At 56.7% G+C, this 115,343-nt stretch carries 105 protein-coding genes (2 of these 105 only partly in view); 50 read left to right on the top strand and 55 right to left on the bottom strand.

Annotated features, from left to right (window positions below):
* The 4 genes in view from LU196_RS09590 to LU196_RS09575 are tightly spaced (at most 48 nt apart) and all read right to left on the bottom strand, a layout consistent with a single transcriptional unit that may run on beyond the window.
* On the bottom strand, positions 1–283 hold the start of the coding sequence (locus LU196_RS09590) for a DUF2857 domain-containing protein (RefSeq protein WP_232759395.1). It extends 302 nt beyond the left edge of the window; only the first 283 of its 585 coding nucleotides appear in the window; it begins with the start codon at positions 281–283; the stop codon falls past the left edge of the window.
* A 48-nt stretch (positions 284–331) separates the two neighbouring features.
* A complete protein-coding gene (locus tag LU196_RS09585) occupies positions 332–1,858 on the bottom strand; it encodes a ParB family protein (protein ID WP_232759072.1) in 1,527 nt (508 codons plus the stop codon).
* 2 nt (positions 1,859–1,860) lie between these two features.
* On the bottom strand, positions 1,861–3,234 hold the full coding sequence (gene dnaB-PI, locus LU196_RS09580) for an SPI-7-type island replicative DNA helicase (RefSeq protein ID WP_232759071.1): 1,374 nt from the start codon (positions 3,232–3,234) through the stop codon (positions 1,861–1,863).
* The gene (locus LU196_RS09575; RefSeq protein ID WP_232759070.1) at positions 3,227–4,111 is read right to left on the bottom strand and encodes a ParA family protein; all 885 of its coding nucleotides are present in this window, start codon (positions 4,109–4,111) and stop codon (positions 3,227–3,229) included. Before LU196_RS09575 ends, dnaB-PI begins: the two co-directional genes overlap by 8 nt.
* Positions 4,112–5,490: 1,379 nt before the next feature.
* On the opposite strand from LU196_RS09575, the gene LU196_RS09570 reads away from it, so the two are divergent.
* The 10 genes from LU196_RS09570 to LU196_RS09525 all read left to right on the top strand — a co-directional run bounded on the left by LU196_RS09570 (position 5,491) and on the right by LU196_RS09525 (position 13,788).
* On the top strand, positions 5,491–5,727 hold the full coding sequence (locus LU196_RS09570) for a 4Fe-4S binding protein (RefSeq protein ID WP_232759069.1): 237 nt from the start codon (positions 5,491–5,493) through the stop codon (positions 5,725–5,727).
* Positions 5,728–5,757: 30 nt separating this feature from the next.
* Positions 5,758–6,798 (top strand): iron-containing redox enzyme family protein, encoded by a 1,041-nt coding sequence (locus LU196_RS09565; RefSeq protein ID WP_232759068.1) that lies wholly within the window; start codon positions 5,758–5,760, stop codon positions 6,796–6,798.
* A 12-nt stretch (positions 6,799–6,810) separates the two neighbouring features.
* Positions 6,811–7,494, top strand: a complete 684-nt coding sequence (locus LU196_RS09560) for a 2OG-Fe dioxygenase family protein (protein WP_232759067.1) — start codon at positions 6,811–6,813, stop codon at positions 7,492–7,494.
* Between the two features lie 15 nt (positions 7,495–7,509).
* A complete protein-coding gene (locus LU196_RS09555) occupies positions 7,510–8,295 on the top strand; it encodes a ThiF family adenylyltransferase (protein WP_232759066.1) in 786 nt (261 codons plus the stop codon).
* A gap of 10 nt (positions 8,296–8,305) precedes the next feature.
* Positions 8,306–9,376, top strand: a complete 1,071-nt coding sequence (locus LU196_RS09550; RefSeq protein ID WP_232759065.1) for a pyridoxal phosphate-dependent aminotransferase — start codon at positions 8,306–8,308, stop codon at positions 9,374–9,376.
* A gap of 12 nt (positions 9,377–9,388) precedes the next feature.
* A complete protein-coding gene (gene argC / locus LU196_RS09545) occupies positions 9,389–10,324 on the top strand; it encodes an N-acetyl-gamma-glutamyl-phosphate reductase (protein WP_232759064.1) in 936 nt (311 codons plus the stop codon).
* A 17-nt stretch (positions 10,325–10,341) separates the two neighbouring features.
* Entirely contained in the window at positions 10,342–11,169 is an 828-nt protein-coding gene (gene dapF, locus LU196_RS09540; RefSeq protein WP_232759063.1) for a diaminopimelate epimerase, read from the top strand.
* Positions 11,156–11,689, top strand: a complete 534-nt coding sequence (locus LU196_RS09535; RefSeq protein ID WP_232759062.1) for a GNAT family N-acetyltransferase — start codon at positions 11,156–11,158, stop codon at positions 11,687–11,689. The genes dapF and LU196_RS09535 overlap by 14 nt, the downstream gene beginning before the upstream one ends.
* 13 nt (positions 11,690–11,702) lie before the next feature.
* A complete protein-coding gene (locus LU196_RS09530; protein WP_232759061.1) occupies positions 11,703–12,614 on the top strand; it encodes a DMT family transporter in 912 nt (303 codons plus the stop codon).
* Between the two features lie 289 nt (positions 12,615–12,903).
* Positions 12,904–13,788, top strand: coding sequence for a sugar phosphate isomerase/epimerase family protein (locus LU196_RS09525; protein WP_232759060.1), 885 nt, complete (start codon positions 12,904–12,906; stop codon positions 13,786–13,788).
* A gap of 40 nt (positions 13,789–13,828) precedes the next feature.
* Here LU196_RS09525 and LU196_RS09520 read toward each other — a convergent pair whose 3' ends face one another.
* On the bottom strand, positions 13,829–14,839 hold the full coding sequence (locus LU196_RS09520; RefSeq protein ID WP_232759059.1) for a Gfo/Idh/MocA family oxidoreductase: 1,011 nt from the start codon (positions 14,837–14,839) through the stop codon (positions 13,829–13,831).
* A 100-nt stretch (positions 14,840–14,939) separates the two neighbouring features.
* Here LU196_RS09520 and LU196_RS09515 point away from each other — a divergent pair, with 100 nt between their 5' ends.
* From LU196_RS09515 to LU196_RS09505, 3 genes are all read left to right on the top strand, one after another.
* On the top strand, positions 14,940–15,959 hold the full coding sequence (locus LU196_RS09515; protein WP_232759058.1) for a LacI family DNA-binding transcriptional regulator: 1,020 nt from the start codon (positions 14,940–14,942) through the stop codon (positions 15,957–15,959).
* Positions 15,960–16,060: 101 nt separating this feature from the next.
* Positions 16,061–16,942: a glutathione-dependent disulfide-bond oxidoreductase gene (gene yghU / locus LU196_RS09510; protein ID WP_232759057.1), complete on the top strand. Its 882-nt coding sequence runs from the start codon at positions 16,061–16,063 to the stop codon at positions 16,940–16,942.
* On the top strand, positions 16,942–17,229 hold the full coding sequence (locus LU196_RS09505; protein WP_232759056.1) for a DUF1330 domain-containing protein: 288 nt from the start codon (positions 16,942–16,944) through the stop codon (positions 17,227–17,229). The genes yghU and LU196_RS09505 overlap by 1 nt, the downstream gene beginning before the upstream one ends.
* A gap of 25 nt (positions 17,230–17,254) precedes the next feature.
* On the opposite strand, the gene LU196_RS09500 is transcribed toward LU196_RS09505, so the two are convergent.
* The 4 genes from LU196_RS09500 to LU196_RS09485 are packed head-to-tail and all read right to left on the bottom strand — an operon-like array spanning position 17,255 to position 21,719.
* Positions 17,255–18,586, bottom strand: coding sequence for a glycoside hydrolase family 28 protein (locus LU196_RS09500; protein ID WP_232759055.1), 1,332 nt, complete (start codon positions 18,584–18,586; stop codon positions 17,255–17,257).
* A gap of 46 nt (positions 18,587–18,632) precedes the next feature.
* Complete coding sequence (locus LU196_RS09495; protein ID WP_232759054.1) at positions 18,633–19,448, bottom strand: carbohydrate ABC transporter permease; 816 nt, start codon at positions 19,446–19,448, stop codon at positions 18,633–18,635.
* Entirely contained in the window at positions 19,448–20,320 is an 873-nt protein-coding gene (locus tag LU196_RS09490; RefSeq protein ID WP_232759053.1) for a carbohydrate ABC transporter permease, read from the bottom strand. The genes LU196_RS09495 and LU196_RS09490 overlap by 1 nt, the downstream gene beginning before the upstream one ends.
* Positions 20,321–20,378: 58 nt before the next feature.
* Positions 20,379–21,719, bottom strand: a complete 1,341-nt coding sequence (locus LU196_RS09485; RefSeq protein WP_232759394.1) for an ABC transporter substrate-binding protein — start codon at positions 21,717–21,719, stop codon at positions 20,379–20,381.
* 532 nt (positions 21,720–22,251) lie between these two features.
* Between LU196_RS09485 and LU196_RS09480 the strand changes: the two genes are divergently transcribed.
* Together LU196_RS09480 and LU196_RS09475 are read left to right on the top strand one after the other, a co-directional pair.
* Positions 22,252–22,851, top strand: a complete 600-nt coding sequence (locus LU196_RS09480) for a GNAT family N-acetyltransferase (protein WP_232759052.1) — start codon at positions 22,252–22,254, stop codon at positions 22,849–22,851.
* Between the two features lie 12 nt (positions 22,852–22,863).
* Positions 22,864–23,955, top strand: coding sequence for an ABC transporter ATP-binding protein (locus LU196_RS09475; protein ID WP_232759051.1), 1,092 nt, complete (start codon positions 22,864–22,866; stop codon positions 23,953–23,955).
* A 1,003-nt stretch (positions 23,956–24,958) separates the two neighbouring features.
* On the opposite strand, the gene LU196_RS09470 is transcribed toward LU196_RS09475, so the two are convergent.
* On the bottom strand, positions 24,959–26,080 hold the full coding sequence (locus LU196_RS09470; RefSeq protein WP_232759050.1) for an ROK family transcriptional regulator: 1,122 nt from the start codon (positions 26,078–26,080) through the stop codon (positions 24,959–24,961).
* Between the two features lie 28 nt (positions 26,081–26,108).
* Positions 26,109–26,984, bottom strand: a complete 876-nt coding sequence (locus LU196_RS09465) for a BadF/BadG/BcrA/BcrD ATPase family protein (protein ID WP_232759049.1) — start codon at positions 26,982–26,984, stop codon at positions 26,109–26,111.
* Between the two features lie 250 nt (positions 26,985–27,234).
* Here LU196_RS09465 and LU196_RS09460 point away from each other — a divergent pair, with 250 nt between their 5' ends.
* A complete protein-coding gene (locus LU196_RS09460) occupies positions 27,235–28,395 on the top strand; it encodes a Gfo/Idh/MocA family protein (protein ID WP_232759048.1) in 1,161 nt (386 codons plus the stop codon).
* A 51-nt stretch (positions 28,396–28,446) separates the two neighbouring features.
* Here the strand turns inward: LU196_RS09460 and LU196_RS09455 are convergent, their stop codons facing one another.
* Positions 28,447–29,685 carry an MFS transporter gene (locus LU196_RS09455; protein ID WP_232759047.1) on the bottom strand — a complete coding sequence of 413 codons (1,239 nt, stop codon included), beginning with the start codon at positions 29,683–29,685 and terminating at the stop codon, positions 28,447–28,449.
* A gap of 403 nt (positions 29,686–30,088) precedes the next feature.
* On the opposite strand from LU196_RS09455, the gene LU196_RS09450 reads away from it, so the two are divergent.
* Both LU196_RS09450 and LU196_RS09445 read left to right on the top strand, forming a co-directional pair.
* A complete protein-coding gene (locus LU196_RS09450) occupies positions 30,089–30,688 on the top strand; it encodes a hypothetical protein (protein WP_232759046.1) in 600 nt (199 codons plus the stop codon).
* 281 nt (positions 30,689–30,969) lie between these two features.
* Positions 30,970–33,357 (top strand): glucose/quinate/shikimate family membrane-bound PQQ-dependent dehydrogenase, encoded by a 2,388-nt coding sequence (locus tag LU196_RS09445; RefSeq protein WP_232759045.1) that lies wholly within the window; start codon positions 30,970–30,972, stop codon positions 33,355–33,357.
* A 1,385-nt stretch (positions 33,358–34,742) separates the two neighbouring features.
* Here LU196_RS09445 and LU196_RS09440 read toward each other — a convergent pair.
* Complete coding sequence (locus tag LU196_RS09440) at positions 34,743–36,101, bottom strand: HAMP domain-containing sensor histidine kinase (protein ID WP_232759044.1); 1,359 nt, start codon at positions 36,099–36,101, stop codon at positions 34,743–34,745.
* On the bottom strand, positions 36,098–36,757 hold the full coding sequence (locus tag LU196_RS09435; RefSeq protein ID WP_232759043.1) for a response regulator: 660 nt from the start codon (positions 36,755–36,757) through the stop codon (positions 36,098–36,100). Before LU196_RS09435 ends, LU196_RS09440 begins: the two co-directional genes overlap by 4 nt.
* 173 nt (positions 36,758–36,930) lie before the next feature.
* Between LU196_RS09435 and LU196_RS09430 the strand changes: the two genes are divergently transcribed.
* The 4 genes from LU196_RS09430 to LU196_RS09415 all read left to right on the top strand — a co-directional run bounded on the left by LU196_RS09430 (position 36,931) and on the right by LU196_RS09415 (position 41,813).
* Positions 36,931–37,299: a helix-turn-helix domain-containing protein gene (locus LU196_RS09430; RefSeq protein WP_232759042.1), complete on the top strand. Its 369-nt coding sequence runs from the start codon at positions 36,931–36,933 to the stop codon at positions 37,297–37,299.
* 106 nt (positions 37,300–37,405) lie between these two features.
* Positions 37,406–38,296 (top strand): LysR family transcriptional regulator, encoded by an 891-nt coding sequence (locus LU196_RS09425; protein WP_232759041.1) that lies wholly within the window; start codon positions 37,406–37,408, stop codon positions 38,294–38,296.
* A 112-nt stretch (positions 38,297–38,408) separates the two neighbouring features.
* On the top strand, positions 38,409–39,650 hold the full coding sequence (locus LU196_RS09420; protein WP_232759040.1) for an MFS transporter: 1,242 nt from the start codon (positions 38,409–38,411) through the stop codon (positions 39,648–39,650).
* A gap of 1,299 nt (positions 39,651–40,949) precedes the next feature.
* Entirely contained in the window at positions 40,950–41,813 is an 864-nt protein-coding gene (locus LU196_RS09415; RefSeq protein ID WP_232759039.1) for a nucleoside-specific channel-forming protein Tsx, read from the top strand.
* A gap of 36 nt (positions 41,814–41,849) precedes the next feature.
* On the opposite strand, the gene yjdN is transcribed toward LU196_RS09415, so the two are convergent.
* Together yjdN and LU196_RS09405 are read right to left on the bottom strand one after the other, a co-directional pair.
* Positions 41,850–42,287: a VOC family metalloprotein YjdN gene (gene yjdN / locus LU196_RS09410; RefSeq protein ID WP_232759038.1), complete on the bottom strand. Its 438-nt coding sequence runs from the start codon at positions 42,285–42,287 to the stop codon at positions 41,850–41,852.
* A 71-nt stretch (positions 42,288–42,358) separates the two neighbouring features.
* Positions 42,359–43,258, bottom strand: coding sequence for a LysR family transcriptional regulator (locus LU196_RS09405; protein ID WP_232759037.1), 900 nt, complete (start codon positions 43,256–43,258; stop codon positions 42,359–42,361).
* A 113-nt stretch (positions 43,259–43,371) separates the two neighbouring features.
* Between LU196_RS09405 and LU196_RS09400 the strand changes: the two genes are divergently transcribed.
* From LU196_RS09400 to abgT, 3 genes are all read left to right on the top strand, one after another.
* Entirely contained in the window at positions 43,372–44,685 is a 1,314-nt protein-coding gene (locus LU196_RS09400; RefSeq protein WP_232759036.1) for an amidohydrolase, read from the top strand.
* Positions 44,682–46,127 (top strand): M20 family metallopeptidase, encoded by a 1,446-nt coding sequence (locus LU196_RS09395; RefSeq protein ID WP_232759035.1) that lies wholly within the window; start codon positions 44,682–44,684, stop codon positions 46,125–46,127. Before LU196_RS09400 ends, LU196_RS09395 begins: the two co-directional genes overlap by 4 nt.
* Before the next feature lie 103 nt (positions 46,128–46,230).
* Positions 46,231–47,751 carry a p-aminobenzoyl-glutamate transporter gene (gene abgT, locus LU196_RS09390; RefSeq protein WP_232759034.1) on the top strand — a complete coding sequence of 507 codons (1,521 nt, stop codon included), beginning with the start codon at positions 46,231–46,233 and terminating at the stop codon, positions 47,749–47,751.
* A gap of 137 nt (positions 47,752–47,888) precedes the next feature.
* On the opposite strand, the gene LU196_RS09385 is transcribed toward abgT, so the two are convergent.
* The 6 genes from LU196_RS09385 to LU196_RS09360 all read right to left on the bottom strand — a co-directional run bounded on the left by LU196_RS09385 (position 47,889) and on the right by LU196_RS09360 (position 53,774).
* Positions 47,889–48,719: an Ig-like domain-containing protein gene (locus LU196_RS09385; protein ID WP_232759033.1), complete on the bottom strand. Its 831-nt coding sequence runs from the start codon at positions 48,717–48,719 to the stop codon at positions 47,889–47,891.
* Positions 48,662–49,657, bottom strand: a complete 996-nt coding sequence (locus LU196_RS09380) for an Ig-like domain-containing protein (RefSeq protein ID WP_232759032.1) — start codon at positions 49,655–49,657, stop codon at positions 48,662–48,664. Before LU196_RS09380 ends, LU196_RS09385 begins: the two co-directional genes overlap by 58 nt.
* Positions 49,602–49,751, bottom strand: a complete 150-nt coding sequence (locus LU196_RS09375) for a hypothetical protein (RefSeq protein ID WP_232759031.1) — start codon at positions 49,749–49,751, stop codon at positions 49,602–49,604. The genes LU196_RS09380 and LU196_RS09375 overlap by 56 nt, the downstream gene beginning before the upstream one ends.
* Before the next feature lie 182 nt (positions 49,752–49,933).
* Complete coding sequence (locus tag LU196_RS09370) at positions 49,934–51,241, bottom strand: cytochrome c (protein ID WP_232759030.1); 1,308 nt, start codon at positions 51,239–51,241, stop codon at positions 49,934–49,936.
* Between the two features lie 11 nt (positions 51,242–51,252).
* Positions 51,253–53,037, bottom strand: a complete 1,785-nt coding sequence (locus LU196_RS09365) for a GMC family oxidoreductase (protein WP_232759029.1) — start codon at positions 53,035–53,037, stop codon at positions 51,253–51,255.
* Positions 53,038–53,039: 2 nt separating this feature from the next.
* Positions 53,040–53,774, bottom strand: a complete 735-nt coding sequence (locus LU196_RS09360) for a gluconate 2-dehydrogenase subunit 3 family protein (protein WP_232759028.1) — start codon at positions 53,772–53,774, stop codon at positions 53,040–53,042.
* Positions 53,775–54,054: 280 nt separating this feature from the next.
* Between LU196_RS09360 and sbmA the strand changes: the two genes are divergently transcribed.
* Positions 54,055–55,290, top strand: a complete 1,236-nt coding sequence (sbmA, locus tag LU196_RS09355) for a peptide antibiotic transporter SbmA (RefSeq protein ID WP_232759027.1) — start codon at positions 54,055–54,057, stop codon at positions 55,288–55,290.
* A 40-nt stretch (positions 55,291–55,330) separates the two neighbouring features.
* Here sbmA and LU196_RS09350 read toward each other — a convergent pair whose 3' ends face one another.
* The 4 genes from LU196_RS09350 to gltP all read right to left on the bottom strand — a co-directional run bounded on the left by LU196_RS09350 (position 55,331) and on the right by gltP (position 61,239).
* Positions 55,331–56,971, bottom strand: a complete 1,641-nt coding sequence (locus tag LU196_RS09350; protein WP_232759026.1) for a dihydroxyacetone kinase subunit DhaK — start codon at positions 56,969–56,971, stop codon at positions 55,331–55,333.
* A gap of 171 nt (positions 56,972–57,142) precedes the next feature.
* Positions 57,143–58,687 (bottom strand): PAS domain-containing methyl-accepting chemotaxis protein, encoded by a 1,545-nt coding sequence (locus LU196_RS09345; RefSeq protein WP_232759025.1) that lies wholly within the window; start codon positions 58,685–58,687, stop codon positions 57,143–57,145.
* Between the two features lie 205 nt (positions 58,688–58,892).
* Positions 58,893–59,804 carry an N-acetylmuramic acid 6-phosphate etherase gene (murQ, locus tag LU196_RS09340; protein WP_232759024.1) on the bottom strand — a complete coding sequence of 304 codons (912 nt, stop codon included), beginning with the start codon at positions 59,802–59,804 and terminating at the stop codon, positions 58,893–58,895.
* 133 nt (positions 59,805–59,937) lie between these two features.
* Positions 59,938–61,239 carry a glutamate/aspartate:proton symporter GltP gene (gene gltP, locus LU196_RS09335; protein WP_232759023.1) on the bottom strand — a complete coding sequence of 434 codons (1,302 nt, stop codon included), beginning with the start codon at positions 61,237–61,239 and terminating at the stop codon, positions 59,938–59,940.
* 569 nt (positions 61,240–61,808) lie between these two features.
* Between gltP and acs the strand changes: the two genes are divergently transcribed.
* The 3 genes from acs (at position 61,809) to LU196_RS09320 (ending at position 65,915) form a co-directional block, all read left to right on the top strand.
* Positions 61,809–63,764: an acetate--CoA ligase gene (gene acs / locus LU196_RS09330; protein ID WP_232759022.1), complete on the top strand. Its 1,956-nt coding sequence runs from the start codon at positions 61,809–61,811 to the stop codon at positions 63,762–63,764.
* A gap of 172 nt (positions 63,765–63,936) precedes the next feature.
* A complete protein-coding gene (locus LU196_RS09325; protein WP_232759021.1) occupies positions 63,937–64,266 on the top strand; it encodes a DUF485 domain-containing protein in 330 nt (109 codons plus the stop codon).
* Entirely contained in the window at positions 64,263–65,915 is a 1,653-nt protein-coding gene (locus tag LU196_RS09320; protein ID WP_232759020.1) for a cation acetate symporter, read from the top strand. The genes LU196_RS09325 and LU196_RS09320 overlap by 4 nt, the downstream gene beginning before the upstream one ends.
* Positions 65,916–65,960: 45 nt before the next feature.
* Here the strand turns inward: LU196_RS09320 and LU196_RS09315 are convergent, their stop codons facing one another.
* From LU196_RS09315 to LU196_RS09305, 3 genes are all read right to left on the bottom strand, one after another.
* On the bottom strand, positions 65,961–66,506 hold the full coding sequence (locus LU196_RS09315; protein WP_232759019.1) for a YfaZ family outer membrane protein: 546 nt from the start codon (positions 66,504–66,506) through the stop codon (positions 65,961–65,963).
* Positions 66,507–66,630: 124 nt separating this feature from the next.
* Entirely contained in the window at positions 66,631–67,323 is a 693-nt protein-coding gene (locus tag LU196_RS09310) for an LrgB family protein (protein WP_232759018.1), read from the bottom strand.
* Positions 67,316–67,741 (bottom strand): CidA/LrgA family protein, encoded by a 426-nt coding sequence (locus tag LU196_RS09305; RefSeq protein WP_232759017.1) that lies wholly within the window; start codon positions 67,739–67,741, stop codon positions 67,316–67,318. The genes LU196_RS09310 and LU196_RS09305 overlap by 8 nt, the downstream gene beginning before the upstream one ends.
* A gap of 101 nt (positions 67,742–67,842) precedes the next feature.
* Here LU196_RS09305 and LU196_RS09300 point away from each other — a divergent pair, with 101 nt between their 5' ends.
* The gene (locus LU196_RS09300) at positions 67,843–68,745 is read left to right on the top strand and encodes a LysR family transcriptional regulator (protein WP_232759016.1); all 903 of its coding nucleotides are present in this window, start codon (positions 67,843–67,845) and stop codon (positions 68,743–68,745) included.
* 31 nt (positions 68,746–68,776) lie between these two features.
* Here LU196_RS09300 and LU196_RS09295 read toward each other — a convergent pair whose 3' ends face one another.
* From LU196_RS09295 to soxR, 4 genes are all read right to left on the bottom strand, one after another.
* Entirely contained in the window at positions 68,777–70,426 is a 1,650-nt protein-coding gene (locus LU196_RS09295; RefSeq protein WP_232759015.1) for a Na+/H+ antiporter, read from the bottom strand.
* Positions 70,427–70,563: 137 nt separating this feature from the next.
* Positions 70,564–71,913, bottom strand: a complete 1,350-nt coding sequence (locus LU196_RS09290) for an NCS2 family permease (protein WP_232759014.1) — start codon at positions 71,911–71,913, stop codon at positions 70,564–70,566.
* A 223-nt stretch (positions 71,914–72,136) separates the two neighbouring features.
* A complete protein-coding gene (locus LU196_RS09285) occupies positions 72,137–72,805 on the bottom strand; it encodes a glutathione S-transferase family protein (protein WP_232759013.1) in 669 nt (222 codons plus the stop codon).
* Between the two features lie 35 nt (positions 72,806–72,840).
* Entirely contained in the window at positions 72,841–73,317 is a 477-nt protein-coding gene (soxR, locus tag LU196_RS09280; RefSeq protein WP_232759012.1) for a redox-sensitive transcriptional activator SoxR, read from the bottom strand.
* Positions 73,318–73,413: 96 nt separating this feature from the next.
* On the opposite strand from soxR, the gene soxS reads away from it, so the two are divergent.
* The gene (soxS, locus tag LU196_RS09275; RefSeq protein ID WP_232759011.1) at positions 73,414–73,845 is read left to right on the top strand and encodes a superoxide response transcriptional regulator SoxS; all 432 of its coding nucleotides are present in this window, start codon (positions 73,414–73,416) and stop codon (positions 73,843–73,845) included.
* Positions 73,846–74,085: 240 nt separating this feature from the next.
* Entirely contained in the window at positions 74,086–74,367 is a 282-nt protein-coding gene (locus tag LU196_RS09270) for a YjcB family protein (protein WP_232759010.1), read from the top strand.
* Positions 74,368–74,420: 53 nt separating this feature from the next.
* Here LU196_RS09270 and LU196_RS09265 read toward each other — a convergent pair whose 3' ends face one another.
* Together LU196_RS09265 and LU196_RS09260 are read right to left on the bottom strand one after the other, a co-directional pair.
* Positions 74,421–75,371: an ATP-grasp fold amidoligase family protein gene (locus LU196_RS09265; RefSeq protein ID WP_232759009.1), complete on the bottom strand. Its 951-nt coding sequence runs from the start codon at positions 75,369–75,371 to the stop codon at positions 74,421–74,423.
* Between the two features lie 8 nt (positions 75,372–75,379).
* On the bottom strand, positions 75,380–76,636 hold the full coding sequence (locus LU196_RS09260) for an oligosaccharide flippase family protein (RefSeq protein WP_232759008.1): 1,257 nt from the start codon (positions 76,634–76,636) through the stop codon (positions 75,380–75,382).
* A gap of 525 nt (positions 76,637–77,161) precedes the next feature.
* On the opposite strand from LU196_RS09260, the gene LU196_RS09255 reads away from it, so the two are divergent.
* Positions 77,162–77,557 (top strand): transposase, encoded by a 396-nt coding sequence (locus LU196_RS09255; protein WP_232759007.1) that lies wholly within the window; start codon positions 77,162–77,164, stop codon positions 77,555–77,557.
* Between the two features lie 890 nt (positions 77,558–78,447).
* On the opposite strand, the gene LU196_RS09250 is transcribed toward LU196_RS09255, so the two are convergent.
* Together LU196_RS09250 and LU196_RS09245 are read right to left on the bottom strand one after the other, a co-directional pair.
* Positions 78,448–79,401, bottom strand: a complete 954-nt coding sequence (locus LU196_RS09250; protein WP_232759006.1) for a DMT family transporter — start codon at positions 79,399–79,401, stop codon at positions 78,448–78,450.
* A 72-nt stretch (positions 79,402–79,473) separates the two neighbouring features.
* The gene (locus tag LU196_RS09245; RefSeq protein WP_232759005.1) at positions 79,474–80,304 is read right to left on the bottom strand and encodes an AraC family transcriptional regulator; all 831 of its coding nucleotides are present in this window, start codon (positions 80,302–80,304) and stop codon (positions 79,474–79,476) included.
* Between the two features lie 126 nt (positions 80,305–80,430).
* Between LU196_RS09245 and LU196_RS09240 the strand changes: the two genes are divergently transcribed.
* Positions 80,431–80,967 (top strand): isochorismatase family protein, encoded by a 537-nt coding sequence (locus tag LU196_RS09240; RefSeq protein ID WP_232759393.1) that lies wholly within the window; start codon positions 80,431–80,433, stop codon positions 80,965–80,967.
* A gap of 96 nt (positions 80,968–81,063) precedes the next feature.
* Here the strand turns inward: LU196_RS09240 and ssb1 are convergent, their stop codons facing one another.
* Positions 81,064–81,618, bottom strand: coding sequence for a single-stranded DNA-binding protein SSB1 (gene ssb1 / locus LU196_RS09235; RefSeq protein ID WP_232759004.1), 555 nt, complete (start codon positions 81,616–81,618; stop codon positions 81,064–81,066).
* A 223-nt stretch (positions 81,619–81,841) separates the two neighbouring features.
* Between ssb1 and uvrA the strand changes: the two genes are divergently transcribed.
* Together uvrA and LU196_RS09225 are read left to right on the top strand one after the other, a co-directional pair.
* Positions 81,842–84,673, top strand: coding sequence for an excinuclease ABC subunit UvrA (gene uvrA / locus LU196_RS09230; RefSeq protein ID WP_232759003.1), 2,832 nt, complete (start codon positions 81,842–81,844; stop codon positions 84,671–84,673).
* A 321-nt stretch (positions 84,674–84,994) separates the two neighbouring features.
* Complete coding sequence (locus LU196_RS09225; protein ID WP_232759002.1) at positions 84,995–86,059, top strand: NAD(P)-dependent alcohol dehydrogenase; 1,065 nt, start codon at positions 84,995–84,997, stop codon at positions 86,057–86,059.
* Between the two features lie 6 nt (positions 86,060–86,065).
* Here the strand turns inward: LU196_RS09225 and LU196_RS09220 are convergent, their stop codons facing one another.
* The 6 genes from LU196_RS09220 to dnaB form a co-directional block, all read right to left on the bottom strand.
* Positions 86,066–86,416, bottom strand: coding sequence for an MmcQ/YjbR family DNA-binding protein (locus LU196_RS09220; protein ID WP_232759001.1), 351 nt, complete (start codon positions 86,414–86,416; stop codon positions 86,066–86,068).
* Between the two features lies 1 nt (position 86,417).
* Positions 86,418–86,834 (bottom strand): secondary thiamine-phosphate synthase enzyme YjbQ, encoded by a 417-nt coding sequence (locus LU196_RS09215; protein ID WP_232759000.1) that lies wholly within the window; start codon positions 86,832–86,834, stop codon positions 86,418–86,420.
* A 131-nt stretch (positions 86,835–86,965) separates the two neighbouring features.
* Positions 86,966–88,159: an amino acid aminotransferase gene (locus LU196_RS09210; RefSeq protein ID WP_232758999.1), complete on the bottom strand. Its 1,194-nt coding sequence runs from the start codon at positions 88,157–88,159 to the stop codon at positions 86,966–86,968.
* A gap of 46 nt (positions 88,160–88,205) precedes the next feature.
* Positions 88,206–88,820: a YitT family protein gene (locus LU196_RS09205; protein ID WP_232758998.1), complete on the bottom strand. Its 615-nt coding sequence runs from the start codon at positions 88,818–88,820 to the stop codon at positions 88,206–88,208.
* Positions 88,821–89,047: 227 nt separating this feature from the next.
* Positions 89,048–89,542 (bottom strand): Lrp/AsnC family transcriptional regulator, encoded by a 495-nt coding sequence (locus tag LU196_RS09200; RefSeq protein WP_232758997.1) that lies wholly within the window; start codon positions 89,540–89,542, stop codon positions 89,048–89,050.
* Positions 89,543–89,667: 125 nt separating this feature from the next.
* Entirely contained in the window at positions 89,668–91,074 is a 1,407-nt protein-coding gene (dnaB, locus tag LU196_RS09195) for a replicative DNA helicase (RefSeq protein ID WP_232758996.1), read from the bottom strand.
* A gap of 73 nt (positions 91,075–91,147) precedes the next feature.
* Here dnaB and LU196_RS09190 point away from each other — a divergent pair, with 73 nt between their 5' ends.
* Positions 91,148–92,131 carry a quinone oxidoreductase gene (locus tag LU196_RS09190; protein WP_232758995.1) on the top strand — a complete coding sequence of 328 codons (984 nt, stop codon included), beginning with the start codon at positions 91,148–91,150 and terminating at the stop codon, positions 92,129–92,131.
* 188 nt (positions 92,132–92,319) lie between these two features.
* Here the strand turns inward: LU196_RS09190 and pspG are convergent, their stop codons facing one another.
* The 3 genes from pspG to LU196_RS09175 all read right to left on the bottom strand — a co-directional run bounded on the left by pspG (position 92,320) and on the right by LU196_RS09175 (position 95,193).
* Positions 92,320–92,580: an envelope stress response protein PspG gene (pspG, locus tag LU196_RS09185; protein WP_232758994.1), complete on the bottom strand. Its 261-nt coding sequence runs from the start codon at positions 92,578–92,580 to the stop codon at positions 92,320–92,322.
* A 188-nt stretch (positions 92,581–92,768) separates the two neighbouring features.
* A complete protein-coding gene (gene dusA / locus LU196_RS09180) occupies positions 92,769–93,764 on the bottom strand; it encodes a tRNA dihydrouridine(20/20a) synthase DusA (protein ID WP_232758993.1) in 996 nt (331 codons plus the stop codon).
* 178 nt (positions 93,765–93,942) lie between these two features.
* Positions 93,943–95,193 (bottom strand): conjugal transfer protein TraF, encoded by a 1,251-nt coding sequence (locus tag LU196_RS09175; RefSeq protein WP_232758992.1) that lies wholly within the window; start codon positions 95,191–95,193, stop codon positions 93,943–93,945.
* Positions 95,194–95,640: 447 nt separating this feature from the next.
* Here LU196_RS09175 and zur point away from each other — a divergent pair, with 447 nt between their 5' ends.
* Complete coding sequence (gene zur, locus LU196_RS09170; protein WP_232758991.1) at positions 95,641–96,159, top strand: zinc uptake transcriptional repressor Zur; 519 nt, start codon at positions 95,641–95,643, stop codon at positions 96,157–96,159.
* Between the two features lie 70 nt (positions 96,160–96,229).
* On the opposite strand, the gene LU196_RS09165 is transcribed toward zur, so the two are convergent.
* The 4 genes from LU196_RS09165 to LU196_RS09150 all read right to left on the bottom strand — a co-directional run bounded on the left by LU196_RS09165 (position 96,230) and on the right by LU196_RS09150 (position 99,151).
* A complete protein-coding gene (locus LU196_RS09165; RefSeq protein WP_232758990.1) occupies positions 96,230–96,442 on the bottom strand; it encodes a CsbD family protein in 213 nt (70 codons plus the stop codon).
* Positions 96,443–96,601: 159 nt separating this feature from the next.
* Positions 96,602–97,927: an MATE family efflux transporter DinF gene (dinF, locus tag LU196_RS09160; RefSeq protein ID WP_232758989.1), complete on the bottom strand. Its 1,326-nt coding sequence runs from the start codon at positions 97,925–97,927 to the stop codon at positions 96,602–96,604.
* Between the two features lie 135 nt (positions 97,928–98,062).
* Positions 98,063–98,677 carry a transcriptional repressor LexA gene (lexA, locus tag LU196_RS09155; protein WP_232758988.1) on the bottom strand — a complete coding sequence of 205 codons (615 nt, stop codon included), beginning with the start codon at positions 98,675–98,677 and terminating at the stop codon, positions 98,063–98,065.
* Positions 98,678–98,779: 102 nt separating this feature from the next.
* Complete coding sequence (locus LU196_RS09150; protein ID WP_232758987.1) at positions 98,780–99,151, bottom strand: diacylglycerol kinase; 372 nt, start codon at positions 99,149–99,151, stop codon at positions 98,780–98,782.
* A 126-nt stretch (positions 99,152–99,277) separates the two neighbouring features.
* Between LU196_RS09150 and plsB the strand changes: the two genes are divergently transcribed.
* The gene (plsB, locus tag LU196_RS09145) at positions 99,278–101,701 is read left to right on the top strand and encodes a glycerol-3-phosphate 1-O-acyltransferase PlsB (RefSeq protein ID WP_232758986.1); all 2,424 of its coding nucleotides are present in this window, start codon (positions 99,278–99,280) and stop codon (positions 101,699–101,701) included.
* A 62-nt stretch (positions 101,702–101,763) separates the two neighbouring features.
* On the opposite strand, the gene ubiA is transcribed toward plsB, so the two are convergent.
* Complete coding sequence (gene ubiA, locus LU196_RS09140; RefSeq protein ID WP_232758985.1) at positions 101,764–102,648, bottom strand: 4-hydroxybenzoate octaprenyltransferase; 885 nt, start codon at positions 102,646–102,648, stop codon at positions 101,764–101,766.
* A 5-nt stretch (positions 102,649–102,653) separates the two neighbouring features.
* The gene (ubiC, locus tag LU196_RS09135) at positions 102,654–103,172 is read right to left on the bottom strand and encodes a chorismate lyase (protein ID WP_232758984.1); all 519 of its coding nucleotides are present in this window, start codon (positions 103,170–103,172) and stop codon (positions 102,654–102,656) included.
* 208 nt (positions 103,173–103,380) lie between these two features.
* Here ubiC and LU196_RS09130 point away from each other — a divergent pair, with 208 nt between their 5' ends.
* Genes LU196_RS09130 through LU196_RS09110 form a run of 5 tightly spaced genes read left to right on the top strand, consistent with a single transcriptional unit; the run spans position 103,381 to position 108,702 of the window.
* Positions 103,381–104,082: a fimbrial protein gene (locus tag LU196_RS09130; protein ID WP_232758983.1), complete on the top strand. Its 702-nt coding sequence runs from the start codon at positions 103,381–103,383 to the stop codon at positions 104,080–104,082.
* 51 nt (positions 104,083–104,133) lie between these two features.
* Positions 104,134–104,634, top strand: a complete 501-nt coding sequence (locus LU196_RS09125; RefSeq protein ID WP_232758982.1) for a CS1 type fimbrial major subunit — start codon at positions 104,134–104,136, stop codon at positions 104,632–104,634.
* Between the two features lie 45 nt (positions 104,635–104,679).
* Positions 104,680–107,316, top strand: a complete 2,637-nt coding sequence (locus tag LU196_RS09120; protein WP_232758981.1) for a TcfC E-set like domain-containing protein — start codon at positions 104,680–104,682, stop codon at positions 107,314–107,316.
* Position 107,317: 1 nt separating this feature from the next.
* Positions 107,318–107,509 carry a hypothetical protein gene (locus LU196_RS09115; protein ID WP_232758980.1) on the top strand — a complete coding sequence of 64 codons (192 nt, stop codon included), beginning with the start codon at positions 107,318–107,320 and terminating at the stop codon, positions 107,507–107,509.
* A gap of 35 nt (positions 107,510–107,544) precedes the next feature.
* Positions 107,545–108,702 (top strand): CfaE/CblD family pilus tip adhesin, encoded by a 1,158-nt coding sequence (locus tag LU196_RS09110; protein WP_232758979.1) that lies wholly within the window; start codon positions 107,545–107,547, stop codon positions 108,700–108,702.
* 12 nt (positions 108,703–108,714) lie between these two features.
* Here the strand turns inward: LU196_RS09110 and psiE are convergent, their stop codons facing one another.
* The gene (gene psiE, locus LU196_RS09105; RefSeq protein ID WP_232758978.1) at positions 108,715–109,125 is read right to left on the bottom strand and encodes a phosphate-starvation-inducible protein PsiE; all 411 of its coding nucleotides are present in this window, start codon (positions 109,123–109,125) and stop codon (positions 108,715–108,717) included.
* Positions 109,126–109,193: 68 nt separating this feature from the next.
* Positions 109,194–109,892, bottom strand: a complete 699-nt coding sequence (locus LU196_RS09100) for a UTRA domain-containing protein (RefSeq protein ID WP_232758977.1) — start codon at positions 109,890–109,892, stop codon at positions 109,194–109,196.
* Positions 109,893–110,105: 213 nt separating this feature from the next.
* Between LU196_RS09100 and LU196_RS09095 the strand changes: the two genes are divergently transcribed.
* The 6 genes from LU196_RS09095 to LU196_RS09070 all read left to right on the top strand — a co-directional run.
* Positions 110,106–111,167, top strand: a complete 1,062-nt coding sequence (locus tag LU196_RS09095) for an ABC transporter substrate-binding protein (protein WP_232758976.1) — start codon at positions 110,106–110,108, stop codon at positions 111,165–111,167.
* Positions 111,168–111,227: 60 nt separating this feature from the next.
* Positions 111,228–112,040, top strand: a complete 813-nt coding sequence (locus tag LU196_RS09090; protein ID WP_232758975.1) for an alkaline phosphatase family protein — start codon at positions 111,228–111,230, stop codon at positions 112,038–112,040.
* Positions 112,037–112,888, top strand: coding sequence for an ABC transporter permease subunit (locus LU196_RS09085; RefSeq protein WP_232758974.1), 852 nt, complete (start codon positions 112,037–112,039; stop codon positions 112,886–112,888). Before LU196_RS09090 ends, LU196_RS09085 begins: the two co-directional genes overlap by 4 nt.
* A 1-nt stretch (position 112,889) precedes the next feature.
* Entirely contained in the window at positions 112,890–113,675 is a 786-nt protein-coding gene (locus LU196_RS09080) for an ABC transporter permease (protein ID WP_232758973.1), read from the top strand.
* Between the two features lie 2 nt (positions 113,676–113,677).
* Positions 113,678–114,670 (top strand): ABC transporter ATP-binding protein, encoded by a 993-nt coding sequence (locus LU196_RS09075; RefSeq protein ID WP_232758972.1) that lies wholly within the window; start codon positions 113,678–113,680, stop codon positions 114,668–114,670.
* Positions 114,671–114,778: 108 nt separating this feature from the next.
* A protein-coding gene (locus LU196_RS09070; RefSeq protein ID WP_232758971.1) for a Na/Pi cotransporter family protein crosses the window boundary here: on the top strand, positions 114,779–115,343 show its start. 1,061 nt of this gene lie beyond the right edge of the window; 565 of the gene's 1,626 nt are visible here — the first part of the coding sequence; its start codon is at positions 114,779–114,781; its stop codon lies beyond the right edge, outside the window.

The raw sequence follows: 115,343 nt of genomic DNA, 5'->3' as shown, positions 1-115,343 counted from the left end.
AGCCGTTGAGCGCCAGCGCGCGATCGATGCGCTGCAGGCGTCTTTGCTCACGTCGTGCCTGCTGCAACATCAACGACAGGTTTTCGTGGTGGATGCGGAAAGTCAGCACTGATACGGGGCTGTTCATCAGGTAGTGCAGGTCTTCAATGGTTAGCCCGTGAAGCATCTGCATCTCCTCGGGCATCAAACCCACCGCTTCGCAGCGGCGGATGTAGCCAGATTTGAGTTCCATCACTAACTGGGTAAGCAGACCGTTGGTGGCCTGAGACAAGCTGTTACTCATCATGGTTATCTCCGGTTTTCAGTAATCTCAATCGACTAAACATGCCGCTCAGCTTTGGCGCTGCAGTTCGCGCAGCCGCCGCAACGTGCGGATTAACTTCATAAACGTCTGGGTAAGTGCATCATCAAATCGCGGTGCTGCATCGCTGCTGCCGATCAGCAGCTCGCGCATCAGGTCAGGTAAGTCTTCATCGCATGCGCCGCCAGCCAGCGAGGAAAGCAGGCATGAAATCGGCGAGGCACTGAGCTCTTCGTCAATGCGATAGCCCGCCGAATTAGCGCTGTTATCCGGTATGACAGCCTCGCCATCGCTATCCGAATCGGCCAGTTCAAAGGCAAGGCGAAAGGCGATATTACGCAGGTGATCGGCGTCATCCTGCAGAGTGGGGATGGACCAAAAATCCGGTGCGGCTGATTGAGTGTTGCTACTGGCAACAGCAGAAACCGCATCAGAAGTGTTGCCAGTGGCAACAGGAGAACTCGGTTCGGAGGTGTTGCCAGTGGCAGCAGTGGAATTAGGTTCGGAAGTGTTGCCACTGGCAACATTTGGCGTGGTGGGCGGTGGAGTTGGCTTGCGAACCAGCGCAGGTGCGCGCGGTGCTGCTTCCGGTTCAGGCTGCTGGTTTTGCTGCTGCAGCTGCGGTGCAACCGGTTCAGGTTCGCCAAACAGCTGGCGGCGGTTTTGTTCACTGGGATCAAGCTCAATCAGCCAACGGTCGTAGTTAAGTGATGGGTGCGGCAGCGCGTTGACCAGCTCGCCAATAAACTCGTCGCGAAACATCTCCAGCGACCAGCTCTCCGGCGAATTGAAATGTGGGCACACTTTGGCCATCACGTTTTCAAACGTGGCATCCGGTTTCGCTTCAGCCGAGTAGTGATTCCACAATTTCTCGGCATCGCTGCGAAGCACCAACAACGCGTTGATCTGCGGACGGCCAAGACCCGACTCCAGCAGCGCCGGTAAATGTGGATAGAGATGACGGACGCAGCTGTCCATGCGGCTCAGGCTGGAGTAACTAACCGGATAGCCTTGCTCAGTGAGCGCAGTTGCCAGTTCACGCAGGGAAACCGCTTTGCCTGATTCATCTTCAATAATTTGGCGGGCGTTGCGGATGCCGATCGCTTTCTCGATAAAGCTCAGCTCGCCGCGCAGCTCGTTTTCAGCCAGATGGCCAATCACGCATTTAATGCGACCAGGCCACGGTTTGAACAGGCAATGCACGCGGTAGAAATGTTCGCTATGCGTCTCTGCCCACAGCTCACTCAGCGCCTGGTAACGCGTGTTGCCGCCGTCGCTGAAGATATAGGAGCCGGGATTGTCGGGGTCGAGCGTGACTTTCGGCACGGTATCGAGGCCACGCGCGCGAATAGATGCCTTGATGTCATCAAAGCGTGGATTGCGGCTGGTTCGCGGGTTATCGGGATTGGGGCGCAACTGATCCAGCGTCAGCACCATTGGCATTTCGCTGCCAGGCGCATCTGGCGTTGCCACGGTTAATGTTGCTTCAGCCTGACGACCGCGTTTTAGAAGAGCATCGGTCAGGTCGGTTGTGCGCTGTTTTGCCATCGCTGTCATGCCTAAACCCTCCCATAACCGAAGTGATAGGGGTTGTTTTCAGCATTTGAAAAGCGCGTGTAGCGGCCATCATAGGCGGTTTTGACGGTGCCGATAGGGCCCTGGCGTTGCTTGCCGATGATGATTTCGGCGATGCCTTTTTCGGTGGAGTTCTCGTTATAAACTTCATCACGATAGATGAAGAGAATCAGGTCGGCGTCCTGTTCCAGCGCACCGGAATCACGCAGATCGCCGTTGTTTGGCCGCTTGTTGGGGCGCGATTCAACCTGACGATTTAGCTGGGATAACGCGACCAGCGGACATTTCAGCTCTTTGGCCAGCGCCTTCAGGCAGCGCGAGATCTCTGAAATTTCCTGCGTACGGTTCTCCTGCTCAGGCGCACGCATCAGCTGCAGGTAATCGACCAGAATCAGGCTCGGTTGCCCGTATTTACGGATGTAACGCCGCGCGCGGGCACGCAACATCGCTGGAGTCTGGTCGCTGTTTTCATCGATAATCAGTCTATCTTTCCATGCTGTAACGCGCTCCATCGCCATGCTGATTCTGGCCCAGCATTCATCATCGAGCTGGCCGCTGCGCAGCAAATTCAGCTCAACCTGGCCCAGCATTGCAACCAGCCGCATCATCAACTGCTCGGCGGGCATTTCCAGGCTGAAGCAGAAAACTAAATTGCTCTCCAGCGCATCCAGCGCCGATTCGCACATCGCTAATGCCAGCGCCGTTTTGCCCATCGAAGGACGCGCTGCCAGCAGAATTAAATCGCCCGCCTGCAAGCCGCAGGTCATCTGATCCATTTCTCTAAAGCCTGTAGGCGTGCCGGTGATGCCATTGCCGCCGGTGGTTTCTTCTAACCGGGTAAGTAATTGCGACATGCCATCGAGAACCGTGATTTCCTGGTGCTGGCGCGCATGACCTTTCTCGGCAAGGTTGAAGAGCTGGCTTTCGGCGACTTCGGTGATGTTGCTTGCGGCAGCGTTAGGTAGCTGCACATCGCGGGTGAGTTGGTTGCCGAGCATGTAAAGCTGACGCAGCTGGCTCTTTTCGGCAATTATCCGCGCATAGGCGAGGATGTTGGCGGCGCTGGGTGTGTTCTTGCTAAGCTCGGCGAGGTAAGCAAATCCGCCGCATTGATCGATGATGTTGTGACGCTCCAGCAGCTCGCTGAGGGTGATCAGGTCAAAGGGATTGTTGCCTCTGGCAAGCTCATCGATGCCTTTGAAAATCGAGCGATGCGGTCCGGAGAAGAAGTCTTCGCGTTGAATAAGCGTAACGACATCATCCCAGCGATCGTTATCAAGCATTAGCGCGCCCAGCACCGCCTGTTCAGCATCGATGGAATGTGGCATATCGATTGGGTAATTGCTGGATTTAGACATGATTCACCTCCTTCACCGAGTGTGAAAGAAGCGCGTCAAACTTGCTTTGCCATTCCGGGAACAATTCACACGCCAGGTTATGCATCGTTTGTAGAGCTGAATCACTCTTGCGACGCGTCTGTGTTTCAAGCCGGTGCGCAGGTTCGCCAGCGAAATGGCCTGCTTTATAAATATCGAGATCGAAGATTTGGGTATTCAGCAGCGACACCGGAATTTCGTGAGCAAAGGGACTGTATTTCCCTTCGCTCACAATTGCCTCCAGCTGCGACAACGTAGCTTTGGCCAGCGACGTGTAATCCATGCAGTTAACAAGAATACGAACGGCGGGCAGCTTAATGCCATAAGAGGAAAGCGAACGCAGTTGCTCGAACATCGCTATCGAACCGCGCAGGAACTCACGAATATCCGGCAACACTGGCTTAACGATGCCGATAGTGGAGTCGGTAGCAGCGAGCACTATCAGCTCCAGCATCACTGAGCGTGCGCCCTGCGAATCAATGATGATGGCGTCGTACTGCTTAAAAAGCGGGTGCTGCAGAATATTGCGCATGCGCAACCGACCGTCTGGCGCGTGCAGCATGGCCGTCAGCAAATGAGCCTGCGGGTCATTGGAGATGATGACGTCGAGATTAGGGATAAAGCTGTGGGAAATTATCTTGCTGGCATCGCTGAGATCCACGGTCTGCATCAGCAGCTCGTATAGACCGCACGGCGCTTCATAGGTGAGTTGATAGATGCTGCTGGCGGTGGGCTGGCCGAAGTCGCCATCGATTAAAAGCGTCTTCAAACCTGCGTCAGCAAGGAAGCCACAGAGGTTTGCGGCTTGCGTAGATTTGCCTTCTCCACCTTTGGTGGAAATTACGGGAAGTATTTTCATTTCGCACATCCGAAGTAAGTTCGGATATGCATCTCGTCAACTATGTAAAAACCCGTCTAACGACTTATTTTCCCGCCTAGAATCAACCCTAAAATCTGTGCAAGGGGATTGAAAATCCCCGTGTCCGTGGTTCGATTCCGCGTCCGGGCACCATTAATTGAAGCGCACTGGTTAGAGAGGTTTTTTAACGGGTGTTGAAGATAAGAGGGTGTTTAAAAGCAACGACTAATGCATTTTGATAAATGTATTTTTCAAAGTTAAACACAGCTTTCTTCTAGAAAGGGTATTGGCTAGCGCCGGTACCCTTTTTTCATTTACACGCAATATCCCTATTCCGCACAACTTACCGCTACGATGTTTTATGCCTTATCAACCGCCTTCCCCGCTACGTTTCAATATGACTATCTTACATCTATGCCACGAACCTGCTGAGATTGCGTTCCGTTTAGGCTGTTCTCGGCAAAGTACATGTCTGGTCATTCAGAACAATGGCCGATAATCCTGCTCACAACGTGGTGCCATCCCTACCCGACAATTGTGAATCAAGCTACGCACGGCAAAGTACTCTGTCATTTCCGCTGCTTTAACCCAAGACTAGAACGCGCAGAGCAGACCTCTGCTTCCCCGCTCACCGTTACCGAACTCCACTCATAACGTAGCTGACTAAAGTCGCTCTTAGGGTTATCGCCCTACCTTAGATGACAAGCAACCCGGCTCAAAACAGCGGCCCTTTCTCCACGCGTTATACAAGGCATTCTCGTGTGGACAAGATGTTGGCGCTGCTCTATGAAGTCAAGATCACCTAAGCACCTCTGTGCCACCTCAACAGGCCCACAGCGTTTAGGCAGCACTGCCCGTGTCTGTAAAGCCAAACAAGGACATCATGACATTATTAGAATAATTAATAATTAATTAAAAAAAAAAGTAAGGTAAATATTTGGCTTGGACTCACATTGATTAATTTTTTATGATATATCGCAAAAACGTTAATCATGGTGAATTATCTTAGTGAGGTCTGGCCAAAAGCAAAAGTTTCAGCACAAAATTACAAAACGCTTTAAAATGAATATTTATTCATATATTACAGATAAATAAATAATTTCAGATGAAATTTTCCCACATAACAAAAAGGATGCATTTATAAAAATCATTAAAATTCAAATGCATAAAAAACAAAATTGATTTTAAAGATAATTTTTAACAAAAATTAAAAATGAATAAACATTCATTTTTAAGAATAGCCATGTATCTGAATATTACAAAGCATTCTGTGCTGGAAAATCCGCTAGGGTTAAATTTTTCTGTAGTTTGAAATTATTTTTTAACTCCGATATAACATTGCGAAACGCAAGGGAATGATAGCTTTAAAGGAACAGATTATGGCTTTTTATGTAAAAGAGTCATGTGAGACATGTAAGTCGAAAATATGTGCAGAAGCCTGCCCTGTAGACGCATTTATCGACGTCGAAACAATTTTAGTCATTAATCCCAGAATATGTATTTCATGCGGCGTTTGCGAAACTGTGTGTCCAGTGGAAGCGATTGGGGATGCAGAAGATGAAGACAACCAGCATGATCCATATATCAAGCTAAATGAAGAACTCTCTCTCATTTAAAACCAAAGACCTTCAATAACCAGGAACATTATGGAACAAATTAATTATGACATTTCCACATGGCTGGAAGAAATGCTTACGTCCAGCGCTGGAGAGTGGGAAAAAATTAATGAGAACTTTAAATATAGAGAGATGATTTACCAATTATGTTTGGCCTTGGCAACGGATGCTTGGGAAAAAAATAAAAATAAATCGCTTAAAGAAGCACATCGTGTTTTAGAAATAATTTACATGCAGGATTTTGCTAGCGCGGCCAAATTAAATACCGAGATGGAGACGCAACCGGTATTAAGAGATATTGCTGCGATCCTTGAAAAATTCATGCTCCGTGCTGAACTTAAAGCGATTGACAGTGCACTGCTCGACGATATGCCGTCTGATGGTAAGTCGTATGTAAAATGGCTCAAGAAATTAATTGCAGGTCATAAATCTAATTTGCATCCGTTTTACAATGATTTTCTCGCCAATCATGCAACAAAAGAACATTTAGCATCTTATATAACTCAAGAGTCAACGCTGGACCCACGCTTTGATGATATTTTAGCAATGATGCAAATCGGATTACCCGTGCAGCAAAAAATGGAACTTGCCAATAACTATTATGACGAAATGGGTAATGGAAAAGTTGAGTTAGTGCATTCTTCCCTTTTCAGCCAGGCTATGACGGCGTTGAATATTGATGAGGAATTTGTTAAGCAAAACCGCCTGGATGCGGCCTTGGTTTGCGGGAATGTTTCCGCTGCGCTAGCGCTATCACGCCGTCATTACTTTAAAGCAGTGGGATACTACGGTGTAACCGAGTATATGGCTCCTCGCCGATTTAAACACGTAGTGAATGCCTGGAAAAGAAATAATCTCCCGGATGTCGGCATTGTCTATCACGACCTCCACATTGTTATTGACGCTGGCCATGCTAATGGCTGGTTTAATAATGTGGTTATACCATCAATTGATGAAAACCCCGACGTTGGCATCGAGATTGCTCAGGGAGCACTAATCAGACTTAATTCTTCTGAGAAGTACCTTGATCAGCTTTATGAAAATTTCACAAAAGAACTGACCATAGCTTAAAAGGAACTTAATATGAATTTAAATAATGAAGGATATAAGATCATAGATCTAAAAGATATTGGTAAGGATATTGAACAAAGCTTCTCCGATCTTAAATTTGATGAATACATGGGGAACGGAAACAGGTTCAGACGATTTTCACAATACAAAATGAACCATGATGGAAAGTGGAAATTTGAAAAGCTCGAACATCGCCCTTATATGACATTCTCTAAATTCAATAAGGTCGCCGGAGGCATTAAGCGTTATTACGAGCCATTGCAGGTGGATTTTACCAAATGGATTGGTGAAGCCGCTAATGAAATCCCCTTAGACACCGCAGATGCGTGGCAAATTAATGTTCATCAATATCGCGTCTACACCAGACCCGATTTGCAAGGTGTGACAGTACCCGAAGGGCCGCATCAAGACGGACATGATTTTGTCATGATAGCAGTGATAAAGCGTCACAAAATTACCGGTGCGAAAATGTCACTCTTCAAGTTACATGATAAAGATAACGCGATATTCAATTATACGCTGCAAGACAAGCAAGCAGCTTTGCTAAATGATAGAGAATTGATCCATTACGTCACTGATATTGTTCCTGATGAAGATGAAGGCTATCGGGATATTTTTGTGGTGGCATTTTCTCGCTGGGCTGATCGTTGGCATGGTGAAGAGTTTGAAAATAAAGTTGCCGCAGAAACGAATTAATTAAAGGACGTTAAAATGTATCCAAGAGAAATATTATTTAGCAGAATGATCGGCCTCATTACGGAGAGTGATTTAGATTCTCTTGCGACCAAGGTCGTTGCCATACCAGGCTGCGGTGGAACAGGTTTCACCTATGCTGAATGTCTGGCACGTATGGGCGTGGGTAGGATAAAAATTGCTGATGCTGATTGTTTCGGGCCAGAAAATATGAACCGGCAGTTTGGCTGTACCATCGAAACAGTAGGTAAAAAAAAATCAGAGGTACTTGCCGAAAGGCTCAAATCCATCAACCCTGAGATTATTGTAGACGTTGTTGATTTTATTGATGAAGAAAACATCGAGTCTTATTTAGCGGGCGTCGATGTGGTTTGTGACACCCTCGATTTCTTTGTGATCAAACCGCGGCGTATTCTCTATCAAACTGCGCGTGCCAACCACATTCCCGTTGTGATTTGTTGTCCAGTAGCCTTTGGCGTTACGGCTCACGTATTTACTCCAGAAAGCCTCTCTTTCGAGGAGTATTTTAAAATTACTGATGATCAAACTGAGGAAGAGCAGCTTTCACGGTTCGGTAATGGGCTGACACCTGCAGAATTATATAAAACATATTGTGATTCCCCTTCACTCGATTTCAAGGCAAAAAAAGTGGCTTCACTCAGTGCGTCGTGCCTTATGGCTACCGCTTACGGCTCACACTTGGCACTGATGTTATTACTGGGAATTGATTTTGGATTTAGACCTGTCCCGTGGTGTTATCAGTTTGATATCCGGGCCGGGATTTTTAAAGAACATAAAATTTAAAGAGGACGCAATGGAAAAGTTCAGCATGCAGCAATGGGTTTTCGATGAGGCTTATGGTAGGTACGACATTGATCTTGGCGATAGCAATGCACCATGCTTAACGTCACATCAGCTCGGCTCATTTCCGGATGTTGAACTTAATTATGGTAAAAATATAGGAACAGACTCACTACGCCGATTAGTCGCCAATTTATATGGTGCATCGACACATAATATTGGTGTGACGCACGGTGCTCAAGAAGCCCTTTATTTAATTTATAATGACTTGCTAGATAAAGGTGATCACGTTATAACCTGGACTCCGGGATGGGAACAGGCATGGAAGGTGCCGGAAAGTATTGGTTGCGAAGTAACCACGCTCGGGTTAAATAAGGATATGTGCTTTGATCTCAGCGATCTTGCTCAGTCTATTACTCCTAAAACCAAGCTAATTATATTAAACTCACCCTGTAATCCCTCTGGGACAACATTGTCTCAACACGATAAAGCAACGTTATTAGATTTAGTAAAACAATACGCTTTAACGCTTGTTGTTGATGAAGAGTATCTAAGCGATCTAACAGATTCCATGTTCCATCTGTCTCCGAATGTCATTTCAGTATCGAGCATTTCTAAAATTTATGGTGCGCCGGGATTACGTATTGGTTGGATTTGCTGTGAGAAAAAAAGACTCAACGGCATTATGCGGCTCAAACACTACACAACAATTACAAACTCTATACTCTGTGAGACTCTCGCCTCAAAAATATTAGAACGGCAGTCCGAATTTGTTTCATCCTATAAAAATATGCGTAATGCAGGGCTTCAGGTTTTAAGAAAGTGGATAAGCGAAAATAATGACGTTGTCCGCTGGATTGAACCTCAGGATACACCATTTGCTTGGCTGTTATTAGATAAGCAATATAACTCTCTTGAGATTGCGAGACGAATGCTCTATGAGCACAAAATTTTAGTGATGCCTGCAGAAGTTTTTGGACTCAAGCATGGATTAAGAATTACTTTCTGCAGAGACCTTGAACAACTGAATACCGGCCTTAAGTGCCTTAAGTCTTCGCTCGTACAAACATTAATGTATGTTTAACAGGATAATGAAATGAATAAAACGCATACTGTGTTCATTGATGGTCAGGCAGGTACTACCGGTTTACAGATTAAACAGCGACTGTCCAATCACCCTTATATACAACTATTAGAAATCGAAAGTGAGAACAGGAAGAATGTCGCTGTACGAAAAGAGTTAATGTCAAATGCTGACGTGACCATATTATGTTTGCCTGATGATGCAGCTAAAGAAGCAGTACAGATTTCTCATGGCACAGGCACAAGAATCCTAGATGCAAGCTCTGCCCATCGCACCCACACAGACTGGGCTTATGGTTATCCAGAGTTGAATCACACACAAAGAACATTGATTAACACCTCAACCTACGTCGCTAACCCGGGCTGTTACGCGACAGGCGCTATCGCACTGCTGGCACCGCTTATTGATCATCACGCACTACAAGCAGAATCCCTACTGTCCATTAATGCCGTCTCTGGCTTTAGTGGCGGGGGGAACAAAATGATCGATCGCTATCAAACCAGCGACGCACCTATTGGCTTCTCCCCTTATGGATTGGCGTTTGATCATAAGCACATTCCTGAAATCCAAGAATGGAGTGGCCTCATTAATAGGCCCCTATTCCAACCTGCTGTTGGTAATTTTAAACAGGGTATGCTGGTTTTCATTCCGCTGAATTTTACTCATGAGAGCGAGAAAATTGTCAGTACGCTTATGAATCATTATGAGCATGAAAAGTTTGTTAAGGTCGTATCCGTATCCGATGAAAGTGCACGCGAATACGTATTGAACCCGGAAGACCTTAATAATTCTAATAAACTGGAATTATATGTTTTTAGCAGTAAAAAAACGGGTCAAACTTTGTTAGCTGCGAAGTTAGATAATCTTGGAAAAGGAGCGTCTGGTGCGGCGGTGCAAAATTTAAACATCATGTTAGGTTTCGATGAAGCCATCTGTGTAAACATTTAGCTTGAAAGGGATTCCTAATGAAATTTCATAAATATCAGTCTTTAGGCAATTGTTACGTAGTCGTTTCGCCAGAACACTGGGAGGGACAGCACGTTGAAGATATTTCATTATTGGCCGATGCTCGCTGGGGAATAGGTTTTGATGGGATCATCATTGGACCCTGGATTGAGAAAAATAACTATGGAATACGAATTTATAATAATGATGGCAGTGAGTGTTTACTGAGTGGTAACGCGTTAAGAATTTTTTCTTATCATCTAAAAAAGACCAAGCAAACCGATAAAGATATTATCTCCTTAAAAATGCTGAGTACAGGCAGGCATGTCACGACAACATGTCTTCCTAATGAGTATGTTGAAGTAAACATTGGAAAATTTAGTCATGACATGTCCTCATTCATTCGGGATAGTGATCTAAACATAGATGGCATGAAATATGCTGTAGAGTCAGAGCACTATGTCACTTTTGGAATTAATTTATCAAACCCACATCTTATCATAGACGGTATACCGAAGGGGGGAAAAAACCAAATTATAAAAGTGGGCCAGCACATTGGAACAAGTAAAAATTTCCCCCATAAATCCAATGTCCACTTTGTGGAAGTTAAAGACAGAAAAAATATCTATCTCGAAAGCTGGGAAAGAGGAGCAGGATATACCTTGTCTTCGTCAAATGGCGCTGGCGCTGCCGTTGCTCACTACTACACCCATACTCTTTTAGATGATGAAGTTTTGGTTGAAATGCCGGGCGGAACTCTTTTAGTTAAAATTGATGATGAAAAGAACATTTTTCTTACGGGAAAAGTTGAAAGCATATTAGAAGGGAATTTATATGAAAATTGCTAATCCTCACCACGTTGAATACAATTACCGAAAAGCCAAACCTGGTGATTTACAAGATCTGGTTACAATTTATAACTACGCAGTAGGTACGTTTGAGTCAACGTGTGATGTCAGTGAAGTGTCGATTGAATCACGGCGCACTTGGCTAAGAGATCATATAAATAATCCAGCCAGACCGCTGTGGGTTGCCTATGTCGTTGGCGATCCAACGAAGATATGTGGTTATCTCTGCTTTTCTGATTTTCTTAATGCACGTGAAGGCTACAAGATTACCTCTGACTTAGCTATCTATTTGCACCCTAATTATCAAAGCCAAGGTTTAGGCTCATTTCTTTTATCCTCTGCGTTAAAAGTAGCGCCTACTTTAGGTATTCATGTTTTAGCAACAACTATTTTCTCATCTAACAAAAAGAGTCTTTCATTATTTAAAAAATTCGATTTTCAAGTTTGGGGAGAGCTTCCCGGCGTTGCGAACCTGAATGGCAAGATTAAGGATTTAACTGTTGTAGGTATTCACCTTTAAATTTGAGGATATTATGAAGTTATCTGACTTTTTGAGATTGTTGTCTTTGTCGGCAATCTGGGGTTCAAGTTTTATTTTTATGCGTTACGTGGTACCACAATCAGGCATCATCTCCACCTCTTTTTTCCGTGAATTGATTGGTGCGCTTGGGCTTATTTTAATTGTTGTTCTGAATCGCAAATCCTTTTCATATTACGGTAAATTTAAATATTCTCTGATGTTAGGGGTCATCAATTCAGCGATTCCATTTATGCTTTACAGTGCGGCCGCTAAGTTCTTACCTGCGGGCTATTCTGCAATTTTCAATGCCACAACGCCGATAATGGCCATTCTCATCGGCGCGATTTTCTTTCATGACGGGGTTAATACCAGAAAATTGCTCGGCGTTTTCATTGGGTTGCTAGGCGTTGTCACGCTTTCTGGCGTGGGACCGGTCACATTTGGTGCCCACCAAGTGTTTGCCGCCCTGGCCTGTTTAGGTTCCGCTGCTTGCTATGGTCTTGCAGGTTATCTTTCACACAAATGGATCTATAAAAGCGTCACTATTGATAACGCTTTGGTGGCGATGGGAAGCCAACTTGGGGCAACCTTTGTCATGACGCCAATTTTCTTATGGGGACTATTTACGGGCCATGCAACCATTCCGTTGAACGGCGACGATTGGCTCGCCTTGGCAGCGCTAGGACTTCTCTGTTCAACCGTGGCCTATATTCTCTATTTCAGACTGCTCAAGGACATTGGGGCCGTCAAAGCCTCAAGTGTGACGTTCTTAGTCCCTGTTTTTGGCGTGATATTTGGCGCACTATTTTTAGGCGAAAAATTATCTTTGGCGCATGTTTATGGCGGCGGCTTAATTTTCATTTCTCTCATTTTCATCCTTGTGCCAGAGAGAAAAACGCTGGAAGCCACCTCCCCAGCAACCTGAGCGCTTAACATGCCGATGCATGTTTTGCCTCTCTGACTCATCAACGGCATGCTCGCTTATGACTGCTATTAGCGCCGATGAGATATCACTAAAAACATGTCTCATTTGGCGCTGTATCATGACTCTGATTGGTGATAGCCAGCGACCGCAAACTAACCCACGTTGGGTTAGTGTGTGCCAGCCCCCCACTGATGGTTTTCCATCAGTAAAGCGATAGTGCGCCTCCCCTCCCCTTTCTATAGTGCTCTCCTCACTTGCGCGTTGGCGCGTAACCGCTCAGGAGAACAACATGAAAATCGCCTTTGATGTGGACGTCATTCGAGATATGGGCATCACGCGGATGGTGCACCAGGTGGCCGAATGGGGCTATAAATACATCGAACAGTCGCCGCATCCGCAGATCAACCCGTTCTATAAACACCCCAAAGCCAGCCGCGAGATTATCCGCGAATACAAAAATGCGCTGCGCGCCACCGGGGTTGAAATCTCTTCATTTATTACCGTCTATCGCTGGTCTGGGCCGGATGAGCTGCGTCGCCAGGCGGCCGTCAAGAACTGGACGCGCATGGTGGAAATTGCCGTGGAGATGGGCGTACAGGTGATTAACACCGAGCTCTCCGGCAACCCCAATGAGCCCGAAGTGTGCGAAGAGATGTTCTATCGTTCCATGGAGACGCTGCTGCCGCTGTTTGAACGGGAAGGTATTCGCGTGGAAATTCAGGCGCATCCGTGGGATTTCTGCGAAGAAAGCAACGAAACCGCCGATATTGTTAAGTCGTTTCGCAGCGACAACGTCAAATACATCTACAGCGCGCCGCACACCTTCTACTACGACAAAGGCAAAGGCGATGTGAAAAGCCTGCTGCAGTATGCCGGCGACGATCTCTCCCACATGCTGATCGCCGATACCATGAACCACACGCGCCACTGCCGTTATATCGTCAATCCGCCGGGCGTGGACGCGGCCGTCCACCAGCATGTGGCGGTGGGCGAAGGCGAGGTCGATTTTGACACGCTGTTTGCCACGCTGCGTGAGATGGATTTCGCGAATCGCACCTTCAAAGTCGGTGGCGAGGCGATCGTTGCTGCCGCGCTGTTTGGTTATCCAGAGAAGATGCGCTATCAGGCGGTGGAAACCCGTGAACGCATCGAGCGTGAGCTGCTCAACCGCTAACCTGCGGGCGGCGTGACGCCGCCCCGCGACCCTGCATTGTTTACTCCTCCACCTCCGCCACGTCGATAAATTCGCCCCGCGTCAGCGAACGCTGCGCGGCTTCGGCGATCGCCTGAGCGCGCAGCCCGTCGTGCAGAGTGGGTAAATCGCCCACCTGCTCGCCGTTGAGATGGCGCACGAACGCGTCGAGATGCGCGTAATAGGTGGGTTTGACCCGGCTAAACCAGTCCGGCCACAGGCCCGGTTGCGTAATGCTGCCGTTTTGATAGCGCGTGACGCCGCGCACCGCCTGGCTTTCTGACACCAGCATGCCCGCGCTGCCCATCACGCTTATGCGTTCATCGTAGCCATAGGCGGTGCGCCGGGCGTTATCAAGCTGCGCCAGCGCGCCCTGCTGCATGCGCATAATCAGTACGGAAGTGTCCACGTCAAACGCGCTTATCGCGGGCATCGCCAGCGCCGCGCCCAGGGCGCCCACCGTGGTGACCTCATCGTCGGTTAGCCAGCGCAGCAGATCGAAGAAGTGGATCGCCTGATCGCGCATCTGCCCGCCAGACGCCTGCATATAGCTCAGCGGCGGCAATTCAGACGCGCGACACACCATTTGCATCAGCTCAAGCGCGCCCACGGCGCCCTGTTTTATCTGCGCTTTCAGCGCCTGATGGCTGGGGTCAAAGCGACGATTAAAGCCCACCGTCACCGGCACCGACACGGGCGAGATTGCGGCGACCACGTCGCGCGCCCGCGCCAGCGAGAGGTCGATGGGTTTTTCACAGTACACCGCTTTTCCGGCGCGCACCGCCTGCGCCAGCAGCCCGGCGTGGGTGGGCGTGGCGCTGGCGATCAGCACCGCGTCAATGGCCCCGCTCTCCAGCGCCTGCTCGACGCTAACGGCCCGAGTACCGTGCGCGCGGGCAAGCGCCTCGGCGCGCGACGCGTCAATGTCGCACACCAGCGCCAGTTCGCAGCCCGGGTGCGCCGCCAGATTCGCCGCGTGCACCTCGCCAATAAATCCTGCGCCGATCAAAGCAAACCGCTGCGGCATCCGCATGTTAACGCTCCTTTTGTTCACACTTTGGCAAAGCCCGTCTTGCCAAAATAGTCGGTTCTGGCAGGCTAGCTGAACGCGGTTTTTGATGGAATTCACTCAGATGAAAGCAGTTACGCTGGCAGCGCTGGCAAAGCGCGTGGGCGTCGGCGTCGCCACGGTAGACAGGGTGCTGAACGATCGCGGCGGCGTGTCGCCCGCCCTGACCCGGAAAATTTTGCAGGCGGCGCGTGAGGCCGGCCTAAAACGCGTTCTGCCAGAGGAGCATCGCCCCGCCTGGCAACTTGAAGTGCTGCTGAGCGGCAGTCAATCCTTCTTCTTTCAGCAGCTGGCGCAGGATTTTGCCACGCTGGCCAATCAACTCGGCTATCGCCGCGTGTGCCTGCACCGCACGCTTATCCCGGAAAACGCACCGGAAAAATTAGCGGCGCACATTGAGGCCAGCAGCACAACGCGCGATGGACTGATTGTGTTTGCCCACGAACATCCGCGCATCTACGACGCGCTGGCCGTCTGTCACGCGCGCGGCGTGCCGGTGGTCACGCTGGTCACCGATCTGCCGAATGCGCCGCGTCTGTGTCACGTCGGGATCGATCAATACAAGGCGGGACGCACCGCCGGGCTGATGCTGGGCAGTATGCTGCCCGCGCCGGGTGACGTGGTGTTGGTGAGTGGTCGCGCCGATTACTCCGCCCATCGGCAGCGGATGGAAGGCTTTCAGTCGGTGCTGGCCGAACGGTTTCCGCAGCTTCGCCTGCGTGAGATCCTCGCCGGGCAGGATGAGCCGGCGCGCATCAGTCGCCTGCTGGAAAAAACCCTGGCCGGATCGCAGCGCATTGTCGGGCTTTACAACACCGGCAGAGGCAATACGCAGATTGCCGAGGCGCTGGCGCGCCATCGCCTCAGCGGTGAGGTGGTTTACATCACCCATGAGCTCTATCCCACCACGCAGCAGCTGCTGGCACAGCGCGTGTTAACGTTAACCCTCGATCAACACGCCCTGCGCCATGCGCAGCTGGCGCTCACCCTGATGCTGCGCCATTTGGAGCAGGGTGAACAGCCGGACACCTATCAGGCGGGCAAAGTGGATTTCATGCTGTTTACCCAAGAGAACGGCATCTGAAGCCGCGCTGGCCTCACCGCCAGCGCGGTTAAATCGCCCTGCCCGCACGCTGCTACACTCACTAACAGCAAAAAAACCTCACAACCAAAGGCGAAACTACGATGTCGGAAAATCAGTATCAGCCCGCAAAAGTCTGGACCTGGGACCCGGAAGCCAAAGGTAACGGCGCAAAAACCAACCGGCCGACCGCAGGCGCCACGCATGAGAAAGCGCTGCCTGTGGGCAAACATCCCCTGCAGCTTTACTCCCTCGGCACGCCAAACGGTCAGAAAGTCACCATTCTGCTGGAAGAGTTGCTGGCGCTGGGCGTGAGCGAAGCCGAATATGATGCCTGGCTGATCCGCATTGGCGACGGCGATCAGTTCTCCAGCGGCTTCGTTGAGGTCAACCCGAACTCAAAAATCCCGGCACTGCGCGACCACTCGGTGACGCCGCCGCAGCGCGTGTTTGAATCTGGCAATATTCTGCTCTATCTGGCCGAGAAATTTGGTCACTTCCTGCCTAAGGATCTGGCTAAACGCACTGAAACCCTGAACTGGCTGTTCTGGCTGCAAGGCTCCGCGCCGTACCTGGGCGGCGGTTTTGGCCACTTCTATCACTATGCGCCAGAAAAAATCGAATACGCCATTAACCGGTTTACGCTGGAAACCAAGCGTCAGCTTGATCTCCTGGATCGCCAGCTCGCCGAGCACCGATTCCTGGCCGGTGAGGAATACACCATCGCAGACATCGCCACCTGGCCGTGGTACGGCAACCTGGTGCTGAACGATCAGTATGGCGGCGCCGAATTCCTGGACGTCCAGTCCTATAAGAACGTGGTGCGCTGGGCGAACGAGATCGCCGCGCGTCCCGCCGTTATCCGCGGCCGTAAAGTGAACCGCGCCTTTGGTGCGGCACCGCAGGATCAGCTGCTGGAGCGCCACGACGCCAGCGATTTTGACAATAACACCGAAGATAAACGACAGGCCCGAGGAGAAAAATAATGCCCGCTTATATGGTTATGATTAAGGACGAAACGCTGGATAAAGATGAGCTGGCGACCTACGCGCAAAAAGCCGGTGCTGCGCGCGGCGACCATCCGCTGACGCCGCTGGCGTTTTATGGCGATATGGAAGTGCTGGAAGGCCGCGATGCCGAAGGCGTGGTGCTGCTGGAATTCCCGGATGTTGACGCAGCCAAAGCCTGGTATCACAGCCCCGCCTATCAGGAAGCGAAAGCGCATCGCCTGAAAGGCGCAAACTATCGCGTCATCCTGGTGAAAGGCGTCTAATCCTTTTACCCCGCGCCCGCCAGATTTATGCTTCGATCTGAATGGCCTCTGCTCGCCAGCCCGGCGGCAGGGGCTGCGGGCGCGAAACCGTCACGTTATTCAACTGCAAGTTCTCCACCCCGCGCGCATACACGCCAGGCAACCCCTGCGGATAGGCCGCCACGCCATAGGCCAACCCCGTGCCGGCATCCAATGTATAAGCGTTATCCAGCCCCATGCCGGTAGGTGACAGCGGATTACAGGGCGGGCGCACATCGTAATGGCCCTGCACGGCCTGCTCGTCCACCGTCTGACGCAGCTGAATGTTGCTCAACAGGACATCGCGGATCTGCCCGCGCTGCTCAGCGTGCAGATTGATTGCCCCTTCCATGGTTCCACACAGATTAGTGACCTGCACCAGCTCAATGTGGCCAGGCGCCACCGCAGGATCGCGCGCACGCACCGAGATAAACAGCGCATCGGCTTTGCCCCAGTGACACGGCGGTGCATGGTGGCAGGCGAGGGTAATGGTGCTAAACAGCAGGCGACGGAAGGCACCGCCATCGCGCGACACCAGCCCAATCCCGCGGTTGGAGTCAAAGATCGTGCAGCCGGATACGGTGACATCTTCAATGTCGTCCACGGTTTCGGTACCGATTTTGAACGCGCAGCTCCAGGAGCGCAGCAGGCAGTTGGTAACGGTGATGTGTCGGGCGGGTCGTCGCAGCTCTGCGGGTTTCATCGTGGTTTTGATGCAGATAGCGTCATCGGCGGCGCTCAGATAGCAATCGCTGACGAACACCGCTTCGCAGCTGTCGATATCCAGCGCATCGGTGTTGGGAATGGTCATGCTGTTGTCGATGGTGAGGCGATGAATATGCACATGGCGGCAGCTCACCAGATGCACGGTCCACATCGGCGCCTGCACCAGCGAGCAGTCGCGCAGCGTGACGTGCTCGCAGGCTTCAAACACCACCATGCGTGGCCGCTGCGGCAGCGGCATCCGATAGCCCTGCGCATCTTTTTCGGCGGCGCACCAGGCGTCGCCGCGGCCGTCAATCGTCCCCTGGCCGCTGACGGTGATATTGCGCTGCCCTACCGCATACAGCAGCACATGTCGCGACAGCTCCGCCTCACTCTGCGCCCGCTGCTGCTGGTAATCTTCCACGCGGCTGCTGGCAAGCAGGGTGGCGCCCGCCTCCAGGTGCAGATGGGTGTTGGAGCTCAGCGTCACCGTGCCCAGCATGTAGCGGCCTGGCGGCACCGACAGCGTGCCGCCGCCGTGTGCCGCAAGGTGATCCAGCGCGCGCTGGAAACAGGCGGTGTCACGCGTTTCGCCGTCGGCGACGGGCGAGAAATCGGCCAGAGAAATCTGCATCGGTTTTCCTTAGGCATCGCCGGGCGATGCGCATTGTCACTATGCGCTACTTCACTGCGCCCTCGGTGACGCCGCTGATAAATTTGCGCTGGAACACCAGGAACACCGCCACCAGCGGCAGAATGACAATCATCGCCCCCGCCATCAGCACCGGAATATCAATGGTGTTTTTGTTCTGGAAGAACATCATGCCGATGGGCAGCGTGCGCAGTTCGTCTTTGTTGACCAGAATCAGGGGGATCAGAAATTCGTTCCAGGTCCAAATAAACAGCAGCAGCGCCAGCGTTGAGAGCGTGGGCCAAATCGCAGGTACCAGAATGCCCCACAGAATTTTGCGCCGCGAGGCACCGTCCATCACCGACGCCTCCACCAGCTCACGCGGCACCTGCTGCAGCGCGGTGGCAATCATCAACGTGGTAAACGGCAGCGACAGCGCAATCTGCGGCAGAATCAGCGCCAGATACGTATTAGTGAGTCCCATCCAGCGCAGCTCGTGGTAGAGCGGAATGATAAAGGCCTCGCTGGGCAGCACCATACCCAGCCCCAGTAGGGCCGCCACCAGTTTTTTCCCCGGTATCTTCAGCCAGGCGAAACCAAATCCCGCGAGAATGCCCAGCAGAATGCTGCTGACCACCACGGGAATCACCACCAGCACCGAGTTCATGAAATAGACGTTGAAATGCCCCTGCTGCCAGGCGGTGACATAGTTTTTGAAGTTCAGCGACGAGGGCAAGGTAAATACCCCCTGAAACAGCTCCATCTGCGTTTTAAACGAGGTCATCAGCGCCATTAAAAACGGCAGAATGGTCATCAGCGCGACAATCCAAATCAGCGCGCGTGAGGCAATCGGTGTGCCGCGCATCAGTGACGCTCCCTTAAGCACAGGTGGATTAATCCGTTGATCAGTAACACGATCATCATACTGAATACCGCGACAGCGGAGGCATAGCCGAAGTAGTGCAAGTCAAAGCCCTGCTTGTACATAAAGATATTCGTGACCATGGTGGAGGTGCCCGGTCCGCCTTGGGTCATCACGTAGACTAAGTCAAAGGCTTTCAGGCTGGCGATCACCGTCAGCAGCAGCGCAATACGCAGCTCGGGCCGCAGCGACGGCAGGGTAATGCGCAGAAACTTCTGCCGGCGCGAGGAGCCATCAAGGTCAGCCGCTTCCAGCAGCGACGGGTCCATGCGCTGCAATCCCGCCATAAACAGCACCAGACAGAAACCAAAAAAGTACCAGGTCGCTACCAGCCCCACGGCGGGCAGCGCCCAGGTAAAGTCACCCAGCCACGACAGCGCCAACTGCGGCAGGCCGATGGCGCGCAAAAACTGATCGATAGGGCCGAAAGCCGGGTTATAGAGCCAACGCCAGACCACGCCCAGCACCGCCATCGGCATGATATACGGCAGGAAAAAGAGAATGCGCAACACGCTGCGTTCTTTGTTGCTGCGCGTTTCATACAGAAAGCTACACAACAGCAGGCCCACGCCAATCGGCAGCAAGGTGTAAAACAGCATCAGCAGCGCATTGTTCCCCAGCGCCACCCAGAACACCGGGTCTTGAAACATGCGCAGGTAGTTGGCGAGGCCAGTGAATACCGGCAAAGAGGTGCCATCCCATTCGGTGAAGCTAATCCCGAGCGACGCCAGCAGCGGAAACAGCAAAAACACCGCGTAAACGCCTACCGCAGGCAGAAGATAGAGCGCATTGCGCCAGGCAGATTTATTCAGCATAACCGTACTCGCTTGCGGGCCTGTTCTCGGCCCGGCATGGCTGCCGGGCCGGACGATATCAGTGCTTGAGGGTTTTCAGGTAACGTTGGTAATTGTTATCAAAGTTGGTGGTGATCTGCTCGGCCGTTAAGCGCCCGGCCAGCAGCTGCTGCACGTTTTGATTCAGCTCGGCGTTCATGGTAGGGGTTGCCCAGTCAAGATAGTGGCCTAAGCCGTCATACTCGTTAAGCGTCACCCAAACTTGGTAAGCCTCAGCCAGCAGCGGATTATCCGCAGGAATTTGCGCGTTTTTGCTGGTGCCCGCAGGCAGGAAGCCCACTTTCAGCCAGCGGTTCGCCATCTCGTCGGACACCACGTAATCAATAAATTTCGCCGCCGCATCCTGCTGCTCTTTGGTTTTCGCCGTGCTGGTAATGGAGAAGGCCAAATCGGTGCCGCCGACCATCAGCGCATGCTGGACGCCCTCGCCCATCGGCATCGCCGCGAAATGCAGATCTTTGTTGTCTTTAAACTGGCCAAGATACCAGGTGCCGCTGACTAAAAATGCCGCCTGACCATTCTGGAACAGCGTGGCTGCGTCATCATGACCAATGCCTTCAAAGCCCGGGAAGAGATAACCTTTGTCTTTCCAGCCCTTCATCATTTCTGCGGCTTTGACCAGTTTAGCGTCTTTAAAGGTGCCGCCCACGTCATAAATCAGGTCATCCAGCGCTTTGCGATCTTTGCTTTCAATCTGCGCTTCCCACAGCGTGCTCAGCAGCTGCTGCCCCATGTTGCCATCCAGCAACCCCAGCATCATCGGCGGCGTGCCTGCGGCTTTCAGCTTCGCCATCGCGGCTTCCAGCTCCGGCAGCGTTTTGGGCACCGCGACCCCGGCCTTGTCCAGCAGCGCTTTGTTGTAATAGAGTCCCACCATCTCGCCCAGGCTGGCGACCCCGTACAGTTTGCCGCTGCCGAAGTCTTGCTTATCCGACCAGCGGTTACGCTTCAGAATGGAATCCGGGAAGCGCGTGGTCCAGCCGTAGGTTTTCGCATAGTCATCCAGCGGCCACAGCAGCTTGTCTTTCACCAGCGAGCCCATATCCCCGCCGCCCTGATTGACCTGCGCGATTTGCGGGCCGTCACCTGCGGTCAACGCCAGCTTGAGCGGAATGCGCGTGTCTTCAAACGAATGCACCGAGCGCTGAATGGTGATGCCCGGATTATTCTGCTGGAAGGTTTTAACGGCCTCATCCATTGCGGCGGTCTGCTGAGGATAGTTATAAATATCCCATTCGTTTAGCGTGACCGCCTGCGCTGAGGCGAGGGTCGCACCGAATAACACCGCCGCCGAAACCAGACGCGATAGCACGCGCAGGGACTGTTTCACACGGAACGAACCTTGGGTTGAATCACACATCATGCTCGGTTTCTCCAACAGATGACGGGCATCCTTTCATCGCGACACCTGTCGTTCCTGACAGGCGGATTCAGCAGCAGTAACAGCGTTAATTCATACTTACTTTATGGACAAAAGAAAGTCAAACATCCCCGGCGCGGATTTTTTGCTCTGTGATAGAGTGCAAAAAGTGAGAAGAAAAGCCGCCAAATCAGCAGGGAATGCTGCTTTTCCACGCGCGCGCCCCCTTCTGAACGATCGCCCTGCCGCCGTGACAGCATAATTCACTCATGGACACAGGGTTGAATTAACCACCTGACAGATCATATGAAAATACTATATTTCTTCCGCCCACGCCCAAGGTGATCCATTGCGATCGCCTGAAAATCCCAGCGGCAGCCGGGCACGAGCAGTCATCACCCTGCCTACACCGCGTCGCCAACCCCACCCCTGCCGTTCAGCTTTGTGCGCTGGCGCAATTATTACGTCTTGAAAACTAAGTCAGCTTTCTTTACCGTAAAATCTGTCTATCTCCTAACCACTGAGGCACGCTATGACGGCTGAAAGTGTTATTCGTCGCGCCAGCGAGGCGGATTTTCCTGCCCTGTCGCGCATTTGCTTAGAGACGGCCAATGCCGGAACGGACGCCACCGCGCTCTACTCCGACCCGGCCCTGCCCGGCCTGCGCTTTGTGATTCCCTACGCGCGCTTCTGCCCTGATTTTGCCTTAGTGCTTGAGCAGCACGGCAACGTGGTGGGCTATGCCGTAGCCACGCCCGACACCCGCGCGTTTGAAGCCGAGCTGGCTGAAAACTGGTGGCCGGCGCTGCAACAAACCTATCGCGATTACGCGCCGCGCGCACCGCTGGACAGCAAAGTACTGGAGGCGATTCAGCATCCTGACGCGGCGGCGGAGGCGTTGGTAAGCGAATGGCCCGCGCACCTGCACATCAATCTGCTGCCCGCTGCGCAAGCCGGCGGCTGGGGGCGTAAATTGATTGAACAGCTGCTGCAAAAGCTGCGTGCGGCTGGCGTACCGGGCGTTCACCTCGGCGTCAGTCTGCAAAATGAGCAGGTGTGCGGCTTTTATCAGCGCCTCGGGTTTACCCCTATTCTGCGCAGTAACGCCATCTACATGGGCCAACGACTCTGACAGAGGCAACCGATGACCAGCCTGCATCTGCAAAATGTGAAGAAATCCTACGATCGCGTGAATGTGATTCACGGTATCGATCTCACCATCAACAGCGGCGAATTTGTGGTGTTTGTTGGCCCTTCCGGGTGTGGCAAATCCACCTTGCTGCGTATGATTGCCGGCCTCGAGGAGATCAGCGACGGCACCCTGCTGATTGAAGGCGCCGACATGACGCACCAGCCCGCTACCGAGCGTGGCATCGCCATGGTATTCCAGTCCTATGCGCTCTATCCCAACATGACGGTGCGCGGCAACCTCGCCTATCCGCTGGAAGTGATGAAGCGTCCCAAAGCCGAGATCGCCGAAGCGATTGCGCAAACCGCCGCGCGGCTGCAGCTGACAGAGCTGCTGGATCGTCTTCCGCGCGCGCTCTCTGGCGGCCAGCGGCAGCGCGTCGCCATTGGGCGCGCCATTATTCGTCACCCGCGCATATTCCTGTTCGATGAACCGCTCTCAAACCTGGATGCGGAGCTGCGTCTGCAGATGCGTATTGAGATCGCGCGGCTGCACGCATCACTCGGTAACACCATGATTTATGTGACCCACGACCAGCTGGAAGCGATGACGCTGGCGGATCGTATCGTGGTGCTGCGCCAGGGGCGCATTGAGCAGGTGGGCGCGCCCATGACGCTCTATCACGATCCCGATAATCTGTTTGTGGCGGGCTTTATCGGCTCGCCGAAGATGAATTTCCTCGCGGCAGAAGTCGCCGCCACCACGCCCGGTGCGGTTCAACTGCGGGTACCGGCGTTAGGGATTCGCGATCTCATGTTGAACATTGACGCGCCTTGCCACGAAGGGCAGAAAGTCACGCTCGGCGTGCGTCCCGAGCATTTCGAAGCCGCGCACGCCGAACCGGATGCCCTGCACTTCAGCGCCGAGCTGTCGTTCAGTGAAATGCTGGGACACACCAACTATCTCTATCTGGATATCGGTGAAGAGAAGCTACTGGTGATAGAAGAGCGGCAGGTAAGCGAACGGCCGATCGGGGCGCGCGTCAGTTATCGGATTGCCGCCGGACGCGGCTTATTGTTTGATCAAGAGGGGATGCGTCTTCGGTAATGATGAGCGGGGTCCGGCCCGCTCAAGCCGGTGGAGGGTGAGCGGGGGCCGGCCCGCTCAAGCCGGTGGAGGGTGAGCGGGGGCCGGCCCGCTCAAGCCGGTGGAGGGTGAGCGGGGGCCGGCCCGCTATGCCGGTTTTTACTGAACCCTGCGCGGGTTCCGGCCGCTCAGTCGGCATTGCTCTGAGCGGGTTCCGCCCGCTAACCCTGCGGGAGTTACAGCCACCCCGCTGCGGCGTACGGGCAAAGGGCCGATGGGCGCGGCCCTTTGCAATCCGCGCCCTGCGCCAGCCTCCGCTGTTCCCTCACTCCGCCGCGCCAGCCGCACGGACCGCGCGGATTCGCCATCCCTGGCTCATTCCGCCCTCTCAGCGGCATCCCTGCCGCTTCGTCCTGGCCGTCACGCTCCATTCGGCGCTCCGGATGGCGCTCAACACCGCCGCCTGTAAGAGCCTTTTTCTTTTTTCTGTCTGGTGTTGTCTGGGTGGCTGTAAACGGGTCTGCGAAGACAATGGCTGGCTGAAAAAAACAGAAGACAAAAAAGGTCTTGGTTGAAGCCGTGCGGTCTGGATGTACTCAAAAGTCTTACCGCCACGCGGCGGCTGCGAAAAAAATCATGGCGTGCAGCGGAGGTTGTGAAGCGCCATCCCCACTCGCTGAACGAGTGAGGCCTTCCAGGATGAGCGGCATGGATGCCGCGAGAGGCGGCGTTGAGCAGGAGCGAATCGACGCCGGTCCGTCAGGAAGGCTGAGGGAGTGAAGGCACCGCGCAGCGGCGAGCGGGGCTGGCGCAGGGCCGGGGAGTGCAGAGGGCGCGGCCTGGCGCCCTCTGCTCGGTCGCCGCAGCGCGGCAAAGGCACCTGCCTGTGCCATTAGCGAACGAAAGTTGCACCGTGCTAGGCCAGCGAGAAAGCACCGAGCCGCTGCCTGCGGCAAATCCGCTGCTGCGCAGCAGCAAACGCCGCCCGCGAAGGGCAAGGCCAGCGGGCGCGGCCAGGCGCCCCTTACACGCTGCCCTCTTCATCTGCCTGCGCGGCCAGCAAATCCAGCAGCTTATTCACGGCGAAGCCGGCGGCGCCTTGAGCCCACATCCGGTTAGACTCGGTGAGAAATTGAAGCGGTGTGGTGTGCGGAGTCAGCTTAAGACGATAGCTCTGAAAACTTTGGGTAATGTGATCGAGCAGAATGCGGGACGCCATTTGCGGCTCCATCGCCAGATACACCACGTCGGGATCGTAGGCCACCGACAGGTTTGCCAACGACATGCCGAGGCATTGACCGGCCTCCGCCAGCGCGTTCAATACCTCCGGCGTGGGCTGCATATCGAGATCGCGCAGCGTGGCAGGGGGTTCATGCTTCAGCGACGCGGCCACGCGCTGCAAAATGGCCTGTGACGAGGCGACATCCTCCAGCAAACGCTCGGTACCGTCGCCCAGCAGCGAGACACCGATCTCTCCGGCTTTGCCGTGTCGTCCGCGATACAACTGGCGATCAAGCAAAATGCCCGCGCCAATACCCTTGCCAAAGGTGCCAATCACCGCCGACTGGGCGTGGCCAAGCTGGCCAAACACCAGCGCCGCCATCGCCAGCGCATTGGCGTCATTCTCAACAAAAACCGGCAGCGAAAAGCGCTCTTCCAGCAGGCGGGCAATGGGAACATTGTGCCAATCCAACGCGCGCGACAGCAGGCAGGTGCCGCTGCTGGCATCCACCAGACCGGAAATGGCTAAGCCGATGGCGCCGACTTTTCTGCCTTCCACGCCGCGCAAAAATTTCGCCAGCGCGTCGCCCAACTGCTTCGGCGTCATCGCGCCCGATGGCATCTGCTGCTCGCCAATAATTGTCCCGCTGAGGTCGGTCAGCACGATTAAGTTGCGCTCCGCGTTAAGCTGCAGACCCACCACGCTGGCGCGATCGGGATTCAGCCCCAGCAGCGTCTTGGGACGGCCCATTGAGACGCGCCGCAACCCTAACTCCTGCACAACGCCGCCGGTTAACAGGCGATTCGTGGCCTGCGACACCGTCGACATGCTGAGGCCGCTGCGCACCTTGAGGTCGGACTGGCTGATAGGCGCATTTTCGACGATCAGCCGAAGAATACGCGCGGTTACGTTGGGAGCGCTCATGAGCCTCTTTGCCTGAAGAAAAATAGGGTTACACCGGCTGCTTATTGAACTGATGCGCCAGGCGAATCGCCCCGCTCAGCGCATCGCTTTTTGGCACGACCAATTGCGTGGCGATCGCGGCAGGCAGCCAAGGCGTAATCGGTTCGGCCAAACCGCCCATCAACGCCAGCTTACCGTGGCTGCGCGCCAGCAGAGGTTGCACCATCTGGGCAAGATCGGCGGCACACTCTTCAACCAGCGCAACCGCGTGGATATCGCCCTCGCGGGCGGCAGCGAAAATATCCGGTACGCCTTCGCCCCAATCGGCAGGCGTCGCCTGTTTTGACCAGAGCAACATCTGTTCTGCGCTGTGCTGATAAGTCGCCATGATACGCTGCGTAAGCGAAGAAGGTGGCACGATGCCCTCATGCGCCAGCAGCGCAAGCCGCCGCGCGCGCTGGCCGAGAATGGCGCCTGACCCGGCGTCCGACAGGGCAAATCCCCAGCCGCCGAGCAGCGTAAACTGCGAGCCGTCCCAGGCGGCGCCCTGGCTTCCGGTGCCAATGATAAACACCGCCCCCGGCTCGCCCGCGTGGGCACCCGCACAGGCGATCTCGACGTCGGTAAAAACATGCCGCGCCTGGCAGCGCGGCTGCCAGCCTTCGAGACGGTGGCGCACCGAGGCCACATTCGCCCCCGCTAACCCGGCCACCAGCGTGGTGTAGTCGCGCGCGTCTTCGGGCAAACCGGCCTGGGAGTACAGCGTATTCATCACCGCTTCAATGACCTGCAGCGCGGCATCAAACTGCGACCAGACATTCGCTGGACCGCCTGTGGCCTCCGCCAGCACGCGACCTTCGCTGTCGGTGAGGCGGCCACGGCAGCGCGTGCCGCCGCCATCAATACCGAGCATAAGTGACTGCACCGACTCCTCCTGCCTGCCTTGGGCGGTATCATACTTATAGATGTGCGAAAGATAGGGGAAAAAAACTTAAATCGCAATAACAAATAAATATGGCAAACTTCATATCAAATAAAATAACTAAAAAACATCAACTTATAAAATAACTTGCGTTTGTGATGGCGGTTGTAGATTGACATTACTTTTTCTGTCGTAATAAGTTGATGGTTAAATCATCGGCACATATGTCAACAATGGGCTTCAGGGGTACGACATGAAAGTGGGCATTATTGGTCTGGGCTTCCGTCTTTCACACGTAGTAAAAGAGTTCAACAACGCCGACGCAGAGTTTGCTGTCGTGGGCTACGTCGATCCTGCACCAGCGGGATTGCCCAATCTGCACAGCTTTGGCATCGATCCCGGTCAGGCGTTTGATAGCGTTGACGCCCTGCTGCAGCACGGCGGATTTGATCTGCTGCTGGTCGGCTCCCCCAACTTCATGCACCTTGAGCACATTCGTCAGGGGCTGGCGGCGGGCTATACTGTGTTTACGGAAAAGCCGGTGGTGATCAATGAAGCGCAGACCCTGGCTATGGCGGAGTTGGTGAGACAGTATGGCCACGCGCGTATTTTAGTGGGGTTGGTGCTGCGCTATTCGCCCCTGTATCGCGATCTGCTCGAGGCGCGCGATGCGAATCGCCTCGGCGAGATCGCCTCTATTGAAGCCACCGAACACATCAAACCGTACCACGGTGCTTTTTTCCAACGTGACTGGCGTCGTCTGGAAAAATACGCCGGGCCATACATTCTGGAAAAATGCTGTCACGACATTGATCTGTATCAGGGGCTGATTGGCGAACGTCCGGTGCGCGTCGCCAGCTTTGGCGGCCGTAAAAACTTCACGCCGCAGCATGCGCCAACCGGTGCGGTCACGCCGCAGTCCGAGGTCTACCATATCAAACCGAGCGGTTGGTCGAGCACTGACGCCGTGTTTGACGGGGATGCGGACATTGTTGACTACCAGACCGCGCTAATTGAATACGCCAATGGCGCCACGCTGGCTTTTCACGCCAATCTTAACGTGCCGGATGAGTTTCGCCGCTTCTGCGTGATGGGCACTGACGGCATGGCTGAGGGCGATTTCGTGCGTAATTACTTCCGCGTCCATAACGCCCGTACCGGCGAGCGTGAAGTGGATACCACCTACAGCGGTAACGCCTATGACGGCCACTACGGCGCGGATGCGCTGATGGCAGAAGAGATCGTGAAACATATCAAACACGGCACACCGCTGAAAGTCAGCGTTGTGGATGCACTGGAAGCGGGACTCACCGCGATTAAGATCGATGAAGCGCGAAAATCGAAAACCGTGGTGGACATGACAGCCTGCTGGGACGCTTTTGACGCCAGCCTGGGGAAAACCGTGGCGCATTAACGCCACATGCACCTTAAACGCAGCGGCGCACCAGCGCCGCTGCGAGATGCGCTAGACGACCGTTTCATTCTCCAGCTTCTGCCGCTTGCGCAGATGCGGAAACAAGAGCATCCATACCGCCACCACGGCCAGCGTACCGATACCGCCTAGCGCCGCCGCCGGCACCGCGCCCATCCACGCCGCCAGCAAACCCGACTCAAACTCACCGAGCTGATTCGACGTATTGATGAAAATGGCGTTAACCGCATTCACGCGCCCGCGCATCTCATCCGGCGTGTCTAATTGCACCAGCGCCCCACGAATCACCATGCTGACCATGTCGAATCCGCCCAGCGCCGCCAGCGCCAGCAGCGACAGCCAGAGCTGCGTAGAGAGCGCAAACACCAGCGTTGCCACGCCGAAACCGGCAACCGAGCCGAACATGATCATCCCAACATGCTTTTCCAGCTTGTGTCGGCTAAGCCAGACGCCCACCAGCAGCGCGCCTACCGACGGCGCGCCGCGCAGCATACCCAGCCCCCAAGGTCCGGTGTGCAAAATATCCTGCGCGAAGATTGGCAGCAGCGCCGTCGCCCCCCCCAACAGCACCGCGAATAAGTCGAGCGAAATCACGCCGAGCACGTCTTTACGTTCACGGATAAAGCGCACGCCCGCGAACATCGTTGACAGCGTCATGGGCATGCGTACCTGCGGCGGGCGTTCATAGCGCAAGCGGCTCACCAGCAATAAAGAGAAGAGATAAAACAGCGCGGAAACGCCATATACCACTTCCGGCCCCGCCACATAGAGCAATCCGCCGAGCGTTGGGCCAACGATCACCGCCGCCTGCCCCCCCACAGAACTGGCCGCCATGGCACGCGCCAGAATGGGCGGCGGCACCAGCGCCGGGAGCATGGAGGTAATCGCTGGCCACTCCAGCGCTTTCGCCACTGAGATCAAGAACACCAGCCCCCAGATTTCGATGCGGTCAGCCCAGTGCAGCAGCGTTAGCGCTACCAGCCCCAACAGCGCGACCCATTCGATGAACTGTCCCAGCAGCACAATGCGGCGGCGATCGTACTGATCCGCCAAGTGCCCAGCGGGTAGCGCCAGCAGTACAGAAGGCAGAAACTGCATCAGGCCAATCATGCCCAGCGCCATCGCACTGTGCGTGAGCGCATAAATTTGCCAGCTCACCGCCACAGAAAACATCTGAAAACCAAACGATGAGCAGGTGCGCGCCAGCCAAAAAGCCACAAACGACCTGTGCCGCAGCAGGGAATCCTCTGCGGGGGAACCTTCTATAGCCATAATATTTATCCCGTACTTGATCTTGATGGGCTGAACGGCGCGCAGCAAACGCGACCAGGCCAGCCCCCAGGCGGCACAGCGTGCGTTATCCCACGCTGCGCGGCAAGGGCCAACCGTGCTGTTTTGTTGTGCCGTGCGGTCGTCTGGCCGCTACAGTTTTGCGTCGTAATATTAGCAGGCTTATGGTTTTAGTTTGATAAATAATAAGCGAAATAATAATTGCAGGGTAATAGCCCAATTAAGCAGGTGAATCCGGTGGTTATCGCGCCATCAACCCTCTTTAAAAGAGATGCTTTTTTAACGTGAAACGGTCTATATTAGGACGTTACTTATCACAGCACACAGCATGTTTTTATAATAATCCTGACGCTTCCTATCTTTATTTTTTTACTCACAGAGCAAAATGGAAAACAGTTCATACCCGCTTTATGTTACTGAGCATATCCGCCGCTTTGATAACACGCCTTTTGGCGTGTGTTATCCAGCATCCGTTATGCATTGTGACCACCCAGGCCCTGCGTTACTTAATGAAATCGACATTATTTCGCAGGAAAATCACTCACCGAAAACGGCTGAAATACACGTTATTCCATTAGCGGAATATACGCTTTCGACTTTTTTAGAAACGCCAAATAGTTATTCCAGCCTGCAACGACAGAATGTTAGATTAGCGATTAATTATGCAGGAATGTGTAAAGGAGGCGAGACGTTACGTGCACTCGCTAATGATTTCTCATTCTGGCTTTATGATTTAGCCGCACCGGGTACGAATTGGCAAAATATAAGCGTCTTTCCCTTTAGTGGAATTGTTCTCGATGAGGCTTTTTTTAATGATAATTACCATAAGTTCAGCTTTCCTTTCCTGATGGAGACATGGCAGGAAAGAGAGGCAGAGGTCATTTTACGCACCGCCGCGCTAATGTTTGACCCGTCGCGCTATACGCAGCTCCATCTTACAGGCTGGCAGAAACAGCGCGCTCCCGGCCCCGTTTTCGCTGGGTAAGCGTTTACACAATATCGCCTGCGCCGATATCAGCCCGATGTCGCGGGCGTTACCGCCTTAATTCCCTCATAAAATGCCGTGTTACGCGCTCACAGCACGGACAAAGCACTAAAAAAAACAAACCTGTTAACGTTTTTAAGATAAAATTTAACGCAAAAGGATCAATGAGCGCCAGGGAAGAGCGCACATCAATCTGTTATCGCTTTGTACTCTCTCTCGGGTAGCAACCTGATTGCGTTGTTCCCATTTCTGTTTATGGCACAAAGAAAGAGGTCACTATTATGGGGAAAGCTTCCTCATCTCTTGGCGTAATTCGCGTCTTAACGGTGCTATTCGCACTGTTAACTGGCGCGTTTATGCTGGTTGGCGGCGTTTGGTTAGCCGCCATTGGAGGTTCCTGGTATTACGTTATTGGCGGTGTGATGATGTTGATCACCGCTGTTCTGCTGTGGCGCCGTAGCGGCACCGCACTGCTGCTTTATGCCCTGTTACTGCTGGCCACGCTGGCGTGGGGCGTATGGGAAGTAGGCTTTGATTTCTGGGCACTGGCGCCGCGTACCGATGTATTGGTGATCTTCGGCGTCTGGCTGATTCTGCCGTTTGTCTACCGCACGCTTAACCATACGGGTAAAGGCGCGCTGGGTCTGATGGCCGCTGCGCTGGTCGCCAGTGGCCTGGTGCTGGCATGGGCCGTGTTCCACGATCCGCAAGAGCTGAATGGCAATCTGCCAGCAGCGGCAAACGTGCCGCAGGCGCAGCCGCTGAGCAACATTGACGATGCCGACTGGCCTGCCTATGCGCGTGACCAGCAAGGCACCCGTTTCTCACCGCTGAAGCAGATCACCAGCAGCAATGTGAAAGAGCTGCAGGTTGCCTGGCAGTTCCAGACCGGCGATTTGAAAACCCCGAACGACCCGGGTGAAATCACCGATGAAGTCACACCGATCAAGGTTCGCGACACGCTGTACCTGTGCTCGCCGCACCAGATTCTGTTTGCGCTGGATGCTAAAACCGGTAAGCAGAAGTGGAAGTTTGATCCTCAACTGAAGCAAAATCCGACCTTCCAGCACATTACCTGCCGCGGTGTTTCTTATCATGAAACCCCTGCGGCGGCGGATGCAGCTAATAACCAGCCTGCCCTGTGCTCACGCCGTATTTACCTGCCGGTAAATGATGGTCGCCTGTTTGCGCTGGATGCAGAAACCGGCGAACGCTGCCCGGCCTTCGGTAACAACGGCGAGCTGGATCTGCAGCATAAGCAGCCGGTTACCACGCCTGGCCAGTATGAGCCGACCTCTCCACCGATCATCACGGACACTACCATCGTGATCGCCGGTGCCGTTACCGATAACTACTCGACCCGCGAGCCATCCGGCGTGATCCGTGGTTTTGACGTAAACACCGGTAAACTGCTGTGGGCATTTGATCCGGGCGCGAAAGATCCCAACGCCATTCCGGAAGATGAGCACACTTACACCCTGAACTCACCGAACTCGTGGGCACCGGCGGTGTACGATCCGAAACTGGATACCGTTTATCTGCCCATGGGCGTGTCGACGCCGGATATCTGGGGCGGCAACCGTACCCCCGATCAAGAGCGCTATGCCAATACCGTTCTGGCGCTGAACGCCACCACCGGTAAGTTGGTGTGGTCGTATCAGACGGTACACCACGATCTGTGGGATATGGACCTGCCTTCACAGCCGACGCTGGCTGACATTACCGATAAAAACGGCAATACCGTTCCGGTGATTTATGCCCCGGCCAAAACCGGCAACATTTTTGTGCTGGACCGCCGTACCGGTAAGCCTGTTGTACCAGCGCCAGAAACGCCGGTGCCACAAGGCGCAGCCAAAGGCGATCGCGTTTCCCCCACCCAGCCTTACTCTGAGCTGACCTACCGTCCGAAGCAGAACCTCACTGACAAGGATATGTGGGGCGCCACGATGTACGACCAGCTGGTGTGCCGCGTAATCTTCAAGCGTCTGCGCTATGAAGGTCCGTTCACCCCGCCGTCTGAGCAAGGTACGCTGGTGTTCCCGGGTAACTTGGGCATGTTCGAGTGGGGCGGTATCGCGGTCGATCCGCATCGCCAGATTGCTATCGCCAACCCGATGGCACTGCCGTTTGTGTCTAAGCTGGTGCCGCGCGGTCCTGGCAACCCAATGGAGCCACCGGCAGACGATAAAGGCGGTTCTGGCACGGAAACCGGTATTCAACCGCAGTACGGCGTGCCTTACGGTGTTGAACTGAATCCGTTCCTGTCGCCGTTTGGCCTGCCGTGCAAACAGCCTGCCTGGGGCTACGTTTCCGCAGTAGATTTGAAAACCAACGACATCGTGTGGAAGAAGCGTATTGGTACCGTGCGCGATAGCGCGCCCGTGCCGCTGCCGTTCAAGATGGGGATGCCAATGCTGGGCGGCCCAATCACCACCGCAGGTAACGTGTTCTTCATCGGCGCAACCGCAGATAACTATCTGCGCGCGTTCGATACCAACACCGGTGAGCTGCTGTGGCAGGCCCGTCTACCTGCTGGCGGCCAGGCAACGCCAATGACCTATGAAGTGGATGGCAAGCAGTATGTTGTTATCGCTGCTGGCGGTCATGGTTCGTTTGGTACCAAGCTGGGCGATTATGTGATTGCCTACGCCCTGCCGGATAAAAAATAACGTGTTGTCATAACGCGAGAAGCGGGCTGAAAAGCCCGCTTTTTTTTTCGCTGCCGCGAGGGGGGGGTCGCAGGCAGCGGCAGGGTGCTTTTGCCACTTGCAGTGGCGGGGCTTGTGCCGCAGGCAGCGGCAGGTGCTTTAGCCACATGCAGTGGCGGGCTTATGCCGCAGGCAGCGGCAGGTGCTTTTGCCACTTGCAGTGGCGGGCTTATGCCGCAGGCAACGGCTCGGGGCTTTTCCGCTGGCGTTAGCACGGAGCGACTTTCGTTCGCCATGGCACCGGCAGGTGCCTTTGCCGCGTTGCGGCGACCGAGCAGAGGGCGCCAGGCCGCGCCCTCTGCACTCCCCGGCCCTGCGCCAGCCCCCCTCGCCGCTGCGCGGTGCCTTCACTCCCTCAGCCTTCCTGACGGACCGGCGTCGATTCGCTCCTGCTCAACGCCGCCTTTCGCCGCATCCATGCGGCTCATCCTGGAAGGCCTCACTCGTTCAGCGAGTGGGGATGGCGCTACCAAACCTCGCTGTAGGTCTTTTATGTTTTTCGCAGCCGCCGCGCGGCGGGAAGATTTTTAAGGTGCATCCGCACCGCGCGACGTTAAGCAAAATCCTTCTTTCGTGTTTTTTCGCCTTTTAAGATCACTGCGTGGCGGTAAGACTTTTAAGTACCTACCATTCCGCCCGCGGGGGTGTTAACCAGAAGCCGTTTCTGCCATGTGTTTTCTGTTTTTTCAGCCAGCCACTGTCTTCGCAGACCAGCTTACGGCCATGCAGACAACGCCAAACGGAAAAGATAAAAAGGCCCTTACAGGCGAGGGTGTTGAGCGCCATCCGGAGCGCCGAATGGAGCGTGACGGCCAGGACGAAGCGGCAGGGATGCCGCTGAGAGGGCGGTATGAGCCAGGGATGGCGAATCCGCGCGGTCCGTGAGGCCGTTGCGGCGGAGTGAGGGAACAGCGCAGGCTGGCGCAGGGCGCGGATTGCAAAGGGCCGCGCCCATCGGCCCTTTGCCCGTACGCCGCAGCGGGGTGGCTGGAACTCCCGCAAGGTTAGCGGGCGGAACCCGCTCAGGGTCCAGTAAAAACCGGCTTTGCGGGCCGGGACCCGCTCAGAACCGGCCCTTTGCCCGTACGCCGCAGCGGGGCGGCTGGAACTCCCGCAAGGTTAGCGGGCGGAACCCGCTCAGAGTTCAGTAAAGACCGGCATAGCGGGCCGGAACCCGCTCAGAACCGGCCCTTTGCCCGTACGCCGCAGCGGGGTGGCTGTAACTCCCGCAGGGTTAGCGGGCGGAACCCGCTCAGGGTTCAATAAAGACCGGCATAGCGGGCCGGACCCCGCTCCCTCTTCACCGGCTTTGCGGGCCGGACGCCCGCAGCGCCCCGCAATGGCCCTCACGGCAATGTCACCCTCACCTGCAATCCACACACGGTGCCCTGCGGGTCATAACAGTTTGCCAGCGCCACCTGCATCGCATGTTTCTCCGCCACGCTGCGCACAATCGATAACCCCAGCCCGCTGCCTTGCGCTTTAACATCCGGCGAGCGGGTAAAGCGATCAAACGCACGCGCCATGAAAGACTCGGGCATTCCCGGTCCGTTATCCACAATGTCCACCACGGTGTGGGAGCCAACGCGATGCAGCAGGACATCCACCATACTGCCTTCTGGCGTATGCAGCATGGCGTTGCCAATCAGGTTGTCAAACAGACTGCGCAGATCGGAGCGACTGGCCTGGAGGCGATAGCGCGCGGAGCCCGTAAACCCAATATCGATGCCGCGCTTATCGGCGACCACCATCAGTTGCTCAATGCTCTCTTTAAGCACCTCGTCCAGCTCCAACGTATCGACGGTGGCGACCACCGACCGATCCTCCTGACGAGACACATTCAGCAGTTGCGTAACAAGATGACGGGTGCGCGTGACGCCCGCTTCCAGCTGATCGAACTGGCGGCTGGCCTCGCCCGGCTGAATATGTTGCCGCAAGTTTTCCAGCTGTAAGGTAACGGCGGTGACGGGCGTGCGCAGTTCGTGGGCGGCATCCTCCAGGAACTGCCGCTGCGATGACCACGCGGCGCGCAGTTTATCCAGCAGCGAGTTGTAGGCTTCCACCAGCGGCAGCACTTCATCCGGCAGTCCCTCGTGAGAGAGCGTGTGCGGGTGCAACATCTCCTGGGCGGCAATTTCCCGCGAGGCCACGCGTAAATCGCGCGTGATGGCACGCACGACCAGCCAGATCACCAGCAGCGACAGCGGCATCATCAGCACCAGCGGAATGAGCGCGTCCAGCGCGCGTTTCACCATCAGACTTTTCATATAGCCGATGTTATGCAGCACCTGAATCGTGCCGATATCACTGCCCAGTTCGCCGGGCCGCGTGTAGACGCGCCAGGTACAGTCATCGCCGCAGTCGCCAACTTTGAGATCGCTCCAGCCCTTTTTGGGCTGCAAAGGCGCATGCAGTGAGGGCCAGGAACTGGCGCGCAGTTGATTTTTCGCATCCCATAGCTGCACGATATAGCTGCTTTTCAGCTTCTCTTCGTGCATCACCATGGGCATCAGCGCGGGCAAACGCTGGCTGCTGGCCCAGGCGTCAGCGATTTTTGCCAGCTGATCGTCTTTCATGGTGCCCATGATGTCGCCGTAGCAGTGGAAGAAATACCAGGTTACGCCGCCTATCATGGCCAAATGCAGCACTACCAGCGTGGCGAGCAATTTATTGCGCAGCGAGCGCATAAAGGTAAAAGGTTTCATCGTGCCGGTACTCGCCATCCCAGACCGCGCACGTTGCGAATAACTTCGTTATCCAGCTTGCGGCGCATGCCATGAATCAATACATCCACGGCATTGCTGGTAACCTCTTCACCCCAGCCGTAAATGCGGTTTTCCAATTGCTCACGCGAAAGAATCGCGCCAGGCCGCTCCAACAGCGCGTAAAGCAGCGCATATTCCCGTGCGGTCAGCTGTTCACGCTGGCCTTTGTACAGCACTTCACGCGTCATCATGTCGAGCTGCACCTCACCGCTGCCCAGCAGCGAATCTGCCGCGCCGTGCCGACGCCGCGTAATAGCGCGCATCCGCGCCAGCACTTCCTGGAGGTCAAACGGCTTAAGCAGATAATCGTCGGCCCCGCTATCCAGCCCCTGAATACGCTGCTGCACGGTATCACGCGCCGTCAGCACCAGCACCGGCGTCATGTCACCGCGCGCGCGGGCGCGGCGCAGCACGTTAATGCCATCTTCACGGGGTAAACCGAGATCGAGCAGCACGCAGGTATACTCGCCGTCCGCCCATGCGTGAGTGGCTAACACGCCGTCCCGCACCCAGTCTACCGACCAGCCGGCGGCTTCCAGCGCCTGCTGCAGGTTGGTGCCAATCATTTCATCATCTTCTACCAGCAGCGCGCGCATCGTGACCTCCACCGTTCATCCGCTGAGTTTACCGGCCAATTGTTAGCCCAGAATTATTTTCACGCACCCGTTTTTTTGCGTGCTAATTCTGCGCTAATTTTCTGCTAATTAAGGGATAAATTTTCCGCGTTACAGTGCGAGAACTGGACACATTGTTGACGCAGGAGAATCCCATGAATCAGCGCGAATTTATCCGTAGTTTGTTGGACTGGATTGAAAACAACTTAGGGCACGATCTGCACTTGGATGAAGTGGCTCGCCGCGCGGGATACTCCCGCTGGCACTTGCAGCGTCTGTTTCGTCAGCACACCGGCTTTTCCCTCGCAGAATACATCCGCCAGCGTCGTTTAACGGAGTCCGCCCTTACGTTGATCAACAGCGACGAGGCCATTCTGCAGGTGGCGATGAGCTACGGTTTCGACACCCAGCAGGCCTATACGCGTACCTTTAAGAACTACTTCAGCGTTACGCCGGGGCAGCTGCGCCGCCAGCGTCAGGTGGCGCCCGAACGCCTGCTGTTTCCCGTTGCGGTCGCCCGTTAAGCCTGCCGCCTGATTTCCCGTTGCAGGGCCGTAACGGGAAATCAGGTGCACCGCCGGCCATTTACTTTTAAGCTGCGGTTCTCACTGGTTCAGACATTCAGAGAACATGGATCACCGCGACAATCTTACCGCCATGCTGCTGTTTGCCCGCGTGGTAGAGCGCCAAAGCTTTAGCGAGGCGGCGCGCAGTTTACACCTCTCCAAATCTCACGTGAGTCGGGAAATCGCCCGCCTTGAAGTGCGGCTGGGAATGAAACTGCTGCAGCGCACCACGCGTAAAGTGGTGCTGACCGAGCTTGGCCAAGCTTACTACCCCTTTTGTACCCGGCTTTTGGCAGAGATGCATCGTGCTGACGCGTTTGTGCAACAGGTGCACCATTTACCCGCAGGCAATGTGCGTCTGCAGGCGCCGGTGACCTTCGGCTGCCAGTGCGTAGTGCCCGCCTTGAACGCCTTTCTGCACCGCCATATCCACATCAATGTCGACCTTGAGCTGTCCAGCAGCGACGATCCGCAGCCGGATGCCGATGTGGCGATTGTGATTCGCACCCGTGCTCCTGAGGCTGAGAACTACCGCGAATTAAGCAGCATTGATTGGGGGCTGTATGCCACGCCGGATTATCTCGCCGCACACCCGCCGATCGATCACCCCGAGCGCCTGAGTCGCCACGACCTGCTGCTGTTCCACGGCCCAGCCCATACCGCCGCGCTGCCGTTTCGGCGCGATAAGCAGAGGCTGGCGCTGGACGTGCACAGTCGTTTCCGTGCCAATAACAGTATGGCGCTGCTGAATGCCGCGCTGGCCGGCACCGGCATCGCTTATTTGCCCGCCTACATGACGCAGGATGCACTGGCGCGCGGCGAGATTCAGCAGGTGCTGCCGGAGTGGCAGATGGATCGCCTGCACAGCTATTTACTGCTGAAAGCGCTGCCGCAGCCCTCTTCACCGATCACGCTGCTGTGCGATGCGCTGGTTAAGGCACTGGGTAAGCCCTGATTGTTGCCACATGACAACAGTCGGGTGCTACCCAGCAATTATCGGCGTCGCTCTATTTTCCCGTCCTGTGCACTGATAGCCTGCTTAAAACCACCTTTTGCAGGGATATCGCATGTCATCCTCTTTGGCCGAATTAAGTACCGAACAGCAACACTGGAAGCGTAATTTGTGGGTGTGCGTACTGGGGTCGTTCACAACCCTGGTGGCGATGACCTTGCTGCTGCCGTTTTTACCACTCTATGTGCAGCAGCTTGGCGTCCAGACACCCGCGGCGATTGCGCACTGGTCTGGCGTAGCCTACGGCGCCACCTTTTTTAGCGCGGCGCTGACGGCGCCTTTATGGGGCAAACTCGCCGATCGCTATGGCCGCAAGCTGATGCTGATTCGGGCCAGTCTGGGCATGGCGATTGCGATGTCACTGTTAGGCATGGCCACCACGCCGTGGCAATTGGTCGCGCTGCGCCTGCTGGCCGGGCTGCTGGGTGGCTACGCGTCGGGGTCCACCATTCTGGTGGCGGCGCAAACGCCAAAAGCGCACACCGGCTGGGCGCTGGGCATGCTCTCCGCAGGCATTATGGCCGGTAGCGTTGTGGGTCCGCTGCTGGGGGGCGTGTTGCCGCCGCTGATTGGCATCCGGCAGACCTTTTGGCTCACCGGCGCGGTGATTTTTCTCGCCTTCCTCGCCACGACCTTCCTGCTGAAAGAGTCGCCGCCGCGTGCCGTCAACCAGCGCGCCCCTGCGGCGTCTGACGATGCTACACGCCTTAATTTACCGCTGGTACGGGTGATGTGGCTGTGCGGGATGCTGTTGATTTTCGCCAATATGTCGATTGAACCGATCATCACCCTTTACCTCGCCCGCTTTGTTGAGGGCGATCGGGCCGTCACGCTGCACGCGGGCCTCGTGATCGCGGCAGCGGCACTGGGCAGCATTCTCTCTGCGTCACGCTTGGGTCGCCTGGCCGATCGTATCGGGCACTTTCGCGTCTTGATTGGTGGGCTACTGGTCTGCGCCATCCTGCTGATCCCCCAGGCGTTTATCACCGCCGCCTGGCAGCTGGTGGTGTTGCGCTTCCTGATGGGCATGGCGCTGGGAGGGTTGATGCCGTGCATCACCGCGCTGATCCGTCACCACGTTCCGCAAAATCAGGTGGGCAAAATGCTGGGTTACTCCACCTCCACGCAGTATATCGGGCAGGTTACCGGCCCGCTGTTTGGCGGCTTTGTCGGCGGCAGCGTGGGCATGTCGCCGGTTTTTCTGGCCACCAGCGTGGTGATGGCGGGATGCGCGGGATTGGCCATGGCGATGGCCAGGCGCTGCGGGCGTTCGGCCCGCAAAGCCGATGAGTCGTGAGCGGGTTCCGGCCGCTCAGTCGGCATTGCTCTGAGCGGGTTCCGGCCCGCTATGCCGGTCTTTACTGAACCCTGAGCGGGTTCCGCCCGCTAACCGCACGGGAGTTCCAGCCGCCCCGCTGCGGCGTACGGGCAAAGGGCCGATGGGCGCGGCCCTTTGCAATCCGCGCCCTGCGCCAGCCTCCGCTGTTCCCTCACTCCGCCGCGCCAGCCTCACGGACCGCGCGGATTCGCCATCCCTGGCTCATTCCGCCCTCTCAGCGGCATCCATGCCGCTTCGTCCTGGCCGTCACGCTCCGTTCGGCGCTCCGGATGGCGCCACAAACCTCGCCTTTAAGAGTCTTTTCTGTTTTTTGTCTGGGGTTGTCTGGGTGGCCTTAAGCTGGTCTGCGAAGACAGTGGCTGGCTGAAAAAACAGAAAACACATGGCAGAACCGGCTTCTGGTTAACACCCCCGTGGGCGGAATGGTACTTAAAAGTCTTTCAGCCACGCACTGGCGTCTAAATACAAAAAACACGAAAGAAGGATTTTGCTTAACGCCGCGCGGTGCGGATGCACCTTGAAAATCTTCCCGCCGCGCGGCGGCTGCGAAAAACATAAAAGACCTACAGCGAGGTTTGGTAGCGCCATCCCCACTCGCTGAACGAGTGAGGCCTTCCAGGACGAGCGGCATGGATGCCGCGAGAGGCGGCGTTGAGCAGGAGCGAATCGACGCCGGTCCGTCAGGAAGGCTGAGGGAGTGAAGGCACCGCGCAGCGGCGAGTGGGGCTGGCGCAGGGCCGGGGAGTGCAGAGGGCGCGGCCTGGCGCCCTCTGCTCGGTCGCCGCAACGCGGCAAAGGCACCTGCCGGTGCCATGGCGAACGAAAGAGGCACCGCGCCAGCGAAAAGGCACCTGCCACAGCCTGTGGCGAACGAAAGCAGCACCGCGCCAGCGAGAAAGCGCCCGCCACTGCAAGTGGCAAAAGCCCCGCCACAGCGCGTGGCACCCCAAGCTGCTGCCTGCGGCAAAACACGTTTGCGACGTGTGCCGCCCAATCCCGACAACGTAAACGGTTGCGGAGTTCCGTTCACTACATGGCCTTTATGTGATCTGCATCACAATATAAGTGAATCCAATTGCAACACTTTTTGACAAACGTGATCAAAATCTATTTTCTATCGCACTGTTACGGGCACATTACACCGCCTAACGATCCGGCATATGAGACCGGTAAAAAAACCCTTTCTGTCCATCCCCTGGGATCGATTTCACCCGATCGCTGCCCCACGCTGCGATCATGAGCAAGTGGTTAATGATAATGAAATTTAAAGCACTGATAGCAGGGGCCGTTCTGGCCTGTGGTTTGGCGGGTAACGCGCAAGCAGAAAGCGATCCGCAATACCTTTCTGACTGGTGGCACCAGAGCGTTAACGTGGTGGGCAGCTATCACACGCGCTTCGGGCCGCAGTTCAACAATGACGTGTATCTCGAATACGAAGCCTTCACCAAAAAAGAGTGGTTCGACTTTTACGGCTACGTTGACCTGCCCAATTTCTTTGGCGCGGGCAACAGCAACGCCAATGGCATTTTCGATCACGGTTCGACGATGTTCATGGAAATTGAACCGCGCTTCTCCATCGACAAGCTCACCGGCACCAATCTGGCTTTTGGTCCGTTCAAAGAGTGGTACTTTGCCAACAACTACATCTACGACATGGGCCGCAACGACAGCAGCCGTCAAAACACGTGGTACATGGGTCTGGGCACCGATATCGACACCCATAGCGATGTCGGCCTCTCGCTGAACGTGTATGCCAAATACCAGTGGCAAAACTACGGCGCAGCCAACGAAAACAGCTGGGATGGTTATCGCTTCAAGGTGAAATACTTTGTGCCAATTACCGATCTCTGGGGCGGTAAGCTGAGCTATATCGGCTTCACCAACTTCGACTGGGGTTCCGATCTGCGCGACAAGTCTGACCGTTCACGCACCAGCAACTCGGTGGCGTCGAGCCACATTCTGTCGCTGAATTACGATCATTGGCACGTCTCTACCGTGGCGCGTTACTTCCACAATGGTGGGCAGTGGGCAGATGGCCAGGAGCTGAATTTCGGCAACGGCCCGTTTGAAGTCAAATCGACCGGCTGGGGTTATTACCTGGTCGTGGGCTACAACTTCTAATGCACCAAGGGCGACCCCGAGGTCGCCCTTTTTGCGTTACTGCTGCGCTTTTTCGACGTTGATGCGCCACGGAATGTTGAATTTATCGATAAACATGCCGAAGCCGTCAGACCAAAACGTTTTCTGCCACGGCGTGGTGACTTTCCCACCCGCAGAGAGCTTCTCGAACCACGCTTTTCCCTCTTCTACGTCAGTGGTCGACAGACTTACCGCGTAACCGGCATGCTCCGAGGCGGGCGGCTTGTGCGCGTTGCCGTCGCTCAGCATCAGTTCACCGTCACCAATACGCAAATGGGCATGCATGATTTTTTCTGGCGGCATTGGCGGTGCGGATTGATCGCCAATCTGTTCGCCCTGCTCTGGCATATCGCCAAACGTCATTTTTTGCAGGACTTCGCCGCCGGTCGCTTCCAGATAAAACGCTATCGCCTCTTCACAGCGACCATACAGAAACAAATAGGGACTCACTTGCATCGTTTCCTCCACTTATCGGTTAGGTGTTTTTTACACGCTCCCTAAGTGTAGACGATCGCGTTTTGGCCCCGTCACGGCTGGCAATAGCGGCGAAACAGCTGCGCCATATAAGCGCTCATCGGCGTCAATGCGGTCTCTTTTCGCTGGATCAGATAAAAGGTCGCCTTGGGCAAGGGATCGTCAAGATCGAGGGCGATCAGCTGACCGCCGTGGGTGGGATCTTCGATCACATCGCGCGAGATAATGCTGACGAAATCGCTCTTTGCCACCAGGCTGGTGCAGGCCATAAAGGTTTCGCACGTCACCACAATTTGCGGCGCCATGCCGCGCTCGCCGAACAGATCGTGCAGCAGCCGATAGTAGCTGCCTTGCGGCGTTGGCATGGTCCAGTCGCAGTGCTGCAACTCCGCCAGCGATCGGGCATGAGCCATGGGATGGCCTTTACGCATCACCACCTGATACTCCCGCTGCATCAGCCGTTCAAACACCAGCTCCTGATCGAGGTGATGCTGATCGTAGGTGTTGATAGTGAAATCCAGCGCCCCTTGCCGCAGCTCGTGCACCATCGAGACCAACTGCCCTTCAACAATACGCACCTTCACGCGCGGATATTCACGGTGAAATTGCGTGATCACCTGCGGCATCACGGTGCGCGCAATGCTGCCGCCCACGCCAATGTTGACCTTGCCATCCGCCAGCCCTAGCCGCTGCTGAATATCCTCCTGCGCCACGCGCAACTCCTCCAGTACCAGGCTGGCGTGACGGAAAAAAGTGTGCCCGACGTCGGTGAGCGTCACGCCCTGCTGCCGCCGTTCAAACAGACGCGCCCCCAGCGCTTGCTCCAGCTCCTGTACGGCTTTGGTGAGCGCTGGCTGAGAGACGCCACACAGGCGGCTGGCGGCACGAATGCTGCCCAAACGGGCCACCTCGACAAAGGCACGCAGCTGATGAAGTTTGAGATTGGCCGTCATGGTGGGGTGATAACTCCTGTTTATCAGTAGCAAGATCTTCGCATCTTATGCGCGCCGGGACCATTGTGTAGATTCGGGATAATGCCTAAAAAAACACCACAAAGGAAATGCCGATGAAAACCCTTTCTGACTGCGTTAACGCGCGCATCCCCACGATGCAGCGCTGGCGTCGTGACCTGCACCACTTCGCCGAATCGGGCTGGGTGGAGTTTCGTACCGCGACCCTTGTCGCCGAGGAACTGCACCGTCTTGGTTATCAACTGACGCTGGGGCGGGCGGTGATTGATGCCGACGCGCGCATGGGGTTGCCGTCTGAAGCGGTGCTGGCGCAGCAGGAGCAGCGGGCGCTGGCGCAGGGCGCGTTACCGCAGTGGCTGCCACACTTTTCGGGCGGCTTCTGCGGCGTGGTCGCCACGCTGAACACCGGGCGCCCCGGTCCGGTGATGGCCTTCCGCGTGGATATGGATGCGCTGGATCAGAACGAGAGCAGCGCGGCCGATCATCTGCCTACGCGGGAAGGGTTCGCCTCCTGTAATCCCGGCATGATGCACGCCTGCGCCCACGATGGACACACCGCCATTGGCCTGGCGCTGGCGGGTGTGCTCAAAGAGATGGAGCACCGGCTGAGCGGCACCATTAAGCTGATTTTTCAGCCCGCCGAAGAGGGCGTGCGCGGCGCTAAAGCCATGGTCGCGGCGGGCGTAGTGGATGATGTCGATCTGTTTACGGCCATTCACCTTGGCACCGGCGTACCGGCAGGGGAAATCGTCTGCGGCAGCGACAGCTTTCTCGCCACCACCAAGCTTGACGTCACCTTCACCGGCGTGGGCGCGCACGCGGGCGGGAATCCTGAACAAGGACGCAACGCCTTGTTGGCCGCCGCGCAGGCGACGCTGGCGCTGCACACGCTGCCGCAGCACAGCGGCGGCGTGGCGCGCGTCAACGTGGGCGTATTACAGGCAGGCAGCGGGCGCAACGTGGTGGCAGACTGCGCGCTGATGAAAGTGGAAACCCGCGGCGCCAACAATCAGGTCAACGACGATATTTACCAGCAGGCGCAGCGCGTAATTGCCGGCGCAGCGGCGATGTACGGTGTGGAACACGCCATCACGCTGATGGGCGGCGCGCGGAGCTGTGCCCCCAGTCCGGCTTGGGTCGCCTTCATTCACCAGCAGGCAGCAGCGCTGGGGCTGTTTCGCTCGGTGGTGGATACCAAAGCGCAGGCGGCCGGTTCCGAAGATGCCACCTACATGATGGAACGGGTGCAGCAGCGCGGCGGCCAGGCCTCTTACGTGATTTTCGGCTGCGATCTGGCTGCGGGCCACCACAACGCCCGCTTTGATTTCGATGAAACCGTTATGGCCGCAGCGGTGCAGACGCTGGCCACGCTGGCGCTGAATCAGGCGCAGTTTGGCGGTGCACGATGAGCCACCACGACTTTATCGAGCGCTATATTGATGCGCACCAGGCGCGCTTTACCGCGCTGAGCGATGCCATCTGGGACGTGCCGGAAACCCGCTTTGAAGAGACGCAGTCGTCCGCAATATTGGCCGACGCGCTGGCGCAGGAAGGCTTTGCCGTTGAGCGCGGCGTGGGCAACATCGACACCGCCTTTATTGCCAGTATCGGCGAGGGCAAACCGGTGATTGCGCTGCTCGGCGAGTTTGATGCACTGGCCGGTTTAAGCCAGCAGGCGGGCTGCGCCACGCCGCAGCCGGTGGTAGAAAACGGCAACGGCCACGGCTGCGGGCATAATCTGCTGGGCACCGCCGGGCTGGCCGCGGCCTTCGCCATCAAAGCCTGGTGGGCGGAGCACGGCCAGCGTGGCACGCTGCGCTTTTACGGCTGCCCCGGCGAAGAGGGCGGATCCGGCAAAACCTTTATGGTACGCGAAGGCCTGTTCGATGACGTCGATGCGGCGCTGACGTGGCATCCCGAAGGCTTTAGCGGCATGTTCAACCTCAGTACCCTCGCTAACATCCAGGCGGCCTTCCGCTTTAAAGGCGTTGCCGCACACGCCGCCAACTCACCGCATCTCGGCCGCAGCGCGCTGGACGCCGTGACGCTCATGAACACTGGCGCAAACTTCCTGCGCGAGCACATCGTGCAGGAGGCCCGCGTGCACTATGCCGTCACCCACACGGGGGGCGCCTCCCCCAATGTGGTGCAGGCCGATGCCGAAGTGCTCTATTTGATCCGCGCGCCGCAGCGGGATCAGGCGCAGGACATTTACCAGCGCGTGATCAACATTGCCCGCGGCGCGGCGCTAATGACCGACACCCAGATGACCGTGCGCTTTGATAAAGCCTGCTCCAACTACGTACCAAATCGCGCGCTGGAAGCGGTGATGGAGCGTAATTTGCATCAGTTCGGCTTGCCGGATTACAGCGCTGAGGAGCACGCGTTCGCCGCCGCCATCCGCGCTACCCTGACCAAAGATGATCTCGAGAATGCCCGGCTCAACGCGGCACGCACCGGCGGTGATGCCGGACGCGCGTGGACGGCATCGCTCGGCGAGAAAGCGCTGATGGACGAGGTGGCGCCCTATGCGGTCACGCACGACCTGCTGTACGGCTCGACCGATGTCGGCGATGTGAGCTGGGTGACACCCACCGCGCAGTGCTTCGCGCCCTGCTTCGCGTTTGGTACGCCGCTGCACACCTGGCAATTGGTGGCGCAGGGGCGCACCGCGATCGCCCATAAAGGCATGTGCCTGGCGGCCAAAGTGCTGGCGGCCACGGCGCTGACCTTGCTGCTCGACGAGGCCACGCTGGCGCGCTGTCGGGCCGAGTTCATGCAGGTTCGACAGGCGCAGCCGTATGTCTGCCCGATCCCGGCCGAGGTTACCCCCTCCAGGTTGTCATCCTGAGTTTTACCCGCGCCGTCTGGCGCGGGCGCACCACCCACAATAAAAAATAGCCCCCACAGGGGGCCTGCAAACCCAACTGACAAGACGACATGAGGATATACCGATGGAAGCACTGACGGCGCATCGCAGCCCGGGGAAGGTCTTTAGCTGGATTGAACGCGTGGGCAACAAAGTGCCCAACCCTTTTCTCCTGTTCGTGTATCTGATTGTGGTGCTGATGGTCGCGACTGCGATCCTCAGCGCGCTGGGAGTGGCGGTGAAAAACCCCGCCAACGGCGAGCTGGTGCGGGTCAATAACCTGTTAAGCGTGGCGGGTATTCAGTGGATCCTGCCCAACATCATTAAGAACTTCAGCGGCTTTACGCCGCTGGGCTCGATTCTTGCGCTGGTGATTGGCGCCGGATTAGCGGAGAAGGTGGGCCTGCTGCAATCGCTCATGGTCAAAATGGCCTCGCGCGTCAGCCGCCGCTACGCCAGCTACATGGTGCTGTTCATTGCCTTTTTTAGCCATATTTCTTCCGATGCCGCGCTGGTGGTGATGCCGCCACTGGGCGCGCTGATTTTCCTGGCCGTCGGGCGCCATCCCGTGGCCGGATTGCTGGCGGCGATCGCCGGCGTCGCATCCGGGTTTACCGCTAACTTGCTGATCGTGACCACCGACGTGCTGCTCTCCGGCATCAGCACCGAGGCCGCCAAAGCAGTCAGCGACACCGTACACGTTAGCGTGATCGATAACTGGTTTTTCATGGCCACCTCGGTGCTGGTGCTAACGGTGGCCGGCGCCCTGCTCACCGATAAGTTCGTTGAGCCGCGTCTGCCCGCCTGGCAGGGCGGCGTACAGGATCGGCTGCCGCCGCTCACCGCGCTGGAGAATCGTGGCCTGCGCGCAGCCGGGATCGCCGCGCTCGTTTTTATCGCGCTGGTGGCGCTGCTGGTAGTGCCTGAGCACGCGCCGCTGCGCCATCCCAAAACCGGCAGCATTATCCCTTCGCCGTTTATTCAGGGCATTGTACCGCTGATCATTCTGTTCTTTTTTGTGGTGGCGATTGCCTACGGCGCGTTCACCAGGCAGATTCGCCGCGCCGACGATATTCCGCAGCTGCTGGTAGACCCAATGAAAAGCATGGCGGGTTTTATCGTGATGGTGTTTCCGCTGTCGCAGTTTGTCGCCTTCTTTAACTGGAGCAACATGGGCAAGTTTATGGCGATTGGCCTGACCGACGTGCTGGAGAGCGCCGGTATCAGCGGTGCGCCTGCGTTTATGGGGTTAATGTTCCTGTCGGCGTTTCTGTGTATGTTTATTGCCAGTGGCTCGGCCATCTGGTCGATTCTGGCGCCGGTGTTTGTCCCGATGTTTATGCTGCTGGGCTTTCATCCCGCGTTCGCGCAGATGATCTTCCGTATCGCAGATTCTGCCGTGCTGCCGCTGGCACCGATGTCACCGTTTCTGCCGCTGTTCCTCGGCTTCCTCCAGCGCTACCAAAAAGACGCCCAGCTCGGCACCTACTACGTGCTGATTTTCCCTTATCCGCTGGTGTTTTTCGCCACGTGGATAGTGCTGCTGCTGGCGTGGTACGCGCTCGGTTTGCCTATTGGCCCGGGTGTCTATCCGCAGCTGCGCTGAGGCGTTTACGCCAGGCGGGAAAAACAAAAAATCCGGGCCCAAGGCCCGGATTGAGAATGTCTCACAGACGGGAGCGTTACATAAATTCGGTTTTCACGCCCGTCTGCACCAGCACTTCCACGTCAGTGCCGCTGTGGCTATAGACGTTGTAAATCACGCCCGCCACGGTCGTCGTACCGCTCTCCTGCGCCCAGCTTCCCTCGGTAGCGTTGCCGTCCAGCAGCGTCTCCAGCCGCACCGTATCCTCGCTGTCGCCGTTGAACCGCATCTGCGTTTTGCCGTACCTCGATGAAGAGGTTTTCCTCGCCGCGCGTTAACAGCGTGGCGATATCGACGTCCAGGGTGTTTTTGATGCCGTTGGTGAGATCCACCGCCTGGCTGCCCGGCTGCTGATCCATCAAGGCGAGCGCACTGTCGCCAGTCAGAAATGAATGGGTATTAACATTCAGATGAAACTGCTGGCCCAGCGCCGACTCGTTACCCGCTGCGTCAACGGACTTCGCCCTGAAGTGCCACTGGCCATCCGCCAGCGCATCGGGAATGTCGAAATGCCAGATACCGTCCTTGTCGCTCATCAGTTCATAGCTTTTGTTGCTGCCGCTAAACCAGTTCTCATTGTTGAGCGCCAGCACCAGAATGATTTTGGTGTTTGGCGGCGCTGTGCCGTGCACCCGCGGCGTAGTGTCGTTGGTATCCTCTCCCTGAAGGAGAGGGTGAAGTCCGCCGTTATCATTCCAGGCTCCCGCCACGATTGGCGCGTCAGGGGCTTGGGTATCCACCTCGATATGAAACTGCTGGCCCAGCGCCGATTCGTTACCCTCTGCGTCAACGGACTTCGCCCTGAAGTGCCACCGGCCATCCGCCAGCGCATCGGGAATGTCGAAATGCCAGATACCGTCCTTGTCACTCATCAATTCATAGGTTTTGTTACTGCCGCTAAACCAGTTCTCATTGTCGAGCGCCAGCACCAGAATGATTTTGGTGTTTGGCAGCGCTCTGCCGTGCACCCGCGGCGTGGTGTCGTTGGTATCCTCTCCCTTAGCGATAGGGTGAAGTCCGCCGTGTTGTTCAGGGCCCCCAGGACGGCGGGAGGCGAGGGAGCTTCAACAGTGAAAGTGAACGCATCGCTCGGCTCGCTGATCTTGCCCTTGCCGTTGACCCCGCGCACCGTCAGGCTATTTTCTCCCAGCGCCAGCAGGGTCTGCGGATCCTCCCACTGCCACTTCCCGTTGGTTACCAAGGCCGTGCCCACGCGCACGCCGTTGGCGTAGATGATGACATATTCAGTATCCGCCGAGGCGCTGCCCGACAGACGCGGGTTACTGTCGTCGCTGCTGTCGCCCGCCTTGAGGGCGCCCTGCTCCGCGCCCTGGTTGTCGTACACCTCCAGCAACTGCGGTTTCGGCACGCGCGACTCGTTGATGAAAAGGGTGTATTCCAGTGACGGCTCGCTCACCCGATCAAACTGATCGGTCGCGGTGACGGTCAGTCGGTGCTCGCCGTCGCTCAGCGTCGGCGTGAAGTTCCACAGCCCGTTTTTACCCGCCTGCACGCTGCCTAGCTCCATACCGTTGCTGTACACGCGCACGATGCTGCCCGGCTCGGCATAGCCGCTAAGGGTCGGGTTACCGTCATCGGTGAAGCCCCGGTCGCCGACCGGGCCTGTTACCGCGCCGGCATTATCCATCACCAGCTGAATGAGTGGCTGCTCCGGCGGGCTAAGATCCACCACCAGTCGCGTCTGAATTGGCGCACCGGCGTTGCCCGCGGCGTCGTAGAAGCGCGCGCTCAGATTGTATGCCCCCTCGGCAAGAGCCGTTGGCAGTTCAAATTCCCAATTGCCGTCGCTATCAACCCGCGCAGTGAAAATGGATTTCGTTAATGATGATTTCGAGATACACCACATCGCCCACGCCCGTATTCCCTTGCCATTTCAGGTAGGGATCGTTGACGACGCTCTCTTTCGCTGGCTCGATCGTTTCAAAAATAGAAAATGACATCGCGTTTTTTGTTCCTGCTATCGTTTGAGGTTGAGAGCACCAATTTCAAAGCGGGAAGAGAAATTTGCTAACCAGAACGGTCTTATAAGCCATTATAGCGCGGAGATTTTAAGGCAGATTAAGGCGAGATAAGACGACAGCGCACGGCTGTCGTCTTAGTGCAGAAAAAATAACGCGGGGTATTAGTGCTCTAATACGCGGATGTCCGCACTGCCCTGCTGCGGAATATCCTGACGAATTTTTGCTACGTCTTTCGCGGTTACCGGGGTCTTCACGCTGTTGCCCCAGCTGCTGCGAATAAAGTTCACCACTTCCGCCACCTGGCTGTCGTTCAGCCGCCAGCCAAATGCCGGCATGGTAATCGCCGACGGCGCACCCTGTACGCCTGGCAGCGAGCCCCCCGCCAGCACGATGTGGATCAGCGAAGTGGGGTCGTCTGCCATCACCACCGGATTGCCACGCAGCGCAGGATAGAAACGCTGATAGCCCGATCCGTCGGTTTTATGGCAGGCTGCACAGCTGTCCACGTAGAGCGATGCGCCAGGCTGACGATCGTCGCCTTTCCACAGCGCGCGCGCGACGCTGTCATCTTGGGTAAAGGCCGTTTGGTTAGGATCTTTGGCCCCCAGCGATTTCAGGTATTTCGCGATCGCGGCGATATCCTCATCTGACAGATATTGCAGGCTGTGCTGCACCACCTCGGTCATGCCGCCAAACGCGGCGGTACGATCGTTGCGGCCGTAGCGCAGGAACTGCCGGAGTTCGTCCTCGCTCCAGCGTCCCAGTCCATCGCGGTTGTCACCGCGCAGGTTATTGGCGGTCCAGCCATCAATAGGCGCATTGCTGCCGGACAGGTAATCGCTGCCGTCATCATTGTTCAGCGCTTTCTCCTGCATGGTAAAGCTGCGCGGCGTGTGGCAGGCGCCGCAGTGGCCCAACCCCTCAACCAGATAGCGACCGCGCGCCAGCGTGGCGTCTTCCTGCGCCGCAGGCTGGAACGCCTTCACGTCGGGCGCGAAAATGCCGCGCCAGATCGCCAGCGGCCAGCGCATGGAGAGCGGCCAGGGAATATCGCTCTCTTTGTTGGCCTGGCTCACCGGCTGCACGCCGTGCATAAAGTAGGCATACAGCGCCTGCATGTCGTCATCGCTGACTACCGCGTAAGAGGGGTACGGCATCGCCGGATAGAGCGTATCGCCATTTTTGGCCACGCCATGACGCACCGCTTTTTGGAAATCGTCGTAGCTGTAGTCGCCGATACCGGTGGCGCGATCCGGTGTAATGTTGGTGGAGTAAATCGTGCCAATCGGCGTTTTCATCCCCAGTCCGCCGGCAAACGGTTTACCGTCTGCGGTGCTGTGACACGCCACACAATCCCCGGCGCGCGCCAGATACTCACCGCGCTTAATCAGCGCGTCCGACGGCGTGGCGTCCGCCAGTGCGGTCAGGGAAACGGTGCCCAGCACTAGGGCAATCAAGCTTTTGATCATGGCTGTCGTCCTTATGCCTGCACCAGCGGGCCGGGGTTTTTCAGATACTGCTCGCGGATGGCTCGGGCAGACCAGTAGCTCAGCGCCGCCACCATACCGGTTGGGTTGTAGCCCAGGCCCTGCGGGAAGGCAGAAGCCCCCGCCACGAACACGTTCGGTACGTCCCAGCTTTGCAGATAGCGGTTAACCGCGCTGGTTTTCGGATCCTCGCCCATGATGGCGCCGCCGCTCATGTGGGTGGTTTGATACACCGTGGTATCGAAGTGGGTGCCCGGCGTTTTTGCGCCGCCGATGATCATTTTGGGGTTCATCGCCTCGGTGATCTTGCGCATCTTGCCCACCATAAACTGCGCCATCTTGATGTCGTTCTCCTGCCAGTCAAAGGTCATGCGCAGCAGCGGCTGGCCGTAGGCATCTTTGTAGTTGGGATCGAGATCGAGATAGTTAGCGCGATACGACTGGTGCGCGCCGTGCGCGTCCATAGAGACGTGGTGCGTGTAGGTATCGGCCACCGCCGCTTTCCACTGGCTGCCCCAGGCGGGCGTGCCTTTTGGCGTCGGCAGTCCCGAGATCGGCTTGGTGCCGGCCTGGTTAACCCAGAATGGCGAACCGCCCACAAAGCCGTGCGGGCCGTGATCGAAGTTATCGGCGTTGAAATCATCCACCGCCACGCCCGCGCCGCCGGCGCCAATGAACGGGTTGGTGGTGGTGTTTTTGTCAAACAGCGCTTTCAGGGTCGAGAGGTTTTGATAAGCAAAGTTACGCCCGACTACGCCGTCGTTGGTGATCGGGTTATACGGCTTGCCGATGCCGGAGAGCAGCATCAGGTGCACGTTATGGAACTGGAAGGCAGAGAGGATCACCAGGTCGGCTGGCTGCACCACTTCACGCCCCTGACCGTCCAGGTAGGTGACGCCGGTGGCGCGCTTTTTGTCGTCGGTGAGGTTCACGCGCAGCACGTAAGCGTTATTGCGCAGCTCAAATTTCGGCTCCTGGCGCAGCGCAGGCAAGATATTCACATTGGGCGACGCTTTGGAGTACATATAGCAGGCATAGCCGCTGCAATAGCCGCAGAAGTTGCACGGTCCCATCTGCGCGCCGTACGGGTTGGTGTACGGACCCGAGGTGTTGGCAGAAGGCATGTCATACGGGTGATAGCCCACCGATTCAGCCGCCTGAGCAAACAGCTGCGCCGAATAGGTGCGCTTCTGCGCGGGCAGCGGGAAGTCGCTGGAGCGATCCGGCGCAAACGGGTTGCCGCCTTTTTCTTTGCCGATCACGCTGCCTTTTACCGACCAGGCGCTGCCGGAGGTGCCAAAGACTTTTTCCGCCTTATCGAAGAACGGCTCCAGCTCGGCGTAGCTCACGCCGAAATCCTGAATGGTCATGCCTTGCGGGATAAAGTTTTTGCCGTAGCGCTGCTCATAGTGGCTACGCAGGTTCAGTTCCACCGGATCAACGCGGAAGTGTACGCCGGACCAGTGCAGACCGGCGCCGCCGGTGCCGGTGCCGGGCAGAAACGCGGCCAGCTGGCGATACGGCACCGCCGTTTGCGACGCGTCATGGCGGATCGTCACCGTGCTTTTAGAGAGGTCCTGGAACAGCTTCTTGCGGATGTTATAGGTCAGTTCGTCAATGGACTGCGGGTAGGAACCATCAGGATAGGTATCGCGATGCGGGCCGCGCTCCAGCGCCACTACATTCAAACCGGCTTCGGTCAGCTCTTTCGCCATGATCGCGCCGGCCCAGCCGAATCCTACGATCGCCACATCCACTTTTTTCATTTCGTTTGCCACGGTTATGCTCTCTCCCCGCGAATATCCACCGACGGGAACGGATACCGTTCGCCGCGCTCTACCCAATCCATGAAGTCGGCGCGCGCGCCAGGGAAGCCAATGAGCTTCCAGCCCACCATGCCCTGATTGCCGCCGTGGAGGGGATCGCTGAAATAGCCCTCGCGGGTGTTTTGCAGCAGGAATGAGAAGAAGAGTTTGCTGTTGATCTGCGCAAACTGCGCCTCACCGCTTTCAAAAGCGGTGAGCATGGCGTCCTGCTGCTGACTGCTGAGATCGGCAAACACCTTGCCGTGCTGTTTCTTGCTCCAGCTGTCGGCATCGGCCAAACCCAGGCGATAAATTTGCTGCGGCACTAGCGGCAGCTGATAGCCGAGCTCTTTTGGCACGTCAGGATGAAACGGCCCCTGCATATACCAGTTGCTGCCGGTGGCGTAAGGCGTGTTCATCTGGCGGTCAATAAATTCCGGTACGCCCGCTTCCAGCGCGCCAGGTCCCCGCTCGTCATTGGGGATCAGGCGTGCCACCGCGGCGCTAATGAACGCGAACTCTTCAGCGGTGAACCAGGTGGGTTGATACTGGCGCGCGTGCTGCGGCGCTGCGGGTTGCTCAGCGGCGCTGGCTGCCATCGGCGCGACCAGCGCCCCCATCGCAGAGCTGCCTACGGCCATGGCGGGCGCAAGCGTAATGGTTCTCAGCAGAAAATCGCGGCGTGAATGGCCTTTTTTTTGTTCTGACATGACATTGCCTCAATCCGCTTCATCAGCGGGATGAAAGTTGACGCAGTTGGCATCGGTGATTATTTGTGTGATTACCGGTGAAAATGTGACTGTTACCGGTAACAGTGTGCAGGAGTTTAACACTGGGCGCGCTAAAACCTTAGCGCTTTGAAACAAATCAGCACAATTTCATTAACATCCCGTCAGCGAACGCGCGGGCTTGTAACAACAAGACATGCACCAATACAGACAAGTCATGGTAAAAACGTTATAAAATCAGAAACACACAGCGGAGTGCCTCATGTTTAAGTCTTTTTTCCCGCGGCCAACGCTGTTTTTCAGCTCGGCGGCCGTTTGGAGCCTGATTGCCATTTTTGCCTGGTTCGGCTTCTTTCATGATTTTCCTGACCGATTTTCCCTGTTTCAGGCCGCGATGCAGCAGCCGCTGCCTGCCAATGCCGGACGCTTTATCCACGCCAGCCAGCTCTGGTTTTACGCCTACTACTGGATTGTGGCGGGGCTGTTCGCCATTGCCTGGCGCATCGTGGATAACCATCCGTGGCAGCGCTGGTCGGTGTGGGGATCGATGCTGATCATCTTTGTCACCTGGTTCAGCGTGCAGGTCGGCGTGGGCATTAACGCCTGGTACGGCCCGTTTGGCGACATGATTCAGAAAGCGCTAACTAAAGCCGGATCGGTGCCGATCCATCAATTTTACCTGCAGATCCTGGCGTTTTTGGGTATCGCCTTGATCGCCGTGGTGATTGGCGTGATGAATTCATTTTTCGTCAGCCATTGGGTGTTCCGCTGGCGTACCGCCATGAACAACTACTATATGCACAACTGGCAGCGCCTGCGCCTGGTGGAAGGGGCTGCGCAGCGCGTGCAGGAAGACACCATGCGCTTTGCCAGCACGCTGCAAGACTGGGGCATCAACTTTATTCAGGCGATCATGACGCTGGTGGCGTTTTTACCGGTGCTGGTGTCGCTGTCGCACCACGTGAAAGAAGTGCCGCTGCTCGGCAATATTCCGTATGCGTTGGTGATTGCCGCGCTGCTGTGGTCGCTGTTTGGCACCGCCCTGCTGGCGCTGGTGGGCATTAAGCTACCGGGGCTGGAGTTTCGCAATCAGCGCGTGGAAGCTGCATACCGTAAAGAGCTGGTATACGGCGAAGACGATCCTGAACGCGCCTCACCGCCCACGGTGCAAATGCTGTTCAGCCGCGTGCGCCATAACTATTTCCGCCTCTACTTCCACTACCTCTATTTCAACATCACCCGCATTCTCTATTTGCAGGTGGATAACGTGTTCGGGCTGTTTGTGCTGTTTCCGTCGATTGTGGCAGGCAGCATCACGCTGGGCTTGATGAACCAGATCACCAACGTGTTTGACCAGGTGCGCTCGTCGTTCCAGTATCTGATTACCTCGTGGTCAACGCTGATTACGCTGATGTCGATCTACAAACGTCTGCGCAGCTTCGAGCGAATTTTGTCAGACATTCCCCACGATGAAATGATGCGCGAGGCCGCCGAGTAAGCGCGAGCGCCTCTCCCCAACCAGGGAGAGGCGTTTTTGCTTAGCGCGCCAGGGCCGCAAACACCTGCTCAATGGCGTAAGCGCCCGGATCTTTCACCCCGTCCAGACTGTGCTGATTGAGGTAGGCCGAGCGCCCCGCCTTCGCCTGTACCATGCTGGCCGTCGCGGCGGCCCCCTGCGCGGCGGCACGCGCTGCCGCCTCCAGCGACTCGCCCGCCACCAGCGCTTCCAGCGCCGGCTGGAGCGCGTCCACCAGCGTGCGGTGCCCCGGCTCCGCGCCGCCGTAATGCTTCATGCGCTCAAGGCCGTGCATCAACGCCTGCGGCAGCGCGCTGCCCTCTTCCAGCTGCTGCCCGGCGCTGGTGAACAGAATCGACATCAAGACGCCGCTGGAGCCGCCCATCACCGACGCCAGCTGTTCGCCAATCAGTGCCAGCAGCGTGGGCACTTCATTCAGCGGCAGCTGCTTTTCTTGCAGGCCGCGCTGGATCTTTTTCGCCCCCGCAGCAAAGGTGGAGCCGGTATCGCCGTCGCCCACTTTGGCATCCAGCGCATTCAGCTCACTCTCCAGATCGATCAGCGTCTGGGTCACTCGCGCCACGGCGTGCGCCACCTGCGCATTCTCGGAGGGGTCAAAGTCGATCAGGCTCTCTACGCGTGACGCGGCTTGCAGGTTGATGGGGGCAAAATCATACACCGGCGCCCAGCCCAGCACCTGAACGGGCGCATTGAGCGCCGTGAGAAACGGCTCTTCCAGCGCCAGCAAGGTCAGCGAAAAGCCTTTCATGTCCAGCGCGCTCACCAGCGTGGCAGGGCCGATCACGTGCGTGATGCGCGCCGCCAGCGGCGTTTGCAGCACTTCACGCGTCAGCAGCGCCAGCTCCAGCTGTGAGAAACCGCCGAGGTTGTTGATCAAGAGCAGCGCCTGTTTGCCGTCCGGCAGCGCCTGCGCCAGCTTGTCGGTCATGATGCTGCTGATGTTGCGGCTGTTTTGCGTGTCCAGCGTGATGACGCCGGGCTCGCCGTGAATGCCCATGCCCAGTTCGCTGTGCCCGGCGGCCACGCGCTCGTCACGCGTTTCGCCGGGAATGTGGCAGGTGCCAAACGCCAGACCGATGGAAAAGGTGGCCGCGATAGCGCGTTCGGCCAGCGCTTTCACCTCTTCCAGCGTGTGATTGTGCTCGGCGGCGTACCCGGCAATTTTATGCACCAGCGCGGTGCCGGCAATGCCGCGCGGCTGCGGATTATCCGGCAGTGCAATGTCGTCGCTGACCGTCACCAGCTCCACTTTGTAGCCAAGGTTCTTGGCTTTTTCCGCCGCGAGACCAAAGTTCAGGCGGTCGCCGGTGTAGTTTTTCACAATCAGCAGACAACCCGCATCGCCGGTGACGTTGATAATGGCATTGAGCACCGCGTCGACGCTGGGCGACGCAAAAATGTCCCCGCACACTGCCGCCGTCAGCATGCCTCGGCCCACAAAGCCAGCGTGCGCCGGTTCATGGCCGGAACCGCCGCCGGAGATCAGCGCCACCTTACTTTTATCCCAGTCGGCCCTTACCACCACGCGTATTTCATCGCCGAGGTCGAGGCGGCGCAGGTTATGCCAGGGCGTGCTGAGTAAAATGCCCTCGATGGCTTCGTTCACCAGATTGTTTTTTTCGTGCATAAAAAACGGGCTCATAGCTTTCTCTCCCATGGTGTTGTCGTTGTAAAAGGTAGCGCAAACGCCAAGGGAAGCGGTGAGACAAAAAGAAGAAATGCAGGGAATGGCACGGTTTAACCGCAGCAGAGAGTAAAGAGCGGGCTAACGCGGCCTGGCGTTGCAGGGACCAGACCGCGTCACAACGGCGAATTAGCGGAACACGCTAATCGCTTCCACCAGGCGGTTAGCCTGACGCGTCATACGTTCAGAGGCTTCCGCGCTCTCCGCCACGCGCGCGGCGTTGCGGTGGGTGATGTCATCGAGATCTTCCACGGCGGTGCTGACTTCACTCAGCGCCACCGACTGCTCTGCCGTGGCGTGGCTGATTTGCGCAATCAGCGACGTGACATGCTGCACTTGCCCAACAATCTCCTGCATGGTGCGACCCGCGGCGTGGGCGCTGTCGTTGCCGGACTGCACGCGGCTGGCGCTGGTTTCTACCAGCGTTTTAATTTCGCTGGCGGCTTTGGCGCTGCGCTGCGCCAGGCTACGCACTTCGCTGGCGACCACGGCAAAGCCTTTGCCCTGCTCCCCGGCGCGCGCGGCTTCCACGGCGGCGTTAAGCGCCAGGATATTGGTTTGGAAAGCAATGCTGTCAATCACGCTGGTGATGTTGGCAATCCGGCTGGCGCTGTCGGCGATATCGCCCATCATGCCCACCATCTCCTGCACCACTTCGCCACCCTGCTGCGCCACCTCGCTGGTGCGCGCGGACAGGCTGTTGACCTCTTGCGCGGTTTCGGTGTTGCTTTTCACGGTCGCCGTCATCTCATTCATGGTGGCGGCGGTTTGCTGGACGTTGGCCGCAGCCTGTTCAGTGCGCTGACTCAGCTCATTGTTGCTGCGTGCGATGGCGTCACTGGCGCTCAGCACATTAATGGCCTGACCGCTGACGTCCGCGACTAACCAGCGGAACATCAGGCCCAGCTGCCCAATGGCGCGCAGCGTGATGCCGAGCTCATCAACGCGATCGAGCTGATCAACTTTGTGGCTGGCGCCGGTGGCCACGCTCAGGGCCTGACGGCAGACGCGCTCCATCGGGCGTGAAATTTGCTGCTCGAGCCACAGGCTTGCCAGCAGCAGGAGAAGGGCCATGCCCGCAGCAAAGCAGCCGGTCTGCGTGGCGCTCATGCCCAACAGCCAGACGCTGCAAACGGAAAGCGGCAGCAGCGCGATCAGCGGAGATCGTATACGCCAGCGCAGCGGCAGCGTCTTGAGAAGCGATCCGACCCGACGCCAGCCGGTGCCAATCAACAACCCTTTATGAAAACGCCGCCCTTTGGCGCGGCCTTCGCGGAGATCGCGATAAAGCGCTTCCGTCTGGCGTACTTCCTCCGGCGATGGCTTGGTGCGCACCGACATATATCCCTGTACGCGGCCCTCTCGCACCACGGGGATCGCGTTGGCGCGCACCCAGTAATGATCGCCGTTTTTACGGCGGTTTTTTACCAGCGCGGTCCAGGGTTCGCCCTGCTTGAGCGTGGCCCACATATCGGCAAACGCTTCAGGCGGCATATCAGGATGACGCACCATATTGTGCGGTTGGCCATTCACCTCTTCCGGCGTAAAGCCGCTGACGTCAATAAAGGCGTCGTTCGCGTAGGTGATATGGCTATTGAGATCGGTGGTCGACATCAGCGTGGCATCGTCGTCAAAAACGAATTCCTGCTGCGTGACGGGCTGGTTATTACGCATGTGTTGTCCTTGCAAGACGCAAAAAGTGAAGCAAATCGATAATGCTTTTTTATCTTTTCGGCAGGGCAACAGTGGGCTTTAGCGCAGCGGAATTAATTTTCAGCCTGAATTAATAAAGGATGAACATTTCCCCCTGCGCTTAACAGGGGAATTATTGATAAATTTTGGTACTACTTTAGGGAAAAATATTCATGAAATTAACACGCTACTGTGAGCTGGCCTGACGCAGCGCGTGGCGAATGAAACCGCTATTGTTCGCCAGCAGCGCACGCGCCTCGGCAGCATCCAAACCGGCCAGCACCATCAGAATCGCGGTTTTGCAGTGGCCGTCGCACGCGCTCAGCGCCTGCTGTGCCCGGGCGTCGTCACAGCCCGTGGCCTGCTTAACGATATGGAGTTGGCGCTGCACCAGCTTCTGGTTGGTGGCCTCAACGTCCACCATCAGGTTGCCGTACACTTTGCCGCTGCGGATCATGGCGCCGGTGGTCAGCATATTGAGCACCAGCTTTTGCGCCGTGCCCGCTTTCATGCGCGAGGAGCCGGTGATCACCTCCGGCCCTACCACCGGCGTCAGGGCCACCTGCGCCGCCTGCGCCATCGGGCTGTCTGGATTGCAGCTCAGCGCAGCGGTAAATGCGCCCTGCTGTTTTGCCCAATCCAGTGCGCCGAGCACGTACGGCGTGCGCCCGCTGGCGGCGATGCCCACCAGCACGTCGCGCGCGCTAAAGTCAATGGCTTGCAGATCCTGCGCACCCTGCGCACGGTTATCTTCGGCATTCTCCACCGCCTGCAGAATCGCCGTGTGGCCGCCGGCAATCAGCCCTATCACCTGTGAACGTGGCGTGCCGAAGGTTGGCGGGCACTCACTGGCGTCGAGGATACCCAGACGTCCTGAGGTGCCGGCACCGCAGTAAATCAGCCGTCCGCCCTGGCTAAACGCTGTGACGATAGCGTCTACCACCTGCGCAATCTGCGGCACAATGGCTTCCACCGCCAGCGCCACTTTTTTATCCTCATTATTGATGACGCGCAGCATCGCCTCGGTGCTTAACTCATCAATATGTTGACTCGCTGGATTTCGCCCTTCGGTAATCATCTGACTCAGATCGAGGTGCATCAGCCACTCCTGCCATAGTTAGGTTATGCAAAAATATATAATAAATCATGTTCATTCACCTCTGACCGCATGTGGTTCGCCCATAAAAAAACCCGCCGGAAGGCGGGTTTGCGGGGTTCAGCACGGGCAAGGGTTAGCTGGCGCTTTGCGCGCGCAGCTGGCTTTCATAGGCCGCGGCCTGCTTGCTGTCGAACTGGTTTTCCCAGCGCGCAATGACCAGCACCGCCAGCGCGTTGCCGATCACGTTCAACGCAGTGCGCGCCATGTCCATGATGCGGTCGACGCCGGCAATAAAGGCGAGGCCTTCCAGCGGAATCCCTACGCTGCCCAACGTGGCCAACAGCACCACGAATGAGACGCCCGGTACGCCCGCGATGCCTTTTGAGGTCACCATCAGCGTCAGCACCAGAATGATCTCGTCACTCAGCGACAGATCGATACCGTACAGCTGGGCAATAAAGATCGCCGCAATGCTCTGATACAGAGTGGAGCCATCGAGGTTAAACGAGTAACCGGTTGGCACCACAAAACTGGTGATGGCTTTCGGCGCGCCGTAGGCTTCCATTTTTTGCATGATACGCGGCAGTACGGTTTCCGAACTTGAGGTCGAGTATGCCAGGATCAGCTCATCTTTCAGGATGCGCATCAGCGTGGTAATACGCAGTTTGCACAAGCGCGCCACCGTGCCCAGCACCACAAAGGCAAAGAACAGGATCGCGACGTACACCAGCAGTACCAGCTTCGCCAGCGGATAGAGCGAGGCGAAGCCAAAGTTAGCAATCGTCACGGCAATCAGGGCAAACACGCCCACCGGGGCATAGCGCATGATCATGTGCGTGACTTTGAACATGGTTTCCGACACCGAACGGAACACCGTCACCAGCGGATCGCGGTGCTCTGACGGCAGCGCAGACAGGCCCATGCCGAACAGCACCGAGAAGAAGATGATGGGCAGCATGTCGCCTTTCACCAGCGAGGCAAAGATATTCTGCGGGATCAGGGAGAGGATGGTCGTCACCAGGCCGTGCGGTGCGCCCTGCACTGCTTCCGTGGTGGCTTCATACTTAGAGATGTCCACCGTTGCCAGCGTTGACATATCAATGCCGCTGCCGGGTTGAAATACGTTGGCCAGCGTAATGCCGACCACAATGGCAAGGGTGGTGATCACTTCAAAATAGACAATGGTTTTGACGCCGATACGCCCGAGCTTTTTCGCGTCACCAACGCCAGCAATGCCGACAATCAGCGAAGAGATAACAATGGGCACCACAATCATCTTGATCAGATGAATAAAGATGTCGCCTGCCGGGGTGAGAATATTGGTGATTAACCATTCACGATCGTCGGGCTGATTATGCAGCACGGTCCCGACGACAACGCCGAGAATCAAGGCAATTAAAATTTGCCAGGCCAGGGTGAGTTTAAAACCTTTCATAACGCGTTATTTCCTCAGTAAAAACCCCTTTGCTCTGCTGCGAAGGTGCAGAAGACGTGACACACAGGGAAGTGAGCAAAAGCCCGATAAAATAGAGGGTTATAATGGGCTGCAGTGCAGTAAACCGTGCGGGCATTTTGCGCCTGCGTGATGCAGCAGCCTGAGTTGATACCTGCTGAACAGCGGCGAGATAAGTACCATTTTCACTACGGTAAATGCAACCCCCGGCGGGTTAGCGTAAAAGTTATTCAGCTTTGTAGCATAAAATGCTGACTTATGGCCTTAAACATAACTCGCTGTTATGAAAAGTGTTAATTCGATAATTTTCCGCATGACTATGCGGTTTAGGGTAAAAAACTGCCCGACGCGTTTGCCTGTTTTTTAGCCACCGCGCCCGCTATCCCAAGCGCAGCCCGAGGCTTTTTGCGTGCGATAAATACGCACAAATACCGCCATTTTTACCTCTGGCAGGGTCGTGATCCAGACTGCAAAACCGAAACAAAGCCTTCTGCATGCTATTTAATTAACCTTTGATAGACATATGATTAACATCTTCAAGGAGGTCAGCCATGAGCCAGATTTATAAGCATCCCGTACCCGCTGCCATTGCAGAGCATGCCCTGATTAACGCCGAGCAATACACGGCGCTGTATCAACAGTCGGTTGACGATCCCGAAACCTTTTGGGGCGAACAAGGCAAAATCCTCGACTGGATCACGCCCTATGACCGGGTTAAAAACACCTCTTTTGCGCCCGGCAATATCTCGATTCGCTGGTACGAAGCCGGCACGCTGAATCTTGCCGCTAACTGTCTCGATCGCCATCTGGCGACGCGCGGCGATCGCCCCGCCATTATTTGGGAAGGCGACGACGCCAACGAAAGCAAAACGCTCACCTTTCGCGAGCTGCATGCCGATGTCTGCCGCTTTGCGAACGTCCTGACCGATCTGGGCGTGAAAAAAGGCGACGTGGTCGCCATTTATATGCCGATGGTGCCGGAAGCCGCCGTGGCGATGCTGGCGTGCGCGCGCATTGGCGCCGTGCATTCCGTGATTTTCGGCGGCTTCTCGCCAGAAGCGGTCGCGGGTCGCGTGATCGACTCTAACGCTAAGCTGGTGATCACCGCTGACGAAGGCGTGCGCGCCGGCCGCAGCATTCCGCTGAAGAAAAATGTGGATGACGCGCTGAAAAATCCCGGCGTCACCAGTGTGAAAAATGTGGTGGTATTCAAGCGCACCGGTAATGCCACAGCGTGGCACGACGGGCGCGATCTCTGGTGGCACGAACTGGTGGCGCAGGCCAGCGATCGGCACGAGCCGGTGGCGGTTGAAGCCGAACATCCGCTGTTTATCCTGTATACCTCTGGCTCCACCGGCAAGCCCAAAGGCGTACTCCACACCACCGGCGGCTATTTGGTGTATGCCGCCACTACCTTTAAATACGTGTTTGATTATCACGATGACGATATTTACTGGTGTACCGCCGACGTCGGCTGGATCACCGGTCACAGCTATCTGCTTTATGGCCCGCTGGCCTGCGGCGCCACCACGCTGATGTTTGAAGGCGTCCCCAACTGGCCGAAGCCCAGCCGTATGGCGGAAGTGGTGGATAAACACCAGGTCACACTGCTCTATACCGCGCCCACCGCGATTCGTGCCCTAATGGCCGAAGGCGACAAAGCCATTGAAGGTACCCAGCGCAGCAGCCTGCGCATCATGGGATCGGTGGGCGAACCCATCAACCCGGAAGCCTGGGAGTGGTACCACAAGAAAATTGGCGATAGCCGCTGCCCGATTGTCGATACCTGGTGGCAGACCGAAACCGGCGGTTTCATGATCGCGCCGCTGCCGGGCGCCACCGAGCTGAAAGCCGGTTCCGCTACCCGTCCGTTCTTTGGCGTGCAGCCCGCACTGGTGGATAACGAAGGCAATCCGCTTGAGGGCGCGACCGAGGGCAATCTGGTGATCAACGATTCGTGGCCCGGCCAGGCGCGCACGCTGTTTGGCGACCACGAACGCTTTGAGCAGACCTATTTTTCCACCTTTAAACATCGCTACTTCAGCGGTGACGGCGCGCGCCGTGACGAAGATGGCTACTACTGGATCACCGGTCGCGTAGATGACGTGCTTAACGTCTCCGGCCACCGTTTGGGCACGGCGGAAATTGAATCAGCGCTGGTTTCTCATCCGAAAATCGCCGAAGCCGCGGTGGTGGGCATTCCGCACAGCATCAAAGGGCAAGCGATATATGCCTACATCACGCTGAATCACGGCGAGGAACCGTCGCCGGAGCTCTACACCGAGGTGCGTAACTGGGTGCGTAAAGAGATTGGCCCGATTGCCACCCCGGACGTGCTGCACTGGACCGATTCCCTGCCGAAAACCCGCTCCGGTAAAATTATGCGCCGTATTCTGCGCAAAATTGCGGCGGGCGATACCAGTAACTTTGGCGATACTTCAACGCTTGCCGATCCCGGCGTGGTGGAGAAATTGCTGGAGGAGAAACAGTCCATCGCCATGCCCTGATCGGCTTTGACGCGACGGCGTGCCCCCGCCTGTTCACCGCAGGCATCGCGCCGTCACTCTTCCCTACGCCGTATGCTTTTCATCTTCACAAGATCTTAATAACAAGAACATTTAGGCCGTTATCTCACGTTCGCGTGCGCTATCCGCCTGCCCTTCCTCTGGAGAAACTGTGATGAACGAAGCCTTAAATCAACAGGAAGCCGTTTGGCAGCAAATCGAGCATAATCCGCGCTTTCAGGAACTGGTGCACAAACGCCAGGCGTTCGCGCTGCTGCTGAGCGCGATCATGCTGGTGCTCTACGTCGGTTTTATCCTGCTTATCGCCTTTGCCCCCGCGTGGCTCGGTACACCGCTGCATGCCGGTACCAACGTGACGCGCGGTATTCCCATCGGCGTCGGCCTGATTGTGGTCTCCTTTGTGCTTACCGGCGTGTACGTGTGGCGCGCCAACGGTGAGTTTGATCGTCTCACCAAACAGATTCTGAGCGAGGTGAAACCATGATGCGTTTGCTGGCAATCCTCATGGCCTCGCTTCCCGCGAGCGTGCTGGCCGCCGATGCCATTACCGGCGCGGTGCAGCAGCAGGCCACCAACTATGAAGCCATCGCCATGTTCGTGGTGTTTGTGGCCGCCACGCTCGGCATCACGTACTGGGCCTCGAAGCGGACGCGCTCGCGCAGCGATTATTACACCGCAGGCGGCAATATCACCGGCTTTCAAAATGGCCTGGCGATGGCCGGCGACTTTATGTCTGCCGCCTCGTTTTTGGGCATTTCGGCGCTGGTTTACACTTCCGGCTATGACGGTTTGATCTATTCGCTCGGCTTCCTGGTAGGTTGGCCGATGATTCTGTTTTTGATTGCCGAGCGCCTGCGTAACCTTGGGCGCTATACCTTTGCCGATGTCGCCTCTTATCGCCTGAAGCAGATGCCGATTCGCACGCTCTCCGCCTGCGGCTCGCTGGTGGTGGTGGCGCTCTATCTGATTGCGCAGATGGTGGGCGCCGGGAAACTGATCCAGCTCTTGTTTGGCCTGGATTACCATATTGCGGTGGTATTGGTTGGCATCCTGATGGTGCTCTACGTGCTGTTTGGCGGCATGTTGGCGACCACCTGGGTGCAGATCATCAAAGCGGTGCTGTTGCTGTTTGGCGCCAGCTTTATGGCGATCATGGTGATGAAAGCGGCGGGCTTCAGCTTCAATACGCTCTTTACACAAGCCATGGCGGTGCACCCTAAAGGCGCGGCGATCATGCAGCCGGGCGGGCTGGTAAAAGATCCGATTTCAGCGCTGTCGCTGGGGCTGGGTTTAATGTTTGGTACCGCTGGCTTACCGCATATCCTGATGCGCTTCTTTACCGTCGCCGACGCGCGCGAAGCGCGGAAAAGCGTGTTCTGGGCCACCGGCTTTATGGGCTATTTCTACTTCCTGACCTTTATTATCGGCTTTGGCGCTATTCTGCTGGTGGGGGCGAATCCGGCCTTTAAAGATGCGACTGGTGCGCTGATTGGCGGCACCAACATGGCGGCGGTGCACCTGTCGAATGCGGTCGGCGGCAGTCTGTTCCTTGGCTTTATCTCCGCCGTGGCGTTTGCCACCATTCTGGCGGTGGTCGCAGGCTTAACGCTGGCGGGCGCGTCTGCAGTGTCACACGATCTCTACGCCAGCGTGATCCGCAAAGGCCAGGCCACCGAGCGTGAAGAGCTGCGCGTGTCAAAAATCACCGTACTGGTACTGGGCGTGGTGGCGATTGCACTGGGCATTCTGTTTGAAAAACAGAACATTGCCTTTATGGTGGGGCTGGCATTCTCCATCGCAGCCAGCTGTAACTTCCCGATCATTCTCCTCTCCATGTACTGGTCAAGACTCACCACGCGCGGTGCGATGGTGGGCGGCTGGCTGGGGCTGATCACTGCCGTGGTGCTGATGATCCTCGGTCCAACCATTTGGGTGCAGGTACTGGGACACGCGAAGCCGATCTATCCGTATGAATATCCGGCGCTGTTCTCAATGCTCGCCGCCTTCGTGGGCACCTGGCTGTTCTCCATTACCGACCATTCCGCGCAAGGCTTGCAGGAGCGCGCGCGCTTCCGCGGCCAGTTTATTCGTTCGCAAACCGGCGTTGGCATCTCGCAGGGGAAAGCGCACTAACAAAAACGGCGGCCATCAGGCCGCCGTTTTTTGCTGTGCTCGCGATTAGAAACGCAGTGAAGCGCCCACGTACGGGCCATCCACCAGCACGTTATCTTTGCGGTCACCTTTGTTGTTCAGCTCGATGTACTGATAACCCACGCGCAGGTTCAGCAGCGAAATCGGCGTGAAGCTCAGGCCGCCAGCGGCTTCCTGATAGCTGTCGAGGCGATCGGAGAAGGCTTCCGGCGCGTAATAGTATTCGCCGTACAGACCCCACATGCTGTTGAAGCTGTAGTGCGCGCCAGCGCCCACGGCGACGGTAAAGCCGTCGCGACCATCTTCTGGATGGGTGAACAGCGCTTTCGCGGTAGGCGCAATGCGGAAATCGCCCACGTCGATGTTATAGCCAACGCCCGCACCGTAGGTGCTGCCGTCGTGGTCGCTGCGCAGCCAGTTGCCTTTCAGGAACAAGCCCGGTGAGGTAGTGCCCAGGCCAAGGTTCAGGTTGGTGTTGTGTTCACCCACGTCAACGCTGCCCTCAATCGCCTGCGCGCCGCTGCTCAGCAGTGCCAGACCCAACACGCTCCCGGTGACAAGTTGCTTAAACATTAAGTTCCACTCCGTGTTAAAAAAATTTTCTCGGCGCAAAGGGTAGCAGCCTCACGGCGGGAGACAAGGTTATTTGGAAAGCTTTACGTTAACAGACGTGAATCGCGCCTAAAATATAGCCGCGTCAGGCCCACAGCAGATGGCTTAACAGCGGCGCTAACAGCACCGTCACCACGCCAGACAGCATCATCACCAGGCTGGAGACCACACCTTCCTGCTGGCCGATTTGATAGGCACGCGCCGTCCCCGCACCGTGCGATGCCGCGCCAAAACCGGCGCCCTTGGCCATGCCCTGCTTGATGGCGAGGCGTAGAAACAGCACGTCGCCCACCGCCATGCCAAACACGCCGGTGATCACCACAAACAGCGCCACCAGATCGGGTTGCCCGCCTATCGGCTGCGCCGCCGCGAGCGCAAACGGCGTGGTGATGGAGCGCACCGCCAGGCTGCGCTGTATGCTCTCCGGCAGCATCAGCAAGCGCGCCAGCCAGACCGAACTGCACACCGCCACCAGCGTGGCGCTGATCACCCCGAGGCTCAATGACAGCCAGTGGCGTTTAATGATCGCCAGATTCTCGTAAACCGGCACCGCAAAGGCCAGCGTAGCGGGCCCCAGCAGCCAGATCAGCCAGTGGCTCTCGGCAATGTAATCCTGCCAGCTGACGTGCGTCAGCAGCAACAGCCCCACCAGCACCACGGGCGTCATGACCAGCGGCATCAGCAGCAGGGTCTGCTTACGACGATAAAGACGTTTGTTGAGGTAATACACCAGCAGCGTCAGCACCACGCACAGCAGGCTAATGACGAAATCAGTCATGCTGCGCCTGCTTACGCGCCGCGCGCGCCAGTTCAAATCGGTAAACGCGATCCACCACCAGCGCCGTGGTCGCCAACACCAGCAGCGTACTGACGGCGATCACCAGGCAGATACGTGCGCCTTCGGCACGCAGCAAATCGCTGTAGTTGACCACCGCCACCACCGCAGGGATAAAGAACAGCAGCATTTCCGCCAGTAGCCAATTTGCACCGGCTTTCACCCAGCGCAGCGGCACGATCCCGGTGACAATCAGCGCCAGCAGCAGCAGCATGCCCACCACGTTGGCCGGCAGCGGCAAGCGGAGCCAGTTCACCAGCCAGCTGCTGAAGATAAACAGACCGATGTAGAGCAGCAGCTGCAGCGGCACCCATAGCCGAGGAAGCCGGTGGGTTTTCAGCGGGCGTAAGGCCAGCGCCATAATAACGTCCTCCAGATAAAAGCGGATTTCAGTATACGTCTGGCGCACAGAGTGAATGAAATGAATTAAAATCATCCAAACTATGCCAAAAAGGAATGCTTATGGACGTACGCGCGCTGCGTTATTTCACTGAAGTGGTCCGCCAGCAGAGCTTTACCCGTGCGGCGGAAAAACTGTTTGTGACGCAACCGACTATCAGCAAGATGCTGCGCCAGCTGGAAGAGGAGCTGGGCTGTACGCTGCTGCTGCGCGAAGGCAGAAAGCTGCACCTGACGGACAGCGGCCAGGCGGTTTACCAGCGCGGCCTGATTATTTTGCAGGAGTTTCATCAGCTGGAAGCGCAAATCGGCGACATTAATCAGTTGAAAACCGGCCAGCTGCGCCTGGGGATTCCGCCCATGGTGGGCATGCAGATCGCCGGATCCATCTCCGCGTTTCGCCGCCGTTATCCCGGCGTACAGCTTAAAATCGCGGAATATGGCGGCTTAACCGCGCAGCAGGCGGTGCTGGACGGCGCGCTGGATATCGCCTTAACCGCCCTGCCGCTGGATGACGGATTGCCGCTCAACGCCCAGCCGCTGATGCGCCATCCGCTGTGCGTGCTGGTGCCGCGCACCCCCATCTGGCTGGCACGCAGCCGCCTGACGCTGCGCGAGCTGGCCGCGCATCCGCTGCTGATCCTTAATCAGGAGTTCGCACTCAATCGACAATTAATGAAAGCGTTTCAGCGCGAGGGGCTGACGCCGGACATTGCCTTGCACAGTGCGCAGTGGGATTTTCTGGCCGCCATGGTGCAGGCGGGAATGGGGTTAGCGATCCTTCCGGAGCCGATTTGTCAGCGGCTTGATAAACAGTCGCTGCTGTGGCTGCCGCTGGACTCAGAACTGGCGTGGAGTTTGGGATTGATCTGGCGTGAAGGCAGCTATCTGTCACAAAGCGCGCAGGCGTGGATCGACTGCTGCCGCGAGCATTGGCCCGACAACGCGCCGCGCCTGTCGGTGTAAGGGGCGGCCCGAAGGCCGTCCCTCGCGCGGTTTACGCTTCTTTTTCGACCAGCAGCGCTTCCAGCAGATCGAGATCGCGCAGCAATTTTTGCATGGTCTCGTTGGAGATGGCCTGCGTGGCACGCAGGTGGTACACCTCCGCACGCTCGGCGCGCAGCGCGTTAAGGCGGAAGCGGCGCTCCAGATTTTCGGCAAACAGCGCCTGCTCCACGTCATCTTTGCCGTCAATGCGGCGGCGCAGATTACCACTCACGCGCAGGCTCACCTCTTTCAGCAGCTCTGGATCGATGTTCTCTTCGCTGCTGTTTTCCAGCCGCTGCTCCATTTTGTGCAGGCTCTCAATGGCCACGCTGGCCATGGCGGCGCGCGCCTGCTGGATTTCATGGCGATGGCCAACGGAATCGTGGCTATCGATACCGCGCAGCAGGATGGGCAGCAAAATCACCCCGACAAACAGCGAGAACAGGATCACGCCGGTGGCGATGAACACCAGTTCATAGCGCGCCGGAAACGGCTCGCCGTTGCTGAGAAACAGCGGAATAGAGAGCACACCGGCCAGCGTAATGGCGCCGCGCACCCCGGCAAAAGAGGCGATCAGCAGCTCACGCAGCGAGTAGTTGGCGAACTCCAGCGGCTTTTTCTTCAACAGACGCAGGCTGGCGCGCTTCATGATCCACAGCCAGCAGAAACGCACCACCATTAGCGCGGCGTAGACCATTGCGACATCGGCAAACAGCACCCACAGGTCAACGTTAGGATCGGCTTCCGCCTGCGCAATCGAGGTTTCCAGAATGTCCGGCAGTTGCAGGCCGAGCATCAGGAACACCATGCCGTTAAACACAAACTCCAGCATCTGCCAGACGCTGTTGGCACGCAGACGCATCGCCAGCGGCGCGCGGCGAATAATGCCGGATCGCGTAATGGTCATACCCGCCGCCACGGCGGCCAGAATGCCCGACACGCCCAGGTGCTCGGCAATCAGGTAGGAGGCGAACGGCAGCAGCAGCAGCAGCACCGTTTGCGTCGCCGGATCGTCACCGCTCCAGCGGCTAAACAGACGCAGCGAGCGTCCATACAGCCAGCAGACAGCTACGCCGGCCACCAAGCCACCCATTGCCACCTTGAGAAACTCGACGCTGGCGCCGCCCCAGGTAAACACCATGGTGCCCATGGCCACCGCGACGGCAAATTTCAGCGAGACCAGGCCAGACGCGTCGTTCATCAGCGCTTCGCCCTGCACGATCGACATGATTTTCTTTGGGATGCGCCCCTCGCCGACAATGCCGGAGAGCGCCACGGCATCCGTAGGTGAAAGCACCGCCGCCAGCGCAAACGCGGGAATGAGCGGGATGCCCGGCACCAGCCAGTAAATCAGGTAGCCAATGCCCACCACGGTGATCAGCACCAGCACCAGCGCCAGGCCCAGAATTTCGCGGCCGTGATACAGAAATTCGTTAATCGGCGTTTTCCAGCCGTCAGCAAACAGCAGCGGCGGAATAAACAGCACCAGAAACAGCTCGGGGTCGAAATCCACGTGCAGGCCAAAGGTGGGCCACGCGAGCAGCGCCCCGGCGGCAATTTGCACCAGCGGCAGCGGGATCTGGAACGGCAAGATGCGCGCGGTGACCCCGGAGAGCGACACCACCAGCATCATAATGAGAATAGTAAAAAAGATTTCCATGCTTTCCTTAGGCGAATCGTATTGATTAAAGCGAAGGTGTAACGGGGAAAGTGTAAAACAAAACGCCGCACTGCGGGCGACCCGACGTGCGGCGTGAACCAGAAAGAGAATTATCTGGAAACCACGGCGTTAAAAAATCAGATCGCCCAGCCGCCCGCGTAGAACGCCACCAGCGCTACGGCGATGGCGACCGTGCCCACGTTAAGTTTGCGCCATTCGCCCGCAAACAGGCGACCCACCACCAGCGTGCCAAAGCCCAGCATAATCCCGGTGACAATGTTGCAGGTGAGCACGATAAACACGGCCGTGACCAGGCCTGACATCGCATCGACAAAATCATTGAAGTCAATCTTGGCCACGTTGCTTAACATCAGGAGTCCAACGTACATCAGCGCGGGTGCGGTGGCGTAGGTCGGCACCAGATACGCCAGCGGTGACATAAAGAGAATCAGCAGGAACAGCAACCCGACAACAATGGCCGTTACGCCGGTTTTGCCCCCGGCGGCCGTGCCCGCCGCCGATTCAATGTACACCGCGGCGGGCGATGCGCCCACCAGACCCGCGAACACGCTGCTGACCGAATCGGTGGTGAGTGCGCGTCCGCCGTTGAGGATCTGGCCGTGGTTGTCCAGCAGGTTCGCCTGGCCCGCAACGGCACGGATGGTACCGGTGGCGTCGAACACCGCCGTCATCACCAGCGCCAGCACCGTAGGCAGCACCGCGGGCTGCAGCGCCCCCATGATATCGAGGCTAAACATAGCCGACTGACCGCTGGCGTCGCGCAGGCTAGGCATCGCGAACAGCCCTTGATAGGTGACCGCCGGATCACACATCAGTCCCACGGCGGAAATGGCGAGGATGGTAAGCAGGATACCGCCGGGCACGCGGCGTTTCTCCAGACCAAAAATCGCCGCCAGGCCAATCAGGGACATCACTACCGGGAAGGCGGTGACATTGCCCAGCGCCACTGGCAGGCCCGGTGCGGGATTTTTCACCACCAGACCAATGCCATCGGCGGCGATCAGCAGCAGAAACAGGCCAATCCCTACGCCGGTGCCGTGCGCCACGCCCATCGGCAGGTTGCGCAATATCCATGCGCGGATACCGGTCACGGAGATAAAGGCGAACAACAGGCCCATCAGGAATACCGCGCCCAGCGCGACTGGCACGCTGATATGTTGACCCAGCACCAGACTAAAAGCGGTGAAGGCGGTCAGAGAGATAGCGCAGCCAATCGCCAGCGGTAAATTGGCCCAGAGCCCCATGACAAGAGAGCCCACGCTGGCCACCAGGCAGGTGGCCACAAACACCGCCGTCGGCGAAAAGCCCGCTTTGCCTAACATGCCCGGCACCACGATCACCGAGTAGACCATCGCGAGGAAGGTCGTGAACCCTGCCAGCACTTCCTGACGCAGGCTACTGCCGCGCGCCGAAATATGAAACCAGGCGTCCAGTTTTCCCCTGGCGGGGCGTACTTCGCCAGACATAGTGAATCCTCTGTATTTTTAAGATGTCGTTAACCGCACGGCCCGTGTCTGCGCGCTATCCTGGTGGAATGTCTCAATGAGAAAAAGCAAACGTTTACGTGGCCGTGTATCCCTATCCGAAAGCGGGGGATAAAGAAAGGCGGGGATTATCTGGCCTTTACGGGGGGATTTTCAACTCAAAATCTCCCCCGGCGGAAAAGATAACGGACAGATAAGCGCTTGCTTAGCCGTTATTGAAGCGAATCGGGCCGCCCTGCTCCAGCGCACGCTGCCACGCGGCACGCTGCTGCATTCCTTCCAGCCAGCGCGCGGTGGCAGGCATGTCACGCAGTGAACCGCGCATCTGCAGCGCCAGCAGCGGAAAGCTCATCTGCACATCCGCAATGCTGAAGTGCGCCCCGGCGAAAAAGCGATGCTGGCTCAGGTGTTGCTCAATGACGCTACCGTGCAGCGCCAACTGTTTGTTTAACCAGGCGCGCTCCAGCCCTTTACTCAGCGCTTTTCCCGCCGGACGCAGCAGCCACGGCACCGGTTTTTTTCCCAGCTGCGCGAACACCAGCTTCATCACCAGCAGCGGCATCAGCGACCCTTCGGCATAGTGCAGCCAATAGCGCCCTTGAATCTGTTCGTCTTCATCGTTCAAGGCGAGCTGCTGCTCACCATCGTACTTCTGCTGCAGGTATTCGAGGATGGCGCCGGACTCCGCAATCACGCGGTTGCCGTCAGTGATCACCGGCGATTTGCCCAGCGGGTGCACTTTTTTCAACGAGTCGGGCGCCAGCAGCGTGTTTTCGCGCTGATAACGCTTGATCTGATACGGTACCGACAGCTCTTCGAGTAGCCACAACACGCGATGCGAACGGGAGTTTTCCAGATGGTGAACGGTGATCATAGTGGGGTCCTTGAGGTAAAGAGAAAGGGCTGAAATTAGCTTTTATACTCGTCCTGCTCTGGGTCGAGCAACACCGCGCCCGAGCCTTGCTGCGCCAGGCGGTCGCCGGGATTACGCAGCGGACAATCGCGCATCGACAGGCAGCCGCAGCCGATACAGCCGTCGAGATCGTCACGCAGGCGCGTCAGAGTTTCAATGCGCTTGTCCAGCGCTTCGCGCCAGTGCTGAGTGAGCGCGTCCCACTCCTGCGTCGACATGCGCTTGTCTGCCGGAATGTGCATCAGGCTCTCACCCACCGTCGCCAGCGGAATACCAATGCGCTGCGCGATTTTAATGATGGCCACGCGACGCAGCACGTCGCGCCCGTAGCGCCGCTGATTGCCGGCGTTACGCGTGCTTGAGATCAAGCCTTTGCTTTCATAAAAATGTAGCGCAGAGACGGCGACCCCGCTGCGTTTGGCCACTTCACCGGGGGTTAACACCGGTTTTGGGTAATTGCGATCTTTTTTCATTTAGGGTCTTTACCTCAAGTTAACTTGAGGAATTATACTCCTTCACCAGAAAAAGTTGAAAATTCTCACCAGGGTTAACTTTAGAAGGATGAGGCCATGATGCAGCAAGAGATCATTCACTCACTGACACACTGGATCGATCAAAATCTGGATAAGGCGCTGTCCATTGACGACGTCGCCGCCAAATCAGGTTACTCGAAGTGGCACCTACAGCGTATGTTCCGTTCCGTGACGAAACAAACGCTGGGTGGCTACATTCGCGAGCGCCGCCTGACGCTGGCGGCAGAGGCGCTGCGCCAGACCCAGCGGCCGGTGTTCGATATCGCCATGCAGTATGGCTACGACTCGCAGCAGACCTTTTCGCGCGTGTTTCGCCGCCAGTTCGCGCAAACGCCCACGGCGTATCGGCACGCGATGCGCCGCCAGGCGATGGCGCAGCGCCCGCGCCTGCTGAACTTTGATTGCAGCGGCGAACACATGAACAGCTTTGCCCAGCGCACCACCGGCGAGTGCTGTCCTATCCGCTAATCGTCCCCGCGCGCCCACCGGGCGCGTCTTCTCCGCCCTTCCCGCCTCCCCGTGCCTTTTCTCCGCTTTGGCACGTATAAATTTTGTTCAAAATTTCAAATCGAGTGATATAATGTGATCCATGTCACACATTACACCGCACGTATCTCGGCTTAAGCGCTTCCCTGACCGCGCTGCGCGCCGTGAGTGATGTCCATTTTTCGTCAGGGATATTACTGATTCAGAAGAGGTTTGCTTGAGATGGCCACGTTAACGACCAGTTTACTTGTTATGCGCTGGGAGCTGCTAAGCGCGATTATGATGTTTTTTGCCAGCACCCTAAAAATCAAAATGCGTCAGCGCAGCCACCCGGTTATCGCACTGATGTTTGGCGGCCTGGGCGTGGGCATGTCGTGCTGGTTCGTCACCGGGCTGCTGGGCATTACGCTCAGCATGGAAAATCTGCATAACTTTATGGAGATCTCCAAAACCGCGTTCGTTAACGCCATGAGTCAAGCGCCCGCCGAGTGGCCAATGCCCTGAGTACCGCCCATAAAAAACCCCGCTGCGCGGGGTTTTTTATGTTGCTGTGTCGATTAAATTTTCTTCAATACGCCAGGCAGCGCCACATCCGCTACCGTCACGCCCGGTCTCTGCGTCCCGCGACGATCCTGAATCCACATATCGCCCATAATCTGATTGAGTCCACGATCCAGCCCGGTCACCATGCCCGCGCCTGGCGTAAACGTCAGCTCACCAAAGTAAATGTGTTCTTCGTGAATATACCAATCCACGCGTACGTAATCGAAATCACTGGCAAGGGTTTTGCTCAGCGCCAGCGCATGTTGCAGCTGCGCTAACAGTGGCTTCACGTCCAGCCCGGTATCGCGGATCTTGTGGTACGCCTCGTTGAGGTTGTTGACGTAAAAGTTCATCGACAATTGAGGATTGCAGCGGTTGTAAATCACCTGCAAAACATATTCAAAATTGCCGTCGCGCTTGTTGAACATATGAAACTTGTAGTCAATGGGCGCGGTTTTGCCGTCGCCGATATACTGCTCGACTAAAATGCGCGGCTTGATATAGCGATAATGAATCTCGCGCGCTTCATTCGCGAAATCGGTTTTCAACCAGCGCTGGCAATCGCTGATGATTTGCTGCTTCTTCAGCGCATCCGGCTCTTCCAGCAAAATTTCCACCATGTTTGACGCATGGTTGGGCTTAATCACCGTGTTCTTCCAGCTTTTCAGCGTGTGCAGCGAGTGCGGATCGCTGGTCTCATAGACCAGGGGGATCAGGTACTCACTGCCCACTTTCTCGGCGATATAGTCACGCACCGCGTACTTGTCCGACAGGCGGCCGTAAATCGGATAATCACCGTACACAAACTTGCGATACAGCACTTTCTCGTTAAACACCTTCGGCTGGCGTAAATTCGGCAGCTTACGGAATTTATGAAAATAGTAGATACGATCCTGGTACGCCCAAGGCATCTTCTTAATGAAGTACTGCACGCTTTTTCTGAGTTCTTCTTTCAACTTAAGCATATCTGACCTCATTTGTAGGTTTTGTAGTTGAGTGAGGAAACCTGAATTTTTTGGATGACGCCGTTCTTAAAGAAGTAATTCATTACCGTGAGCGACAGCAGCTCTGTGAGGAAGACGCTCCAGGCGGCGCCGTGGATGCCATAGCCCTGAATCAGCCACCATGAGAGCGGCAAACTGATGAGCATCAGGCAAATGATCTTCTTCAACAGATAGTTAAACCCACCCTCTTTCACCATGTAGCGATAGGCGACAGTGCCCATCGCCGAGAAGCAGGTTGCCAGCGACAGCAGCGTAATGAGACTTCCCGACTGTGTGTATTCGTGACCATATAAAGCGATGATAATTTTCTCGCCAAACAGCGCGATCACCGCTAACAACAACAATGAAACGCCCATAACATAGCCATTCAGCCGCGCAGTGAGCTTGATCGCGACCGCTCCACGCTCGCGGAATATTTCCGAAAAGCAGGAAGTGATGAGGGCAACCGGAATAAATATCCAGGAAGCCGAAATGGTATTGGCGGCGGCAAACAGGCCCAGATCGCGCGCTGACGCGATGCCCGCCAAAAACATCTGTGCCGCTTTTACTTGCACAGAGATAAAAATACTGGAAATAGCCAGCGGCAATCCGGCGTACAGCAGGTAGCGTACGTAGGTATTGCGCTTCTCTTGCGGCGGCGCGATATCCTGATTTTCACGGTAAAAATTCAGGCGCTTGATAACGTAAGGCACCAGCGTGACGGCCACAATCGACAAGGTAAGCCACAGTGGATTGAGGTGCAGCCAGGCAATGGTGAAGCTCAGCGCAAAGCCCAGCAGTAAGCCCACCGAATTGGCCACGGTATTCAGACGCGAGGCTAAGCGCGCATTGTTGTAGACGCTAAACGTGTCCTGCGTGACAAACACCGATGAGATAAAAGAAGCCAGCGCAAACGCCAGAAAGTTTTCCTGCATGTAAAACCATACCCACAGCAGCACCGGCAGGGACGTCAGCAACAGCAGGATCAAGCGCAGCGTGCGCGCGACGGCCATCAAACGCAGCCCTTTGTGCGCACTTTTGCTGATGCGTTTGAACAAAATGGTTTCCGTGCCAAATATCGCCACGGTCTGCACCATGGAGAACAACGAGGTTGAAAACGCCATTTGGCCAAAAATGGTCGGGCCAAAGGATTTAGCCACGTAGGATGTCACAAAGATCACGCCAAATACCGAGACGACTTTTTCCGACATCATCCAGGCGGCATTGGACATTACGCTCAATTTCATTGACTGGTCCTTAGTATTACCAACAGCAACTGCCTTTCTACACATCGTCCGTGAAGGGAATTAACAAGCGCTCGCTGGGACTGACCTGATTTAAAAATCGCAGGCCCGGCTGGTCCGAAAAATGAGAAGTACGTCAGGATTTGGTAGAAGATTTCAGGAGCATTCCGATTAAACCTGACGCCATTACTCGCGAATGTAAACGATTTCAGCCTATTTACGGCGCAAAAGGCTACCGGCATACCCCAGGATTATTCCAATTGGGCGATGCCATTCTGCGAGGAATCTCGTAATTTTCTGCATTTGGGATGGAGTGAATTTATATCAAAAAACAAATACCAGGAAGGCGTACAATGGCGATCAGAATAAAATAAGATTTATCCCATGATGATATTTATTCTAAATAACTTAATTTAACCCTCGCAATTCTAATCGCGCACTTAATACTGCATTAATACTCTTTTTGCAGTACCAGATATTAATACAGTTATTCTCATCCATTAATTGATAAGAAAGGTAAGAGCATTTATGAGAAAGTCACGATATAGCGAAGAGCAAATCACAAATGCCATTAAAGCTTCTGAAACGGGAGTGAAAGTGAGGGAGATTTGTGATGAGCTTGGCATCTCTGAGGCAACCTTCTATAGCTGGAAGAAAAAGTTCTCGGGCCTTTCATCTGAAGAAGGTAGAAAAATCAAGGAATTGGAGGATAAATTACAAAACCTCACCCGTGAGTTACAGGCGCTCAGTTCTGATAAAGAAATGCTGCAGAGCGTGCTGAAAAACTTTTTCACTACCAATGAAAAACGTCAGGCGGTTAACTTCCTGCAAACCACGTTCGACATTGGAACACGTCGTAGTTGTCGTTTACTGGATATTAGCCGTAGCGTTTATCACTACCCGTCGGGTTCTGAAAATCGCTAATTAACGAAACCATTGAGACCATTGTTATTTGACTTAATGCTGAGATTTGTTCTTAAGAGAAGCGTTGAAGATCATTTAATTCGGCATACATGACATAACAATTCGCACCATTTTTTCCTGATGAATATCATCGCGGAATTGCTTTCCTTTTTGCGGTAAAATCGATTCGCATCAGCAAAAGTCTCGCTCCAGCCACTATTTATACGTAGCCCAATCTCATTTCGGTGAGATTGGTGCCTCGTTGATTACTTTATCAATATTAATGCTCATTCATTGCTGGCAACAAATCTGTTAAGCATTCATGAACAACGCGACGTTGTCTGGCTCTCACAATCTCTAATTTCATCTGGCACTATGGTTTTCATTTGCGATCGTAAGCGAAGCGCATAATAGCGCCTTGCCTTACGGTAATCACCAGGAATTCTCCGCTAAAAACACTTAATCAATTCTGAATGATTGGGGTTTAAAAGCCGATTAATGGCGCTTTTATACCGAAATATTTATTGGTGTATTTAATCTTTCCAACAGGACGCGGAGGCGAACGATTCCTGGGATATGCGCTGAGGCTTAAGGTAAGCGTGGTCTTCGCACCAACGTTTTCAGTGCCACAAGGGGCTAAACATGCCGTGTTGCTGGCATTTCGTGGGGCTAATCAGCGTACTTTTGCGGCCAAAACCGGGTCAAACTGTCAGGCTTTGTTGCCAGAACCGGTCGCTTTCACCGCTATCGTGTCCGCCTACGTGCGCATTTAACGGGTAAAGCGCCAGGCAAAAGCCTCATCTAAGCGCGCAGAAAGATGAAAAACCGTCTCCATGTCCGCTTTTACAGTGAGTGAAATTCTTAAAATTGCGGCGAGCGCGCGCGGCGAAATCGCTGCGCGCGAGAAAAGATTAAAGCGATGTGACCTGCGGCTGGGGCTTAACGCGCATCGCCAGCAGGACGCCAGCAAGCAGACAGACTATCCCGCAGGCAGTGAGCAGCGGCGGCCAGCTTTGACGCCAGAGAAAAGTCCACAGCAAACCGGCCAGCGTTTCGAACACAATCAGCGGCCCCATAATCACCGTTGGGACACGCTGACTGGCGGCGTTCCAACACAGCGTTCCCAGCCACGAACAAAGCAAACCAATGCAGGCCATGAGCAACAGAAAGCGCCCCGGCTGTGGCCCAAACGGCAGCGAAAACGCTGGCTGCTGCCAGTAAAGTTGAGCACACACCAACAGATAAAACAGCGTAGCCAAAGGCAACGTGGTCAGTCCCTGCGCGGTGGCCCAGGTGCTGGGCTTATGCTGGGGATGCGCGCGCAGCCACACGCCGTTTCGCAGGGGATACCAGGTCCAGCAGGCGACGGCGAGCGCTGCCAGCAGCAGACCCGACACATAGCGCCCGGCGTCAAACGTCGCCCCTTGCATACGTAACTCTGCGGCATTCACGCAGCCGAGTCCCAGCATAATCAAGACCAGGGCGGGCGCAAGCTGACGCCAAGCGAGTCGCCCTTCCAGATGCCCGTAACAGAGGTTGGCTGTCAACGTGATCACCACCGGCAGCGTGCCGATGATCATGGTGGAGATCGGCGCCCCGGTGCGCTGAATGGCGCTGGCGAGAAACGCATAATAGAGGAGGTTTCCCACTAACGAGAGTTTGAGCGCTTCTAACCAGTCTTTACGCCCTAGCCGACGCAAGCGCTGGCGATCGAGCCATGCCAGCGGCAGCACCACCAGCCCAAACGCCACATAGCGTCCTGCTGATTGTAATGGCCCCGGATAATCAGGGATTAACAGCGGTCCGACAAAGATCAGGCCCCACATCAGGCCCGCCGCCAGTGCAAACAAGATTCCAGCCACCATGAATATTTCCTTTATAACAACATCGCCGCAGTGTGGCGCGTGCGCGGCAGCAAGGCTTGTAGCAAATTGCGGTTAACGCGGATTGAAGACCTGTTTTTGATAGCGCCCCGGCGTGATGCCGTAGCGATGGGTAAATGCGCGGGTCAAATGCGCCTGATCGGTTAAGCCGACCGCGGCAGCCACAGCGGCGGGGCTTTCCCCCTGCGCGAGGCGCTGTTTGGCGTCGTACAGCCGGAAAGCCATCAGCATTTGGTGCGGCGTGACGTGGAAATGCTGCTTAAAGCTGCGTAAAAAGTGCCACGGCGTCAGCGACACCCGCGCGGCCATCTCCTCCAGGCGCACCGGCTCCGCAAGGTTTTCACGTAGCCAGACTTTGACGCTATCGAAACGGTGTCCGCCCTCGGCGGGTCGGCCATCGCTCTGGCGCGCCAGCGGACGCAGCAGTTCAAGCAGTTCCACCAGCAGGCACTCGCGTGCGAGCGCGCTTTCAGCGTGCCACATCTGCGCCAGCCGCTGCGAAAACGGCTGCGCCAGCCGCGCGTCGGTGCGCAGCGCGTCGCTAAACCACCAGCCGCCGTCGCCGGTGAGCGCGCGCATCTGTGCCGGATCGATGTAGATCATGCGGTAGCGCCAGCCCGTTTCGCAGGCTGATTCGCCGGTGTGTAATTCGTCGGGATTCATCATGACCAGAGAGTGCTGCGGCGCGGTGTACTGCGTGCCGCGATAGCGAAAACGTTGCGCGCCTGCCTCGATCGTGCCGATCCCAAATGCCTCATGGGTGTGCGGCTCAAAAGCGTAACGTGAAATATGCGCCTGATAGAGTTCAATGCCGGGCAGCTCTGCAAAGCGTTGAAACTCGGCGCGATCGCATTTGTCAGGGAACACCTCTGGAACCACGTCCACGTCACACCTCCAGTCGAAACAGGGCAATTAGCATGCGTCGCCCGCGCGCGAAATGCAAAGCAGATTTGCGTTGTCGGCTGTCGCGGAGATCGTATGATTGGGTTTTTCCATAACGGGGATATCGCGATGTCAGATCGTGTGGTGATGGTCATTGATATGCAAAAAGGGGTGCTGGCTACGCCGCGCTTCGATCGGGCAGGTCGCTGCGCGCGCATCAACGCGCTTATCGCCGCCGCCGATCGGGCGATCTTTATTCAACATAGCGGTCCGGGCATGGAAGTGGGCAGCGACGCCTGGCAGATTGTGCCAGAGTTAACCCAGCCGCCTCACGCGCTTTTCGTTAATAAAACCGCCTGCGACAGCTTCTGGCAAACCGAGCTGGCCGAACGGCTGGCAGAGCACGCCATTGAGGCGTTCGCTATCTGCGGCTGCGCGACGGATTACTGCGTGGATACCACGGTGAAAGTGGGGGCCAGCCTCGGCTACCGCATTACCGTTGCCGCCGATGCCCATACCACGGCCGATCGCACATGGTGTTCTGCCGAGCAGCAAATCAAGCAGTACAACGAAATTTGGGCGGATTTGATTCTGCCGGGCAATGCGGTGAGCGTGCGCGACACGCAGGCGCTGCTCACCGCGTGGCAAACCGCTAATCGGCCGTGAAGAAGAGAGACAACGCACGCGCGATGCAGAAACAATAAAACCCCTTTCGGGGTTTTATGTTTACCACTGCGGAGAGCGGAACTGCGCTAACGACAATCAGAATGGAATATCGTCGTCGAAATCCATCGGCGGTTCATTGTTCGCCGGCGCGCTCTGCTGCTGTGGACGCTGCTGCGCGCCGCCGCTGAACTGGTTGCCACCCTGTGACTGCTGCTGCTGCGGCTGCTGCGGTTGGCCCCAACCGTTGTTATTGCCACCGCCCTGGCCACCCATCGGGGCGCCACCGGCGTTTGCGCCCTGTTGACGTCCACCCAGCATTTGCATGGTGCCGCCCACGTTGACGACCACTTCGGTGGTGTATTTATCCTGGCCGCTCTGATCCTGCCATTTGCGGGTGCGTAGCTGGCCTTCGATATAGACCTGCGAGCCTTTGCGCAGATACTCACCGGCCACTTCCGCCAGCTTGCCAAACAGCACCACGCGGTGCCATTCGGTGATCTCTTTGTTTTCACCGGTTTGCTTGTCGCGCCAGCTCTCAGACGTGGCCAGCGTAATGTTGGCCACTGCGCCACCATTCGGCATGTAGCGCACTTCCGGATCCTGACCCAGATTCCCGACAAGAATCACTTTGTTTACGCCACGACTGGCCATGTTGCTTTCTCCCGATGAGTTGATGCTAAAAGTCTAAGCGAAAAATTGTATCACGTCACAACTATGCTGCCCACTTCGGAGCGGGCGCGCAAATTTTCGCCCTGTCACAGAATAGCAAAAAATACTGGATATTTATTCAGGTTATTTTTTGTGCCATAATGATGCGTTTCTGCTGGTCATGCAGGCAAGGCATGGCGAGTGTTGTTCAATCCGGGAAAGGTGAATGGATAAGATCGAAGTCCGCGGTGCTCGCACCCATAATTTGAAGAACATCAACCTGATCATTCCTCGCGATAAGCTGATTGTGGTCACCGGTCTGTCGGGTTCCGGTAAGTCTTCGCTGGCTTTTGACACGCTGTATGCAGAAGGTCAGCGCCGCTATGTTGAATCGCTGTCGGCCTATGCGCGCCAGTTTCTTTCATTAATGGAGAAACCGGACGTTGACCATATTGAAGGTCTGTCGCCCGCCATTTCCATCGAGCAGAAATCCACGTCGCACAACCCCCGTTCGACGGTGGGCACCATTACCGAAATTCACGACTACCTGCGCCTGCTGTTTGCGCGCGTGGGCGAACCTCGCTGCCCGGATCACGATGTGACGCTGGCGGCGCAGACCGTCAGCCAGATGGTGGATCAGGTGCTGGCGCAGGAAGAGGGACGCCGCCTGATGCTGCTGGCACCGGTGGTCAAAGACCGCAAGGGCGAACACACCAAAACGCTGGAGAACCTTGCCGCGCAAGGATACATCCGCGCCCGTATTGATGGCGAGGTGTGCGATCTCTCCGATCCGCCGAAGCTGGAACTGCAGAAGAAACACACCATTGAAGTCGTGGTTGACCGCTTTCGCGTGCGTGACGATCTTGCGACTCGCCTGGCGGAGTCGTTTGAGACCACGCTGGAGCTGAGCGGCGGCACGGCGATCGTCGCCGATATGGATAATCCCGACGCGGAAGAGATGCTGTTCTCTGCCAATTTTGCCTGCCCGGTGTGCGGTTACAGCATGCGTGAGCTGGAGCCGCGCCTGTTCTCGTTCAATAACCCGGCGGGCGCGTGCCCGACCTGCGACGGTCTCGGCGTACAGCAATATTTCGATCCTGACCGCGTGGTGCAAAACCCGGAGCTGTCGCTGGCGGGTGGCGCGATTCGCGGCTGGGATCGTCGCAACTTTTACTATTTCCAGATGCTCCGTTCGCTGGCAGAACATCTGAACTTTGACGTTGAAGCCCCGTTTAATAGCCTCAGCAGTAAAGCGCGTGAGGTGATCCTCTACGGCTCCGGCAAAGAGAACATTGAATTTAAGTACATCAACGATCGCGGGGATACCTCCGTGCGTCGTCACCCCTTCGAGGGCGTGCTGCACAACATGGAGCGCCGCTACAAAGAGACGGAATCCAATGCGGTGCGGGAAGAGCTGGCGAAATTTATCAGCAACCGCGCCTGTGCCAGCTGCCACGGTACGCGCCTGCGTCGCGAAGCACGCCACGTCTTTGTGGAAGATACTAATCTGCCGACCATTTCCGACATGAGCATCGGACATGCGATGGATTTCTTCCAGAATCTGAAGTTAAGCGGTCAGCGCGCCAAGATTGCCGAGAAAGTGCTGAAAGAGATCAGCGATCGTCTGAGCTTCCTGGTGAATGTCGGGCTCAATTATCTCTCGATGTCGCGCTCTGCAGAGACGCTCTCCGGCGGCGAAGCCCAACGTATCCGCCTGGCGAGCCAGATTGGCGCGGGCTTGGTGGGCGTCATGTACGTGCTGGATGAACCGTCGATCGGCCTTCACCAGCGTGACAACGAGCGTCTGCTTGGCACGCTGATTCACCTGCGCGATTTGGGCAACACGGTGATCGTGGTTGAACACGACGAAGACGCGATTCGCGCGGCGGACCACGTGATCGATATTGGTCCGGGCGCAGGTGTGCACGGCGGCCAGGTGGTGGCGGAAGGCGATGTGCATGCCATCATGGCCAACGAGGCGTCGCTCACCGGTCAGTTCCTGAGCGGCAAACGCGAAATTGCCGTGCCGCAAGCGCGCGTCAAAGGCGATCCCGCTAAAGTGCTGAAGCTGACGGGTGCGCGCGGCAACAACCTCAAAGACGTGACGTTGACGCTGCCGGTGGGCCTGTTCACCTGCGTCACAGGCGTGTCCGGTTCGGGTAAGTCGACGCTGATTAACGATACGCTGTTCCCGATCGCCCAGCGCCAGCTCAACGGCGCCACCAGCGGCGAGCCAGCGCCTTATCGCGAGGTGGCGGGCCTTGAACACTTCGACAAAGTCATCGACATCGACCAAAGCCCTATTGGTCGTACACCGCGCTCTAACCCGGCGACCTATACCGGTATCTTCACGCCGGTGCGCGAGCTGTTCGCCGGCGTGCCGGAGTCGCGCTCGCGCGGCTATAATCCGGGCCGGTTCAGCTTTAACGTGCGCGGCGGACGATGCGAAGCCTGTCAGGGCGATGGCGTCATCAAAGTTGAAATGCACTTTTTGCCGGACATCTATGTGCCCTGCGATCAGTGCAAAGGCAAGCGCTATAACCGCGAAACGCTGGAAATCAAATACAAAGGCAAGAGCATTCACGAAGTGCTGGAAATGACCATCGAAGAGGCGCGTGACTTCTTCGATGCCGTTCCCGCGCTGGCGCGCAAGCTGCAAACGCTGATGGACGTAGGGCTCTCCTATATTCGTCTGGGTCAGTCGGCGACCACCCTGTCGGGCGGTGAAGCGCAGCGCGTGAAGCTGGCGCGTGAACTCTCCAAGCGCGGCACCGGACAAACGCTCTATATCCTTGATGAGCCCACCACGGGCCTGCACTTCGCGGATATTCAGCAGCTGCTGGAAGTGCTGCATCAGCTGCGCGATCAGGGCAACACCATCGTGGTGATTGAGCACAACCTGGACGTGATTAAAACCGCGGACTGGATTGTCGATCTCGGCCCAGAAGGTGGCAGCGGCGGCGGCGAAATTCTGGTGGCTGGCACGCCTGAAACCGTTGCCGAGTGTGAGAAATCCCACACCGCACGCTTCCTCAAGCCGATGTTGCAACAGAAATAGCGCTAACAGACGTCTTACCTTAAGGGCTCTTTTTGAGCCCTTTTTTGTTTCTGCCTTTTCACGATTTCCGGCGCAACGGCATTGCCTGCCAAAGGAATGGTGCCGACGCTGGCGCAATTTTCACGCCGCTTAACGCCGTTGTTGCTGCGCAATCGCGTAACAAATTGCAGAAACAGGCAAGGATCAGACAACTTCAGGCATGTACGCCTCTCCCCTTGCTTACTATTCTTATAGCGTTGCAGGCGCGCCGCGCCTGCTTTTCCCGCTCACGGGCGGGATTGCCTTTCGTAGAACATTCACGACACATCCACTGGAGACACCATGAATATTACGCATGCTTATGCCGCCCAGGACGCAAAATCCAAACTTGCCCCGTTCGACTATAAGCCGCGCGAACTGCGCGCCCACGATGTGCAAATCGACGTGCTCTACTGCGGCGTCTGCCACTCTGACCTTCATCAGGCCCGCAACGAATGGAAAAACACCGTGTTCCCGGTCGTACCCGGCCACGAAATCGTGGGCCGCGTGACGGCGGTTGGCGCGCATACCCATAAATACAAGGTGGGCGATCTGGTGGGCGTGGGCTGTATGGTCGATTCCTGCCGCAGCTGCCCAAGCTGTCAGGAAGGCCTGGAGCAGTATTGTGAAGAAGGCTTTGTCGGCACCTATAACGGCGAAGATCGCGAAACCGGCGCCATTACCTATGGCGGCTATTCCACTAACATCGTGGTTGACGAGAACTTCGTGCTGCGCGTGCCAGAAAACCTTGAGTTAGCGGGCGTTGCGCCGCTGCTGTGCGCCGGTATCACCACCTATTCTCCGCTGCGCCACTGGAATGTGGGACCGGGCAAAAAAGTGGGCATCGTCGGACTGGGTGGCCTGGGCCATATGGGCGTGAAGATTGCCCATGCCATGGGCGCACACGTGGTGCTATTTACCACCTCGCCGTCCAAAATTGCCGATGGCAAGCGTTTGGGTGCCGATGAGGTGGTGATCTCCAAAGACGCCGATCAGATGGCGCAGCACGCCAACAGCTTCGATTTCATCCTGAATACCGTGGCGGCCCAGCACGATCTCAATCCCTTCATCACGCTGCTGAAGCGCGACGGTAACATGACGCTGGTAGGCGCACCGGAGCACGATCACCCAGCGCCGCAGGTGTTTAACCTGATCTTTAAACGCCGCAGCATCGCAGGTTCACTGATTGGCGGCATCGCTGAAACGCAGGAAATGCTGGATTTCTGCGGCAAACATGGCATCACGTCGGATATCGAACTGATTGCCATGGACCAGATCAATGACGCCTACGAGCGGATGCTCAAAAGCGATGTTAAGTACCGCTTTGTCATTGATATCAATACGCTACGCGAAACGCCAGCGGCATAATTCGCGCTAGCTTTGATCGTGGCTGACGCCCGCCGCGTGCGTGGCGTCAGCCTGCTGGAAGGACGCATCGACCAGATAGTAAATCTGCGAATCTTTCAGCGTACCGTCCAGCCACAGCGTACTCCAGTGCGACTTGTTTAATTGCTCGCTGGGAAACACATCGCTGTGCTCCTCACGCAGCAGTTCCGCTAATGCCGGTGACGTTTTAAGCGTCAGCGCCGGGCGCCCTTCGCTCTCATGCAGCATGGCGAACAGCACGCCACGGCTTTTGATCTGGGTGGCTTGCCACGCTTCTTTGTCACTTTGCTCTGCGCCAGGCTTGCTCATGCAATAGGTGAGCAGATCCGAAATGTTCATGTTATTCCCCTTGTAAGGTTGCCACGATGCGCCGCGCCCCGCCGTGCACGCGGTGTTCACCCAGCCAGATACCTTGCCAGGTCCCCAATTGCAGGCGACCGCGATTGATCGGTATCAGCAGTGAAACGCCGAGTAGCGAGGATTTGATGTGGGCGGGCATGTCATCCGCGCCTTCGTAGTCGTGCTGATACGGCGCGCTTTCCGGTACATGACGTAAAAAATGCTGCTCCATGTCACTGCGTACAGTGGGATCGCAGTTCTCGTTTAGCGTCAGCGACGCCGAGGTATGCTGCAGCAGTAAATGCAGTAACCCGGTTTGCACGTCAGCCAGTCGCGTCAGCTGCGTGACGATCTCATCGGTAACCAGATGAAACCCACGCGCTTTCGCGCCAAGCGTGAGCGTTTGTTGATGCCACATGCTGGACTCCTGTCTCTCATACACCGTTTAAGTGTGCAGCATGTGAGCGAAAGGTAAAGCGCCTCAGCGATATGCGGGCGTAAAAAAACCGCCGCACCTAAGGCGTGGCGGTTTCGCTAACGCGTTACGGCTTACATCACCGCCGCTAAGGCCTCGGCCACCTGATTCACATTGCGATGATTCAGCCCCGCCATGCACATGCGACCGCTGGCGATCAGGTAGACGCCAAACTCCTCGCGCAGGCGATCAACCTGCTGCGCGCTCAGGCCGGTGTAGCTGAACATGCCGCGCTGTTTGAGCAGATAATCGAAATCTTTGCCCGGCAGTTTCTCACTCAGCACGTTGACCAGCACCTGACGCAGTTCGATGATGCGCAGACGCATCGCTTCCACTTCACTTAACCACGTGTGGCGCAGCGCGTCATCGTTCAGCACGCAGGCGACCACTTGCGCGCCAAAATTAGGCGGGCTGGAGTAGTTACGGCGCACCGTGGCTTTCAGCTGACCCAGCACGCGCGCCGACTCTTCCGCGCTGTCGCACACGATGGACAGACCGCCCACGCGCTCACCGTAGAGCGAAAAGATCTTGGAGAACGAGTTGCTCACCAGCGCGGGCAAGCCTGCCGCGGCAATGGCGCGGATTGCGTAGGCGTCCTGCGCCATGCCTGCGCCAAAGCCCTGATAGGCGATATCAAGAAACGGAATTAGCGACTGCGATTTCAGTACCGCAGTGGTTTCATCCCACTGCGCATCGGTGAGATCGGCGCCGGTGGGGTTATGGCAGCACGGATGCAGCAGCACAATACTGTGCGCCGGCAGGGTTTTCAGCGTGGCGATAAACGCCTCGAAGTTCACGCCGTGGGTTTTCGCGTCGTACCATGGATAGGTTTCAACCTCGAATCCGGCCCCGTTGAAAATCGCGATATGGTTTTCCCACGTAGGATCGCTTACCCACACGCGCGACTGCGGGAAATAGCGTTTCAGGAAATCGGCCCCCACCTTCAGCGCGCCGGAGCCGCCCAGCGTTTGAATCGACGCGATGCGGCCTGCGGTCAGCATGGGATGGGTGTCGCCAAACAGCAGCGGCGCAATGGCGCTGCGGTAGGTGCTTAATCCTTCCATCGGCAGATAAAGTGAAGCGTGCTGCGGCTCCGCCTGCAGGCGCGCTTCCGCCGCGGCCACGGCCTGCAGCTGAGGAATGATGCCCGCCTCGTCATAATAGAGTCCGATGCTGAGATTCACTTTGTTATCGCGCGGATCCTGTTTGAACGTTTCCATCAGCGACAAAATTGGATCGCCAGCATAGGCCTCAACGTTTTGGAACACGGTGCAGATCTCCATGAAAAAAGAATAAATTAATAAAGCGGCGCTATCACACCTGATAGCGGCCAGGGCGATGATTCATGGCAATAATCAGGTTCAGGATTATCGCGCCGGCAATCGATGCCATGAGCATCGGCAGTGACACCACAAACAGGGACGCACACACCACGCAGGTATCCACCGCCATTTGCACTTTTCCGGCGCGCAGACCCAGGCGATCCTGCAGCCAAAGTGCCAGAATATTGACCCCACCGAGGCTGGCTTTATGACGAAACAACACTATAAACCCAATCCCCATCACCACGTTACCGAACAGTGTCGCATAAAACGGATTTAACGCTGAAAAGTGGATAAACAGCGGATGCAGGTGAGTAAAAAGTGAAACCAAGCCTACGGCACAAAAGGTTTTCAGCGTAAATTCCCATCCCATTCGGCGCACGGCTAACCAGTAAAACGGCAGGTTGATCAGGAAGAACGCGCTGCCAAACGAGAGCGGCGAGAGGTAGCTCAGCAGAAACGCGATGCCTGCCGTACTGCCCGTTAAGGCGCCCGCCTGTTTGAGCATCACCACGCCGAAGGAGACCAGCAGCGTGCCAAGCACGATAGCCAGCGCATCCTCAATGCGGGAATGGGGAATGCGGGAGGGGTGAACAACGTTATCCATGGCGCGATCTCGACAGAAATAACGCATGTTACTGCAAGAAGTGCACCAGATAGCTTACGAACGGATGCGGCGAGCGCACGTCAAAATTTAACCCGTTGAATATCTTATGTTTTTACTGTGACAATAAACAGGGAAAGGCGCATGATGACGAACAATCCATGCACCAAAGCATGATTTTACGCACAACACACGCATCAACCGGCATCAACATGCACCTTCATGGCGCATCATGCCCTTTTTTGGCGAGTTTGCGTCTGCGGAGGAATCATCATCAAGCCGTTCTCTTTTAACCGGCTCAATACCACCGAGGTTTTTACGTGCGCGACGCTGTGGTGACCCGCCACCAAATGCGTGATCAGGGCGCTGAGCGACGCCAAATCCGCCACCGCCACTTTTAGCAGATAGTCGGCATCGCCGGTGGTTTTAAAGGCGTCCACAATAGCGGTTTCCGCCGCCACCATCCGCTGAAAATCCGCTTCGTAGTCGGGCGTGTGATTTTTCAGACGCACTTCAATCAACCCCACCATGCCGAGGCCCACCGCATCGGGCGACAGGCGCGCATGGTAGCCAAGAATAAGGTTTGCCTGTTCGAGATTAATACGCCGACGTGAACACTGGGATGCCGACAGGCCAACCAGATCGCTGAGTTCCTGGTTAGTGAGGCGGCCGTTAGATTGTAAGAGGGTCAATATTTTAAGATCGAAATCGTCTACCTGAGCCATTCTGTTTCCACAGCGTTATAGGGTTCGCTTTGGCTACAGATAACCCGATTCACGACGAGATTGTCCAACACTATTTTGTGATGACGTGAGTTGCATGCACAAATCGTGCATGCAGACAGGCGGGTTTATTCGTCGTCGTATTGCGGTCCGGCGTAGTTGTCAAAACGCGACCATTGCCCATTAAAGGTGAGGCGCACCGTGCCGATTGGGCCATTACGCTGCTTCCCGATAATGATCTCGGCGATCCCTTTGAGATCGCTGTTTTCGTGGTAAACCTCATCGCGATAAATAAACATGATCAGATCCGCATCCTGCTCGATCGATCCCGATTCACGCAGATCCGAGTTCACGGGGCGCTTATCCGCACGTTGCTCCAGCGATCGGTTAAGCTGGGAGAGCGCCACCACCGGCACATTCAGCTCTTTCGCCAGCGCTTTGAGGGAACGTGAAATTTCAGCGATCTCCAGCGTGCGGTTCTCCGACAGCGATGGCACGCGCATGAGCTGGAGATAGTCAATCATGATCATGCTTAAACCGTTGTTTTCACGGTAAATGCGTCGCGCACGCGAGCGCACCTCGGTGGGCGTCAGGCCGGAAGAGTCATCGATATACATGTTCTTCTTCTCCAGCAGAATACCCATGGTGGCGGAAATGCGCGCCCAATCCTCGTCTTCCAGCTGGCCGGTACGAATACGCGTCTGGTCCACACGCGACAGTGAGGCCAGCATACGCATCATCAGCTGCTCGCTGGGCATCTCAAGGCTGAAAATTAACACCGGCTTTTCCTGCAGCATCGCGGCGTTTTCACACAGGTTCATGGCGAACGTGGTTTTACCCATTGAGGGACGTGCCGCAACGATAATCAGGTCAGAGCCCTGCAGCCCTGCGGTTTTTTTATTCAGATCCTGATAGCCGGTATCCACGCCAGTGACGCCATCGTGCGGCGTAGAGACCAGCGATTCGATACGCGAAACCGTCGCTTCCAGGATCTGCTCAATGTTTTGCGGTCCTTCGGCTTTATTGGCGCGCTGTTCGGCGATTTTAAAGACGTTGGACTCGGCGAAATCCAGCAGATCCTCGCTGCTGCGCCCTTGAGGATCGTAGCCCGCGTCGGCGATTTGATTCGCCACGGCGATCATCTCGCGCACCACCGCGCGCTCACGCACGATGTCCGCATAGGCGCCGATATTTGCCGCGCTCGGGGTATTTTTTGCCAACTCTGCCAGGTAGGCAAAGCCGCCCGCCATCTCCAGCTCGCCGCGCGTTTCCAGCGACTCCGACAGGGTGATCAGATCGATCGGCTGGCCGGCTTCCAGCAGTCGCTGCATTTCAGAGAAGATCATGCGGTGCGAGCGGTTGAAGAAATCGCCGGCGACCACGCGCTCGGAGACGTTGTCCCAGCGCTCGTTATCCAGCATCAACCCACCGAGCACCGACTGCTCCGCTTCAATGGAGTGCGGCGGCATTTTTACGCCTTCCAGCTGCCTGTCGCGGGGTTCGTTCGATTTGTTGGTGGGTTTATTTCCTGCCATAGTGAATGCATTACCGATCGTGAAGAGGACGCGCAAGTATACCGTCCCAGGATGAACAATCACAGGAGTCAGCATGGCAAAGCGTATTCAGTTCAACCACCACGGCGGCCCAGAGGTATTGCAGTGGGTCGATTTTCAACTCGCCGATCCGGCTGAGCATGAAGTTCAGGTTGAGAACAAAGCGATTGGTATTAACTACATTGATACCTACGTGCGCAGCGGACTGTATCCGGTTACCACCTTCCCTTCCGGCCTGGGAACGGAAGCCGCTGGCGTCGTGACGCGGGTTGGCTCGGCGGTCACGCGGTTTAAGCCGGGCGACCGCGTGGTGTATTGCCAGGCACCGCTCGGGGCGTATAGCGAAGCGCATAATGTTGCAGCAGACAGCGTGGTGAGTCTGCCGGAGAGCATCAGCTTTGAGCAAGGCGCCGCCCTGTTTCTTAAAGGCCTGACGGTGCAGTACCTGCTGCGCCAAACGTACAAAGTCAAAGCCGATGAGATCTTCCTGTTCCACGCGGCGGCAGGCGGCGTGGGGTTAATTGCCTGCCAGTGGGCAAAAGCGCTGGGCGCCCATTTGATTGGTACCGTTGGGTCAGCAGAAAAAGCCCAGTTGGCGAAAGACGCTGGCGCGTGGGCGACCATCAACTATCGCGAGGAGAACATCGCCCAGCGCGTAAGTGAACTCACCGGCGGTGAAAAAGTGGCGGTGGTCTACGACTCGGTGGGCAAAGATACGTGGGAAGCTTCATTGGACAGCCTGCGCCGTCACGGATTAATGGTCAGTTTTGGTAATGCTTCCGGGCCCGTTACGGGCGTTGATTTGTCGATCCTGAACAAGAAAGGCTCGCTGTTTGTCACGCGCCCTTCGCTGTATGGCTATATCACCAACCGTGCCGAGCTGGAAAGTGCCAGTAGCGAACTGTTCTCGCTGATCGCCAGTCGGGTGATTCGCGCAGAGGTGCCGGAGACGCAAAAATTTGCGCTTCCCGATGCGGCTCGCGCCCATCAGGTATTGGAGAGTCGGGCAACGCAGGGTGCGTGCCTGCTCATTCCGTAACGCAAAAAGCGAGGGCCTTCCGAAGAAGGCCCTTTTTCTTTCTTTTTTATTGTTCGCGCTGGTGTAGGGACAGCGGCGATGAATACACATAATTCATGGAAAACATCCTGACAGAAAACATAAGAAAAAAATATGTTTAATTGCGTTATTAAGCAAAGCAGTGACGCACTCTGTGATCCGTCCCGCATTTAATGCCAGCTGCGCCGCACGCGCTGCTGACTTTTTCTACGCCGGGCAGAAACGCGACGGGTTGGGTTTATCCCTGTTCGATATACCCATACCGCCGCCACGGCAAGCAACAGCCACGGCAATACTTTCAATACCGTGATAAACAGCCCACCCACCAGCATCAGCAAGGTCGCGACGACCAGCGCTGCGATTGCGCCGAGCAGCGAAATGCCGGTTAGCAGCAGCGTCAGAAAAAAACCGATAACAAATAGGATGTCCACGCACGTTCTCCCGTTTCGATGATGCCGATAACGTTACAAGATTCATGCCAGCACGGATTTATAATTAACTGCTTGAATTTAGAACATTTGGGAGAGTTGGCAGGTATTCAAGGTGATGAAATACACGAAAAAGTAGCGAAAAAAAACCGCGCCTGGCGCGGTTTTATTCGCTGTGTCGCGGCGCGTGCTTACGCTTCCTGCGGGATACGATCGGCGACCAGCGTCAGCGCCGCCTCTAGCACTCGTACGTCTGCGCCCGGTTTGTGGGCATTTTCACTCAGGTAGCGGCGCCACTGACGTGCGCCAGGAATCCCCTGGAACAGGCCGAGCATATGCCGCGTAATGTGGCCCAGATACGTGCCTTTACTCAATTCCGCCTCGATATAAGGATACATCGCGCGCACCACCGCCACCGGATCCGCACTCGGCGCATCGCGGCCGAAGAGTTCGCGATCGACCTGCAGCAGAATGCCCGGGTTTTGATAGGCTTCGCGGCCCATCATCACGCCATCCACATGCTGTAAATGGGCTTTAGCCTCTTCGAGCGTTTTTACGCCGCCGTTGATGGCCAGCGTCAGCGCGGGGAAATCCTTTTTCAGCTGATAAACGCGCGGGTAATCCAGCGGCGGGATCTCGCGGTTCTCTTTTGGGCTCAGGCCGGAAAGCCAGGCTTTACGCGCGTGAATGATAAAGGTGTCACAGCCGCCCTGGTTCGCTACGGTATCGATGAACTCACACAGGAAGGCATAGCTGTCCTGCTCATCAATGCCAATACGCGTTTTCACCGTGACCGGAATGCTTACCGCATCGCGCATGGCTTTAATGCAGTCGGTGACTAACGCCGCTTCGCCCATCAGGCAGGCGCCAAAACGGCCGTTCTGCACGCGATCGGACGGGCAGCCCACGTTGAGATTGATCTCATCATAACCGCGCGCTTCTGCCAGTGCGGCGCACTGCGCCAGTGCCGCAGGATCGCTGCCGCCCAGCTGCAACGCCAGCGGATGCTCTTCTTCGCTGTAGGCCAGATAGTCGCCTTTACCGTGGATAATCGCGCCCGTGGTCACCATTTCGGTGTACAGCAGCGTGTCACCGCTGAGCTTACGGTGGAAATAGCGGCAGTGGCGATCGGTCCAGTCCAGCATCGGGGCGATCGAGAAACGTTGCGAAGTGAGAGTATCAGTCATGAAACGCAGTATATCCGGTATAAGTTGAGTGATGAGAAACTGCGCAATGATAGCACAACATGGATTCGGGCACAGCCAGCCCCGGCGGGCGACAGGAGGGGAAAAAAACAGGCCGCCAGTGGCGACCTGTTCAGTAGCGGCGCATCGTCCGCTGCGGAGCGAACGAACCGAGGTGCGATTAGAAATTGAAACCGAGCTGCATCATCGCACCCCAGGTACGGTCCTCGCCCACGGAGCCGCCTAAATCCAGATGTACCGCATTGTTGAACGGTGAAATTCCTAAGCCTGCGGTGACGACATTCGCATCGGTAGATTTCATATCTGCACGATAACCGGCGCGCAGCGCCAACCATTCGAGCACGCGATATTCTGCACCGACGCCCGCGTACTGGCTGCTCTCTTCGCTTTTAAAGCGTTTGGTTTCGGTCAGGTCAACGTCGCTGGTTAAGGTCACAGGGCCGTAATTCCAGGCGAGGCCGGTCGTCACCAGCGGACGAATTTGGTAGGTATCGCGATAGCCGTTAACCTCTTTGGTATCGAGATCGCGGGCGATCAGGTTCTGCCCGGTAACGCCGAAGGTCCAGTTTTCCGCGAAGTCGGTGGCTAAACCGGCATCCACGTTAAACCCGGTGTCTGAGCTGCGATAGCGACCATTTTTCAGATCGTTTTTGTCGTAGTTGTAGACGCTGGCGCTGTAGTTATACAGCCAGGTTTTCTGGACCTTTGGCGTCACACCAATCGAAACCGGATGGCCCGCGATAGAAAATTCATGCGCCATCGCCACGCCGTAATCGGTGACCAGCGCCGCTAAGCCATTCGCGCTGGAGCGCAACTGACTTTGGTCACCGGGTAACGGAATACGGTCGCCCGCCGCCACCTGATCGAGGTAAGTGATATCGCTTTGCGCCACGTTAGCACGCAGATGCACCGTGCCGTAGGCTTTGGTAACAAACGCAAAAGGCAGGGTTTCATTCGGTATCGTCACGGCCAGCGCAACACCGGCTTTGCCGTTGGCTTTGTTGCCGCGCAGACCGCGTAGCTGGTTGGCCATATCGCCCGCGGCTGAACGCAGCTCCGGGAAGCCGTTGAGCAGATCTTGCAGCGTGAAGTTGTTTGCCTCATCGCGATAGCGATTTACCGTATCGGTAATATCGTCGATGCGATCGACCATTTTGTCTTTGTCAGTGATTTGCACACCGGCAGACGGGAAAAGGATGCTGACATTGTCTTCCGGTTGCGCTTTGGTCATTAGCGCCGGGTTAGCCAGTACCGCAGACCCCCATTGCGAAGAAGCCACGCCCGTTCCGCCCATGGCATCATTACGGGCGTCATACCAGGTGCCAGCCGCCAGAGCCGAAGAAGAAAGCAATACCGCATTCAAACCAACAAGATAAGCGAGTTTTCTCTGCTTGAATAATGTCTTCACCATGAATCTGCCATCACCTTAAAATATGTCGCTGGCGTCGCCGCGACGAAACAGTTTAGTTAACCGCTATTGTGAACGTCGGCTAACGCTTCATTGCTGTGAATTGAAAGGAAATAGCACTGCTATTCGCAGAATTGGATGCAAAAAGACCATTCTGCGTTTTTATTATGCAAAGAAATAAACAAGTTCTTAATTGATACCAGATATTACTTAAGGCCTTTTGAACCTTATACGCTAAGCGCACGCGTTGCAAAATAAAAAATTCAGGATTTTTCTCAGGCGGCGGCCGTTACGCGGCACAAAGGGATTAAGCAGGAAGGTTTTCGTACGAGAATAAAATAATCTTATGATAGATAAGCCTTTTTATAAGCAGCCTGGGATATGCGCAATCGCAGCACAGGGAAGGTTTAATGTGATAAAATAACATCGCATGTAACCAGGAGAACGCTTATGTCAACCCTTACGACTGCACAACTATTGACGCAGGCAGAGGCGCTTTGCCTCGATCGCGGCGTGCGGCTAACGCCACAGCGTGCCGAAGTGCTGCGCCTTATGGCTGAACAAAAGGGATCGGTGAGTGCGTATGATTTGCTGGATCAGCTCCGCGTCAGCGAGCCGCAGGCCAAGCCACCTACCATTTATCGCGCGCTGGATTTCTTGCTGGAGCAGGGTTTTATTCACCGCGTGGAGTCGAACAACAGCTACGTGGTGTGCCATCATTTTGATGAGCCCGCCCACACGTCGGTGATGTTGGTGTGCGACAACTGCGCCACCGTCACTGAAAAGCACGCACAGGGCGTGGAAAAGATCATTGCCGCTCTCGCCGATCAGGCGGGATTTACGTTCCGCACCAGCGTGATAGAAGCGCATGGCTTATGCGAACGCTGCACAGAAGTTGCCGCCTGTACCCAACACGAGCACTGCCAGCACGATCATGATGCAGAGAAGAAAAAGACCAGAAGAGGATAAAGGGCACATCCTTGTGCCTTGCTGACGGGCGATCAGCGGGGTAGGAGCGTCTTCCGTAACTTTTTATTGCTTACCAGCGATAATCTTTATTCTGACTTTCCCAGTCAGAGACTTCACGCTCGGCCTGATCTTTAGCATAGCCGTAGCGTTCCTGGATCTTGCCGACAAGCTGATCGCGCTTACCTTCAATGACTGTCATGTCATCGTCTGTCAGCTTGCCCCATTTTTCTTTGAATTTGCCTTTAAACTGCTTCCAGTTACCGCTCGCTTCGTCTTTGTTCATTACAATCCTCCACGTCATCCTGATTAGGTGCGATAATTGCCTGCTTTTCACGGCAATAATAACCACAACGCGCTGCTCTATTGCGCTGATAGAGTTAATTGTAGTAGCCAAGCGGGAATATGCAAAAAAATACAGAATTATCGAGGGCTTCCGCTGCGCTTATTCATTGGAAAACCAGCTGTCGCGCTGCCAGTGCCGGTGCCAGATCAGCCAGAGCGTAAGACCACGCAGCGCCAGAAACACCGTTAGCGCCAGCCACAGGCCGTGATTGCCTAACCAGGGGAGCGACAGCAGCGTGAGGCCATAACCCACCGCCGCCACCATCATGCTGTTGCGCATGTCGCGACCGCGCGTCGCGCCGACAAACATCCCGTCCAGCAGATAGCACCAGACGCCCACCAGCGGCAGCACGACCTGCCACAGCAGATAGCGATCTGCCATGGCGCGCAGCGCCTCAAGCGACGTGAGCATCGCCACCAGATGCTCTCCCTCTAGCGCATAAATCAGCGCAAACAGCAGCGCCACGACGCCAGCCTGTCGGCAAGCCGCTTGCCAAATCAGCCGCAGGCGGCTGCGGTCGCGCGCGCCCATGGCCTCGCCGGAGCAGGCTTCAACCGCATAGGCAAACCCGTCCAGCGCGTAGGCAGTAAACGTTAAAAACATCAGCAGCACCGCATTCACCGCGACCACGTCGGGTCCGAGCCGCGCGCCCAGCAGCGTGACGGAAGCAAAGCAGAGCTGCAGCATCAGCGAGCGCAGCATAATGTCGCGGTTGAGTCGAAACAAACGAGCGGTATCGCCGCGCCAGCCCTGCATTAACAGGTTTAGGCTGATGCCACGCTGCTTCAGCACGCCGATCACCATCCACGCGCCAACCGCCAGCGTGACGTATTCCGCCAGCGCGGTGGCGGCAGCGGCGCCCCTTACGCCCCAGTGCCAGTGCAATACAAACAACAGATCGAGCAGGATATTGACCAGATTCCCAACAATCAGCAGCACCATCGGTGCCCGCGCATGCTGTACGCCCAGCAGCCAACCGAGGATCACCAGGTTGGCTAAACTTGCGGGCGCGCTGAGCCAGCGGATATCAATAAAGAGGCGCGCCTGCTGCTGTACCGCTTCGCTGCCGCCCATCAGCGCGGCGGCCATATCGCTGGCGGGCGTGCGCAATAGCATAAACAGCACACCGGCAAGCATGGCAATCAACAGCGGCTGGATCAGCGCACGCGCCAGAGCAAGGGGATGATTCGCCCCGAACGCTTGTGCCGTCAGGCCGGTGGTGCTCATGCGTAGAAACAGCAGCAGCATGAAAACAAAGCTGGTTGCGGTGGTGCCCACCGCCACGCCGCCGAGATAAACCGGACTGTCGAGATGACCGATAACCGCGGTATCGACCACGCCGAGCAGCGGCACCGTCACGTTCGACAAAATCATCGGCAAGGCAAGTCGCCACAGGGCTTTATCTGAAGGGGAGAAAAACAGCATTCGCGCATTCCATTATGACGTTAGGCAAACGCGCTGACTGCGCCCGCCAGCAAGAAAGCGCGAGGAAAAAGAAAGGGCAACATCAGGTTGCGGCAGCGCAGTTACGCTACCGCAACGGGGGAGATCAAAGCAAGGTTAAAGCCATTCGCCGTTGCGGACGATACCGACGGCAAGGCCTTCAACGGTGAGCGACTGCTGACGCGTATCGACAACAATCGGCTCAAAATCACTGTTTTCGGGCAGCAGCTGCACGATGGCACCCTGCTTTTTCCAGCGCTTCACGGTGACTTCATCGTCAATGCGCGCCACCACAACCTGGCCATTTCGCGCTTCTTGTGTCTTATGTACCGCGAGCAGGTCGCCGTCCATAATGCCGATGTCTTTCATCGACATACCGCTTACGCGCAGTAAGAAGTCCGCCGACGGCTTAAACAGATTGCCGTCCACCTGATAGTGCGCTTCGATGTGCTCCTGCGCCAGCAGCGGTTCGCCCGCGGCCACGCGGCCAATCAGCGGCAGCCCTTCTGAGGTTTCTTCTTCCATCAGCAGGCGAATACCGCGCGATGCGCCAGAGACAATCTCGATAACGCCCTTGCGCGCCAGCGCTTTGAGATGCTCTTCCGCTGCGTTAGGCGAGCGAAAACCCAGCTGAGCAGCAATCTCCGCACGCGTAGGCGGCATACCCGTCTGGTTAATATGGTCGCGAATCAGGTCGTAGACCTGCTGCTGCCTTGTCGTTAACGCTTTCATCCCGCCCCCTGGTTGTTTATACAGTCGCTGTGAGTATATACAGGTATTGGCGAAATGAAAACCGAAACCGATGGAAAAATCAGCCGTTTAACGCCGCTGAATTCACGGGTTGAAATGGGACCACAGCAAGACAATCCACACGAACAGCGCCAGCAAAATCGTCAAAGACACCGCTGCCGATCCCATATCCTTGGCGCGCCCCGCCAGCGGATGCCTTTCCTGACCAATGCGATCGACTACGGCTTCAATGGCGCTGTTAAGGATCTCAACGATCATAACCAGCGCCACCGAGCCCACCAGCAGCACGCGCGTGATCGCTTCCACGTCCAACCAGCATGCCACGCCAATCGCAATCAGCGCCGCAATCGCCTCCTGGCGAAACGCGGCTTCATATTGCCAGGCGGCCCGCAATCCTTGCCAGGAATAACCGGCTGCTTTAATAATTCTGATAAAACCCGTGACATTATTTGCCATGTTTTGGAACCCTTGAATTATTCTGACGTCAATGTCAGGGCTGCGCGACGCGCCAGCGACACAGATCTTCACCGCGGTTTCTGGTATGCTTGCCGCGCTTTGTTAATGAGAGGCTTTAAGTTGTCTATGTCCGGTTGGCGTAAACTCTATTACAAATTATTAAATTTACCACTCTCTATTTTGGTGAAAAGTAAGGTCATCCCGACCGATCCTATTTCCGAATTAGGGATCGATCCTACACGTCCCTTAATGTACGTTTTGCCTTATGATTCAAAGGCTGACCTCCTGACGTTACGGGCGCAGTGTCTGAAACATGACCTCCCCGATCCGCTGGCGCCGTTAGAGATAGACGGTGCTCTGTTGCCGCGCCACGTCTTCATTCACGACGGCCCACGCGTTTTCCCCTACTTTGTCGCGAACCCGGAATCGGTCAAGCTGTTCCACGATTATCTGGATCTGCACCGCAGTAACGCGCAGCTTGATGTCCAAATGCTGCCGGTTTCCGTGATGTTTGGCCGCGCGCCGGGTCGTGAGATTCAGGGTGAAGCCCAGCCGCATCTGCGCATTCTCAACGGTATTGAGAAATTTTTTGCCATTCTTTGGCACGGCCGCGACAGCTTTGTGCGTTTCTCGCCAACCGTATCGCTGCGCCAGATGGCCACTGAACACGGCACGGATAAGTCGATTGCGCAGAAGCTCGCGCGCGTCGCACGCATTCATTTTGCGCGCCAGCGCTTAGCCGCCGTCGGGCCACGTCTCCCTGCCCGCCAGGATCTGTTCAACAAACTGCTGCAATCTAAAGCCATTGAAAAAGCGGTTGAGGACGAAGCGCGCAGCAAAAAAATCTCGCATGAGAAAGCGCAGCAAAACGCCATTGAGATGATGGAAGAAGTGGCCGCGGATTTCTCGTACGAAGCGATTCGCGTCACCGACCGCGTGATGGGCTGGCTCTGGAGCCGCCTCTATCAAGGCATCAATGTGCACGGCGGTGAGCGCGTGCGCCAACTGGCGCAGGATGGGCACGAAATCGTCTACGTGCCGTGCCATCGTAGTCATATGGACTACTTACTGCTCTCCTACGTGCTCTATCATCAGGGCTTGGTGCCGCCGCACATCGCCGCTGGCATCAACCTGAATTTCTGGCCAGCGGGCCCGATTTTCCGCCGCCTGGGCGCGTTCTTTATCCGCCGCACCTTCAAGGGCAACAAGCTGTACTCCACCGTTTTCCGTGAATATTTGGGCGAGCTGTTTAGCCGCGGCTACTCGGTTGAATACTTTGTGGAAGGCGGACGTTCACGTACCGGCCGCCTTTTGGATCCCAAAACCGGCACCCTGACCATGACGCTGCAGGCGCTGCTGCGCGGCGGCAATCGCCCGATCACCTTTGTGCCTATCTACATCGGCTATGAGCATGTGATGGAAGTGGGGACTTACGCCAAAGAGCTGCGCGGCGCGGCGAAAGAGAAAGAGGGTTTCGTGCAGATGGTGCGCGGCCTGCGCAAGCTGCGCAACCTCGGACAGGGCTATGTCAACTTCGGTGAGCCGCTACCGCTGGTGAATTACCTGAACAAGCAGGTGCCTGAATGGCGCGACGCCATCGATCCCATTGAGCCGCAGCGCCCGGCGTGGATGACCCCGGTGGTGAATGACATCGCCGCCAGCCTGATGGTACGCATTAATGAAGCCGGTGCTGCGAACGCCATGAATCTGTGCGTTACCGCGTTACTGGCCTCGCGCCAGCGCTCGCTCACGCGCGAGCAGCTTACAGAGCAGCTTGACTGCTACATCCAGCTACTGCGCAACGTGCCCTACTCGCCGGAATCCACGGTGCCGGATCTCAGTGCCAAAGCGCTGCTGGATCATGCGATGGGCATGAACAAGTTTGAAACCGAGCAGGACAGCATCGGCGATATCATCATCCTACCGCGCGAGCAGGCGGTGCTGATGACCTATTACCGCAACAATATTCATCACATGCTGGTGATGCCGTCGTTGATTGCCGCCATCGTGCAGCAGCATCGTGAAATCAGCGAGGCCGAGCTGTTGCGCCAGGTAAGCCTGGTGTACCCGATGCTGAAAAGTGAGCTATTCCTGCGCTGGGATAACGCGCAGCTGCCGCAGCTGTTGCAGGATCTGTGCAATGAACTGGCGCGTCAGGGCTTGATTACTTATCAAGACGGACAGTTGAAAATGAGCGCCGCCCGCTACCGTACGCTACAGCTGCTGGCGGCAGGCATTCGCGAAACGCTCCAGCGCTTTGCGATTACCTTTGCGATTTTGAGCGCCAAACCCACCATTAACCGCGGCACGCTGGAAAAAGAGAGCCGTACCCTGGCGCAGCGCCTGTCGGTGTTGAACGGCATTAACGCGCCAGAGTTCTTTGATAAAGCGGTGTTTACCGCGCTGGTGCTGACGCTACGCGATGAAGGCTATATCAGCGATTCGGGGGATGCCGATGCCGAACGCAGCCACAAGATGTGGCAGATGCTGGCAGAGCTGGTAACCAGCGATGTGCGCCTGACCATCGAGAGCGCGGTGGCGCTGAGCTAATCGGTTGTGATGAGCATAAAAAAGGGCACCCTGCCGGGCGCCCTTTTTTTCTGTCTGTCGATTTAAAACAGATCCACAAACGGCTGGGTATTCAGCAGCACCCCGACAAACAGCGCCAGGCCGACGTAGTTGTTGTTAAGAAATGCCTGGAAGCAGGCGTCGCGCTGCCGCTGGGCGATCAGCCTTTGCTGATAAACAAACAGGGCGGCGGCAGCCAGCAGCGACCAATAGAACGCGCCGTTGAGATGCAGCAGCAGCCCCACCAGTACCATCAATCCCAGTGTCGCCAGCTGCAACAGACCAATAATCAGTTTGTCAAAACGGCCAAACAAAATGGCCGTGGATTTCACGCCAATCTTGAGGTCATCGTCGCGATCCACCATCGCATACTGCGTGTCGTAGGCCACCGTCCAGCAGATGTTAGCGAGAAACACCAGCCAACAAACGAGAGGTAAGGACTCACTAACTGCAGCCCAACCCATCGGGATCGCCCAGCCAAACGCGGCCCCTAACACCACCTGCGGCAGATGGGTAAAGCGCTTCATAAAGGGATAGACCCACGCCAGCGCCAGTCCCACAAACGACAATAAAATCGTCATGCGGTTCATGGTTAACACCAGCGCAAACGCCACCAGCCCCAGCGCGGCAAACAGCATTTTCGCCTCTTTGCCACTGACCGCGCCGCTGGCCAGCGGGCGCCCGGCGGTGCGCTTGACATGGCCATCCACGTTACGATCGGCATAGTCATTGATGACGCAGCCTGCGGCACGCATCACGAAAACGCCGAGCACAAACACCGCCAGCACCGACAGCGGCGGAATGGCCATGCCGGCAAGCCACAGCGCCCACAGCGTGGGCCAGAGCAGCAGTAAGGTGCCAATGGGTTTATCGATGCGCATCAGGCGGCGATAGGCCTGCCATTTGCTCAACGTCATACTTTTATCCATTCTGTTTATCCTTGCGCCGGCGTTCGGTACAGCGGCGACGCCGGTAAAAAAAGCTCTGTCAATAACAGCGGCTTACCCGAGAGGCGCAGTCGCGAACGGCGTCCCCACAGCCCGTCTACCTGGCCGGGATCGATAAAATCGCGGCTCAGCGTGGAGGACGCAAAAAGATAACGCCCCAGCGGGCGCGTGCCCAGCTGCTGTAGCATCTGCTCCGGCCCCTGCAGCGTGCTTTCGGGCACCACCGTGCGGCCGATTAACCAGGGAACACCGTCACCGCGCAGTACCACTTCGCGCAGCCAAAAACGGGCGTCGGCCGGCAGAAACGCCGCCTCCGGCGCCACTTCATCGGCCGCCACGAATCCTTCCCGAAGCGGCTCCACGGTGACCTGGCGGCAGTGCTGTTCAAAGCGGCGCGTCATGGAGTCTTCCTCCATCAGCCAGTCCAGCACGGACGAAGAAAGCGGCGGCGCGTCGGCGTCTAGCCAGCGCAGCGCACGCAGTTGCTGCAACGCATCGTGCGACATCTGGGCAGTCCCTCCAGTGAAAAGGAGCCTAGTGTAGCGCACCCCTTTCGCGCGACACACCCTGGCAACAGGGATATTCATCGGTGACGCAAAAAATTCATCGCCGCGCAGCCTGAGTGTAAACCTATGTCGGCGGATTTAATTCACGGCACCCTTGCGTCGTATTCAGTCAGTAATCCATTTCACTTATGACGCGGTGCTGAATACGATGAAAATCTTACTGACGTTAATAAGCCTGGTGATGCTGCTTGTCTCACAAGCCCAAGCCAATATGCTGGTTTATCCCATGCTGCTAAAACTGTCGGCGGAAAAAGAAGCCCGCGCCACGCTCAACGTGACGTCACAATCGGACACCACGCAATATGTCCGCGTGAGCCTGAAAGAAGTCTTGCATCCCGCCACGCCGCAGGAAAAAGAAGCGGACGTGGCCAACTGGCAAGGTCAGGGCATTGTTATTTCCCCGATGAAATTTGCCTTGTCGGCAGGTGCCACAAAAACCGTGCGCGTCATCTCGCTAAATAAGGTGAACGATGAACGCGTATTTCGCGCTTATTTCGAACCGGTCTCCGCAGAACAAAATGAAAATGTCGACAAGCCCAAAATCCAGGGCCAGGTCGCCCTCACGCTGGTGTGGGGAGTCTTAATTCGACAAATACCGGAAAAGAGAATTTATACCCTGCAAAGAGAAAAAGACGCGGTGCTCATTAATAAGGGCAACGTTCGCGTGCAATTACACAGCTACAGCCAGTGCGAAGATTCTCAGCGTGACGATCAGTGCAGCTGGAAAGAAGTCAATAGCCGAATTTACCCGAAAGAAAAACGGCCCCTTTCGGGCATTTCAGCAAATAAGCCGCTGCGCGTCCGCTATCTCACGGAAGACGAAAAGCTTCAGAGCATCAAGTTATTTTAACTTGCGCTGATCACCGACGCTGACGCGTCATACATTAAAAGGAAAGAGTCAATGAAAAAGCTTTTTATGGCAGCGCTGCTGTCTGCATTATTTACTACTTCAGCGCTGGCTGCAGAGGCGACCATTACGGTGACGGCAAACGTTGACCCTATGCTTGAGCTGCGCAACGCAGATGGCAGCCTGTTGTCGCAGACGTTGCAGATGGGGTACACCCCCGGCGTGGGCCTGGATGGCGTTGAGCTGCCAACCCGCATTTTCAGTAACGACCAAAGCAAAGATGTCGACGTTCGTCTCGCCAGCACCGCGCAACTCAGTCATCTCAGCGATGCGGGAGCGGCGAGTATTCCACTCAGCGTTTCGCTGAATGGCACCGCGATTACTACCACGCCTGCAACGCTCGCCGCTGCCTCACTCTATACCGATGCCACGGCAACCAGTGCAGGCCAATCGGTGATTCTGCCCTTGAAGATTCAGGCTGTTACCCGAGCGCCTATCACTACCGCAGGCACCTATCAGGGTCTGGTTCACCTGGTCTTGGCGCAAAAACCCTAAATCCCACTGCACATAACGCCCTGCGCTTACTCGCGATCGATCACTATGGAACGTTTCTCTTTTCACCTGTTGTCGGTGGTCATCGCGGGCACAGTCAACCTTGCGTTAACGGTGCCCGGCGTATCGTACGCGGCACCCCTCATTCCCGCTGGCTTCGAAGCGCTGATGCTGGGACAAAATGAGAAAGTCGAGGTGGTGGTGTTTACCACCTCGCTCGGACTCTATGACGCCGAGGTCAAACCTGAGACGCTGCTTTTTTCACACCCCACGCCCCTTGCCCAACACCTCATTGAGGCGGGCTATGTGAATCCCATGTTCAAGCACGCGCTGATTGCGGCGCTCCACTCTCCTCTGCCGCGCAACGGTCATTTAGCGTGCGCTGCCCCTGGCTGCGGATTCGTGAAAACCGATACCGTCGCCATGATTTTTGATGAAAACCGCAGCGCGCTGGAGCTGTTTATTAACCCCCACTGGTTGATGCAAAAAAACCACGTGGACAGCTATTACAGCGCCGCGCCTGGCACTCAGAATGCGCTGGTCCATCACCAAACCTTTAACTGGTCTACAACCCGCCAGGCGGATAGCCTTAGCGCGCGCGGCACGGGTGCGCTGGGTTTAGGGACACATCGTTATCTTGCGGGTAACTGGAGCAGCTTTTTCACACACGATAGCGAGCAAACACGCCAGCAATTTCAGCTGCAAGACCTTTATGTACGCCAGGATTTGGGCAAAAGACACTACGTGCAGGTCGGTCAGATGGATCGGGCCGCGCTTGCGGGCCGTCTCGGCGGCAGCTTTAATTTTTCGCTGTTGCCTATGCCGCTTTTCAGAGGCCTGCGTGTGGGCACCACCCAAGCGTGGCGCAACCAGGAACGGGTAGATGACAACGCGACCCCTGTCACTCTGCTGCTCAATCGCCGCGCACGCGTCGATCTCTACCGCGGCGCAGAGCTGCTCGGCAGTCAATACCTGATGCCGGGTCTGCAAGAAATCAACACCCGTCAGCTACCCGGTGGCAGTTATCCGCTGCAACTGCGCGTGTATGAAAGCGACACGCTGGTCCGCACAGAAGACGTGGCCTTCAGCAAAGCCGCACCAGGATTCGCGTCTGACGAGCCAGAATGGTTCGCACAGGCAGGCCAGCCCGTGGATCGCGCAGCACAGCCCTCCTATGCCGGCAGGCCAAGCTGGCAAGCGGGCGTCCGTGCGCGCGTACTGCGATCTATGCAGGTGACGTCGGGCGTGTCTGCCAGCGCAGGCGGTTTTTTCAATGAAACGCGCCTTGATTGGCAAACCGCATTTGGTCGCAGCACGCTTTCCGCTTCCGCCACCGTACTGATTGATGCGCGCGGCGTGCGCGGTAATGCCCAACAGATCGCCCTGAGCAACGGCGTGTCACTGTCGCTCTACCGCAGCGAACAGCGCGGCGCGCAGTGTCGCGGCGTGCGTAAGCTCGACGGACCAGGCTGCGGTGAAAGCCTCAGCGCTACGCTATCTACCCAGATCAAAGGCTGGACCACCACGCTGGGGCACACCCGGAGTAGGCAATACCCGTTCTCGTCGCCTTTTGGCACAGCACAATCGGCCGCCCCGCAGCGCCGTAAAACCGATTCAAGCACCACGCAGCTCAGCCTTGGGCGCGGCTTTACCTACGGCAATATGTCGATTAACGGCCAGGCGGGCCTCTTTCGCTCGCACCAGCGTAATAGACAAGCTCGCAGCGACCACGGCCTCTTTTTCGGCTTAACGCTCAGCCACATTGCGCGCCCACCCAGCAGCGCCACGCGCCATAGCCAAACCAATCTCAACACGCAATACCGCACCAGCGCGCAGAGCGGCCAGCAAACCACCTGGAATGTCAGCCACGATGAAACGCTTCAGGGAAGCAGCCTGCGTGCCTGGCAGACCACGCTCAGCGGCAGCGATCGCCGCGATTTCTCTGCATCACTCGGCGGCAGGGTAGACGGACGCTATGGCAACCTCCATGCCACGTTGAGCCACAGCCAATTTAGCCAAACTGCAGCGCAGCAGTCGTTCACCGGCGGCTATGACTCGACGCTGATTGCCAGCGGCAGCGGGCTGTGGCTCAGCGGCGCGGGTTATGGCACGCCGTCAGGGGCCGCGCTGGTACGCGTGGCGGGCACACCCGGTGTGGTACCGGGTGCCGCGATCGATGTTCAGGCAAATGGACGCACCACGACGCTCGGGCTGGGTGACAGCGCGGCGCTGCCGCTGCCTGGCTGGCAGCAAAGCAGCACCGACATCCGTGAAAGCGAACGGGCAACCGGCCCACTACAGGCCAATATCCGCTATGGCTCCGGCCGCAAAACCGATTTTATTCAGCCAGGTCGGCTGGTGACGCGCGAGGTGAGCGCAAAAGTCACCTATACGCTGGTGGGCAGAGCGCTCACGAACGGGCAACCGCTGCGCCAGGGCAGGGTGATGAATGCCCATGGCGATCGCCTGAATCAGGAGGGTGCGTTTGTGCTGGAAACCCCGGCGCCGTTACAGCAACTCTACATCGTGCAGCAAGATCGCTTTTTTACCTGCGCGTTACCCGCGCCCGACGCCGCGGCAACCCTGCAGATCAGCGGCGAAGTGCACTGCCACGAAATCACGCTGGCGGCCCTGCCCGCAGAGATAAAAAACAGCCACGCGCTGGCCTACAGAAAGGAAAAATAAGATGACCTATGCGGCAAGTGCGCTTCTGTTCCTGCTCGTGACATTGGGCGGGCTCACGCGCGCATGGGCGGCTTATGTCTATCCGCCGCTGGTGCCGCCGGTAGACCAGCAGACCACGCTGACGCTAAACCTCGAACGCTCGACGCTGGGCAGCACGCAGCATTATATCTGGAACCAGCAGCGCAACGGCTGAAGAGATATCGTCATCACTTGAATAAGGAAGAGACTATGCCCTCGCCCACAAAAGCGCTTGGTACGACGCTCAGTGTTTTTGCAACAGCCCTGGTATCCGCCTATCCCTACCCGCCGCTGGTCCCTGCAACCGATCAGTATACGACCCTCACGCTCACGCTAGACCGCAGTACGCTGGGCAATACTCGGTATTACATTTGGCAAAAAAAGCAGAACGGTTATGGCGGCAACAACATCCCTTATGGCGGTCAAGCCCCGTATAGCAACACGTTCTGGTATTGTTACAGTCAGTCTGACAGCGGTTTTGGTGCCGGTAATTGCACCTCTCGTCAAACCACGACGATTCCACACACCCCGTTGCGCTTACGCTTTACCGAGCAGCGTACGCAGATCACCCAAGACATTACGCTGTATGCCCACTACAACTTCGTGGGGTGCGCAGCCTTGACAGAATCAGGCATCAATTCATCCTCCTTTTCCTATTGCCTAACGCCGGGTATCGGGGGGGAGCCTTTTTATAACCATGGTAAAACGCTCACGGTCTGGGTTGACGAGCAAGAATTAAAGCCGTTGCCGATTGGCGGAAACTGGAAAGCGACGCTCAAGTTAAAACAATTTAAAAATCCACAGTCAACCACCACTTGGTCCAACTGGCAGGGCACCATTGACATTACTCTGCGCGACGGGGCCAGTGCCACCGTGTGGTTTCCCCAGCAGCAGACCAGCACGCCCCGCCATGACCTGGCGCTGAAAACGCGTCTGGTACAAACAATGCCGGGCGGAATCATGTATGGTCGTTCGAATCTGGATATGTGCTTATATGATGGGATGGACAACAAAAGTACGCGTTATTCTCTCACCCTTACTGATGACGTGAATATCAGCGGCAGAAGCAGCGATAGATTTTCTGTTTTTCATCATGGCGTAAATGACAACAGCCTGCGAAAACGCATCGATTATCAGATTCAGCTCAGCTACAACGGTCAGGATGCGTATCTTGACAACAACGTTGTGCGTGAATTACCCAGTCTGGATCCTTCACAGCTGCGCCCCGTTTATTTGCCGGGCATCCCCACGCCGGTGATGTGTGCGCCCGCACCGCTCACGTTTATTACGCCGGAATTTAATAAGAACGAGAAAGAGACCGGCCCCTATCAGGGCAGCGTCAGGGTGGTCTTTACCGCAACATTATAACTAAAGCGGGATTTACTCCCGCTTTAACCGATTGCTATTTGCCAGCCACAGCGTGACCACCAGAATTAAAATGGCGGCTGAATAATAAAGCGTATCGTAGGGATTTTTATGATCAACAATGATCAGGCGGATAATCGCCGTAATACCGATATAAATAAAATAGCGCAGCGGGAAGTGATACCCCGACTGGAAGTATTTCACGATAAGCGCAATAAACTCGAAATAAAGGAAGTAAATCACAATGCCTTCGATCAGCAAATAAGAGGAGGCCTCTTCGCCAGTGCTGAACAGCACGTTGGCCAAATGAATGGTTTCCTTACCCAAAAACACCACCAGGATTACCGCCAGAATCAGGAGACCCGTGTTGAGCACCCACTGTAATACCGAGGCGATCAGCTGCCCCGCGGTCGATTTTGTTGTCATTTTTAGCGCCTCTTTCACCGGGATTCTCTGGCGCTACTATGCTGTAACGTGATCTAAATCACAATATGCTACAGATCAATCTCCACGCTGAGCGCGTCGTAGCGCCAATATTCGCAGTCGCAGTCAATCACGCGCTGACGCCGATCGCGGTTGATGCGGGTAATCAGTAAGCCTGGCGTGCCGCTGGCGACGTTGAGCGTTGGCGCGACGTGGGACGGCAACGGCCCTGGCAGCAAGGTAAAGCGGGCGCTGCCGTAACGAATGCCGTAGCGCTGCTCATACAGTTCGGTGAGCGAACGGGTGAGATCCGCTTCCAGCAGGCCGGGAAAAAAGGCCGGATTGAGATAGTGCTCCACGTACAGCACCGCGCGACCATCAATGCGGCGCAAGCGTCGGATGCGATAAACCTCGTCGCCTTCGTTAAGCCGCAGATGACGCGCGATGTCGTCCTGAAGCGGTTGGCGCTGCGCGTCGATGACCTCGGTGCGCGCCTGCCGCCCCTGCGCGCTGGCCATGGCGTGGAAGTGGCTATGGTGCGCCGGGTTATACACCAGGCGCGGCGGCGCGACAAACCAGCCGCGGCGCAGCTCGCGAAAGATCACGCCCTGCGATTCCAGCAGGCCGAGCGCTTCGCGCAGCGTAATGCGCGTGGTGGCGTAGTGTTCACTCAGCGCCCGTTCCGCGGGCAGGCGGCCCTGCGCAAACTCGCCTTTTTCAATGCGGGCCTTCAGCGCTGCCGCCAGCACATCGGCCGTTTTCGTTAGCATGGTTCCGCCTCTTTGTGGAGCACAGCTGCACTATGACAGTTCGATGACACTTTTGTGACCTCCCACTCTCTCCCTCTACACCCCGCACAAATCTCGCGCTGCGCTGCATTTTGCTGCGTTTGTCATAAAACTTTCATCCGTCGGGGCTACATTGGCTCGGTTCTTGCTGGACTAGACCAAGACGCCCCACAACTTACACCCGGAGTCACCGAGATGAAAGCACTTATCGCCTCTGTAGTAGCCAGCGCCGTTCTGCTTGCGCTGCCCGCCGCGCATGCCGCCGACAGCGACCTGGCTGCGCTGGAAAAAGCCGCACGCGCGGAGGGTCAAATCAACAGCGTGGGCATGCCTGATACCTGGGCTAACTGGAAAGATACCTGGGACGCGATCACGCAAAAATATGGCCTGAAGCATAGCGACACCGACATGTCTTCCGCGCAGGAACTGGCGAAGTTTGCCGCAGAGAAGGAGAACGCCAGCGCTGACATCGGCGACGTAGGGGCCGCCTTCGGTCCGATTGCCGTCAGCAAAGGGGTGGCGCAGCCGTATAAACCCACCCATTGGGATCAGATTCCGGCGTGGGCCAAAGACAGCGATGGCAACTGGATGCTGGCTTACACCGGCACCATCGCGTTCCTGATCGATAAGCAGCAGGTCAAAGACGCGCCGCACAGCTGGGCCGATCTTAAAAAAGGTAAGTATGTGGTCACTATCGGTGATGTCGGCACTGCTGCTCAGGCGGCTAACGGCGTACTGGCCGCGAGCTACGCCTTGGGCGGTGATGAAAAGAACATTAAACCGGCGCTGGCCTTCTTTGGCGAGCTGGCGAAACAGGGACGATTAGGCGTGACCGATCCGGTGATCGCCAACATCGAAAAAGGTGAAATCCAGGTGGCGGTGGTATGGGATTTCAACGGCCTGAATTACCGCGACAAGATCGACAAAAATCGCTATGAAGTCGTGATCCCTTCCGATGGCTCGGTGACCTCCGGCTACACCACCATCATCAACAAGTACGCCAAACACCCCAATGCCGCCAAGCTGGCGCGCGAATATATCCTGTCGGATGAAGGCCAGATCAACCTGGCGAAAGGCTACGCCCGCCCGATTCGCGCCGAGCACTTAACCCTGCCGGCGGACGTGCAGGCCAAGCTGCTGCCGCAGTCTGAGTACCAACACGCCCGTCCTATCAAGGATCAGGCCGCCTGGGACAAGACATCAAAAATGCTGCCGCGCCTGTGGCAGGAGAACGTTGTTATCAATATGAAGCAGTAACCGCATCACGCGTCGTGCGGGCAGACGTGCTGCCCGCCCCGCTAACGGAAGGAGTAAGGGATGAAAACAATCCTGGTGGTACTGGATGGGCTGAGCAATCAGGTTGCGCAGCACGCCATGGGCTATCTGCTGGCCGAGTGCAAACAGGGTAATGGCCATTACTACACCTTGACCTGTGAATTACCTTCGCTGTCGCGCCCGCTGTATGAGTGTATTTTGACCGGTATTCCGCCGGTGCGCAGCGGTATTATCCACAACGGCGTGAGCCGCCTGAGCCATGAGCGCAGCGTTTTTCACTACGCGCGCGCCGCCGGGTTAACCACTGCCGCCGCCGCGTACCACTGGGTGAGTGAGCTGTATAACCGCACGCCCTTTGTGGCCGCGCGCGATCGTCATACGCTGGCGCCCGATCTGCCGATTCAATACGGCCATTTTTACTGGGATGACAGCTACCCGGACGCCCATCTTTTTGAGGACGCGGAAAGTTTGCGTTTGCGCCACGACCCCGACTTTTTGCTGATCCATCCCATGAACATTGACGATGCTGGCCACAAACACGGCTTGTCCTCCGCGCAGTATCGCAATCGCGCCCGCACGGCGGATGGCTGTCTGGCGCAGTGGATGCCAGGCTGGCTGGCGGCCGGTTATCAGGTGCTGGTGACTGCCGATCACGGCATGAACGACGACCGTTCGCACGGCGGTATGCTGCCAGAAGAGACCCAAGTGCCGCTGTTTGTGTTTGGTGCAGGTTTCTCTCTCCAGCCCGATCTGCAGCCGCAGCAAACCGAACTGTGCGGCTTGGTCTGTACGCTGCTGGGCGTGCCCCATGACAAACCGGTGTGCCGTGCCATGCTGGCGGAGCCGCAGGTATGAAAGCCAAAACCTGGGCGCTGCTGCTGCTGGTGCCGTTTACCCTGTGCTGGATCGCTTTTCAGCTCGCGCCGCTGCTGTGGATTGCCATTAACAGCTTCTGGAGCGACATGAACAGCCGCTGGGGCATTGATAACTACGTTGATATCCTTACGTCACCCTTTTATCGCCAGGCGTTTCGCCTGTCGCTGGATATCTCCATCTGGTCCAGCATTTACGGTTTGATCGTGGCGCTGATCGCGGGCTATTCGCTGTACAAACTGGGCAGCGGGCGCGTGCAGCGCTTTCTTCTTTCTTTCACCAACATGACCAGTAACTTTGCCGGCGTACCGCTGGCGTTTGCGTTTGTCATTTTATTAGGCATGAACGGCTGCCTGACGCTGCTGCTGCGCCATTACGGCGTACTGGACGGCTTCAAGCTGTTTTCGCGTGACGGCATGGTGCTGGTTTACACCTGGTTCCAGATCCCGCTGGGGATTTTACTGCTCTATCCCGCCTTCGATGGGCTGCGTCAAGAGTGGGAAGAGTCCGCCGCGCTGCTCGGCGCCAGCCGCTGGCGCTACTGGCGACACATCGCCCTGCCGATCCTGTCTCCGGCGTTGCTGGGCACCTTTGTGATCCTGCTGGCGAACGCGCTCGGGGCTTACGCCACCATCTATGCCCTGACCACCGGCAACTTCAACGTGGTGCCGGTGCGTATTGCAGCGCTGGTGTCGGGCGATATCTCGCTGGACCCGAATACCGGTGGCGCGCTGGCGATGCTGCTGGTGCTGATCATGGCGCTGATTACCCTGGTGCAGCAGTATCTGGTGCGGCGCAGCTACCTTAACATCACCACGCGGGAGTCGTGATATGTCGCGCGCTGAAAAACTCTACCACTACCTGATTGTGGGCCTGCTGCTGGCGACGTTGGCCGCGCCGCTACTCGCCACCTTGCTGTACGCGCTCTCCACCCAGTGGAGCGACACCATCCTGCCTCAGGGCGTCACGCTGGAGTGGTTCACCGCGCTGTGGCGCGACCCGCGCTTTCTCACCGCGCTCGGTCACTCGTTGCTGGTCTGCGCGGGCGCATTAGCGTTCTCGCTGGTGCTGGTGCTGCCTACCATGTTTGTAATCGCTTACTATTATCCGAAGCTCGACGCTGTAATGAATGTGCTGATTCTGATGCCGTTTGCCGTGCCGCCGGTGGTGTCGTCCGTGGGGCTGCTGCAGCTCTATTCGTCGTCCCCGCTGATGCTGACCGGCACGCCGTGGATCCTGATCGGCTGCTATTTCACCATCGCCCTGCCGTTTATCTATCGCGCCCTCGCCAACAACATGCAGGCGATTAATCTCAAAGAGCTGATGGATGCCGCGCACCTGCTCGGCGCCAATACCTGGCAGGCGGCGCTGCTCGTGATCTTACCCAATCTGCGCAGCGGGATGTTTATCGCCGTGCTGCTCTCCTTCTCTTTTCTGATAGGTGAGTTTGTGTTCGCTAACCTGCTCGTCGGCACCCGCTATGAAACGCTTCAGGTTTATCTGTTTAACATGCGCAACGGTAGCGGCCATTTTACCAGCGCGCTCGTCATCGCCTATTTTGCCGTGGTGCTGCTGGTGACCTGGCTGGCCAACGCCCTTAACCCGCAACGAGGTTGACCATGAGTTATTTAACTGTGACGCGGCTGAACAAAAGCTACGGCCCTACCGCCATCTTTGAAGATATCGATTTCCAGGCCGATGAAGGCGAGTTCGTAACGCTGCTGGGCCCGAGCGGCTGCGGTAAGTCGACGCTGCTGCGCTGCATCGCCGGTTTAACCGACGTCAACAGCGGCCGTATCGTGCTGCAGGGGCAAGATCTGGTGCCGCTGCCGCCGCAAAAGCGCCGGCTGGGCATGGTGTTTCAGAGCTACGCGCTGTTCCCCAATATGACGGTGGAGAAAAATGTCGCCTTTGGCCTGAAGATGCAAAAACTGCCCGCCGATGCGATTCATCAGCGGGTGCAGGAGGCGCTGACGCTGGTAGAACTGAACGAGTTCGCGCGCCGCTATCCGCACCAGCTGTCCGGTGGCCAGTGCCAGCGTGTGGCGCTGGCGCGCTCGCTAGTGACGCGCCCGCGTTTGCTGCTGCTGGATGAGCCGCTGTCGGCGCTGGATGCACGCATTCGCCGCCATCTGCGCGAGCAAATTCGCCATATCCAGCAGGAGCTGAAGCTGACCACGCTGTTTGTCACGCACGATCAGGAAGAGGCGCTGACCCTCTCCGATCGCATCGTGCTGATGAACCGCGGCAAAATCGTGCAGAACGGCGACGCGGAAGCCCTGTATACCCAACCGGCGGATCGCTTCGCCGCCGGCTTTATCGGCCACTACAATATTTTAAGTGCCGAGCAGGCCACCCAGCTCACCGGGCGGGCGTTTAGCGGTGAAGTGGCAATCCGCCCGGAGTCAATCCGCCTGTGCGCGCCCGAGGCGGGCATTCGCGCGACGCTGCTTGGCCACAGCCTGCTGGGCAACGTGATCCGTTATCGCGTGCGGGCCAACGGCGTGGTGCTCTCCGTGGATGTGCTGAACCGCAGCGCGGCCGATTTACTCCCGGACGGCAGTGAAATTGGTCTACAGTTAGAGATGTCGACGTTGCGCCAGGTTGCTTAAATCTAAGGAAAAATTAGCAACGCGACGCGGAGCATTTGTGCACCGGTTGCGCTCTTCGTCAGGCGTGCAGCCGCGTTATTGCCGCCTGACGAACGAGGAGCCTGCCCTATGCTAACTCTGCTTAATCTGCTCTCGGCCGTGGCGCTGCTGGTGTGGGGCACCCACATTGTGCGCACCGGCATTATGCGCGTGTTCGGTGCCGATCTGCGGCGCGTGCTGAGCCGCAGCGTCGAAAGAAAACCCATGGCGTTTCTGGCGGGCATCGGCGTGACCGCGCTGGTGCAGAGCAGTAACGCCACCACGCTGCTGGTGACCTCCTTTGTAGCGCAGAATCTGGTGAGCCTGACCCCCGCCTTGGTGGTGGTGCTGGGCGCCGACGTCGGTACCGCCATCATGGCGCGCATTCTTACCTTCGATCTCTCGTGGCTCTCGCCGCTGTTTATCTTTCTTGGCGTGGTGTTTTTTCTCAGCCGCAAGCAGACGCGCGCCGGACAGCTGGGCCGCACCGCCATTGGCCTCGGGCTGATTCTGCTGGCGCTGCAGCTGATTGTGGATGCCGCCAAGCCCATTACCCAGGCGGCGGGCGTGCAGGTGCTGTTCTCAACGCTCACCGGCGATGTGATGCTGGATGCGCTGATTGGCGCGGTGTTTGCCATTATCAGCTACTCCAGCC

Origin of the sequence: Pantoea sp. Mb-10, from assembly GCF_021272205.1 — a bacterium.
Taxonomy (GTDB): domain Bacteria; phylum Pseudomonadota; class Gammaproteobacteria; order Enterobacterales; family Enterobacteriaceae; genus Pantoea.
This window is presented reverse-complemented; position numbering and strand designations above follow the sequence as displayed.

Coding starts and splice junctions, on each gene's coding strand:
- LU196_RS09165 (WP_232758990.1), bottom strand. CDS start 96,442: ATGAACAAAGACGAAGCGAGCGGTAACTGGAAGCAGTTTAAAGGCAAA.
- argC (WP_232759064.1), top strand. CDS start 9,389: ATGAATAAAACGCATACTGTGTTCATTGATGGTCAGGCAGGTACTACC.
- ubiC (WP_232758984.1), bottom strand. CDS start 103,172: ATGTCGCACGATGCGTTGCAGCAACTGCGTGCGCTGCGCTGGCTAGAC.
- LU196_RS09200 (WP_232758997.1), bottom strand. CDS start 89,542: ATGGCTCAGGTAGACGATTTCGATCTTAAAATATTGACCCTCTTACAA.
- dusA (WP_232758993.1), bottom strand. CDS start 93,764: ATGACTGATACTCTCACTTCGCAACGTTTCTCGATCGCCCCGATGCTG.
- murQ (WP_232759024.1), bottom strand. CDS start 59,804: ATGCACCTCGATCTGAGTCAGATGATTACCGAAGGGCGAAATCCAGCG.
- LU196_RS09525 (WP_232759060.1), top strand. CDS start 12,904: ATGAAAATCGCCTTTGATGTGGACGTCATTCGAGATATGGGCATCACG.
- LU196_RS09290 (WP_232759014.1), bottom strand. CDS start 71,913: ATGTCTGGCGAAGTACGCCCCGCCAGGGGAAAACTGGACGCCTGGTTT.
- LU196_RS09315 (WP_232759019.1), bottom strand. CDS start 66,506: ATGTTTAAGCAACTTGTCACCGGGAGCGTGTTGGGTCTGGCACTGCTG.
- LU196_RS09240 (WP_232759393.1), top strand. CDS start 80,431: ATGTCAGATCGTGTGGTGATGGTCATTGATATGCAAAAAGGGGTGCTG.
- yghU (WP_232759057.1), top strand. CDS start 16,061: ATGTCGGAAAATCAGTATCAGCCCGCAAAAGTCTGGACCTGGGACCCG.
- LU196_RS09175 (WP_232758992.1), bottom strand. CDS start 95,193: ATGGTGAAGACATTATTCAAGCAGAGAAAACTCGCTTATCTTGTTGGT.
- LU196_RS09110 (WP_232758979.1), top strand. CDS start 107,545: ATGCCCTCGCCCACAAAAGCGCTTGGTACGACGCTCAGTGTTTTTGCA.
- LU196_RS09075 (WP_232758972.1), top strand. CDS start 113,678: ATGAGTTATTTAACTGTGACGCGGCTGAACAAAAGCTACGGCCCTACC.
- LU196_RS09530 (WP_232759061.1), top strand. CDS start 11,703: ATGAAGTTATCTGACTTTTTGAGATTGTTGTCTTTGTCGGCAATCTGG.
- LU196_RS09085 (WP_232758974.1), top strand. CDS start 112,037: ATGAAAGCCAAAACCTGGGCGCTGCTGCTGCTGGTGCCGTTTACCCTG.
- LU196_RS09150 (WP_232758987.1), bottom strand. CDS start 99,151: ATGGCAAATAATGTCACGGGTTTTATCAGAATTATTAAAGCAGCCGGT.
- LU196_RS09495 (WP_232759054.1), bottom strand. CDS start 19,448: ATGCGCGGCACACCGATTGCCTCACGCGCGCTGATTTGGATTGTCGCG.
- LU196_RS09490 (WP_232759053.1), bottom strand. CDS start 20,320: ATGCTGAATAAATCTGCCTGGCGCAATGCGCTCTATCTTCTGCCTGCG.
- LU196_RS09455 (WP_232759047.1), bottom strand. CDS start 29,685: ATGGCTATAGAAGGTTCCCCCGCAGAGGATTCCCTGCTGCGGCACAGG.
- acs (WP_232759022.1), top strand. CDS start 61,809: ATGAGCCAGATTTATAAGCATCCCGTACCCGCTGCCATTGCAGAGCAT.
- LU196_RS09295 (WP_232759015.1), bottom strand. CDS start 70,426: ATGGAAATCTTTTTTACTATTCTCATTATGATGCTGGTGGTGTCGCTC.
- plsB (WP_232758986.1), top strand. CDS start 99,278: ATGTCCGGTTGGCGTAAACTCTATTACAAATTATTAAATTTACCACTC.
- LU196_RS09090 (WP_232758975.1), top strand. CDS start 111,228: ATGAAAACAATCCTGGTGGTACTGGATGGGCTGAGCAATCAGGTTGCG.
- yjdN (WP_232759038.1), bottom strand. CDS start 42,287: ATGCAAGTGAGTCCCTATTTGTTTCTGTATGGTCGCTGTGAAGAGGCG.
- soxR (WP_232759012.1), bottom strand. CDS start 73,317: ATGAAAAAAGATCGCAATTACCCAAAACCGGTGTTAACCCCCGGTGAA.
- dapF (WP_232759063.1), top strand. CDS start 10,342: ATGAAATTTCATAAATATCAGTCTTTAGGCAATTGTTACGTAGTCGTT.
- LU196_RS09560 (WP_232759067.1), top strand. CDS start 6,811: ATGAATTTAAATAATGAAGGATATAAGATCATAGATCTAAAAGATATT.
- LU196_RS09425 (WP_232759041.1), top strand. CDS start 37,406: ATGGATCACCGCGACAATCTTACCGCCATGCTGCTGTTTGCCCGCGTG.
- ssb1 (WP_232759004.1), bottom strand. CDS start 81,618: ATGGCCAGTCGTGGCGTAAACAAAGTGATTCTTGTCGGGAATCTGGGT.
- LU196_RS09430 (WP_232759042.1), top strand. CDS start 36,931: ATGAATCAGCGCGAATTTATCCGTAGTTTGTTGGACTGGATTGAAAAC.
- LU196_RS09370 (WP_232759030.1), bottom strand. CDS start 51,241: ATGATCAAAAGCTTGATTGCCCTAGTGCTGGGCACCGTTTCCCTGACC.
- LU196_RS09310 (WP_232759018.1), bottom strand. CDS start 67,323: ATGACTGATTTCGTCATTAGCCTGCTGTGCGTGGTGCTGACGCTGCTG.
- soxS (WP_232759011.1), top strand. CDS start 73,414: ATGATGCAGCAAGAGATCATTCACTCACTGACACACTGGATCGATCAA.
- ubiA (WP_232758985.1), bottom strand. CDS start 102,648: ATGGATAAAAGTATGACGTTGAGCAAATGGCAGGCCTATCGCCGCCTG.
- LU196_RS09305 (WP_232759017.1), bottom strand. CDS start 67,741: ATGGCGCTGGCCTTACGCCCGCTGAAAACCCACCGGCTTCCTCGGCTA.
- LU196_RS09205 (WP_232758998.1), bottom strand. CDS start 88,820: ATGGATAACGTTGTTCACCCCTCCCGCATTCCCCATTCCCGCATTGAG.
- LU196_RS09480 (WP_232759052.1), top strand. CDS start 22,252: ATGACGGCTGAAAGTGTTATTCGTCGCGCCAGCGAGGCGGATTTTCCT.
- LU196_RS09570 (WP_232759069.1), top strand. CDS start 5,491: ATGGCTTTTTATGTAAAAGAGTCATGTGAGACATGTAAGTCGAAAATA.
- lexA (WP_232758988.1), bottom strand. CDS start 98,677: ATGAAAGCGTTAACGACAAGGCAGCAGCAGGTCTACGACCTGATTCGC.
- dinF (WP_232758989.1), bottom strand. CDS start 97,927: ATGCTGTTTTTCTCCCCTTCAGATAAAGCCCTGTGGCGACTTGCCTTG.
- gltP (WP_232759023.1), bottom strand. CDS start 61,239: ATGAAAGGTTTTAAACTCACCCTGGCCTGGCAAATTTTAATTGCCTTG.
- LU196_RS09520 (WP_232759059.1), bottom strand. CDS start 14,839: ATGCGGATGCCGCAGCGGTTTGCTTTGATCGGCGCAGGATTTATTGGC.
- LU196_RS09405 (WP_232759037.1), bottom strand. CDS start 43,258: ATGACGGCCAATCTCAAACTTCATCAGCTGCGTGCCTTTGTCGAGGTG.
- LU196_RS09435 (WP_232759043.1), bottom strand. CDS start 36,757: ATGCGCGCGCTGCTGGTAGAAGATGATGAAATGATTGGCACCAACCTG.
- LU196_RS09350 (WP_232759026.1), bottom strand. CDS start 56,971: ATGAGCCCGTTTTTTATGCACGAAAAAAACAATCTGGTGAACGAAGCC.
- LU196_RS09555 (WP_232759066.1), top strand. CDS start 7,510: ATGTATCCAAGAGAAATATTATTTAGCAGAATGATCGGCCTCATTACG.
- dnaB-PI (WP_232759071.1), bottom strand. CDS start 3,234: ATGTCTAAATCCAGCAATTACCCAATCGATATGCCACATTCCATCGAT.
- abgT (WP_232759034.1), top strand. CDS start 46,231: ATGGAAGCACTGACGGCGCATCGCAGCCCGGGGAAGGTCTTTAGCTGG.
- LU196_RS09535 (WP_232759062.1), top strand. CDS start 11,156: ATGAAAATTGCTAATCCTCACCACGTTGAATACAATTACCGAAAAGCC.
- LU196_RS09470 (WP_232759050.1), bottom strand. CDS start 26,080: ATGAGCGCTCCCAACGTAACCGCGCGTATTCTTCGGCTGATCGTCGAA.
- LU196_RS09260 (WP_232759008.1), bottom strand. CDS start 76,636: ATGAAATTGAGCGTAATGTCCAATGCCGCCTGGATGATGTCGGAAAAA.
- LU196_RS09215 (WP_232759000.1), bottom strand. CDS start 86,834: ATGTGGCATCAACAAACGCTCACGCTTGGCGCGAAAGCGCGTGGGTTT.
- LU196_RS09440 (WP_232759044.1), bottom strand. CDS start 36,101: ATGAAACCTTTTACCTTTATGCGCTCGCTGCGCAATAAATTGCTCGCC.
- LU196_RS09220 (WP_232759001.1), bottom strand. CDS start 86,416: ATGAACATTTCGGATCTGCTCACCTATTGCATGAGCAAGCCTGGCGCA.
- LU196_RS09395 (WP_232759035.1), top strand. CDS start 44,682: ATGAGCCACCACGACTTTATCGAGCGCTATATTGATGCGCACCAGGCG.
- LU196_RS09585 (WP_232759072.1), bottom strand. CDS start 1,858: ATGACAGCGATGGCAAAACAGCGCACAACCGACCTGACCGATGCTCTT.
- LU196_RS09345 (WP_232759025.1), bottom strand. CDS start 58,687: ATGCGTAATAACCAGCCCGTCACGCAGCAGGAATTCGTTTTTGACGAC.
- LU196_RS09445 (WP_232759045.1), top strand. CDS start 30,970: ATGGGGAAAGCTTCCTCATCTCTTGGCGTAATTCGCGTCTTAACGGTG.
- psiE (WP_232758978.1), bottom strand. CDS start 109,125: ATGACAACAAAATCGACCGCGGGGCAGCTGATCGCCTCGGTATTACAG.
- LU196_RS09575 (WP_232759070.1), bottom strand. CDS start 4,111: ATGAAAATACTTCCCGTAATTTCCACCAAAGGTGGAGAAGGCAAATCT.
- LU196_RS09320 (WP_232759020.1), top strand. CDS start 64,263: ATGATGCGTTTGCTGGCAATCCTCATGGCCTCGCTTCCCGCGAGCGTG.
- LU196_RS09380 (WP_232759032.1), bottom strand. CDS start 49,657: ATGTGGTGTATCTCGAAATCATCATTAACGAAATCCATTTTCACTGCG.
- LU196_RS09565 (WP_232759068.1), top strand. CDS start 5,758: ATGGAACAAATTAATTATGACATTTCCACATGGCTGGAAGAAATGCTT.
- sbmA (WP_232759027.1), top strand. CDS start 54,055: ATGTTTAAGTCTTTTTTCCCGCGGCCAACGCTGTTTTTCAGCTCGGCG.
- LU196_RS09270 (WP_232759010.1), top strand. CDS start 74,086: ATGGCCACGTTAACGACCAGTTTACTTGTTATGCGCTGGGAGCTGCTA.
- LU196_RS09460 (WP_232759048.1), top strand. CDS start 27,235: ATGAAAGTGGGCATTATTGGTCTGGGCTTCCGTCTTTCACACGTAGTA.
- uvrA (WP_232759003.1), top strand. CDS start 81,842: ATGGATAAGATCGAAGTCCGCGGTGCTCGCACCCATAATTTGAAGAAC.
- LU196_RS09095 (WP_232758976.1), top strand. CDS start 110,106: ATGAAAGCACTTATCGCCTCTGTAGTAGCCAGCGCCGTTCTGCTTGCG.
- LU196_RS09325 (WP_232759021.1), top strand. CDS start 63,937: ATGAACGAAGCCTTAAATCAACAGGAAGCCGTTTGGCAGCAAATCGAG.
- LU196_RS09300 (WP_232759016.1), top strand. CDS start 67,843: ATGGACGTACGCGCGCTGCGTTATTTCACTGAAGTGGTCCGCCAGCAG.
- LU196_RS09415 (WP_232759039.1), top strand. CDS start 40,950: ATGAAATTTAAAGCACTGATAGCAGGGGCCGTTCTGGCCTGTGGTTTG.
- LU196_RS09100 (WP_232758977.1), bottom strand. CDS start 109,892: ATGCTAACGAAAACGGCCGATGTGCTGGCGGCAGCGCTGAAGGCCCGC.
- LU196_RS09115 (WP_232758980.1), top strand. CDS start 107,318: ATGACCTATGCGGCAAGTGCGCTTCTGTTCCTGCTCGTGACATTGGGC.
- LU196_RS09485 (WP_232759394.1), bottom strand. CDS start 21,719: ATGTGTGATTCAACCCAAGGTTCGTTCCGTGTGAAACAGTCCCTGCGC.
- LU196_RS09120 (WP_232758981.1), top strand. CDS start 104,680: ATGGAACGTTTCTCTTTTCACCTGTTGTCGGTGGTCATCGCGGGCACA.
- LU196_RS09190 (WP_232758995.1), top strand. CDS start 91,148: ATGGCAAAGCGTATTCAGTTCAACCACCACGGCGGCCCAGAGGTATTG.
- LU196_RS09360 (WP_232759028.1), bottom strand. CDS start 53,774: ATGTCAGAACAAAAAAAAGGCCATTCACGCCGCGATTTTCTGCTGAGA.
- LU196_RS09505 (WP_232759056.1), top strand. CDS start 16,942: ATGCCCGCTTATATGGTTATGATTAAGGACGAAACGCTGGATAAAGAT.
- LU196_RS09375 (WP_232759031.1), bottom strand. CDS start 49,751: ATGTCATTTTCTATTTTTGAAACGATCGAGCCAGCGAAAGAGAGCGTC.
- LU196_RS09125 (WP_232758982.1), top strand. CDS start 104,134: ATGAAAAAGCTTTTTATGGCAGCGCTGCTGTCTGCATTATTTACTACT.
- LU196_RS09080 (WP_232758973.1), top strand. CDS start 112,890: ATGTCGCGCGCTGAAAAACTCTACCACTACCTGATTGTGGGCCTGCTG.
- LU196_RS09450 (WP_232759046.1), top strand. CDS start 30,089: ATGGAAAACAGTTCATACCCGCTTTATGTTACTGAGCATATCCGCCGC.
- LU196_RS09130 (WP_232758983.1), top strand. CDS start 103,381: ATGAAAATCTTACTGACGTTAATAAGCCTGGTGATGCTGCTTGTCTCA.
- LU196_RS09475 (WP_232759051.1), top strand. CDS start 22,864: ATGACCAGCCTGCATCTGCAAAATGTGAAGAAATCCTACGATCGCGTG.
- LU196_RS09250 (WP_232759006.1), bottom strand. CDS start 79,401: ATGGTGGCTGGAATCTTGTTTGCACTGGCGGCGGGCCTGATGTGGGGC.
- LU196_RS09400 (WP_232759036.1), top strand. CDS start 43,372: ATGAAAACCCTTTCTGACTGCGTTAACGCGCGCATCCCCACGATGCAG.
- LU196_RS09265 (WP_232759009.1), bottom strand. CDS start 75,371: ATGCTTAAGTTGAAAGAAGAACTCAGAAAAAGCGTGCAGTACTTCATT.
- dnaB (WP_232758996.1), bottom strand. CDS start 91,074: ATGGCAGGAAATAAACCCACCAACAAATCGAACGAACCCCGCGACAGG.
- LU196_RS09420 (WP_232759040.1), top strand. CDS start 38,409: ATGTCATCCTCTTTGGCCGAATTAAGTACCGAACAGCAACACTGGAAG.
- LU196_RS09255 (WP_232759007.1), top strand. CDS start 77,162: ATGAGAAAGTCACGATATAGCGAAGAGCAAATCACAAATGCCATTAAA.
- LU196_RS09225 (WP_232759002.1), top strand. CDS start 84,995: ATGAATATTACGCATGCTTATGCCGCCCAGGACGCAAAATCCAAACTT.
- LU196_RS09515 (WP_232759058.1), top strand. CDS start 14,940: ATGAAAGCAGTTACGCTGGCAGCGCTGGCAAAGCGCGTGGGCGTCGGC.
- zur (WP_232758991.1), top strand. CDS start 95,641: ATGTCAACCCTTACGACTGCACAACTATTGACGCAGGCAGAGGCGCTT.
- LU196_RS09550 (WP_232759065.1), top strand. CDS start 8,306: ATGGAAAAGTTCAGCATGCAGCAATGGGTTTTCGATGAGGCTTATGGT.
- LU196_RS09500 (WP_232759055.1), bottom strand. CDS start 18,586: ATGCAGATTTCTCTGGCCGATTTCTCGCCCGTCGCCGACGGCGAAACG.
- LU196_RS09285 (WP_232759013.1), bottom strand. CDS start 72,805: ATGATCACCGTTCACCATCTGGAAAACTCCCGTTCGCATCGCGTGTTG.